This window comes from Nocardia africana NBRC 100379, from assembly GCF_001612635.1.
In the GTDB taxonomy this organism is placed as follows: domain Bacteria; phylum Actinomycetota; class Actinomycetes; order Mycobacteriales; family Mycobacteriaceae; genus Nocardia; species Nocardia africana.
The window spans coordinates 228699-341002 of the sequence record NZ_BDAV01000006.1 but is presented as its reverse complement, the minus strand read 5'-3'; the positions used below and the strand labels follow the sequence as shown (position 1 = coordinate 341002).

At 67.6% G+C, this 112304-nt stretch carries 118 protein-coding genes and 2 tRNA genes (1 of these 120 only partly in view); 71 read left to right on the top strand and 49 right to left on the bottom strand.

Annotated elements, in window-relative coordinates:
- Positions 1-28: 28 nt before the first annotated feature.
- Positions 29-1015, bottom strand: a complete 987-nt coding sequence (locus NA3_RS09725) for an aminoglycoside phosphotransferase family protein (RefSeq protein WP_084491413.1) — start codon at positions 1013-1015, stop codon at positions 29-31.
- A gap of 114 nt (positions 1016-1129) precedes the next feature.
- Between NA3_RS09725 and NA3_RS09720 the strand changes: the two genes are divergently transcribed.
- Positions 1130-1537: a DUF1707 domain-containing protein gene (locus NA3_RS09720; RefSeq protein WP_062963227.1), complete on the top strand. Its 408-nt coding sequence runs from the start codon at positions 1130-1132 to the stop codon at positions 1535-1537.
- A gap of 82 nt (positions 1538-1619) precedes the next feature.
- Here the strand turns inward: NA3_RS09720 and NA3_RS09715 are convergent, their stop codons facing one another.
- Together NA3_RS09715 and NA3_RS09710 are read right to left on the bottom strand one after the other, a co-directional pair.
- Positions 1620-2579 carry an electron transfer flavoprotein subunit alpha/FixB family protein gene (locus NA3_RS09715; protein WP_062963226.1) on the bottom strand — a complete coding sequence of 320 codons (960 nt, stop codon included), beginning with the start codon at positions 2577-2579 and terminating at the stop codon, positions 1620-1622.
- Between the two features lie 41 nt (positions 2580-2620).
- On the bottom strand, positions 2621-3406 hold the full coding sequence (locus tag NA3_RS09710) for an electron transfer flavoprotein subunit beta/FixA family protein (protein ID WP_062963225.1): 786 nt from the start codon (positions 3404-3406) through the stop codon (positions 2621-2623).
- A 210-nt stretch (positions 3407-3616) separates the two neighbouring features.
- On the opposite strand from NA3_RS09710, the gene NA3_RS09705 reads away from it, so the two are divergent.
- The 8 genes from NA3_RS09705 (at position 3617) to NA3_RS09670 (ending at position 11825) form a co-directional block, all read left to right on the top strand.
- Positions 3617-4432 carry a class I SAM-dependent methyltransferase gene (locus NA3_RS09705; protein ID WP_062963224.1) on the top strand — a complete coding sequence of 272 codons (816 nt, stop codon included), beginning with the start codon at positions 3617-3619 and terminating at the stop codon, positions 4430-4432.
- The gene (locus tag NA3_RS09700) at positions 4429-6000 is read left to right on the top strand and encodes a 1,4-alpha-glucan branching protein domain-containing protein (RefSeq protein ID WP_062963223.1); all 1572 of its coding nucleotides are present in this window, start codon (positions 4429-4431) and stop codon (positions 5998-6000) included. Before NA3_RS09705 ends, NA3_RS09700 begins: the two co-directional genes overlap by 4 nt.
- On the top strand, positions 5997-7259 hold the full coding sequence (locus NA3_RS09695; RefSeq protein ID WP_062963222.1) for a glycosyltransferase family 4 protein: 1263 nt from the start codon (positions 5997-5999) through the stop codon (positions 7257-7259). Before NA3_RS09700 ends, NA3_RS09695 begins: the two co-directional genes overlap by 4 nt.
- A gap of 51 nt (positions 7260-7310) precedes the next feature.
- Positions 7311-7952 carry a PadR family transcriptional regulator gene (locus NA3_RS09690; RefSeq protein ID WP_062963221.1) on the top strand — a complete coding sequence of 214 codons (642 nt, stop codon included), beginning with the start codon at positions 7311-7313 and terminating at the stop codon, positions 7950-7952.
- Between the two features lie 46 nt (positions 7953-7998).
- Positions 7999-8988, top strand: coding sequence for an ABC transporter ATP-binding protein (locus NA3_RS09685; protein ID WP_062963220.1), 990 nt, complete (start codon positions 7999-8001; stop codon positions 8986-8988).
- Positions 8985-9746, top strand: coding sequence for an ABC transporter permease (locus NA3_RS09680; protein ID WP_062963219.1), 762 nt, complete (start codon positions 8985-8987; stop codon positions 9744-9746). The genes NA3_RS09685 and NA3_RS09680 overlap by 4 nt, the downstream gene beginning before the upstream one ends.
- A gap of 178 nt (positions 9747-9924) precedes the next feature.
- Positions 9925-10797, top strand: coding sequence for a GNAT family N-acetyltransferase (locus NA3_RS09675; RefSeq protein ID WP_062963573.1), 873 nt, complete (start codon positions 9925-9927; stop codon positions 10795-10797).
- Positions 10794-11825, top strand: a complete 1032-nt coding sequence (locus NA3_RS09670; protein WP_227995331.1) for a lysophospholipid acyltransferase family protein — start codon at positions 10794-10796, stop codon at positions 11823-11825. Before NA3_RS09675 ends, NA3_RS09670 begins: the two co-directional genes overlap by 4 nt.
- 16 nt (positions 11826-11841) lie before the next feature.
- Here the strand turns inward: NA3_RS09670 and NA3_RS09665 are convergent, their stop codons facing one another.
- Positions 11842-12525: a PAS and ANTAR domain-containing protein gene (locus tag NA3_RS09665; protein ID WP_227995330.1), complete on the bottom strand. Its 684-nt coding sequence runs from the start codon at positions 12523-12525 to the stop codon at positions 11842-11844.
- A gap of 727 nt (positions 12526-13252) precedes the next feature.
- Here NA3_RS09665 and NA3_RS09655 point away from each other — a divergent pair.
- From NA3_RS09655 to NA3_RS09645, 3 genes are all read left to right on the top strand, one after another.
- Positions 13253-14467 (top strand): PP2C family protein-serine/threonine phosphatase, encoded by a 1215-nt coding sequence (locus NA3_RS09655; protein WP_062963570.1) that lies wholly within the window; start codon positions 13253-13255, stop codon positions 14465-14467.
- A 74-nt stretch (positions 14468-14541) separates the two neighbouring features.
- A complete protein-coding gene (locus tag NA3_RS09650; protein ID WP_084491472.1) occupies positions 14542-16080 on the top strand; it encodes a sensor histidine kinase in 1539 nt (512 codons plus the stop codon).
- Positions 16077-16523, top strand: coding sequence for a response regulator (locus tag NA3_RS09645; RefSeq protein ID WP_039784285.1), 447 nt, complete (start codon positions 16077-16079; stop codon positions 16521-16523). Before NA3_RS09650 ends, NA3_RS09645 begins: the two co-directional genes overlap by 4 nt.
- A 36-nt stretch (positions 16524-16559) precedes the next feature.
- Here the strand turns inward: NA3_RS09645 and NA3_RS09640 are convergent, their stop codons facing one another.
- The gene (locus NA3_RS09640; protein WP_062963217.1) at positions 16560-16928 is read right to left on the bottom strand and encodes an STAS domain-containing protein; all 369 of its coding nucleotides are present in this window, start codon (positions 16926-16928) and stop codon (positions 16560-16562) included.
- A 233-nt stretch (positions 16929-17161) separates the two neighbouring features.
- On the opposite strand from NA3_RS09640, the gene NA3_RS09630 reads away from it, so the two are divergent.
- The 12 genes from NA3_RS09630 to NA3_RS09575 all read left to right on the top strand — a co-directional run bounded on the left by NA3_RS09630 (position 17162) and on the right by NA3_RS09575 (position 27454).
- The gene (locus NA3_RS09630; RefSeq protein ID WP_063917439.1) at positions 17162-17590 is read left to right on the top strand and encodes an ATP-binding protein; all 429 of its coding nucleotides are present in this window, start codon (positions 17162-17164) and stop codon (positions 17588-17590) included.
- Positions 17580-18377 carry an RNA polymerase sigma factor SigF gene (locus tag NA3_RS09625; protein ID WP_062963568.1) on the top strand — a complete coding sequence of 266 codons (798 nt, stop codon included), beginning with the start codon at positions 17580-17582 and terminating at the stop codon, positions 18375-18377. The genes NA3_RS09630 and NA3_RS09625 overlap by 11 nt, the downstream gene beginning before the upstream one ends.
- 99 nt (positions 18378-18476) lie before the next feature.
- Positions 18477-18974 carry an ATP-binding protein gene (locus NA3_RS09620; RefSeq protein WP_128145134.1) on the top strand — a complete coding sequence of 166 codons (498 nt, stop codon included), beginning with the start codon at positions 18477-18479 and terminating at the stop codon, positions 18972-18974.
- A 140-nt stretch (positions 18975-19114) separates the two neighbouring features.
- Entirely contained in the window at positions 19115-19630 is a 516-nt protein-coding gene (msrA, locus tag NA3_RS09615) for a peptide-methionine (S)-S-oxide reductase MsrA (RefSeq protein ID WP_062963213.1), read from the top strand.
- Positions 19631-19636: 6 nt separating this feature from the next.
- On the top strand, positions 19637-20140 hold the full coding sequence (locus tag NA3_RS09610; RefSeq protein ID WP_063917397.1) for a nitroreductase family deazaflavin-dependent oxidoreductase: 504 nt from the start codon (positions 19637-19639) through the stop codon (positions 20138-20140).
- Between the two features lie 147 nt (positions 20141-20287).
- Positions 20288-21571: a sigma-54-dependent transcriptional regulator family protein gene (locus tag NA3_RS09605; RefSeq protein ID WP_128145135.1), complete on the top strand. Its 1284-nt coding sequence runs from the start codon at positions 20288-20290 to the stop codon at positions 21569-21571.
- Positions 21572-21688: 117 nt separating this feature from the next.
- A complete protein-coding gene (gene adh, locus NA3_RS09600; protein ID WP_062963211.1) occupies positions 21689-23206 on the top strand; it encodes an aldehyde dehydrogenase in 1518 nt (505 codons plus the stop codon).
- Positions 23206-23601: a DUF779 domain-containing protein gene (locus tag NA3_RS09595; RefSeq protein WP_062963210.1), complete on the top strand. Its 396-nt coding sequence runs from the start codon at positions 23206-23208 to the stop codon at positions 23599-23601. Before adh ends, NA3_RS09595 begins: the two co-directional genes overlap by 1 nt.
- A gap of 166 nt (positions 23602-23767) precedes the next feature.
- Positions 23768-24550 (top strand): (Fe-S)-binding protein, encoded by a 783-nt coding sequence (locus NA3_RS09590; RefSeq protein ID WP_062963209.1) that lies wholly within the window; start codon positions 23768-23770, stop codon positions 24548-24550.
- Complete coding sequence (locus tag NA3_RS09585; protein ID WP_062963208.1) at positions 24547-26034, top strand: lactate utilization protein B; 1488 nt, start codon at positions 24547-24549, stop codon at positions 26032-26034. Before NA3_RS09590 ends, NA3_RS09585 begins: the two co-directional genes overlap by 4 nt.
- A complete protein-coding gene (locus NA3_RS09580; RefSeq protein ID WP_062963207.1) occupies positions 26031-26675 on the top strand; it encodes a LutC/YkgG family protein in 645 nt (214 codons plus the stop codon). The genes NA3_RS09585 and NA3_RS09580 overlap by 4 nt, the downstream gene beginning before the upstream one ends.
- 104 nt (positions 26676-26779) lie before the next feature.
- On the top strand, positions 26780-27454 hold the full coding sequence (locus NA3_RS09575; RefSeq protein ID WP_227995328.1) for a nucleoside/nucleotide kinase family protein: 675 nt from the start codon (positions 26780-26782) through the stop codon (positions 27452-27454).
- Positions 27455-27460: 6 nt separating this feature from the next.
- Here NA3_RS09575 and NA3_RS09570 read toward each other — a convergent pair whose 3' ends face one another.
- Positions 27461-28327, bottom strand: a complete 867-nt coding sequence (locus NA3_RS09570; RefSeq protein ID WP_062963565.1) for a PfkB family carbohydrate kinase — start codon at positions 28325-28327, stop codon at positions 27461-27463.
- A gap of 165 nt (positions 28328-28492) precedes the next feature.
- Between NA3_RS09570 and NA3_RS09565 the strand changes: the two genes are divergently transcribed.
- Both NA3_RS09565 and NA3_RS09560 read left to right on the top strand, forming a co-directional pair.
- Positions 28493-28912, top strand: coding sequence for a pyridoxamine 5'-phosphate oxidase family protein (locus tag NA3_RS09565; RefSeq protein ID WP_174561063.1), 420 nt, complete (start codon positions 28493-28495; stop codon positions 28910-28912).
- Positions 28913-29014: 102 nt separating this feature from the next.
- A complete protein-coding gene (locus NA3_RS09560; RefSeq protein ID WP_062963206.1) occupies positions 29015-30055 on the top strand; it encodes an NAD(P)-dependent alcohol dehydrogenase in 1041 nt (346 codons plus the stop codon).
- Between the two features lie 13 nt (positions 30056-30068).
- Here NA3_RS09560 and NA3_RS36795 read toward each other — a convergent pair whose 3' ends face one another.
- From NA3_RS36795 to NA3_RS09540, 4 genes are all read right to left on the bottom strand, one after another.
- Positions 30069-31064: a transglycosylase SLT domain-containing protein gene (locus NA3_RS36795; RefSeq protein ID WP_062963205.1), complete on the bottom strand. Its 996-nt coding sequence runs from the start codon at positions 31062-31064 to the stop codon at positions 30069-30071.
- 182 nt (positions 31065-31246) lie between these two features.
- Positions 31247-32245 (bottom strand): DUF4189 domain-containing protein, encoded by a 999-nt coding sequence (locus NA3_RS09550; RefSeq protein WP_062963204.1) that lies wholly within the window; start codon positions 32243-32245, stop codon positions 31247-31249.
- 152 nt (positions 32246-32397) lie between these two features.
- Complete coding sequence (locus NA3_RS09545) at positions 32398-33147, bottom strand: SDR family oxidoreductase (RefSeq protein ID WP_062963203.1); 750 nt, start codon at positions 33145-33147, stop codon at positions 32398-32400.
- Positions 33148-33193: 46 nt separating this feature from the next.
- Entirely contained in the window at positions 33194-34666 is a 1473-nt protein-coding gene (locus tag NA3_RS09540) for an aldehyde dehydrogenase (protein ID WP_062963202.1), read from the bottom strand.
- A 112-nt stretch (positions 34667-34778) separates the two neighbouring features.
- Here NA3_RS09540 and NA3_RS09535 point away from each other — a divergent pair, with 112 nt between their 5' ends.
- From NA3_RS09535 to NA3_RS09510, 6 genes are all read left to right on the top strand, one after another.
- Positions 34779-35657 (top strand): SDR family NAD(P)-dependent oxidoreductase, encoded by an 879-nt coding sequence (locus tag NA3_RS09535; RefSeq protein ID WP_062963201.1) that lies wholly within the window; start codon positions 34779-34781, stop codon positions 35655-35657.
- Positions 35658-35835: 178 nt separating this feature from the next.
- Positions 35836-37041, top strand: a complete 1206-nt coding sequence (locus tag NA3_RS09530) for a cytochrome P450 (RefSeq protein WP_062963563.1) — start codon at positions 35836-35838, stop codon at positions 37039-37041.
- Position 37042: 1 nt separating this feature from the next.
- Entirely contained in the window at positions 37043-37846 is an 804-nt protein-coding gene (locus NA3_RS09525; protein ID WP_062963200.1) for an SDR family oxidoreductase, read from the top strand.
- Positions 37846-38043: a ferredoxin gene (locus NA3_RS09520; RefSeq protein ID WP_062963199.1), complete on the top strand. Its 198-nt coding sequence runs from the start codon at positions 37846-37848 to the stop codon at positions 38041-38043. The genes NA3_RS09525 and NA3_RS09520 overlap by 1 nt, the downstream gene beginning before the upstream one ends.
- Positions 38043-39128 (top strand): NAD(P)H-dependent amine dehydrogenase family protein, encoded by a 1086-nt coding sequence (locus tag NA3_RS09515; RefSeq protein WP_062963198.1) that lies wholly within the window; start codon positions 38043-38045, stop codon positions 39126-39128. The genes NA3_RS09520 and NA3_RS09515 overlap by 1 nt, the downstream gene beginning before the upstream one ends.
- 280 nt (positions 39129-39408) lie before the next feature.
- The gene (locus NA3_RS09510; protein ID WP_062963197.1) at positions 39409-40635 is read left to right on the top strand and encodes a cytochrome P450; all 1227 of its coding nucleotides are present in this window, start codon (positions 39409-39411) and stop codon (positions 40633-40635) included.
- Positions 40636-40643: 8 nt separating this feature from the next.
- Here the strand turns inward: NA3_RS09510 and NA3_RS09505 are convergent, their stop codons facing one another.
- Positions 40644-41240, bottom strand: coding sequence for a TetR/AcrR family transcriptional regulator (locus tag NA3_RS09505; protein ID WP_062963196.1), 597 nt, complete (start codon positions 41238-41240; stop codon positions 40644-40646).
- A gap of 129 nt (positions 41241-41369) precedes the next feature.
- Here NA3_RS09505 and NA3_RS09500 point away from each other — a divergent pair, with 129 nt between their 5' ends.
- Complete coding sequence (locus NA3_RS09500; RefSeq protein WP_062963195.1) at positions 41370-42245, top strand: NmrA/HSCARG family protein; 876 nt, start codon at positions 41370-41372, stop codon at positions 42243-42245.
- A gap of 128 nt (positions 42246-42373) precedes the next feature.
- Here the strand turns inward: NA3_RS09500 and ppnP are convergent, their stop codons facing one another.
- Complete coding sequence (gene ppnP, locus NA3_RS09495) at positions 42374-42685, bottom strand: pyrimidine/purine nucleoside phosphorylase (RefSeq protein ID WP_062963194.1); 312 nt, start codon at positions 42683-42685, stop codon at positions 42374-42376.
- Between the two features lie 559 nt (positions 42686-43244).
- On the opposite strand from ppnP, the gene NA3_RS09490 reads away from it, so the two are divergent.
- The gene (locus NA3_RS09490; protein WP_084491410.1) at positions 43245-44024 is read left to right on the top strand and encodes a glycoside hydrolase family 19 protein; all 780 of its coding nucleotides are present in this window, start codon (positions 43245-43247) and stop codon (positions 44022-44024) included.
- Between the two features lie 23 nt (positions 44025-44047).
- Here the strand turns inward: NA3_RS09490 and NA3_RS09485 are convergent, their stop codons facing one another.
- From NA3_RS09485 to NA3_RS37615, 5 genes are all read right to left on the bottom strand, one after another.
- On the bottom strand, positions 44048-44668 hold the full coding sequence (locus tag NA3_RS09485; RefSeq protein ID WP_227995327.1) for an MBL fold metallo-hydrolase: 621 nt from the start codon (positions 44666-44668) through the stop codon (positions 44048-44050).
- Positions 44665-45747 (bottom strand): S-(hydroxymethyl)mycothiol dehydrogenase, encoded by a 1083-nt coding sequence (locus NA3_RS09480; RefSeq protein ID WP_040717875.1) that lies wholly within the window; start codon positions 45745-45747, stop codon positions 44665-44667. The genes NA3_RS09485 and NA3_RS09480 overlap by 4 nt, the downstream gene beginning before the upstream one ends.
- Positions 45748-45948: 201 nt before the next feature.
- Positions 45949-46233 (bottom strand): hypothetical protein, encoded by a 285-nt coding sequence (locus NA3_RS09475; protein WP_062963191.1) that lies wholly within the window; start codon positions 46231-46233, stop codon positions 45949-45951.
- The gene (locus tag NA3_RS09470; protein WP_062963190.1) at positions 46214-46393 is read right to left on the bottom strand and encodes a hypothetical protein; all 180 of its coding nucleotides are present in this window, start codon (positions 46391-46393) and stop codon (positions 46214-46216) included. The genes NA3_RS09475 and NA3_RS09470 overlap by 20 nt, the downstream gene beginning before the upstream one ends.
- Before the next feature lie 5 nt (positions 46394-46398).
- Positions 46399-46566, bottom strand: coding sequence for a hypothetical protein (locus NA3_RS37615; RefSeq protein WP_167331926.1), 168 nt, complete (start codon positions 46564-46566; stop codon positions 46399-46401).
- 195 nt (positions 46567-46761) lie between these two features.
- Here NA3_RS37615 and NA3_RS09465 point away from each other — a divergent pair, with 195 nt between their 5' ends.
- The gene (locus NA3_RS09465; protein ID WP_063917395.1) at positions 46762-47640 is read left to right on the top strand and encodes a helix-turn-helix domain-containing protein; all 879 of its coding nucleotides are present in this window, start codon (positions 46762-46764) and stop codon (positions 47638-47640) included.
- Positions 47637-47840 carry a DUF397 domain-containing protein gene (locus tag NA3_RS09460; protein WP_062963188.1) on the top strand — a complete coding sequence of 68 codons (204 nt, stop codon included), beginning with the start codon at positions 47637-47639 and terminating at the stop codon, positions 47838-47840. The genes NA3_RS09465 and NA3_RS09460 overlap by 4 nt, the downstream gene beginning before the upstream one ends.
- A 256-nt stretch (positions 47841-48096) precedes the next feature.
- Here the strand turns inward: NA3_RS09460 and NA3_RS09455 are convergent, their stop codons facing one another.
- From NA3_RS09455 to NA3_RS09445, 3 genes are all read right to left on the bottom strand, one after another.
- Positions 48097-49293, bottom strand: coding sequence for an alpha/beta fold hydrolase (locus tag NA3_RS09455; protein WP_062963187.1), 1197 nt, complete (start codon positions 49291-49293; stop codon positions 48097-48099).
- Between the two features lie 227 nt (positions 49294-49520).
- Positions 49521-50456: a universal stress protein gene (locus tag NA3_RS09450; protein WP_062963186.1), complete on the bottom strand. Its 936-nt coding sequence runs from the start codon at positions 50454-50456 to the stop codon at positions 49521-49523.
- A 30-nt stretch (positions 50457-50486) separates the two neighbouring features.
- Positions 50487-51305, bottom strand: coding sequence for an HPF/RaiA family ribosome-associated protein (locus NA3_RS09445; protein ID WP_084491409.1), 819 nt, complete (start codon positions 51303-51305; stop codon positions 50487-50489).
- Positions 51306-51577: 272 nt separating this feature from the next.
- Between NA3_RS09445 and car the strand changes: the two genes are divergently transcribed.
- On the top strand, positions 51578-55054 hold the full coding sequence (car, locus tag NA3_RS09440) for a carboxylic acid reductase (protein WP_062963185.1): 3477 nt from the start codon (positions 51578-51580) through the stop codon (positions 55052-55054).
- 133 nt (positions 55055-55187) lie between these two features.
- Entirely contained in the window at positions 55188-55382 is a 195-nt protein-coding gene (locus NA3_RS09435) for a hypothetical protein (RefSeq protein WP_062963184.1), read from the top strand.
- A gap of 139 nt (positions 55383-55521) precedes the next feature.
- Here the strand turns inward: NA3_RS09435 and NA3_RS09430 are convergent, their stop codons facing one another.
- Positions 55522-56274, bottom strand: a complete 753-nt coding sequence (locus tag NA3_RS09430; RefSeq protein WP_227995326.1) for an SDR family oxidoreductase — start codon at positions 56272-56274, stop codon at positions 55522-55524.
- A gap of 50 nt (positions 56275-56324) precedes the next feature.
- On the opposite strand from NA3_RS09430, the gene NA3_RS09425 reads away from it, so the two are divergent.
- The 5 genes from NA3_RS09425 to NA3_RS09405 all read left to right on the top strand — a co-directional run bounded on the left by NA3_RS09425 (position 56325) and on the right by NA3_RS09405 (position 61234).
- Positions 56325-56642: a winged helix-turn-helix transcriptional regulator gene (locus tag NA3_RS09425; protein ID WP_063917393.1), complete on the top strand. Its 318-nt coding sequence runs from the start codon at positions 56325-56327 to the stop codon at positions 56640-56642.
- Between the two features lie 200 nt (positions 56643-56842).
- On the top strand, positions 56843-57304 hold the full coding sequence (locus tag NA3_RS09420) for a hypothetical protein (RefSeq protein WP_062963182.1): 462 nt from the start codon (positions 56843-56845) through the stop codon (positions 57302-57304).
- Between the two features lie 127 nt (positions 57305-57431).
- Positions 57432-58334, top strand: coding sequence for a metal-dependent hydrolase (locus NA3_RS09415; RefSeq protein ID WP_062963181.1), 903 nt, complete (start codon positions 57432-57434; stop codon positions 58332-58334).
- Entirely contained in the window at positions 58331-59440 is a 1110-nt protein-coding gene (locus NA3_RS09410; RefSeq protein WP_062963180.1) for a PDR/VanB family oxidoreductase, read from the top strand. Before NA3_RS09415 ends, NA3_RS09410 begins: the two co-directional genes overlap by 4 nt.
- Before the next feature lie 30 nt (positions 59441-59470).
- The gene (locus NA3_RS09405) at positions 59471-61234 is read left to right on the top strand and encodes an SDR family oxidoreductase (protein ID WP_372464239.1); all 1764 of its coding nucleotides are present in this window, start codon (positions 59471-59473) and stop codon (positions 61232-61234) included.
- 276 nt (positions 61235-61510) lie between these two features.
- Here the strand turns inward: NA3_RS09405 and NA3_RS09400 are convergent, their stop codons facing one another.
- The 6 genes from NA3_RS09400 to NA3_RS09375 all read right to left on the bottom strand — a co-directional run bounded on the left by NA3_RS09400 (position 61511) and on the right by NA3_RS09375 (position 67472).
- Positions 61511-62419, bottom strand: a complete 909-nt coding sequence (locus NA3_RS09400) for a slipin family protein (RefSeq protein WP_062963178.1) — start codon at positions 62417-62419, stop codon at positions 61511-61513.
- Positions 62420-62941: 522 nt separating this feature from the next.
- Positions 62942-63460 (bottom strand): UCP032817 domain-containing protein, encoded by a 519-nt coding sequence (locus tag NA3_RS09395; protein WP_084491468.1) that lies wholly within the window; start codon positions 63458-63460, stop codon positions 62942-62944.
- 64 nt (positions 63461-63524) lie between these two features.
- Positions 63525-64544 (bottom strand): TerC family protein, encoded by a 1020-nt coding sequence (locus NA3_RS09390; protein ID WP_062963177.1) that lies wholly within the window; start codon positions 64542-64544, stop codon positions 63525-63527.
- A gap of 199 nt (positions 64545-64743) precedes the next feature.
- The gene (locus tag NA3_RS09385; protein ID WP_062963176.1) at positions 64744-65175 is read right to left on the bottom strand and encodes a nitroreductase family deazaflavin-dependent oxidoreductase; all 432 of its coding nucleotides are present in this window, start codon (positions 65173-65175) and stop codon (positions 64744-64746) included.
- Positions 65176-65294: 119 nt separating this feature from the next.
- The gene (locus NA3_RS09380) at positions 65295-66380 is read right to left on the bottom strand and encodes an NAD(P)H-dependent amine dehydrogenase family protein (RefSeq protein ID WP_062963175.1); all 1086 of its coding nucleotides are present in this window, start codon (positions 66378-66380) and stop codon (positions 65295-65297) included.
- Positions 66381-66419: 39 nt separating this feature from the next.
- On the bottom strand, positions 66420-67472 hold the full coding sequence (locus tag NA3_RS09375; protein WP_062963174.1) for a Rieske 2Fe-2S domain-containing protein: 1053 nt from the start codon (positions 67470-67472) through the stop codon (positions 66420-66422).
- A gap of 153 nt (positions 67473-67625) precedes the next feature.
- Here NA3_RS09375 and NA3_RS09370 point away from each other — a divergent pair, with 153 nt between their 5' ends.
- Both NA3_RS09370 and NA3_RS09365 read left to right on the top strand, forming a co-directional pair.
- Positions 67626-68243: a TetR/AcrR family transcriptional regulator gene (locus NA3_RS09370; protein ID WP_062963173.1), complete on the top strand. Its 618-nt coding sequence runs from the start codon at positions 67626-67628 to the stop codon at positions 68241-68243.
- Between the two features lie 209 nt (positions 68244-68452).
- Positions 68453-69256, top strand: a complete 804-nt coding sequence (locus NA3_RS09365; RefSeq protein ID WP_062963172.1) for an LLM class flavin-dependent oxidoreductase — start codon at positions 68453-68455, stop codon at positions 69254-69256.
- Between the two features lie 111 nt (positions 69257-69367).
- Here NA3_RS09365 and NA3_RS09360 read toward each other — a convergent pair whose 3' ends face one another.
- Positions 69368-69859 (bottom strand): hypothetical protein, encoded by a 492-nt coding sequence (locus NA3_RS09360; RefSeq protein ID WP_062963559.1) that lies wholly within the window; start codon positions 69857-69859, stop codon positions 69368-69370.
- Between the two features lie 359 nt (positions 69860-70218).
- A tRNA-Ile gene (locus tag NA3_RS09355) sits at positions 70219-70292 on the bottom strand.
- 217 nt (positions 70293-70509) lie between these two features.
- On the opposite strand from NA3_RS09355, the gene NA3_RS09350 reads away from it, so the two are divergent.
- The 4 genes from NA3_RS09350 to NA3_RS09335 all read left to right on the top strand — a co-directional run bounded on the left by NA3_RS09350 (position 70510) and on the right by NA3_RS09335 (position 73012).
- Complete coding sequence (locus NA3_RS09350; protein WP_062963171.1) at positions 70510-70962, top strand: hypothetical protein; 453 nt, start codon at positions 70510-70512, stop codon at positions 70960-70962.
- A 187-nt stretch (positions 70963-71149) separates the two neighbouring features.
- Positions 71150-72385, top strand: coding sequence for an inorganic phosphate transporter (locus NA3_RS09345; protein ID WP_062963558.1), 1236 nt, complete (start codon positions 71150-71152; stop codon positions 72383-72385).
- A gap of 5 nt (positions 72386-72390) precedes the next feature.
- Positions 72391-72690, top strand: coding sequence for a hypothetical protein (locus tag NA3_RS09340; RefSeq protein WP_062963170.1), 300 nt, complete (start codon positions 72391-72393; stop codon positions 72688-72690).
- A 10-nt stretch (positions 72691-72700) separates the two neighbouring features.
- Positions 72701-73012 carry a DUF3349 domain-containing protein gene (locus NA3_RS09335; RefSeq protein WP_063917391.1) on the top strand — a complete coding sequence of 104 codons (312 nt, stop codon included), beginning with the start codon at positions 72701-72703 and terminating at the stop codon, positions 73010-73012.
- A 55-nt stretch (positions 73013-73067) separates the two neighbouring features.
- On the opposite strand, the gene NA3_RS09330 is transcribed toward NA3_RS09335, so the two are convergent.
- The 3 genes from NA3_RS09330 to NA3_RS09320 form a co-directional block, all read right to left on the bottom strand.
- Positions 73068-74009 carry a hypothetical protein gene (locus tag NA3_RS09330; protein ID WP_062963169.1) on the bottom strand — a complete coding sequence of 314 codons (942 nt, stop codon included), beginning with the start codon at positions 74007-74009 and terminating at the stop codon, positions 73068-73070.
- 149 nt (positions 74010-74158) lie between these two features.
- Positions 74159-75814 carry a steroid-24-oyl-CoA synthetase gene (casG, locus tag NA3_RS09325; protein WP_062963168.1) on the bottom strand — a complete coding sequence of 552 codons (1656 nt, stop codon included), beginning with the start codon at positions 75812-75814 and terminating at the stop codon, positions 74159-74161.
- Positions 75815-75911: 97 nt separating this feature from the next.
- Positions 75912-76781, bottom strand: coding sequence for an IclR family transcriptional regulator (locus tag NA3_RS09320; protein ID WP_084491407.1), 870 nt, complete (start codon positions 76779-76781; stop codon positions 75912-75914).
- A gap of 204 nt (positions 76782-76985) precedes the next feature.
- On the opposite strand from NA3_RS09320, the gene NA3_RS09315 reads away from it, so the two are divergent.
- The 6 genes from NA3_RS09315 (at position 76986) to NA3_RS09295 (ending at position 79792) form a co-directional block, all read left to right on the top strand.
- Positions 76986-77729, top strand: a complete 744-nt coding sequence (locus tag NA3_RS09315) for an SDR family NAD(P)-dependent oxidoreductase (protein WP_062963166.1) — start codon at positions 76986-76988, stop codon at positions 77727-77729.
- A gap of 49 nt (positions 77730-77778) precedes the next feature.
- Positions 77779-77940, top strand: coding sequence for a hypothetical protein (locus NA3_RS37610; RefSeq protein WP_167354974.1), 162 nt, complete (start codon positions 77779-77781; stop codon positions 77938-77940).
- A gap of 80 nt (positions 77941-78020) precedes the next feature.
- Positions 78021-78188: a ribbon-helix-helix domain-containing protein gene (locus tag NA3_RS09310; protein WP_062963165.1), complete on the top strand. Its 168-nt coding sequence runs from the start codon at positions 78021-78023 to the stop codon at positions 78186-78188.
- A gap of 1 nt (position 78189) precedes the next feature.
- A complete protein-coding gene (locus NA3_RS09305; protein ID WP_062963164.1) occupies positions 78190-78531 on the top strand; it encodes a VOC family protein in 342 nt (113 codons plus the stop codon).
- Positions 78528-79400: a class I SAM-dependent methyltransferase gene (locus NA3_RS09300; protein ID WP_062963163.1), complete on the top strand. Its 873-nt coding sequence runs from the start codon at positions 78528-78530 to the stop codon at positions 79398-79400. Before NA3_RS09305 ends, NA3_RS09300 begins: the two co-directional genes overlap by 4 nt.
- Before the next feature lie 20 nt (positions 79401-79420).
- Positions 79421-79792 (top strand): ACT domain-containing protein, encoded by a 372-nt coding sequence (locus NA3_RS09295; RefSeq protein ID WP_062963162.1) that lies wholly within the window; start codon positions 79421-79423, stop codon positions 79790-79792.
- Positions 79793-79799: 7 nt separating this feature from the next.
- On the opposite strand, the gene NA3_RS09290 is transcribed toward NA3_RS09295, so the two are convergent.
- The gene (locus NA3_RS09290; protein ID WP_063917389.1) at positions 79800-81437 is read right to left on the bottom strand and encodes an HNH endonuclease; all 1638 of its coding nucleotides are present in this window, start codon (positions 81435-81437) and stop codon (positions 79800-79802) included.
- Positions 81438-81526: 89 nt separating this feature from the next.
- On the opposite strand from NA3_RS09290, the gene NA3_RS09285 reads away from it, so the two are divergent.
- A complete protein-coding gene (locus tag NA3_RS09285) occupies positions 81527-82000 on the top strand; it encodes a hypothetical protein (protein WP_062963555.1) in 474 nt (157 codons plus the stop codon).
- Here NA3_RS09285 and pabB read toward each other — a convergent pair.
- Positions 81980-84235 (bottom strand): aminodeoxychorismate synthase component I, encoded by a 2256-nt coding sequence (pabB, locus tag NA3_RS09280; protein ID WP_128145138.1) that lies wholly within the window; start codon positions 84233-84235, stop codon positions 81980-81982. The genes NA3_RS09285 and pabB overlap by 21 nt on opposite strands.
- A gap of 77 nt (positions 84236-84312) precedes the next feature.
- On the opposite strand from pabB, the gene NA3_RS09275 reads away from it, so the two are divergent.
- Positions 84313-85377: a phosphotransferase family protein gene (locus tag NA3_RS09275; protein WP_084491406.1), complete on the top strand. Its 1065-nt coding sequence runs from the start codon at positions 84313-84315 to the stop codon at positions 85375-85377.
- 317 nt (positions 85378-85694) lie between these two features.
- On the opposite strand, the gene NA3_RS09270 is transcribed toward NA3_RS09275, so the two are convergent.
- On the bottom strand, positions 85695-86885 hold the full coding sequence (locus NA3_RS09270; RefSeq protein ID WP_062963161.1) for a serine hydrolase domain-containing protein: 1191 nt from the start codon (positions 86883-86885) through the stop codon (positions 85695-85697).
- Between the two features lie 65 nt (positions 86886-86950).
- Positions 86951-87724, bottom strand: coding sequence for an alpha/beta fold hydrolase (locus tag NA3_RS09265; RefSeq protein ID WP_062963160.1), 774 nt, complete (start codon positions 87722-87724; stop codon positions 86951-86953).
- Positions 87725-87778: 54 nt separating this feature from the next.
- Here NA3_RS09265 and NA3_RS09260 point away from each other — a divergent pair, with 54 nt between their 5' ends.
- The 3 genes from NA3_RS09260 to NA3_RS09250 all read left to right on the top strand — a co-directional run bounded on the left by NA3_RS09260 (position 87779) and on the right by NA3_RS09250 (position 89659).
- Entirely contained in the window at positions 87779-88150 is a 372-nt protein-coding gene (locus tag NA3_RS09260; protein ID WP_062963159.1) for a MerR family transcriptional regulator, read from the top strand.
- Between the two features lie 51 nt (positions 88151-88201).
- Positions 88202-89035 (top strand): serine hydrolase domain-containing protein, encoded by an 834-nt coding sequence (locus tag NA3_RS09255; RefSeq protein WP_062963158.1) that lies wholly within the window; start codon positions 88202-88204, stop codon positions 89033-89035.
- Between the two features lie 96 nt (positions 89036-89131).
- Complete coding sequence (locus NA3_RS09250; RefSeq protein WP_062963552.1) at positions 89132-89659, top strand: DUF3145 domain-containing protein; 528 nt, start codon at positions 89132-89134, stop codon at positions 89657-89659.
- Positions 89660-89737: 78 nt separating this feature from the next.
- Here NA3_RS09250 and NA3_RS09245 read toward each other — a convergent pair whose 3' ends face one another.
- The 6 genes from NA3_RS09245 to aceE all read right to left on the bottom strand — a co-directional run bounded on the left by NA3_RS09245 (position 89738) and on the right by aceE (position 98399).
- Entirely contained in the window at positions 89738-91183 is a 1446-nt protein-coding gene (locus NA3_RS09245) for an acyl-CoA carboxylase subunit beta (protein ID WP_036499812.1), read from the bottom strand.
- A gap of 150 nt (positions 91184-91333) precedes the next feature.
- Entirely contained in the window at positions 91334-92584 is a 1251-nt protein-coding gene (locus NA3_RS09240; RefSeq protein WP_062963157.1) for a KasA/KasB family beta-ketoacyl-ACP synthase, read from the bottom strand.
- Between the two features lie 10 nt (positions 92585-92594).
- Positions 92595-92894 carry a meromycolate extension acyl carrier protein AcpM gene (gene acpM, locus NA3_RS09235; protein ID WP_030518485.1) on the bottom strand — a complete coding sequence of 100 codons (300 nt, stop codon included), beginning with the start codon at positions 92892-92894 and terminating at the stop codon, positions 92595-92597.
- 130 nt (positions 92895-93024) lie between these two features.
- Complete coding sequence (locus NA3_RS09230) at positions 93025-93939, bottom strand: ACP S-malonyltransferase (protein WP_062963156.1); 915 nt, start codon at positions 93937-93939, stop codon at positions 93025-93027.
- Between the two features lie 128 nt (positions 93940-94067).
- On the bottom strand, positions 94068-95333 hold the full coding sequence (locus tag NA3_RS09225; RefSeq protein WP_084461048.1) for a PucR family transcriptional regulator: 1266 nt from the start codon (positions 95331-95333) through the stop codon (positions 94068-94070).
- Between the two features lie 141 nt (positions 95334-95474).
- Positions 95475-98399 (bottom strand): pyruvate dehydrogenase (acetyl-transferring), homodimeric type, encoded by a 2925-nt coding sequence (aceE, locus tag NA3_RS09220; protein WP_062963154.1) that lies wholly within the window; start codon positions 98397-98399, stop codon positions 95475-95477.
- A 238-nt stretch (positions 98400-98637) separates the two neighbouring features.
- Here aceE and NA3_RS09215 point away from each other — a divergent pair, with 238 nt between their 5' ends.
- The 7 genes from NA3_RS09215 to NA3_RS39255 all read left to right on the top strand — a co-directional run bounded on the left by NA3_RS09215 (position 98638) and on the right by NA3_RS39255 (position 101669).
- A complete protein-coding gene (locus NA3_RS09215; protein ID WP_062963153.1) occupies positions 98638-99195 on the top strand; it encodes an Rv2240c family protein in 558 nt (185 codons plus the stop codon).
- A gap of 177 nt (positions 99196-99372) precedes the next feature.
- Positions 99373-99795, top strand: coding sequence for a DUF3052 domain-containing protein (locus NA3_RS09210; protein ID WP_030518770.1), 423 nt, complete (start codon positions 99373-99375; stop codon positions 99793-99795).
- A gap of 79 nt (positions 99796-99874) precedes the next feature.
- A complete protein-coding gene (locus NA3_RS09205) occupies positions 99875-100339 on the top strand; it encodes a peroxiredoxin (protein WP_062963152.1) in 465 nt (154 codons plus the stop codon).
- Positions 100340-100413: 74 nt separating this feature from the next.
- A tRNA-Val gene (locus NA3_RS09200) sits at positions 100414-100485 on the top strand.
- Positions 100486-100678: 193 nt separating this feature from the next.
- Positions 100679-100834, top strand: a complete 156-nt coding sequence (locus NA3_RS39570; RefSeq protein ID WP_501193618.1) for a ScoMcrA-related endonuclease — start codon at positions 100679-100681, stop codon at positions 100832-100834.
- A 321-nt stretch (positions 100835-101155) separates the two neighbouring features.
- The gene (locus NA3_RS09195; protein WP_218021796.1) at positions 101156-101377 is read left to right on the top strand and encodes a hypothetical protein; all 222 of its coding nucleotides are present in this window, start codon (positions 101156-101158) and stop codon (positions 101375-101377) included.
- A gap of 10 nt (positions 101378-101387) precedes the next feature.
- Positions 101388-101669, top strand: a complete 282-nt coding sequence (locus tag NA3_RS39255) for an HNH endonuclease (protein WP_084491405.1) — start codon at positions 101388-101390, stop codon at positions 101667-101669.
- Positions 101670-101810: 141 nt separating this feature from the next.
- Here the strand turns inward: NA3_RS39255 and NA3_RS36785 are convergent, their stop codons facing one another.
- Both NA3_RS36785 and NA3_RS35865 read right to left on the bottom strand, forming a co-directional pair.
- Positions 101811-102665, bottom strand: coding sequence for a hypothetical protein (locus tag NA3_RS36785; RefSeq protein WP_128145139.1), 855 nt, complete (start codon positions 102663-102665; stop codon positions 101811-101813).
- Positions 102662-104035: an AAA family ATPase gene (locus tag NA3_RS35865; RefSeq protein WP_084491404.1), complete on the bottom strand. Its 1374-nt coding sequence runs from the start codon at positions 104033-104035 to the stop codon at positions 102662-102664. The genes NA3_RS36785 and NA3_RS35865 overlap by 4 nt, the downstream gene beginning before the upstream one ends.
- Positions 104036-105028: 993 nt before the next feature.
- Here NA3_RS35865 and NA3_RS09190 point away from each other — a divergent pair.
- The gene (locus NA3_RS09190) at positions 105029-105619 is read left to right on the top strand and encodes a TetR/AcrR family transcriptional regulator (RefSeq protein ID WP_218021795.1); all 591 of its coding nucleotides are present in this window, start codon (positions 105029-105031) and stop codon (positions 105617-105619) included.
- A 15-nt stretch (positions 105620-105634) separates the two neighbouring features.
- Here NA3_RS09190 and NA3_RS09185 read toward each other — a convergent pair whose 3' ends face one another.
- Positions 105635-106477, bottom strand: a complete 843-nt coding sequence (locus NA3_RS09185; RefSeq protein WP_062963150.1) for an enoyl-CoA hydratase/isomerase family protein — start codon at positions 106475-106477, stop codon at positions 105635-105637.
- Between the two features lie 75 nt (positions 106478-106552).
- Here NA3_RS09185 and NA3_RS09180 point away from each other — a divergent pair, with 75 nt between their 5' ends.
- From NA3_RS09180 to NA3_RS39250, 3 genes are all read left to right on the top strand, one after another.
- A complete protein-coding gene (locus NA3_RS09180; RefSeq protein WP_218021794.1) occupies positions 106553-107422 on the top strand; it encodes a helix-turn-helix transcriptional regulator in 870 nt (289 codons plus the stop codon).
- Positions 107423-107542: 120 nt separating this feature from the next.
- The gene (locus tag NA3_RS09175; protein WP_128145142.1) at positions 107543-108475 is read left to right on the top strand and encodes an SMP-30/gluconolactonase/LRE family protein; all 933 of its coding nucleotides are present in this window, start codon (positions 107543-107545) and stop codon (positions 108473-108475) included.
- A 183-nt stretch (positions 108476-108658) separates the two neighbouring features.
- Positions 108659-109114 carry a Zn-ribbon domain-containing OB-fold protein gene (locus NA3_RS39250; protein WP_084491403.1) on the top strand — a complete coding sequence of 152 codons (456 nt, stop codon included), beginning with the start codon at positions 108659-108661 and terminating at the stop codon, positions 109112-109114.
- Positions 109115-109214: 100 nt separating this feature from the next.
- On the opposite strand, the gene NA3_RS09165 is transcribed toward NA3_RS39250, so the two are convergent.
- The 4 genes from NA3_RS09165 to NA3_RS09150 all read right to left on the bottom strand — a co-directional run.
- Positions 109215-109973, bottom strand: coding sequence for a glucose 1-dehydrogenase (locus NA3_RS09165; RefSeq protein ID WP_062963147.1), 759 nt, complete (start codon positions 109971-109973; stop codon positions 109215-109217).
- Positions 109974-110041: 68 nt separating this feature from the next.
- The gene (locus NA3_RS09160) at positions 110042-110878 is read right to left on the bottom strand and encodes a helix-turn-helix transcriptional regulator (protein ID WP_062963146.1); all 837 of its coding nucleotides are present in this window, start codon (positions 110876-110878) and stop codon (positions 110042-110044) included.
- Positions 110879-110917: 39 nt separating this feature from the next.
- The gene (locus tag NA3_RS09155; RefSeq protein ID WP_062963145.1) at positions 110918-111412 is read right to left on the bottom strand and encodes a PaaI family thioesterase; all 495 of its coding nucleotides are present in this window, start codon (positions 111410-111412) and stop codon (positions 110918-110920) included.
- A gap of 162 nt (positions 111413-111574) precedes the next feature.
- Positions 111575-112304, bottom strand: the 3' portion of a protein-coding gene (locus NA3_RS09150) for a dihydrolipoamide acetyltransferase family protein (protein ID WP_174561062.1). Its footprint extends 536 nt past the window's final position; the window shows 730 of its 1266 coding nt (coding positions 537-1266); its start codon lies beyond the right edge, outside the window; its stop codon occupies positions 111575-111577.

Sequence of the window (112304 nt, the reverse complement as noted above, 5' to 3'; positions counted from 1 at the left end):
TTTCGCAATCGTCCTGTTTCGGTGAGGCTCAACTCACCTCGAAAGATGGTGCAATTCCGCTCAGGGCGGTGGCGACGGCGAGGTGTAACCGCAGGTCGCGGGGCACGTGATCGTCGACGGCCCAGGATATTTCCTCCATCGCCCGCAGAAACGCCCAGTGGCATGCGCGGCCGGGGTCGACGCCGGTGGCGGCGGCCGTCGCGGTGACCATTCGTCGCGCGTGCTCGGCCGTCGGCAAGCGCTGAATCCGAATCATGATCAGGAAACCGATATCGAATGCGGCCTCGCCGAGATACGGCTTCGGGTCGATCAGCAGCCACGGCTCCCGTTCGGCGGCAACGATATTGCCCAGGTGGGTATCGCGATTGACGACGACCGGCGGTTCCCGCGGTGTGGTCAGCGCGGCGCATCGAGCCACCGCGGCGTCCACCAGGGTGGACGGAACGGCGTGGACCAGTTCGGGTTTCGGCTGCCCGAAGCGGACCGACCAGTCGGCGAGGACGGCGGAAACGGTGGGAATGGGGGGATATCCGTCCGGCAGCGCGACGGGCGGGCGGCGCAGACGCCGGTACAACCGGCAGGCCACCTCGACCTTGTCCGCATGTTCCGGCAGACCTTCCAGGCTCGGGAATCCGGGCTGTGCCAGCAGTGGCGTACCCGGCCGCGCCCACTCGAGCAGCAGGGCGCCGCTGCCGGGGTCGTAGTCGTGGAGGCGGACCGCTCCGTCGCCGCCGTAGCAGTAGAGCCCGGCCGCCTCGCCCACGTTCTCCTCGTCGACGATCGGGATCTTCAGCACCGCCACCGAACCGTCGGCGCGGCGGACGGGAGCGGCGTAGGAATGGGTGCCACCGGCGAAGGCGGCACCGAGCGGAGTCAGCTGCCACTGCGCGCACAGTGCCTCGACGCGCCCGGGAAGTTCGGTGAGCCAGGTCCGTCCGCGCGCGCCGAAGACGGTACTCACGGTCTCGACCACCTCGGGTGGGAGTGCGATCGGCGGTCCGGTCGGAGTCGGCACGGCCTCAGCCTGGCCGAGGGCGGCGGGGCAGCGCAAGCGGATTATCGCCTGTCCCTGGGCATTCCGGGCGATGTTCCCCGACGCGTGGCGATGGTCGGCCTCTAGGCTTGGGCCGTGGGAAACGAGCACGTGCGGGCCTCGGACGCGGACCGGGAGAAGATCGTCGAGCGGTTGCGCACGGCGATGAACGAGGGCCGATTGAATCTCGCCGAATTCGACGACCGGGTCCAGCAGGTCTACACCGCGCGTACCTACGGGGAGTTGTCGCCGATCCTGTCGGATCTGCCGGCGGTGCGGGACCAGCCGGGTGCCGCCCGGGCCGGGCGGGTGCCGCCGTGGGTGCTGATCATGTGGACGCCGTGGGTCTTCGTCAACATCCTGTGCGTCGTGATCTGGCTGGCCACCGGCGCCGGATACTTCTGGCCGTTCTGGGTGGAGGTGCCGTGGGGGCTGGCGCTGTGCATTCCGACCGTCATCGGCATCACCGTCGCAAGGAACCAGGCGCAGCGGCCGCCGGAGTGAACCCGCGCGAACGCAGACGGCTCGCCGAACCGATACCGCGAGGTACCGATTCGGCGAGCCGTACTCCCTGCAGGGGTCTCGATCAGCCCTTGTGGGCCTTGACCGCCTCGGTCAGCTGCGGCGCGACGTTGAACAGGTCGCCCACGATGCCGTAGTCGCTGATCTCGAAGATCGGCGCCTCTTCGTCCTTGTTGACGGCGACGATGGTCTTCGAGGTCTGCATGCCGGCGCGGTGCTGGATCGCGCCCGAAATGCCCAGGGCCACATACAGCTGCGGCGACACGGTCTTACCGGTCTGGCCGACCTGGAACTGGCCCGGGTAGTAGCCCGAGTCGACGGCGGCACGCGAGGCGCCGACGGCGGCACCCAGCGCGTCGGCCAGCGGCTCGACGACCTTGTGGAAGTTGTCCTCGCTGCCGACGCCGCGGCCACCGGAGACCACGATGGTGGCCTCGGTGAGTTCCGGACGGTCGCCGCCGACGACGGGCTCGCGGGAGGTCACCTTGGTGACGCCCTCTTCCTGAGCCGGAACCTCGACGGTCACCTTCTCGCCGGCGCCGGCCTGCGGAGCCGCCTCGATCGCGCCCGGGCGCACCGAGATCACCGGCACGTCGCCGGTGGCCTTGGCGTCCACGGTGAACGCGCCACCGAAGATGGAGTGGACGGCGGTGCCGTCGGACTTGACGTCGATGACGTCGACCAGCAGGCCGGAGCCGATGCGGGCGGCCAGGCGACCCGACACCTCCTTGCCCTCGGCGGACGCGGCGACCAGCACGGCGGCCGGCGACGCCGACTCGACCAGACCGGCGAGCACGTCGACCTTCGGGGTGACCAGGAAGCCCTCGACGTCGTCGGACTCGGCGACGTAGATCTTCTCGGCGCCGGCCGCGGTCAGCGCGTCGGCCAGCTTGTCGGCGGTGCCGGGGGCGCCCAGCACGACCGCGGCCGGGGTGCCCAGCGTGCGGGCGGCGGTGAGGAGTTCGGTGGTGACCTTCTTGGGGGCACCTTCGGCGTGCTCGACGAGCACGAGTACTTCTGCCATGTTGCTTCTCCTGAAGTCTGTGGTGATTGCGCTCGGTGGGCTCAGATGATCTTCTGACCGACGAGGTACTGCGCGACCTGGTTGCCGCCCTCACCCTCGTCGACGACCTTCTCGCCCGCGGTGCGCGGCGGCTTCGGGGTGACACCGGTGACTGCGGTGCCCGCGTTGCCCACGCCGACGGTCGACGGGTCGATGCCCAGGTCGGCCAGGGTGAACGTCTGCACTTCCTTCTTCTTCGCGGCCATGATGCCCTTGAAGGAGGGGAAGCGGGGCTCGTTGATCTTCTCGGTGACCGAGACGATGGCGGGCAGGTTCGCCTCGAGCTTGAACACGCCCTCGTCGGTCTCGCGCTCGCCGGAGATCTTGTCGCCGTCGACGGTCAGCTTGCGCAGGTGGGTGAGCTGCGGGATGCCCAGGTACTCGGCGATGATGGCCGGCACGGCGCCGGCGCGGCCGTCGGTGGCCTCGTTACCGGCGATGACGAGCTCGATGCCTTCGATCTGGCCCAGCGCACCGGCGAGCACCCACGCGGTCTGCACGGCGTCGGAGCCGTGGATGGCGTCGTCCTTGACGTGGATGGCCTTGTCGGCACCCATGGACAGCGCCTTGCGGATGGCCTCGGTGGCGCGCTCGGGGCCCATGGCGAGAACGGTGACCTCGCCGCCCTGGGCTTCCTTGATCAGCAGAGCCTCTTCGACGGCACGCTCGTTGATCTCGTCCAGGATCGCGTCGGCGGCCTCCCGGTCGAGGGTGTAGTCACCATCGCTGAGCTTGCGCTCGGACCAGGTGTCGGGAACCTGCTTGATCAGTACGACGATGTTCGGCATTGGTCTTCGTCGACCTCCTGTTCTGGTGGCACGTGAGGTGGGGTCGCACGATCGGGTGGCCGTACGTCCACGTGAAAAGCTCCGTCACATCTAAAGCTCCGTCCGGGAGATTACCCTACATTAAGTTACTCACGGGTAACTTAGGGTGTGATGTTCTCCATGGTCGGTCCGGGCGGCGGTGTGATACAGGCAACCGCTAACGTCGATCCAATGAGTGAGGCTGTCGTCTCCCCGGTGAGCGGGGAGTCTGCCGGGGTGGAGTCGCTGCCACTGACCGGCGAACGGACCGTGCCGGGTATCGCGGAGGAGAACTACTGGTTCCGCCGACACGAGATCGTCTACGCGCGCCTGCTCGAACGATGCGGTGGGGCAACGGTTCTGGAGGCGGGCTCCGGCGAGGGCTACGGCGCGAACATGATCGCCGACGTCGCCACCCGGGTGATCGGGCTGGACTACGACACCAGCGCGGTCGAACATGTGCGCGCGGCCTACCCCCGGGTCGAGATGATCCAGGGCAATCTCGCCGACCTGCCGCTCGAGGACGCCTCGGTCGACGTGGTGGTGAATTTCCAGGTCATCGAACATCTGTGGGATCAGGGCCGATTTCTGCGCGAATGCCTGCGGGTGCTGCGTCCCGGCGGGCAGCTGCTGATCAGCACGCCCAACCGGATCACCTTCTCGCCCGGTCGCGATACGCCGTTGAACCCCTTCCACACTCGCGAGCTGAATGCCGCCGAACTTGCGGAACTGCTGGAGCGAGCCGGATTCCGTGTCGACATGATGGCCGGGGTCCATCACGGCCCGGCGCTCGTCGCTCTCGACGAACAGTGGGGCGGCTCGTTCATCGACGCGCAGATCGAGCGGGCGCTGGCCGGTGAACCCTGGCCCGCCGAACTGACCGCGGCGGTGGCCGGTGTGCGCACCGACGATTTCGAACTGCGCCCGGCCCTCGGTTCGGCCGTGCCGGCGTGGGATCCGGATATCGACGCCAGCCTCGATCTGGTCGCCATCGCGGTGAAGCCGTGAGCGATTCGCGAGCGGTGCCGGGCCGGTTCAGCCTGGTCCTGCATTCTCATCTGCCCTGGCTCGTGCATCACGGCCGCTGGCCGGTGGGTGAGGAGTGGCTGTATCAATCGTGGGCGGCGTCCTATCTGCCGGTGGCCCGGGTGCTGAGAACCCTTGCCGCAGAAGGTCGTTCGCATCTGCTCAGCTTCGGCATCACGCCGGTGCTGGCCGCCCAGCTCGACGACCCGCACGCGCTGGCGGCCATGCATCACTGGCTGGGGAACTGGCAGATGCGTGCCGACGAGGCGTCGATGGCCGGCAAGCGCGAGCTGGGTGGCTACGAACACGCGCTGGCCGCCGAGGCTCTCGCCGATTTCGAGCAGCGGTGGCGGCACGGCGGTTCGCCGGTGTGGCGGGAGCTGATCGACGCCGAGGCGATCGAACTGCTGGGCGGTCCGCTGGCGCATCCGTTCCAGCCGCTGCTCGATTCACGCCTGCGCGACTTCCAGTTGCGCGAAGGTCTGGCCGATGCGCGGCATCGCTGGGGGCACACCCCGGCGGGGATCTGGGCGCCGGAATGTGGCTTCACTCCGGGGATGGAACAGGGCTATGCCGCGGCGGGTGTGACGCATTTCATGGTGGATGGTCCGGCGCTACGTGGCGACACCACCCTCGGCCGGCCCGTCTGGGACAGCGATGTCGTCGCGTTCGGGCGAGATCTGCAGGTCAGCTACCGGGTGTGGTCGCCGAAATCCGGATATCCGGGCCAGGCCCACTACCGCGATTTCCACCACTACGACCACGAGACCGGTCTCAAGCCGGCCCGTGTCACCGGTAAACAGGTCGCCGGTCCGGACAAGGCGCCCTATGATCCCGCGGCCGCCGCGGCGGCGATCGAACGCGATGTCGCCGATTTCGTGGCGACCGTGCGCGAACGGCTGATCACCGAATTTGAGCGCATCGGCCGGCCCGCGCTGGTGGTGGCGGCCTTCGACACCGAACTGTTCGGCCACTGGTGGCACGAGGGGCCGCAGTGGCTGGAACAGGTGTTGCGCGCGCTGCCCGAGGCCGGGGTCACCGTCGGCACCCTGGCCGATGCCCGGGCGGACGGCTTCGTCGGCGAACCCGTCGAGCTGGCCGATTCCTCGTGGGGGTCGGGTAAGGACTGGCGGGTGTGGGCCGGTGATCAGGTCCGCGACCTGGTCGAGCTCAACGCCGAGATCGTGCGTGCGGCCCTGGACACCCTGGACAAGATGGCCGCGCAGTCCGACGGCCTGCGCGACCCAGTCGCCGATCAGCTGCTGCGCGAGGCGATTCTGGCCGTCTCCAGTGACTGGGCGTTCATGGTCAGCAAGGATTCCGCGGCCGGCTACGCCCGCGACCGCGCGCATCAGCACGCGCATGCCGTCCGCGAGATCGCCGCGGCCGTCACCGCGGGCCAACTCGCCAAAGCACGGCAGTTGGCGGCAGGATGGTACGCGGCCGACGGATTCTTCCCCGCTCTCGACGCGCGCCGACTCGACGCACGAGGTACGGACATCCCCGCAGTCGGTCACCGCTCGGCGGGAGCAACAGAAGGACCGGCATGAAGATCTTGATGGTGTCGTGGGAGTACCCACCGGTAGTTGTCGGTGGGCTCGGCCGGCACGTCCATCATCTGGCCGTCGAACTGGCCGCCGCCGGCCACGAGGTCGTGGTGCTGGCCCGCCGGCCGATGGGTACCGACGCCACGACGCACCCCACCCACACCTTCATCGAGGATCGGGTGCTGGTGGTCGCGGTCGCCGAGGATCCGCCCGCCTTCGACTTCGGCGAGGACATGCTCGCCTGGACCCTGGCCATGGGGCATGCGATGGTCCGCGCCGGTATCGCGTTGAGCAAACCGGGTATCGCCGAGGGCTGGGCGCCCGATGTGGTGCACGCTCACGACTGGCTGGTCGCGCATTCGGCGATCGCCCTGGCCGAGTACTACGACGTGCCGCTGGTCTCGACCATCCACGCCACCGAGGCGGGCCGGCACAGCGGTTGGGTCTCGGGCCGGGTCAACAAGCAGGTTCATTCGGTGGAGTGGTGGCTGGCCCGCGAATCCGATGCCCTCATCACCTGTTCGACCTCGATGCAGGACGAGGTGGAAAAGCTCTACGGCCCCGAGCTGGTGCCGGTGACGGTGATCCGCAACGGAATCGACGTGGGGGCGTGGGCATTTCGCGACCGGGCGCCGCGTTCGGGTCCGCCACGACTGCTGTACGTGGGCCGGCTCGAATACGAGAAGGGCGTCCAGGATGCCATCGCCGCACTGCCGCGGATCCGGCGCGCGCACCCCGGCGCCACCCTGACCATCGCGGGGGTGGGCACCCAGTTCGAATGGCTGCGCGAGCGTGCGCGGGTCCATCGGGTGGCCCGCGCGGTGAATTTCGCCGGCCGCCTGGACCACGCCGAACTGCTGGGCTGGCTGCACGGCGCCGACGCGATCGTGCTGCCCAGCCGCTACGAGCCGTTCGGCATCGTCGCCCTCGAGGCCGCGGCCGCCGGAACGCCGCTGGTGACCTCCACCGCCGGCGGGCTCGGTGAACTGGTGATCGACGGCGTCACCGGAGCCTCGTTCGAACCGGCGGATGTGACCGGACTGGTCGAGGCGGTGACGGCCGTCCTCGACGATCCGATCGCGGCGCAACAGCGCGCCTACGCGGCTCACGCTCGGCTGACCGCCGATTTCGCCTGGGATGTGGTGGCGGCGGAGACGATTCAGGTCTATCAGGCCGCCAAGCGTCGGGTCCGCAATCCGCTGGGCCGCCCGGTCATCACCGAACGCCCACTGCCGGAACGGGATCCGAACAACCCGCTGTGATCGGCCGGGTCGCGGCGGTGGCAGCCGGGCGGCGGGGGCAGAATTTTCGGTATGGCTGTTCCGACGACTCGACTGCTGGTGCTGGCCCTGGTGCGGCTGCTGCAACCGGTGCACGGTTACGACGTGCGGCGTGAGCTGCTGTCCTGGCATGCCGACGACTGGGCCAACGTCAAACCCGGCTCGGTCTACGGTGCGCTGAACACCCTGCAGCGCGACGGGCTCATCGCCGTCGAGGGCGTGGGCCAGGACGGCGCGCGACCGGAACGGACCTCGTATCGGCTGACGTCCGAGGGGGAGAAGGTGCTCGCCGACCTGATCCGGGAGGGTTTGTGGTCGGCCGAGCAGCCGAAACATCCGTATCACGCGGCGGTGGCGCTGTTCCCGTTCGCGCCCCGCGGCGATGTGATCGCGGCGCTGCGCAGCCGCATCCTGAAGTTCGAGGCCGATCTGGCCTACTACGAGCGGGAGGAGCAGCGGATCTTGTCCGGCAGCGGCGATCCGACCGAAACCGAGCCGCACAACGTGGCCGACGCGATGGCGCTGGCCGCCGCCCACACCCGCGCCGACCTGGAGTGGTCGCGAAAAACCTTGCGGCGCATCGAGAACGGCGAGCTGGATGTCTGGCCCTCGACACCGGACGCCCTCTTCGAGCGTCCCCGGGAGCAGGCCGGAGCGGCAGATAATCAAGACTGAATAGTAAAGCTTGACTATTTGAGCCGTCGTTCCTACCGTGAGCGGTATGGAAACGACGGCTACCGTTCGTGACCGCACCCGCACCTCGGCGATCCGAGTACGGGGGCTGGCACGGACGTTCACGACGAAAACGGGACCGGTGCAGGCCGTGAACGGCTTGGACTTCGAGGTCCGCGAGGGCGAGATCGTGGGACTGCTGGGTCCCAACGGCGCGGGTAAGACGACCACCTTGCGGATGATCGCGACGCTGCTCGCCCCGACGGCGGGACGGGCGCAGATCGCCGGCGCCGATCTACGCGAGGCCCCGCGCGAGGTCCGCGCCCGCATCGGCTACGTCGCCCAGGGCGGCATGACCACCGACGACGAATTGGTGATCGACCAATTGGTCCTGCAGGCAAGGCTTTTCGGCCTGAGCAAGGCCGAGGCGACGGCGAGTGCCGAGCACCTGCTGCGGACGCTGGACCTGGACGGGCTCGGCCGTCGGCGCTGCCGCGAACTGTCCGGCGGGCAGCGCCGCCGCGTCGATATCGCCCTCGGCCTGGTGCATCGTCCGCGACTGGTCTACCTGGACGAGCCGACCACCGGACTGGACCCGCAGAGCCGCGCGAACCTCTGGGACCACGTGCGGCGGTTGCGCTCCGAGGGCACGACGATCGTGCTCACCACGCACTACCTGGAGGAAGCCGACGTGCTGTGCGACCGGATCCTGGTCATGGATCACGGCGGCATCGTCGCCTCCGGCACACCGGACGAGCTGAAACAGCGGATATCCGGCGATGTGATCAGCCTCGACATCGCCGACGCGCAGGCCGATCGCGCGATCGAGATCGCCGACACGGTGCTGGAGTTGCGCTCGAAACTGCGCGCCGGCGGGCTGGTTCATCTGACCGTGGCGCGCGGCGATGCCGCCGTGGTGCCGCTGCTGCGCGCACTGGACGAGCACGGCATCGTGCCCGGTGCGCTGACCGTGAAACGGCCGAGCCTCGACGACGTGTTCCTCACCGTCACCGGGCGTTCGCTGCGGGAGGGAAGATGAGTTTTCTGCGGGAGACCGGGTTGGTGTTCTGGTCGCAACTGCGCACTCAGCTGCGCAATCCGGTGTGGGTGATCATCGGACTGAGTCAGCCCGTGCTGTATCTGGTGTTGTTCGGCCCGCTGGTGAAGGCGATCGCCCCCGCCCTGGGCGCCGGCACCGATCCCTGGAAGGTGCTCACGCCCGCACTGGTGATCCAGGTCGGACTGTTCGGTTCCATGTTCGCGGGATTCGCGATGGTGCAGGAACTGCGGGCCGGCGTGATCGAACGCCAGCGCGTCACCCCGGCCCACCGCGGCGCACTGCTGGTCGGCCGGGTGCTCAAGGACATGGTCGTGCTGATCGTGCAGGCGCTGGTCCTGGTCGCGGTCGCGATGGCGGCGTTCTCGTTGCGCCCCAGCGCTTTCGGCTTGATCGCCTCGGTGCTGCTGATTTCGGTGATGGCGGCCGGGCTGGCCTCGGGGTCCTATGCTCTGGCGCTGTGGGCGCGTTCGGAGGACACCCTGGCGTCGGTGCTCAACAGCGTCTCGGTACCGCTGATGCTGCTGTCGGGCATCCTGCTGCCGATGAGCCTGGCGCCGCACTGGCTGCGGATCATCGCCGACATCAATCCGTTCCAGCACACGGTCGAGGCGGCGCGGGCGCTGTTCCGCGGTGATTTCGCGGTCCCCGAGGTCTACCTGGGCACCGGCCTGACGGTGGCGGTGGCCGTCCTGCTGATGGTGGTGGGCGCTCGCAGCTTCGCCCGCGAGAACGCCTGACCGCCGCTCGCTACCGCCGCGTCGCCGCGTCCGACGTGGCGGTTTCGGGCGGGTGGGCCAACTCGGGGGAACGACGCGATGAACGTTCGGTGTGACAGGGATCTCGTTCACCGGACTGGCATTCGCTCGACACTCGAACGTCGCCGCCTCGCCGAATCGGCCTGGCTTCATCGACACCATGACGCCATCGTCCGTGCTGAACCCGACCCGCACGACCGGCCCAGGGGTGGCGGCGCCACAGTACTCCCTGGTTGTGTCCTCCGATCTCGACCATCGCCGGGCCGCGCAGCGGCTGCGCTACCGGGTGTTCGCCGGCGAACCCGGATTCGACATTCCCTTCAGCGCCGAGGGCTTGGACGCCGACCGGTTCGACGAGCACTGCGATCATCTGCTGGTCCGCGACGAGGCGTCCGGCGACTTCGTCGGCTGCTACCGGATGCTGCCGCCGGACAAGGTGCGCGCGGCCGGCGGGTACTACACGGCCACCGAATTCGATCTGAGCGCCATGGATCCCGAAGGGCGCCGGATCGTCGAAATGGGCCGCGCCTGTGTGGTTCCGGACCATCGCAACGGCTCGGTGCTGACGCTGATGTGGGCCGGGATCCTGCACTACATCCAGCTCACCGGCTACGACTGGGTGATGGGGTGCGTCTCGGTGCCGATGCGCGACACCCCCGCCGATCCGCCCGGCGCGAACGTGGCCGCGGTCCGGGATCTGTTGCTGAGCAAGCACGCCGGTGATCCGGCCCGCCGGGTTCGCCCGTACCGGCCGGTCGTGGTCGACGGCCGCGGCCTCGACGAACTGGCCGCCCCGGCCCGGCCGAAACTGCCCCCGCTGCTGCGCGGTTACCTGCGCCTGGGCGCCGAGATCTGCGGTGAACCGGCCCACGACCCGGATTTCGGTGTCGCGGATTTCGTCGCGCTTCTCGGCCTGGAAACCATCAACACCCGCTACCTGGAACGCCTGCAGAGCGCTGCGGGAGCCATGGACGCCCGCGCATCGGACGCCGATGCCGCGCGGGCCCGCGATACGGGCGGAGGAGCACGATGACCGAGACAACCGATTTACGAAGCGGCGCAGACACTTTCGAACCGGCCAGGGCCGAGGCCGTCGGTGCGGCGGCGGAAACGCCGTTCGATCCTCTGCCCGTGGCGGAACCGCCGGCGGTCCACGCGTGGATGCCCGCGAGTCCGTGCGGCGCCGGCTGTGTGGCCGTGCCCGATACCGCGGGCGCGGTGCGGAGTGTGGCGCGGATCGCGGGTGTGGTGGGGTTGCTGGTGGCGTTTCCGGTGGTCAACGTGGTGACGCCGCCCGCCCGGCGGACGGGCTTGCATCGCCGGTACGCACGGGCCGTCCTGCGCTGCTGCGGAATCGCTTTGCGAGTCGTGGACGAGCGCGGTGCGGTCGGCGAGGGTGTGGCCGGCGAGGGTGCGGTGCGCGGCGGTGGCGCTTCGGGTGATTCCGGGCGTGGTCTGCTGGTGGTGGCCGGGCACGTCGGATGGGCCGATGTGCTGGCGTTGGCGGCGGTCTCACCGATGGGCTTCGTCGCCCGCGGCGATCTGGTGTCGTGGCCGGTGCTGGGGCAGCTGGCCCGGCTCATGCGAGTGATCTCGATCGATCGGGAGCGGTTGCGGCAGTTGCCCGAGGTGATCGCGGCGATGTCGGCGCGGCTGGCGGCGGGGGAGCGGGTCGGCATGTTCCCCGAGGGCACCACTTGGTGTGGCCGGGCCCACGGGCGGATGCGGCCCGCGTTGTTCCAGGCCGCGGTCGACACCGCCACGCCGGTACAGCCGATCCGGCTGCGCTATCTGAACCGCGACGGCGAGACGTCGACGGTCCCCGGCTTCGTCGGCGTGGACACCTTCGTCGACTCGGCCCGCCGCGTCCTGCGCGCCAAGGGCGTCGTCGCCGAACTCGTCCTGCTGCCGATCGAGGAACCGGGCAGCGACCGCCACGATCTGGCCGAACGCTGTGATCGCGCCATCCGCGGCCGCACCGAGGTGCGCATCGACGCGCACGCCACGGCCGTCGGCACCGGGCCGACCCGCGAGATCGTCGTCGCCGAAGCGGCCTCCTGACCGCATCGGCCGGCGCTCAGTCGTGCGTGATCAGGCGGTGGGCGGTCAGGACGATATGGTCGACACGACTGCGCAGGGCGGTGTTCTCCCCGTTCAGGCGGCGGAACTCGCGCATGAACTGCGCGGCCAGATCCCGCAGCTTGGTGTTCGTTTCCTGGGAACGCCAGCTGAGCACCCGGAACGCCTGTTCGGGACTGATGCCGTAGGCCAGCGTCAGCGCCCCCTTGGCCTGTTCGATCACCGCGCGGGATTCGATCACCTCGGGCAGCACTTCCGACAGCGCGTCGTTGCGTTCGTCGGCGATCGTCTCGGTGAGATCGACGAAGTATCCGCTGGCCCCGACCACCGTGCCGTCGTCGTCGGTGAGCTGTTCGCCGACGACGATGATCTCGTGGGTGTCACCGTCGGCGTCGACGATGCGGTGCTGACCGCAGATCGGCTCGCCGGTCTTCACCGACACCGCGATGCTGGCCGCCAGCTCCTCCCGGTCGTCGGGGTGCTTGTGCGACATGAGCAGTTCGGTGGTGGGTTCGGTATCGGCGCTGGGATATCCGTACATCTGCGCGGCCTCGTCCGACCATTCCCAGCGCTGATCGGCGAACCAGAATCGGAACCAGCCGACGCGATCGCATGGCTGGGTGCCGAGCACGCTCGTCAGTGGATCGAGCGGCGCGATGCGTGGCGACTGTTCCGTACTCACCTTCACAGTATCCGCTGTGTCGTGGTCGGTCGTTACACCAGGTCGGACGGGATGTGACGTGCCCCGCGCCCGTTATCTGTTTGGTATGAGGGTTCCGGGGCATCTTTGTCTCGGTACGCAGGACATCCAACTCGAGAGGACCGGGACAGTCGTGATTGCGTTGCTCATGGTGATCGGCTCGATATCACTGATCGTCATCGCGGTGCATGCGGCGGTGGTCGCGGTGTGGACGGCGAAATTGCGCCTTCGGCGCACCTCAGACGCCGTCCGCGCGGGGGCGCCTCTCGTAGCGAAAAGCGTTGTGCGCCAGCCTCTCGTCCGGTCTCGGGCGGGTGCCGACGCGACGTCCTGACGGTGGCCTGTCCCATGGTGCGCGCAGCGAATTCGGTCGCGGTCCGATAGGATCGGCACGCCTCACGGTCGAAAAACGGGCCGCTGAGCAAGTCGGCGTGCGCTCGGGCCGCCACTTCGTTGATCGGAGGCAGCATTGTCGAAGCGTGCCGTCCCAGGCACGGTTGCTGTTCCCTCGTCGCGGTCCGATGCAGCCGGTGCGCTGCGGGCCGACCAGGTGCGAATTCGTCGCATCGATGACACGACCCCGCGGGCTCGCCCGGCCGCGGTGACGGAACAGACCCCGCGGTTTCGCGATGTATCCAGCCGTTCCGCGGGCCACTCGTCCGAGGGGCCGAATTCCGCATCCGTTCGAGACGACGGACGCGGCTCCACCGTGCGCCCGCCCCTCGACGGCGTCACGCCGCTGGGCACCTCCTCCCCGCTCGGGCAGACGATCCTGCTGGTCGAGGACGACCCCGGTGATGCCCTGCTGGTCGAGGAACTCGTCGCCGACGGCGCGCCAGGCGTGCGCCTGGAACATGTGCGCTCGCTCGCCGAAGCGGGTGCGTGGCTGGCCGCGGGCCTGCCCGACTGTGTGCTGCTCGATCTGAACCTGCCCGATTCCCACGGCTTGGACGCGCTCGCGCAGTTGCGGGAATACACCGATCAGGTCGCGGTCGTGGTGATGACCGGCCTGGACGAGGAACAGACCGGCCTGGCCGCGATGGCGGCCGGTGCGCAGGACTATCTCGTCAAGGGCCGGGTCGAGCCGGAGTGGTTCGGCCGGGCCGTGCGGTATGCGATCCAGCGCAAGCAGGCCGAGCGCACCACCGCGGCCCTGCGCGCGAGCACCATGCGCGCCCAGGAGAACGCCCGCCTGGAACGCGGGCTGCTCCCCAAACCACTGCTGCGCGGTGCCCCGATCGTCGATGTGGTCTCCCGGTATCGTCCCGGACGGGCGCATTCGCTGCTCGGCGGCGATTTCTACGACGTCGTCCAGGAGGCCGACGGCACGGTGCACGCGCTGATCGGCGATGTGGCCGGCCACGGCCCGGACGAGGCCGCGATCGGTGTGGGTCTGCGATTGGCTTGGCGCACATTGGTATTCAGCGGCATCACCGGGCCCCGTCAGCTGCAGCTGCTGGAGGAGGTGCTGGTCGCCGAACGCACCGGCCCGCAGACCTTCGCCACCCTCACCACGCTGTACGCCCCGCCGGGTCGCGGCGCCGTCGAGGTGATCCGGGCCGGTCACCCCGGCATGCTCGTGCATTCGCCGACCGGCACCGAATGGCTGGAAGTGCCCGGCGGACCGGCCCTGGGCTTCATACCGGGCCACGCGGACTGGCCGGTCACCGAGGTCACCGTGCCCGCCGGCACCGGGCTGGTGCTGTTCACCGACGGCCTGTTCGAGGTGCGCACCGGCACGGGTGACTGGCTCGGTGAGGACGGCCTGCTGGCGATGGCGAAGGGCGTGTCGGCCGACCAGCCCGCCCGGTATCTCGACGAGTTGCTGGGCCAGGTCGAATCCGCGGCCGCCCCCGCCGGCGGACTCGACGACGATCTGGCGATCGTCTATCTGCGCTGGCACGGAGGTGAGCGGGTCCGGTGAACGACGTCCGACACCGCGAAGGCATCGTCGGCCGGCTCACCGCACAGACGTGGTTTCAGCTGGTCCTCGCCCTGATGCTCGTGGTGGTGATCGCCGGTGCGATCGCCGCCGCGCAAGTGATCTCCCATACCGACGCCATCGAAGACCGGCTGCTCGATCGCGCCCAGCCGGCCGCGACCGAGGCCTATCGGCTGCAGGCCGCCCTGGTCAACCAGGAAACCGGCCTGCGCGGCTACGCGATCTCGGCCGATGAGCAGTTCATGCAGCCCTACAACCAGGGTCTCGCCGACGAGGCCGCCTCCGCGCGCCGCCTGCGTGAGCTGGCCGCCGGCCGCACCGCGCTGCTCGACGATCTCGACGCCGTCGAGGCCGCCGCCCAGCACTGGCGTTCCGAATACGTCCAGCCGATGATCGGGTCGGCGGGCAAGGTATCGCCGGCCGAATCCACCGCACTGGTCACGCGCGGCAAGGCCCTGTTCGACGAGCTGCGCCAGAAGTTCGCCGCGCAGAACGCGGACTCGGCGGCCGCGATCGCCCAGGACCGCCGCGACCTCGACCACGCGCGCACCGTGCGCGACAGTGTATTGGTGGCGGTGGTCGTCCTCGTCCTGCTCACCGGTCTGGCACTGACCGTGCTGGTCCGGCGGATGATCGCGCGTCCGCTCGACGATCTCACCGAGGCGTCGCGGCGGGTGTCGGCCGGCGAATTCGATCATCACATCGAGGCGCACGGGCCGGCCGACCTGGCCACGGTCGCCGAGGCGGTCGAGGAGATGCGCATGCGCATCGTCTCCGAACTGGGGTCCTCGCGGGCGCAGGAGGTGCTGCTCGCCCGGCAGGCCGACGATCTGGATCGCCAGACCGTGCAGCTGCGCCGCTCGAATGCCGAACTGGAGCAGTTCGCCTACGTCGCCTCCCACGACCTGCAGGAGCCGCTGCGCAAGGTCGCCGCGTTCTGTCAGCTGCTGGAGAAGCGTTACGGCGATCAGCTCGACGAGCGGGCCAAACAGTACATCGACTACGCCGTCGACGGCGCCAAGCGGATGCAGCGGCTGATCAACGATCTGCTGACCTTCTCGCGCGTGGGCCGGGTGATCGAGGGCAACGAGATCGTCGCCCTGGACGCGACGCTGAATTCGGCGCTGGACAATCTGTCCGGCGCGATCGAGGATTCCGGCGCGGTGATCGAGCGGCCGGAGCAGTTGCCCGACGTCGCCGGCCAGCCGACGCTGCTGACGATGTTGTGGCAGAACCTCATCGGCAACGCCGTGAAATTCCACACCCCCGGTACCGCGCCGGTGGTGCGCATCGAATGCGAGCCCGGCGATCACCTGGACGAATGGCAATTCTCGGTGTCCGACAACGGAATCGGCATCCCGCCCGAATTCGCCGACAAGGTCTTCGTGATCTTCCAGCGCCTGCACAACCGGGAGGACTACAGCGGCACCGGCATCGGCCTGGCGCTGTGCAAGAAGATCGTCGAGTACCACGGCGGAAATCTGTGGATCGACACCGAGTACACCGGCGGCGCCCGGTTCCGTTTCACCCTGGCGACCCAGGCCGCCGCCATGCCCGCATCGATCGAACCCGTAGCCGAAGGAGCCGACGCATGACCGTACCGGTGAGCCAGCCCATCGACATCCTGCTCGTCGAGGACGACCCCGGCGACGAGCTGATGACCCGGGAGGCGTTCGAGGACAACAAGATCGGCAATACGCTGCACGTCGCCCGCGACGGTCAGGAAGCGCTCGACTTCCTCTACCGGCAGGGGGAATTCGCGCAGGCGCCGCGGCCCGATCTGATTCTGCTCGATCTGAACCTGCCGAAATACGACGGCCGCCAAGTTCTGGAAAAGATCAAATCCGATCCGGATCTCAGCCATATTCCGGTGGTGGTACTCACCACCTCGGCAGCCGAAGAGGACATTCTGCGCAGTTATCGGCTGCACGCGAACGCCTATGTGACCAAACCGGTCGACCTGGATCAATTCATCGCCGCGATCAAGCACATCGACGAATTCTTCGTTCAGGTCGTCCGGTTGCCACGACAGCGATGAACCCGGCGACGAGGAACGCGCCGGGCGGGCGCCGGATCAGGCCGAGGTGGTCTGCTCCGGCGCGGCCAGCGCGTCCGCGACGGTCGGGAACAGGCGCAGCAACGCGTCCAGCGCGGTCACCTCGATCGGGCGACGCACCGCCGGCGACGCGACCACCCGCAGGCCTCCCGTCGCGGTGGACTGGGAGGTCGCCAGCAGCACGCTCAGCCCCGCCGACCCGAGGAAACCGACCTCGGTCATATCCAGGACCACGGCGGTGGGCTCGGCCTGCAGCGCCCGGTCCAGGGCCGATTGCAGCTCCGGCGCGGAATTCATGTCCACCTCACCGGCCACGGTCACGACCACGGCCGAACCTTCCGTGCGCTGCTCGGTGCGCAGCAGCGGTGAGACCCGCTCGCCGCTCATCGGGCCGACCCCAGCGCGAGGCGATTCGTACCGCATTTCGCCACTTCGATACCTCCGGCGTATTCCGATCTGCGCCGCGGTCCGCGGCGTGGCGACGATTCGCCGCTGACCAACATACCCGTTTCGGCGCGATACGAACCGGGGCCGTCACCGCGATCGGAGGGCGTCCGGCGGGCGCTCGCGTACGCTGTGAAATCGTTTCGCGGCACGAAATTTGGGAGCAACGAATGGGCATGGTCGAGAAAGTGTCCCCGGACGCGGGGACCACTGCGGTCGGATTCCAGGTACCGGCCGATGCGGCGCAATTGATGATGGTCCGGGCGCTGACCGAAACCATCGCTCTGGTCGCCGATTTCGGTATCGACGAGGCCACCGATATCCGTCTCGCCGTCGACGAGGTGGTCAGCGCGCTGATCGTCGACGCGGCCGCCGGATCGGTGATCGATTGCACATTCACCGCGAGCGATACCACGATGGACGTGCGCGTCGCCGCCGTCACCACGACCGCGGGCGGCCCGGACACCGCCGGTTTCGGCTGGCACATCGTCTCGACCCTCACCCAGTGGGTGAAGACCGAGAGTTCGGACTACGACGCAGCCGTGGGCGGGCACCCGACCGTCGTCGAATTCCGCTGGGCACGTGGCGGAACAGATGTCGACTGAGAACGGAACCGGCACCGCGCGCCACCCCGACGGCTACGACGACGTCGCACCGCTGTTCGTCGAGCTCGCCGCCCTGTCCGAGGACGATCCGGAGCGCGAGCGGCTGCGCGAACGGATCATCAACCGCTGCCTGCCGCTGGCCGAGCACATCGCGCGCAAGTTCAGCGGGCGCGGGGAGAACTTCGAGGATCTGCTGCAGATCGCCCGGGTCGGCCTGGTCGCGGCGGTCGACCGGTTCGATCCCACACAGGGGTCGCCGTTCCTCGCCTTCGCGGTGCCGACGGTGATGGGCGAGGTGCGCCGCCACTTCCGCGATCACACCTGGGCGCTGCGCGTGCCCCGGCGGATCAAGGAGATCCAGACCGCGCTGGGACCGACCGTGGAGACACTGTCGCAACGGCTGGGCCGGATGCCGCGGGCGCGCGAGATCGCCGAGGAGATGGACGCCGATCTGGGCGAGGTGACGCAGGCGCTGATCGCCCGCAACGCCTACCAGACCCAGTCGCTGGACACGCCGACCTCGGAGGACGACAGCCGCTCGGGGAGTGCGATCCTCGACACGCTGGGTGACGTGGATCCGACCTTCGGCGCGATCGACGACACTCTGACCGTGAAGCCGCTCATCGACGCCCTGCCCGAGAAGGAGCGGTACGTGCTGACCATGCGATTCTTCGGCGGGATGACGCAGGAGCAGATCGCGCGGGAACTCGGCTGTTCCCAGATGCAGGTGTCGCGGATCCTCACCAGGACGCTCAAGCAGTTGCGCGAGAAGGCGCTGCGCGACTGAAGTAGGACAACGGCGCCGCATGGCGTACGGGAAAGCGGGTATCGCGGATGCCGAGGAGATCATCGAGTGGAGATCATCGGTTGCGATCGGAATGAGGACATGAGCGGATTTCCAGATCCTCCGGGCGACCCCGCCCCAGGGCCCGCGATACGCGAGCCGCACCCGCTACGGGTGGCACCCTTCGAGGCGAACTTCCCGTCGCAGGCCGACCGGATCGCCGAGGTGCGCCACGATCTGCGGGCCTGGCTCGAACGCGGGGGAATCGGCTCGGAGCAGATCTACGACTTACTGCTGGCGGTGGACGAGGCGTGCACGAACGCCGTGGAGCACGGCTACCGCAACGGCACCGGCATGGTCGGGCTGCGTGCCGAGATCAGTGGCCCGGACCTGTATCTGACCATCGTCGACCACGGCAGCTGGGAACCCCGCCCGGAGGTGCCGGATCCGGTGCGCGGGCGGGGATTGTCGATCATGCGCGCCCTGGTGCGCGACGTCGAGATCACCACCGGCGCCGACGGCACCCGCGTCGCGATGCACGCCGAAATCGCTTCGGCCCCAACGGCTTCGGAGTCGGCCGCGGGGCACGACCGGGGGTAGGCCGTTAATCCGCCGGGAGAGCGGGTATGCGGAAGAAGGAAGATGGGCGCGATGCGCGCCGCGGCGGGATTTTTCGGGCCCGCACCGAGGTTGTACCGGTGCGAGACTTGGGGGCGGGGACCCGATCCGAAGGAGGAAGCGTGACCGACACGCGCAAGGCGATTCTGGCAGGCGGATGCTTCTGGGGCGTGCAGGAGTTGATCCGCAAGCAGCCGGGTGTGGTTTCCACGCGCGTCGGATACACCGGCGGGCGCAACGATCACCCCACCTACCGCAACCATCCGGGGCACGCCGAGGCCGTGGAGATCGAGTACGACCCCGCGCGCACCGATTACCGGGCGCTGCTCGAGTTCTTCTTCCAGATCCACGATCCGTCGACGAAGGACCGTCAGGGCAACGACATCGGCAGCAGCTATCGATCGGCGATCTTCTATCTCGACGACGAGCAGAAGGCGATCGCGCTCGACACCATCGCCGACGTGGACGCGTCCGGTCTGTGGCCGGGCAAGGTGGTCACCGAGGTGACCCCGGCGTCCGATTTCTGGGAGGCCGAACCCGAGCACCAGGACTACCTGCAGCGCTATCCCGAGGGCTACACCTGCCACTTCCCCCGGCCGGGCTGGAAGCTGCCCAAGCGCGCCGCGACCTCGCAGTAGGCCGTCATGCCGGATCGCACCCGTCGCTCACGTCTCGGTAATCCGCTGTCCGCTCTCGGTCGGGCGATCGCGCGCATCCCCTGGGTGATGCGCACCGGCCCGGTCGTCGTCGTGCTGGAACGCATCATCCGGCGGCTCACCGGCGGCCGGCACGGCGTGCTCGATCTGGCGGGTCTGCCGTCGATGGAACTCACGGTGCGCGGACGTAAATCCGGGTTGCCGCGGACGGTGTCGCTGCTCTACGTACCGGACGGGCCAGAACGGTATCTGCTGGTCGGCTCCAACTGGGGGCGGCCGGAGCATCCGTCCTGGTCGGCGAATCTCGCCGCGGCGTCCGATGCCGAAATCCACAGTGGCGGTGAGCGGATCAAGGTGCGCGTCCGGCAACTGAGCGGCACCCAACGGGAGGAGGCATGGGCCCGCGCGGTGGCCTATTGGCCCGGATACACCATGGAACAGCGTCTGGCGGGCGAGCGCCGGTTCCGGCTGTTCGAACTGACGCCCATCTGAGCCGGGTTCGATCGGCCGCACCGGCCGGTTTCGCCCCCGCGACGAGCCGGCCTGCTGGACAATGGGGCCGAGCCGACGATGTGCGGCCCGGCCCCAGGCGCCGCCGGAACGCACGGTGCGGACCGAGCGGCGACGGGTGAGATGCGGATGCGATCAGGACACGACAGTGCTCTGCTGCGGCGACGCGCGGCACTGGAACGGCAGTGGGCCCGCTGGGTTCCGAGCCCGCGCGATCTTCCGGCGGTGCGTTCGCTCGAATCCGGTCCCACCGCGTCCGATGCCGCGGATGCCGATGTCCCCGAGGGCGATACGGCGCAGCCCCGGGCCGACGTGGCGCAGTCCTGGGTGCGGTCGCGAGCGTTCGTCGATCCGGCGACCGACTGCGCGCCCGCGGTGGCCGGCGACGTCGCGTCGACGTGGGCCGATTCGCCGCTGCGCGGCCCCATCGCCGAACTCTCCGATCAGCTGCACAGCATCACCCACGACGCCGGCTTCGTCGCCGCCGTCACCGACGAGGCGGGGACCATTCTCTGGTCCGACGGCGGCCAGGTGATGCGACGCCGCGCCGAGCGGGTCGGCTTCGCGCCCGGCGGTCGCTGGGACGAGAACCACATGGGCACCAACGCGCTGTCGCTGGCGTTGCACACCGGCCGCCCGAGCAGCGTGTTCTCCGCCGAACATCTGGTCGCCGCATTGCACGGCTGGGTCTGCTATTGCGCGCCGATCCGGTCCGCCGACGGCCACCAGCTCGGTGTGCTGGATCTGTCCACCACGTGGGATCGCTCGCATCCGCTGGCCATGTCCACGGTGCTGTCGCTCACCGCGGCGGTGGAGGCGAAACTGCAAGGCGGCGTGGGGAATACGGCCTCCGGTGTGCGACTGGAATGTCTCGGTGGCGCCGCGCTGACCCGGGGCGGGCGGCCGCTGCGACTGCGCCGCCGGTTGCTCGAGATCCTCACCCTGCTCGCCCTCGAACCCGACGGCTACACACCGGAGCGGTTACAGCTGGCGGTCTACGGCGACCGGCCCACCGGTTCCAGCACGCTCAAGGCCGATGTCTCGCATCTGCGCCGCGCCACCGGCGGCGATATCAGCAATCGGGTCTATCGGCTGACCACACCGGTGTCCTGCGATGCGACCGAGATGCTCGCCGCCCTGGCCGCCGGTGACACCGCCACCGCCGTGCGGCTGTATCGCGGCCCGCTGCTGCCGGGCTCGCAGACACCCGGCGTCGTCGAATGGCGCGAATATCTCGAGGTCGGCATCCGCACCGCGGTGCTGTCGGCCGGCGAGGCCGAATACGCGCTGGACTACGGCGCCAAAGCCCCCGGTGACATCGAGGTCCACGAACACGCGCTGCGGCTGCTGCCCGCTCGCGACGCGCGCCGCGCGGTGGCCGCCGCGCGCTTGCACAGCGCCCTGCGAAGCTGATCGCGACGCGCCCCGCCGCATTCAACCTTGTGCCAACCCTCGCGGCCCATAGTGGTCTGCATCACGACGTCCCCTGTCGTGATGCGACCCTTCGTGACTCATCGAGGAGCACCCGTCATGATCTACGCCAAGCCCGGCGCCGAAGGCAGCATCGTCTCCTACGCCGACCGCTACGACAACTTCATCGGTGGCGAATGGACGGCACCGGTCGAGGGCAGATACTTCGAGAATCCGTCGCCGGTCGACGGGGAAACCTTCTGTGAGGTGGCGCGGTCCTCGGCCGCGGATGTGGAGTTGGCGTTGGATGCCGCGCACGGCGCCGCCGATGCGTGGGGTGCGACCTCGGCCGCGGAGCGCGCCAACATCCTGAACAAGATCGCCGACCGGATCGAGGCCAACCTCGACCAGCTCGCCGTCGCCGAAACCTGGGACAACGGCAAACCGGTCCGTGAAACCCTGGCCGCGGACCTGCCCTTGGCCGTCGATCACTTCCGCTACTTCGCCGGCGCCATCCGCGCCCAGGAAGGCGGCGTCAGCGAGATCGACGCCGACACCATCGCCTACCACTTCCACGAACCACTCGGCGTGGTCGGCCAGATCATCCCGTGGAACTTCCCGATCCTGATGGCGACCTGGAAACTGGCCCCGGCCCTGGCCGCCGGAAACGCGGTGGTACTCAAACCCGCCGAGCAGACCCCGGCCTCGATCATGAAGGTCGTCGAGCTGATCGCCGATCTGCTGCCGCCGGGAGTTCTCAACGTGGTCAACGGTTTCGGTGTCGAAACCGGCAAACCGCTCGCGTCGAGCCCGCGCGTGGCCAAGGTCGCCTTCACCGGTGAGACGACCACCGGCCGGCTGATCATGCAGTACGCCAGCGAGAACATCATCCCCGTCACCCTGGAACTGGGCGGCAAGAGCCCCAACATCTTCCTGCCCGATGTGATGGCCGCCGACGACGCGTTCCTGGACAAGGCGGTCGAGGGCTTCGTGATGTTCGCCCTCAACCAGGGCGAGGTGTGCACCTGCCCCTCGCGCGCGTTGATCCACTCCTCGATCTACGACGAGTTCATGGCGCGCTGCCTGGAGCGGACCAAGGCCATCGTCAGCGGCAACCCGCTCGACAGCGACACCATGATCGGCGCCCAGGCCAGCAACGACCAGTACGAAAAAATCCTGTCCTACATCGACATCGGCCGCAAGGAAGGCGCCGAGGTCCTCACCGGCGGCAGCCAGCGCAAGGTCGACGGCCTGCCCGGCGGCTTCTACGTCGAGCCCACCATCTTGAAGGGCACCAACGACATGCGGGTGTTCCAGGAAGAGATCTTCGGCCCCGTCGTCGCGGTGACCACCTTCGACACCACCGAGGAAGCGCTCGCCCTCGCCAACGACACCCTCTACGGCCTCGGCGCCGGCGTGTGGAGCCGCGACGGCAACACCGCCTACCGCCTCGGCCGCGGCATCAAGGCCGGCCGGGTATGGACCAACTGCTACCACGCCTACCCCGCGCATGCGGCCTTCGGCGGCTACAAGAAATCCGGCATCGGCCGCGAGAACCACCGCATGATGCTCGACCACTACCAGCAGACCAAGAACCTGCTGGTGAGCTACTCACCGAACAAACTCGGCTTCTTCTGATGGGTACCCGCGTCGACCTGACCGAGGCCGCGGAGTCGTTGCTGGACAACCTGATTCGACAGCACGGCCCGGTCATGTTCCATCAGTCGGGTGGCTGTTGCGACGGCAGCGCACCGATGTGTTTCCCGCGCGGGGAATTCCGCGTGGGCGGTTCGGATGTGCTGCTCGGCCGGGTCGGCGCCGATACCCCGTTCTGGATGAGCGCCGATCAATACGAGTACTGGAAGCACACCTATCTCACCGTCGACGTCGTTCCCGGGCGGGGGAGCGGGTTCTCGCTCGAAGCCCCCGAGGGGGTGCGGTTCCTGCTCCGGTCCCGCCTGCTCACCGATGACGAAGTGGCCGAACTCGATTCCGAGCCGCCGCCGCTCACCGGGGCGGATGCGATGAGTTGAGGCGATGCCGCCGGCGAGGCGGATCCGCGGGTGCACACGCACCCGCAGATCCGTCTCGCACCGCTGCGTGCGGCGTATTCTGGCCGGGATCGTCCGCCAGTATCCGTATCGAGGTGCCGCTCCAGAACAGTGCCCGGCCCGCGGCATCGGTGACGAGAGGGGCCGCATGTCGGCGCGTACGGCATTGTTCATCACCTGCGTCAACGACGTCATGTATCCGGGGACCGGCCGGGCGGCGGTGGCCTTGCTGCGCCGGCTCGGCGTCGAGGTCGAATTCCCCATGGCCCAGAGTTGTTGCGGCCAGATGCATGCCAATACCGGTTATCGGGCCGATACCGCGAAGATGGCCCGGCATTTCGTCTCGGTGTTCGGTGACTACGACCGGATCGTCGTCCCGTCCGCCTCGTGTGGTGCGGCGCCGGGCGAGTTCTACCGGGCGGTGGCCGAGCAGGTCGGTGACGCCGCGCTGGCCCGCGATGCCGAGGCGCTGGTACCCAGAATCCGGGAGCTGACCGAATTCCTCACCGACGACCTGGGTGTCGTCGATGTGGGCGCCTATTTCCCGCATCGGGTGACCTACCATCCGACCTGTCATTCGCTGCGGGTGCAGCGCATCGGTGACCGGCCGTACCGGTTGTTGCGGGCGGTGGCCGGATTGGAGCTGGTCGAATTGCCCGCGGCCGACGAATGCTGTGGATTCGGTGGCACGTTCTCGGTGAAGAATGCCGCCGCCTCCGGCGCGATGAACGCCGACAAGGCCGCACACGTGCGCGAGACGGGCGCGAGCGTGGTGACGGCCGTGGACAATTCGTGCCTGATGAATATCGGCGGGCGTCTGGCCGCCGACGCGACCGCGGTGCGCGATCTGCACCTGGTGGAAATCCTGGCGCGCACGAGGGCCGACGGGCCGATGCCCGGGCTGCCGGTGGCCGCGGAAGCCCGCTCGTGAGTAAGAGTTTCGTGGGCTGGCCCCCGTTCCCGCAGGCCGCGCGGGCCGCGACCGCCGATGGACAGCTGCGTGCCACTGTGCACCGTGCCACCCACACCATCCGCGCCAAGCGCGACGCCCTGGTGGCCGAACGTCCGGACTGGGAGGAACTGCGCACCGCGGCCGCCGCGGTCAAGGACGATGTGCTGCGCCGTCTCGACACCTATCTGGAGCGATTGGCCGATGCGGTGGAAGGTGCCGGGGGAGTGGTGCATTGGGCAACCGACGCCGCCGAGGCCAACGCGATCGTCACCGAATTGGTCCGGGCCACCGGGGAAACCGAGATCGTCAAGGCCAAATCCATGCTGTCGGAGGAGATCGGCCTGGACGAGGCGCTCGCCGCTGCCGGAATCGACACTCGCGAAACCGATCTCGCCGAGATCATCCTGCAGCTGGGTGACGATCTGCCCTCCCATATCGTGGTGCCGTCGCTGCATCTGGACCGCAGCCGGATTCGCGACATCTTCCGCCGCGAGATGGGCAAGCACGGCCGTCCCGCGCCGGATGATCTGACCGACGATCCGCAAGCGCTCGCCGACGCGTCGCGGCTGCATCTGCGGGAGAAGTTCCTGCGCGCGAAGGTCGGCATCACCGGCGCGAATTTCCTTGTCGCCGAGAGCGGAACGGTGGTGATGGTGGAGTCGGAGGGCAACGGGCGGATGTGCCTGACCCTGCCCGAGACGCTCATCACGGTGGCCGGAATCGAGAAGGTGATTCCGAGCTGGCGCGACCTGGAGATCTATCTGGAGTTGCTGGCCCGCAGCGCGACCGGGGAGCGGATGTCGCCGTATGTGTCGACCTGGACCGGTGTCACCGCACAGGACGGACCCTCGGCCTTCCACCTGGTCCTGGTGGACAACGGGCGTACCCGCGTCCTGCGCGACGAGCTCGGGCGGGAAGCGTTGCGCTGCATCCGCTGTGGCGCCTGCATGAATATCTGCCCGGTCTACGAGCGCACCGGGGGACAGGCCTACGGTTCGGTGTATGCGGGGCCGATCGGCGCCATCCTCACCCCGTTGCTGAAAGGTGCCGACGATCCGCAGACCGCCTCGCTGCCGTACGCCTCGGCGCTCTGCGGGGCCTGCGACGACGTCTGTCCGGTGCGCATCGATATCACCGGGAATCTGCTGGCCCTGCGTCACCAGGTGGCCGAGGGCGAAGCTGCGGTGAAACATCGAGTCGAGCGGGTGGCGTTCGGCGCGATGGCGGGATTCATGAGCCATCCGGCGCTGTGGGGCGCGGCCGTGCGTTCGGCGGCGCGCATCGGCGTCGCGGTCCCGAAGCGGCATCTGCCCGGTCCGCTCGGCGGATGGACCGACAGCCGGCGGGTACCCGACATCCCTGCCGAATCTTTTCGCCGCTGGTGGGCGCGCACCGACGGCGGCCGCCACGACGACGGACTTCCGCCGCACGGCACCGTGAACGAGGACGGGGCCCGGTCGTGAATGCGCGCGAGACGATCCTGCGGCGCGTCCGCGAGGCCATCGGCGAACCGGGGGAGCCGGTCACCGTGCCGCGCGGCTATCTGCGGACGGCGCCGGACGTCGACCCCGACGATCGCGCCGCGATCCTGGAGCTGTTCGAACAGCGACTGGAACGCTATGGCGCACAGGTGCTTCGGACCACTCCGGCAGGCGTCGCGACGGTCGTGGACCGGGAACTGCGGCACGCGGCGGCGCGTGTGGTGCTGACGCCACCCGGACTGCCGGACATCTGGACGTCCCTGTGGGCGGACCGCTCGGAGCACCGCCTGGTGACCGACGATCCGCCTTTGACGACGCTCGAGCTGGACGAGGTCGACGCGGTCGTGACCACCTGCGCCGCGGCGATCGCGCAATCGGGCACGATCATCCTCGACGGCGACGCCGGTCAGGGCCGCCGCGCGCCCACCCTCGTCCCCGACCGTCATGTGTGCGTGGTCCATGCCGAGCAGGTGAAATCCGCACTGCCGGAGGTTGTTCCGCGACTCGACCCGCGCCGGCCGACGACCTGGATCAGCGGTCCGTCGGCCACCGTGGATATCGAGATGACCCGCGTGCAGGGCGTGCACGGGCCCAGGCGGTTGATCGTGATCCTGGTCGAGTGAGAGCCCGGAACTGCGAGAGAGTGCGGGACGCTTGCGCCGGCCGGGATGCCCCTGGTGCTCGTCGGCTGGGACCGGAGATCGACCGCGCGGCGAAGGAGGTGCCCGTGACGGACGGGGTGATGGGCCCGCGTGAGCTGGCGGCGCGGATCGTGCGGGCGGCGGAGGACGCGGGCGACCACCGGTACCTGGTCGGGGTCGCCGGACCGCCGGGAGCCGGAAAGTCCACGCTGGCACGGGGTTTGGCGGAGGCGGTGCGGAAGTCGGGAGTGCCCGCCGAGGTGGCGGGGATGGACGGATTTCATCTGAGCTCGGCGGTGCTGCGGGACTCCGGCGCGCTCGGCCGCAAAGGACAGCCCGATACCTTCGATGTGGCGTCGTTCGTCGCGCGGCTTCGGCGGTTGCGCGACAGTGCGATCGGCGTGCCGGTGCCGTGGCCGGTCTACGATCGAGCCCGCCACGATCCGGTTCCGGATGCGGTGACCTTCGCCGGCGAGCGGGTCGCGATCGTGGAAGGGAACTACCTTCTGCTGGATCGGCCGGGATGGCGGGAGGTGCGCGGGTGTCTCGACGAGGTCTGGTACCTCGATGCCGAGGAAACGGTCATCGAACAGCGCCTGCTGCGCCGGCATCTGCGCGGCGGTAAATCGCCGGATCGAGCGCAGGCCATGGTCGCCGGCAGCGACCTGCCGAATGCCCGTCTCATCGCACGGACCGCGGACCGGGCCGATCTCGTGCTGCGCGCGGTCCCCGGGGGCTACCGTATCCACCCACGTCGGTGAGTCTGCTCATTCGGCCGGTTCGCCGAGCCGGTCTCTCCATGCGCGAGTGCCGAAGGAGCGGCACGAGAGCGTGGCGACCGCGGCGGCGCGGGTGAGCGCGTCGGTGAAGTCGTGGCCGCGTGCGTGGTACGCGCAGAACGCGCCGTGCAGGATGTCCCCGGCGCCGAGCGTATCCGCGCCGTCGACGTCACCCACCGCGATCTCGCCCCGAATACCGTTGGCGGAATAGCGGATCGGTTGCTGCCCGCGAGTGACGGCGACCGCGTGGACCCCGATCCGGTGCAGGTGGTCGAAGACGTCCTCGGCGTCCGGCGGCGCGAACGCGGCCGAGCAGATCGCGATGTCGATCAGCGGCAGCAACTGCGCATGGTCCGGCTTCCAGCGGCCCCCGTCGAGCACCACCGGAATTCCCGCGTCGCGCGCCACCCGGGCGATACCGAGGGCAAGTTCGATGTGATGCCCGTCGACGAGCACCACCGGCGCCTCCCGGACGAGCTCGGCGAATTCGTGGTCGAACGGCGCCTCGATCCCCGAACCGTCCAGCGAGACGATGGTTCTCGTCCCGGCACCGGCCGCGACCACGATGGACGAGATCGGCGGCGGTTCGGTGCGCCGCGGCGTGGTGTCGACGAGTTCGACGCCGTGGGTCCGCAGATCGTCGCGGATCAGCGCGGTGAGCGGATGCCGGCCGACGGCGGTGAGCAGCCGGGCGCCGCCGGTCAGGATCGCGCAGGCCACCGCGGCGTTGGCGGCCGGCCCACCGGCGCCCAGAAATTGGTCGCGCGCACGGGTTTTGGTGTCCTCGGCGGGATAGGCGTCGACGGCGTAGGCCAGGTCCACGGTGGTGAGACCGACGAACAGTGGGACGCTCATCTCATCCTTTCCGCGCCGATCCGGCAGGATCCGCGCCGGGTCCACATCGCGGTGCGTCTGCGAGACGAGACGGCATGATTGTCTCACGAGTGATCTTGCACGGAATAGGACCCGCGTCGCCGCAGGTTGTCGCGAACGCAAGGCCCGACTCGCGAAAGGACCATCATGCCGACCATGACTCGTACCGAACGTGAGCAGTTCCTGGCCGAATTGCACGTGGGGGTGATCGCTGTCGAACGGCCCGATCGAGCGCCCCTGGCGGTGCCGATCTGGTACGGGTACGAGCCCGGCGGGGAGGTGGTGGTGTGGACCGACGCCGGGACGGTGAAGGAGAAACTCATCCGGGCGGCCGGGCGGTTCTCGATCACCGCGCAGGTGGAACAGCCGCCGTACCGGTATGTCACCGCGGAGGGCTCGGTCACCTCGATCGACGCGGCGTCTCCCGAGGTCGCCCGCGCGATCGCGGTGCGCTATCTGGGGCCCGAGGAGGGCGCCGCGTTCGCCGAGCAGAACCTCGGCTCGGATTCGGTGGCGATCCGGATGCGCCCCGAACGGTGGCTCAGCACCGACTACTCCAAGGAGTAGCGCGCCGGACGCCGAGCGCAGCGCGTAACGCACTAGCCTGTGAGTTGCCGGACCGGTGTGATCGTTCGCGACCCCAGCTGCTCGACCGAGAGGAAAAGCGCTATGAAGGCTCTGCAGTACGTCACCGTCGGTGCCGAACCGGAAGTTCGCGAGATTCCCACTCCCGAGCCGGGGCCGGGGGAGGTGCTGCTGAAGGTCACCGCGGCCGGGGTCTGTCATTCCGACGATTTCGTGATGTCGCTGCCCGCGGAAGCCTTCACCTACCCGCTGCCGCTGACACTCGGACACGAGGGCGCCGGGACGGTCGCCGCGTTGGGCGACGGTGTGCGCGGGCTGGATCTCGGCACCAGCGTGGTGGTGTACGGACCGTGGGGCTGCGGCACCTGCTGGTTCTGCGCGCAGGGTCTGGAGAACTACTGTTCCCGCGCGGCCGAGCTGGGCATCTACCCGCCCGGTCTCGGAGCGCCGGGAGCCATCGCCGAATACTTGATCGTCGATTCGCCCCGCCACCTCGTTCCGATCGGCGATCTGGATCCGGTCGCGACCGTGCCGCTCACCGACGCCGGTCTCACCCCCTATCACGCGATCAAACGGTCGCTGTCGAAGTTGCGTCCCGGCTCCTGGGCCGTCGTCATCGGCAGCGGCGGGCTGGGCCATGTGGCGATCCAGTTGCTGCGCCACCTGTCCCCGGCGCGCGTCGTCGCACTGGACGTCAGCGACGACAAGCTCGACTTCGCGAAATCGGTCGGCGCCCACGAGGCGGTGTTGTCGAATGCCCAGGCCGCCGACAACGTCCGCAAGATCACCGGTGCGGGCGGGGCGAGCCTGGTGCTCGACTTCGTCGGATATCAGCCGACCATCGATATCGCGATGGCTGTCGCCGGTGTGGATTCCGATGTGACCGTCGTTGGTATCGGCGACGGAAAGTCCGCGGCGCGAATAGGTTTCGGCGTCAGCCCGTACGAGGCGACGGCCACCGCACCGTATTGGGGCGCGCGCAGCGAACTGATCGAACTGATCGACCTCGCGCACGAGGGTGTCCTCGATATCGCCGTCGAACGATTCACACTCGACGACGCGCCCGAGGCGTATCGCCGGCTCGCGGCGGGCACCCTGCGCGGCCGCGCCGTCATCGTGCCGTGAGCTTCCGGCTCCGCTAGTAGCCCTTCGCGGGACGACGGGCGTCGGCCTGTTGCACGTTCGTCGTCAGATTCGAACCGTCCCGCGAGACGTGATAGCGGTCCATCACGTAGTTCATGCTCGCCGCGATATTCGCCTCGGGATCGGTGATGTCGGAGGATGTTCCGGCGACGTGATACGCCTCGAAGGTGCTGGGGATGGTCTGGGTGAGGCCCTGTGACGGGTGACCGGCGGCGGCGTTGGAGTCCTCGGTGTTGATGGAGCCGGTGTTGCCACTCGACTCCCGTTTGATGAGCGTCAGATAACCCTCGGTCCACCGCGCCCTGGCGGCGGGATCGGTGATGCCGAGGCGGTCGAGCGCCTTTCCGATGTAGTACTCGAGTTCCTGATCACTGAGGTGACGGTTGGGTCCGCCGCCGGTCGAGCTCACCGGCTGGGTGTATTGGCGGTCGTAGCTGCCGCTGCTGTTCGGCGGCACATAGGTACTGGGCACGGGTCCGTAATCCCCGCCGCCGCTACTTTGCGGCTGGGTGGGAATCCGCGTGGAGTTCGCATCGTGGAGCTTGTGCGCCTCGGAAACGACGAGGTCGGCGTTTTCCACCGCCTTGTCGATCTTGTCGATCACGGACAACTGCAGAGCCACACTGGGGTGTGGGGCGACACTGCCGAGAATCCCCTTGATATCGGTTTCGAGTTGTTTGACCGCGGCCCGGGTCTCGTTGGCGATGCCGGCCGAATTCTCGGCGATATCGGACATCATGGTGTCCAGCGAGTTCCACTCCTCGTTGTACTTCCGAATCTTCTTCTGCCGGTCCTCGTAGTCCGAGACCATGGCGCCGGTGATCGTCTCCGTCGGCTTGTCGGTCGCGGCGAGACTCGCCATCACGACCTTCTTGGCATTGCCGTCGCCGAGGCCGTTCAGCAGCGCCTCCAGCACCTTCTCGAGGCGGCTGACGGCCGCGTTCACCAGCGGTGCGTCGGTCACCCGGGGCAAACTCACCGACTCGGTCATGACCCACCTTCCGCCACCGCCTGGCCCGGCACCGCGTCGCCGCCGGCTTCGCGCAGCGCCCCGGCGACAGGCGCTCGCCGGAAGCATAGGTTCGTGACCGAGCTCTCCTATTCCCGTCGCTGGGAGTGCGCCGGGCTATCGGCGCGGGTGCGGGCGCAGCCGCGCAGACGACGATGGTGCTGTCACTCCGTCGCGCATTTGGACCATCTGTTGAACGGTCCCGATACCCCGTAGTTGTTCTGTGCGCTGCTGATGGCCTTGGATTCGGCCTCTTCCGCGGTGGTGCCCCAGGTGGAGGCCCAGCCGTTGTTCTGGCCGACGACCACCGCCACACAGGCGTTGCGCGCCCACGCCGCCGGCTGGGCGCAACCGGGGCAACGGGTTTGGACCTGGTTGGTGGCGTCGTCGGAGCTGATCGTGCTGCGCGCCCAGGTCACCTTGCCGGTGTCGACGTCGTAGCCCGCGGCGATCCAGACGTCGGCCGGTGTCGGCGGCGGTGGGGGAGCGTAGCGGGTGGTGTCGCGGGTGGTGGGTGCGGTGGAGGTCGAATACGTCGGCGAGGGGCGGGTGGTCGTCGACTGCTGGGCGGCCACGTCGGTATCGCTGTTCTTGTTGTGGTTGTGCACCACGATCACCGCGACGACCGCGCCCAGCACGAGGACGGCCGCGACCACCGCCGCGACGATCGCCAGCACCTTGCCGCCGCCCGAATTGGACTGCGGCGCACCGGGATACGGGTAGGGCGGCTGCGCGCCGTACTGCGGGTCGGGGTACGGCTGCGCATACGGTTGCGCGCCCGGATATCCGCCTTCGGGGTAGCCGCCCGGCGGATATGCCTGCCCGTACATCGGGGGCTGATTCGGGTCGCCCGGATACGGCACCCCGGCGGGATATCCCTGTCCCGCATGCACGGTGGGATCGTCGGAACCGGGCGGGCCCGGTTGCCCGCCGGGATAGGCCTGGGTCGGGGGCGCCTGCTGCCCGGGGTAGGCCTGCGTCGGCGGGGCGGGCTGTCCCGGATAGGCCTGCGTGGGCGGAGCCGGCTGCTGTGGGGTGGCCTCCCCGGGCTGGGCGCCGGGATCCGGCACGCCACCGGGATAGGCCCGGGTCGGCGGCGCCGGGGGCGGGCCCGGCTCGCCGGACGGCTGTTGCGGGGAACCCGAGCGATCGTCGCTGACCATCGCCTACCGCGCCCGGCTCGTCGAAATGCGCTGTGTCGTGGTCGGTGTCGACATCGACCGTGCCCCCGTCCGTGCTGTGAATCGTATCGGCGAGCCACTGTAGCGCATACCTATGACGTCGATATTGCCCGAAATGACATTCTGCCGGGCTGCTACCGGATGATCTGCCCGCCGTCCACGTTGAGGATGTGCCCGGTGACCCACGCCGCGTCGTCGGACAGCAGATACAGGCAGGCGCCCACCAGATCCTGTGGGGTGCCGATTCGCTTGAGCGGCAGGCGATTCACCATATCCTTCACGATCGAGCCCGGGGTGACGGTCTGCGTCGCCTCGGTGTCGATCGGTCCCGGCGCGATGGCGTTGATCCGGATGTTCGATCCGCCGAGTTCGACCGCCAGCTGCTGGGTGAGGCTGTTGACCCCGGCCTTGGCGAGGCCGTAGAAGTTCGAATACACCCATGCGGCGGTGGAGGACTGGTTCACGATGGACCCGCCGCCGCCCTTCGACATGTGCGGCCACACCGCGCGGGTCATGTTCAGCGCGCCGTCGAGATTCACGCTCATGAACTTCTTGTAGTAGTCCCACGGCACCGTGAGTAGCAGGTCCAGCTTCATCCCGCCGTAGATGGCGGCGTTGTTGACCAGATGGTTGATCGCGCCGAACTCGTTCTGCGTGTAGTCGGCCAGGGTGGTGACCGATTCCGGATCGGAGACGTCGACGGGATGGAAGACCGCGGTGCCGCCGCCGCTGACGATCTCCTCGGCGACCTGCTTTCCCTTGTCCGCGTTGAGATCCGCGACTACGACGGTGGCGCCCTCGCCGGCCAGTGCCTTCGCGTATTCGGCGCCGATGCCCTGCGCCGCGCCGGTGACGATCGCGACGCGATCGGTGAAACGAGCCATGAGTTGTCTTCTCCTGTCGGTAATTCGCGACGAGGTCGCGTGCTGTCTATTTCTGCGCGGTGGCGATCAGCTTGGTTTCGAGGTACTCCTCGAATCCGGCCACACCGAGTTCGCGGCCGATGCCGGACTGCTTGTAGCCGCCGAACGGGGCGTCGGCGCTGTACCAGATGCCGCCGTTGACACCCAAGGTTCCGGTCCGGACGCCGGCGACCACGTGGTCGATTCGCGCCTGGTCGGTGCCCCACACCTCGCCCGAGAGCCCGTACGGCGATTCGTTGGCCAGCCGGATGGCGTCGTCGTCGCCGTCGTGCGGGATCACCACGAGCACCGGGCCGAAGATCTCCTCCTGGGCCACGGTCGAGGTGTTGGACACCCCGCTGATCAGGGTGGGTTCGATGAAGTACCCGCGCTCGCGATCGGGACGGCCGCCACCGGTGACGATGGTGCCGCCCTCGGCGCGTGCGATATCGATGTAGCGCTGCACGCGGTCACGCTGCCGTGCCGAGATGACCGGCCCGCAGACGGTACCCGGCTCGTTCGGATCACCCGGGACGATGCCGCCCATCGACTTGGCCGCCGCGGCGACCGCCGTCTCGTAGTGCTCGCGCGGGACCAGCAGGCGCGTGGTGAGCGCGCAGCCCTGGCCGGCGTGGACGCAGACGGTGAAGCCCGCGTAGCTCGCCGCGGCGGCCACATCGGTGTCGTCCAGGACGATGAAGGCCGACTTGCCGCCGAGTTCGAGGAAGACCTTCTTGAGGCTCTGCGCCGCCCCGGCCATGATGGTCCGGCCCGTCTGCGTCGATCCGGTGAACGAGATCATGTCCACCCGGGGATCGGTGACCAACTGGGCGCCCAGCTGGTGGTCGTCGGAGGTGACGATATTGATCACGCCGGCCGGGATGTCGGTCTGTTCGGCGATCACCGTGCCGACCAGTGCGGCGACCCACGGGGTGTCGGGAGCCGGTTTGAGCACCACGGTGCACCCGGCCGCCAGCGCCGGCCCGATTTTGGCGAAGTTGATCTGATGCGGGAAATTCCACGGCGTGATCGCGCCGACCACGCCGATCGCCTCCCGGCGCAGCGTGCGCGCCGTCGGGATTCCCATCGGCTTCGCGACGCCGAGATCGCTGACCCACTCGTAACTTTCGGCCAGATCGGCGAAGTAGCCGAGGTCGCCGATCGGGCCCTCCAGTTGGGGGCCGCTGGTCAGCATGCGCGGGGCACCCACCTCGGCGATGGTGATCTCGCGCAGTTCCTCGATGTTGTCGCGCAGCGCGTCGCGCAGTTGCCGCAGGCAGCGCGCGCGGAACGCGTGATCGCGTGACCACTCGGTGTTGTCGAACGCCGCGCGGGCGGCGGCGATGGCCGCGTCCATATCGGCGGCGTCGGCATTGGCGGCCTGGCCGAGAACTTCCTCGGTCGCCGGATCGACCGTCGCGAACACCCCCGCGCCGCCGGCGACCAGTTTGCCGTCGATCAGAAGCCGGGATCCCTCGCCAGGGGGGAGCAGTTTCGTCATTCGCCTCTCCGATAGGGCTGTCTGGACACCTGTACGGAATATAGTTTGGACGGAGCTGTGAATACAAGAACGTGTTGCAGAGTGATCGAATCGTGAGAGGCGGGTGCCGGCGATGACCGGAGAGGCGGCGGTGGCCGGTAAGGCGGCGATCGTGGTGGGCGGCGGCAACGGTATCGGCCGGGCCGTCGCCGTCGAACTGGCGCGACAGGGCGCGGGCGTGGTGGTCAATTCCCGGAGTGGGGCGGCGGTGGACGCGGTGGTGGACGAGATTCGCGCGGCGGGCGGTCGCGCCGTCGGGGTCGCGGGCTCGGCCGCGGACGAAGCGATCGCGGACGCACTGGTGGGCGGGTGCGTCGAAAGTTTCGGCGCCGTCGATGTTCTCGTCAACTGTGCCGGGATCGCCGAACCCGCGCACTCCTCGATCCTCGACATCTCCACGGTGGACTGGCGAGCCCAGCTGGACTCCCACCTGACCACGGTGTTCAACACCTGCCGCGCGGTGGCGCCACTGATGGTGGCCCGCGGCGCCGGATCGATCGTCAACACCGGCTCGTTCGCCTACCTCGGCGACTACGGGGGCACCGGCTATCCGGCCGGAAAAGGCGCGGTCGCGAGCCTGACGCTGGCCATGGCCGCGGAACTGAAAGAGCACGGAATCCGGGTGAACGCGATCTGTCCCGGGGCCAGGACGCGCTTGTCCACCGGCCCGGAATACGAGGCGAAGATCGCCGAGTTGCGCGAGCGCGGCCTGCTCGACGAGTTCACCGCACAGTCGTCACTGGACGCCCCGCCGCCGGATTACGCCGCCGCGCTGTATGTCTATCTCGCCTCCGACCTCGCTACCGCGACGGGCCAGATCTTCGTTGCCGCAGGCGGTTTCGTCGGTCGCTTCGCGCGGCCGAAACTCGAGTCGATCGGCTATCGCGACCATGTCGATACTCCGCCGTGGTCGGTGGCCGAGTTGCGGCCTCTCCTCGGCGACGGGGCGTGAGGGGAATGGCGGCGCCGGCCTGTCCGGTCACCGTGGGTACCAGTGCGGAAGCCGCTCGCCCATTGTCCGGATTCCGGTCCGGTGGTAGCGTCCAGACACATGTCCAGTCCTGTGTCTCGGTTGGCGGTGTGCGGATGAGGCTCGATGTGAACGCGTTATATTTCGAGAGGTGGGTGTGATGACTGTGGCATCTGCGCAACCGGTCGTATTCGATCCCTACGACTACCAGTTCCACGAGGATCCGTATCCGGTCTATCGGCGGCTGCGCACGGAGGCGCCGCTGTATTACAACCCGGACCTGGACTTCTGGGCGCTGTCGCGCCACGCCGACGTGACCGCCGCATTCCGCGACGCCGCCCGTCTGTCCAGCGCCAACGGCGTCTCGCTGGATCCGGCCGCGTGGGGCCCGCACGCGCACAAGACCATGTCGTTCCTCGCCATGGACGATCCGCGCCACCTGCGCATGCGCCAGCTGGTCAACAAGGGCTTCACTCCGCGCCGGATCGCCGGCATGGGTGAGCGGATCCGGGAACTGACGCTGCAACACCTCGAGCCGGCGCTCGAGCGCGGCAGCTTCGACTGGATCGAGGATTTCGCGGGCAAACTGCCCATGGACGTCATCTCCGACATGATGGGCGTGCCCGAACCCGATCGCGCCGAGATCCGGCGGATGGCCGACCTGGTGGTGCATCGCGAGGAGGGCGTGCTCGACGTGCCGGAGGCGGCCATCGAGGCCTCGCTGAATCTGGTCGTCTACTACTCCGACATGGTCGCCCAGCGCCGCCGCAGCCGCACCGAGGACCTGACCTCGGCACTGCTCGACGCGGAGATCGACGGTGACAAACTCACCGACGACGAGATCATCGGTTTCATGTTCCTCATGGTCGTGGCCGGAAACGAGACCACCACCAAACTGCTCGGCAACGCGCTGTACTGGGCCGGCCGCAATCCCGAACAGTTCGCCAAGGTCGTCGCCGACGGCGACCTGGTGCCGGATTGGGTCGAGGAGACGCTGCGCTACGACAATTCGAGCCAGATGGTGGCCCGCTCCTCGGTCGTCGACGTGCCGTTCGAACACGGGGTGATTCCCGCCGGTTCGAAGGTGGTGCTGCTCATCGGTTCCGCCAATCGCGACGACGCGGTCTTCACCGACGGAGATCGCTACGACATCGAACGCACCGACAAGAGCGCGCTGGCCAGCTTCGGTGGCGGCGTGCACTTCTGCCTGGGCGCGCATCTGGCCCGGTTGGAAACCGTGGTGGCGTTGCGCGAGTTCGCCTCCCGCGTCCGGGAGTACTCGGTCGACGAGTCCGCCATGGAGCGGGTGCATTCGACCAACGTCCGGGGGTTCGCGAAACTCCCTGTCACCGTGGAGGTTTCGTAATATGCCGCGTTTCGATCCGCATCCGGATGTGCGACCGGTTCTGATCGCGGGGGCGTCGTCGGGAATCGGCGCCGCGACCGCGATCATGCTGGCCGAGGCCGGATTCCCGGTGGCGCTCGGAGCGCGCCGGGTGGAAACGTGCCGTGAACTGGCCGACAAGATCACCGCCAACGGCGGCACGGCCTTCGCGGGCTCGCTCGATGTCACCGACGACGCGTCGGTCGACGCCTTCGTCACCGCCGCCGAGGAGGCGCTCGGGCCGATCGAGGTCGCGGTATCCGGCGCCGGGGACATCGAATTCGGCCTGGCCTACGAGATGGACCCGCAGACCTTCCTGAAACAGGTCGACGTTCATCTGGTGGGTGCGCAGCGGCTGGCCCACCGCATCCTGCCCGGCATGATCTCCCGGCGCCGCGGCGATTTCGTCTTCATCGGCTCCGACTGCGCCGACCAGGTCCGCCCACGCAACGGCGCATACAACGCCGCCAAGACCGGACTCGAGGCGATGGCGCGGCAGCTGCGGATGGAGTTGGAGGGCACCGGTGTTCGCGCCTCGATCGTGCGGCCGGGCGCGACCCAGACCGGAATGGGGATGAACGCCGCGCCCGAACAGGTCGGCCCGCTGCTCGACGACTGGGTGAAATGGGGCTTCGCCCGCCACCCCTTCTTCCTGCGCGCCTCCGATCTCGCCGCCGCGATCGCGGCGGTGGTCACCACACCGCGCGGTGCGCATCTGGTGCTGGTCGAGGTGCAACCGGAAGCCCCGCTGCGCGAACCGAATTCACCGGAGCAGGAGCAGAGCTGATGCGTATCGAGGTGGATCTGGACCTGTGTCAGGGCCACGCGATGTGCCAGGCCGAGGCGCCGGACTACTTCGACGTGCCCAAACACGGCAAGGTCGAAATCCAGCGCCCGGAGGTGGACGAGGCCGATCGCGCCGACGTCGAGAACGCGGTGCGGTACTGCCCGACCCAGGCACTGTCGATCGTGCGGGATCAGTAGTGGGCGCGATCAGGGTGATCCAGTGGGCGACCGGCGGCGTCGGGCGCGCGGCGATCGAGGGGATCCTCGATCATCCGGAACTCGAACTCGCGGGCGCATGGGTGCACAGCCCCGACAAGGACGGCGTCGACCTCGGCACCCTCGTGGGGCGCGACCCGATCGGCGTCACGGCCACCACCGATGCCGAGGCGCTGCTGGCCCTCGGGGCCGACTGTGTCGTCTACAGCCCGGTCTTCGCCGACACCTCGGTGCTGCGGGCGATCCTGCGTTCGGGCAAGAACGTCGTGACCCCGCTGGGCTGGTTCTACCCCCGGCAGCGCGACCGCGAGAAGTTCGACGCGGTCTGCGCCGAGGGTGGAGTCACGTTGCACGGCACCGGAATTCACCCCGGCGGTCTCACCGAACGGTTGCCGCTGGTGGTCTCGGCGTTGTCGGGTTCGGTGACCGGCGTCCGCGCCGAGGAATTCTCCGATATCCGCACCTACGGCGCCCCGGATGTGGTGCGGCACTGGATGATGTTCGGCGCCGATCCGGAAAAGGCCGCGGAAAGCACCGTCGCGGCGATGCTGGCCGGCGGCTACAGCCAGTCGGTGTGGATGCTCGCCGACGAACTGGGCTTCGATCTGGATCCCGATATCCGCACCACCCACGACATCGCGGTCGCCACCGCGCCGATCGACTCACCGATCGGCGTCATCGAGCCGGGACAGGTTGCGGCTCAGCGCTTCCGATGGGAGGGCACGGTCGACGGCGAACCGGTGGTCACGGCGGCGGTCAACTGGTTCATGGGTGAGCGGAATTTCGACCCGGCGTGGAGTTTCGGGCCGAACGGGCAGCGATTCGAGGTCGAGGTGCGCGGCGACCCCGGCTGTGTGCTGACCCTGTCCGGGCTGCACGCCCACGATCCGGACGAGGGCGCCCGGCGCAATCCCTCGATCGTCGCCACGGCGCGCAACTGTGTGAACGCCATCCCATATGTCGTCGCGGCCGAACCGGGCGTGCGGACCTATCTCGATCTGCCGCTGCCGGCCGGGCGGGCCGCGCCGAATCTGCATCGGAGCCGGAGAACCGAGGTGAGCGGATGAACGAACGCCGCCGTTGAATTTCCGGATGCCCCTCGGATTTTCGGCGACCGAACAGGCCGAAACAGACGAATAACATCGGCGATACGCGTCCGGACGAGCGGAAAATCCCGTCGATCGGGCTGTATTCCGCATGCCCGAAATAGTTTTGTCATAACTTGTGTTTTTCCGGAATGCGCGAGGCCGCAGCTCTTTCCCGTTGCATTGCAACGTGTTCTAATCAAGGGAGAACACGTTTCTGAACTATCCATGATTCGCAGTGCAGCGGACACGAGGAGGAACTGTGGCTGCTCCGTCGATACCGGCCGGATTCGATTTCACCGACCCGGGACTGTGGGCCGAGAGAAGTCCGGTCTCCGAATTCGCGGAATTGCGGCGCACCGCGCCGGTCTGGTGGAACGCCCAGAACGAGGAGCAGGCCTACCCCTTCGAGGACGGCGGCTACTGGGTGGTGAGCCGCCATGAGGACATCAAGGAGATCTCCCGCCGCTCGGACGTCTTCTCCTCGGAGAAGAAGGGCTCCATCATCCGGTTGCCCGGATTCGCCACCCCCGAGCAGTTGTCGGCGACCAGTGCGCTGCTGGTGAACATGGATCCGCCCAAGCACACCAAGATCCGCCGCATCGTCTCGAAGGGTTTCACCCCGCGTGCGGTGGAGAGCCTGCGTGCCGCGCTGGCCGAGCGGGCCGAGCGAATCGTGCGCGCCGCCAAGGAATCCGGCGGCGGCGATTTCGTCGAACAGGTCGCGTGTGAATTGCCGCTGCAGGCCATCGCCGAACTACTGGGTGTCCCGCAGGACGACCGTCACAAACTGTTCGACTGGTCGAATCAGATGCTCAATTACGACGATCCCGAGTACGGCGATTCCGCGGTCGCCTCGGCCGAAATTCTGGGCTACGCGTGGAATATGGCCGAGGCGCGCCGGACGGAACCGGCGGGCGATATCGTCAGCCAACTGGTCAGCGCCGATATCGACGGCGAGGCATTGGGGTCGGACGAATTCGGATTCTTCGTCATTCTGCTCGCGGTCGCCGGCAACGAGACCACCCGTAATGCGATCACGCACGGGATGAAGGCTTTCGTCGATCATCCGGACCAGTGGGAGCTGTACCGGCAGCAGCGCCCCCGCACCGCAGTCGATGAAATCGTGCGCTGGGCCACGCCGGTCACCGCGTTCCAGCGCACCGCGACCGAGGACGTGGAATTGGGCGGGCAGCTGATCAAGGCCGGTGAGCGGGTCGGATTGTTCTACAGTTCGGCCAATTTCGACGAGGACGCCTTCGACAACCCCTTCGATTTCGACGTGCTGCGCGACCCCAACCCGCATCTGGCCTTCGGCGGCACCGGCGCCCACTTCTGCGTCGGCGCCAACCTCGCCCGCCTGGAAATCGACCTGATGTTCAACGCCATCGCCGATGTCATGCCCGGCCTGCACCAGATCTCCGACCCGCAGCGCCTGCGCTCGGGATGGATCAACGGCATCAAGCACTGGCAGGTCGAATACTCCTAGACCAGCCTTCACGCCGGTGTTCGGTGGGTTGGCCCACGAAGACCGTCGAGCACGACGGCGATCAGAGGGTTCGGTGCGTCGCGCGCCCGGGCGCGGCGTTCGACCGTCGCCGCGCCGATGACCAGGTCGAGCACGTCGGCGACATCGATATCGGGTCGCACGGCCCCTGCCGCTTTCGCCCGGGAGAGCAGAGTGTCGAACGATCGGATGAAATCGTGCCGGAGCCGGTCGGGGATCGCGACGGCCGTGTCGCCGTCGTCCAGAGCTTCGCACAGGGCCTGATTGAGAGCGACCTCGCCGACGAGGTGGGTGAAGTAGTCGAAGAACGCGTCCTCCGGCGCGGAGTCGGCGCCCGCGAGCCCGCGTGCTCGCTCGGTGAACTGCTCCACCCGACCGACGACCACCGCCTCGAAGAGGGCGGCACGGGTGGGGAAATGCCGGTACACGGTGCCGACACCGACACCCGCTCGGCGCGCGATCTCGTCGAAGGATGCCGCCGAGCCGTCCACCGAGAGCATCTCCCGAGCCACGGCCAGTACCTGGTCCCGGTTGCGGCGCGCGTCCGCCCGCAGTGGCTTGGCACCCTGCCCCGCGTCGTTACCCATCGCTCGATCGTAGCGGCCGCCATTGTGAAACGGAGACAGCTCTCCGTATAGTGATGAAAGCGGAGAGAGGTCTCCGTTTACTGCGGCGTGGTGGCGCGGTAGATCCGACGATCCGCCTACGGAGGGCACATGGACCAGGTTGTTTTCGTCATCGGCGCGACCGGCCAGCAAGGCGGGGCGGTCGCCGACCGGCTGCTCGCCGACGGCTGGCGGGTGCGGGTGTTGACTCGCCGCCCGGACAGCGACAGGGCGCGGAGCCTTGCGCAGGCGGGCGCGCAGGTGATCGCGGGCTCGCTGGAAGACCTCGCGACGATCGACCGCTGCGTCGACGGCGCCTACGGCGTGTACAGCGTGCATCCCGGGCCGCTGGCACCGGAACAGGACGAGGTGAAGGCCGGCAAGGCCGTCGCCGACGCGGCGGTGAAATACGGTGTGGCGCATCTGGTGTACAGCTCGGGCCTCGGCGCCGACCGAGGCGGCCAGCCGGCCAAATGGGAAATCGAGCGGTACATCGCCGCGTCGGGTCTCTCGGCGACGGTGCTGCGTCCGAGTTCCTTCATGGAGAACCTGATCACGCAGTCCGACACGGTCGGGATCCGCGACGGCGCGCTCCGCACCGCCGCCGCTGCCCACGTGCGTCAGCAATTCATCGCGCTCGACGATATCGGCGCGTTCGCCGCACTCGCGCTGCGGAATCCGGACGACTATCGCGGCCGGACGCTGGAACTCGTCGGCGACGTGCTGACGCCGCCCGAGGTCGCCGCGCAGGTCAGCGCGGCCGTCGGGCGCACCGTCCCCTACATCCAGCGTCCGATCGAGGAACTGCGCCGCGTCAACGAACGCTTCGCTCGCGGCTACGAGCTGCTCAACAGCGGTGACGGCAGCATCCCCGACGTCGACGTCGAGGAGCTGCGTGCCCTGCACCCGGGATTGACGACCTTCCGGGGCTGGCTCGAGGCGAAAGGAGCGAAGCTGATCCGCTCGGTGCTCGACACCCGGGCGTGATCATCGCCGGGTGGCGCCCGTCGCGCAGCTCGATGCCGCGAGGGCCGCACGATCGCTCGTGCGGCCCTCGGGTCGTTTCATCGGTTCGCCCGGCCCAACCGGCATCCGGGCCAGGTCCGACCTGCGGTTCAGCCGTAGTGGCACACGTAGTGCAGCGTCTGTACAACCTCGATGTCGAACGAGCTGTCGCCGGGCACGGAGAACGATTCGCCGCCGCGGTAGGTCGTCGGCTCGGTCTCGCCGGGCAGCGTCACGGCGCACTCGCCCTCCACGAGCTCCATGATCTCCGGGGCGCCGGTGCTGAAGGTCAAGGTCGCGGGCTGGATCACGCCGACCGACTTCTTGGTGCCGTCGGGCAGCGTGAGGCTGTAGCTCACGCATGTGCCGTCGAAGTACACATTGGCCTTGGTGGCCACGCTGACGTTCTCGAACTGCGACATGGTCTCTTTCCCGGAGATGAGGTGGAGAAGTCAGCCTACTGTCGCCACCTCCGCGCTCTGTGCGGGAGGCTCGGGACGCGGGTCCCGTGATCTGAGCGTGATCCGGCATACAGAAACCATAACTGTGTCCCAACACACAGTTTAGCGAGGATCGCCCGGTCGTACGTGGGAAATTACGTGGTCGGACACCCTTGATCGAATGTATGTTCGTTGCACCCATGATGCGCGAGCGTTATCGTCTTGAGATATAACCGGCTCGCCCGAGTCGGTTATGTAATGCGAATCGCGCATTCGTGTCTCCCAACTGAAACCCTCCTCATACTCGGCCACGCCGCCGGAGTGAAACTCCGCCGGCGGACCGAAAGCGGCAGGACGTACGCCTGACATATGTCGAGGCGCGGCACATCGCGGCGCCTGCGGTAGTTCGGCCGTTCCAGATCAAGTCATCCCCACAGCACCTCGTGCAGAGGCGAGTTCGTCGCGATCCCGTCTGGTCGCGCGCTGCCCGCCGCATGCCCGAGCCCGGCCGAACGGTCAAGAACAAGGAATCACACATCACATGTCTTCGAAACCCGCGCGCCGCACGTCGGTGACATCACTCGTTCGTACCGCCGGTGCCGTGGCAGCGGCCGCCGCCGCGGTCGCTGCCATCACCACCGCCGCCGGCGTCAGCGAGTCGGCCAAACCGGACGCGGTCGCGCTGCACGCGTTGTCGACCCCCGTTGTCCCGGCGAGCCCGGCCGGCGCAGCTCCCGCGCCCGCGCCGGCGCCCCAGCCCGCTGCCGCTCCGGCGCCCCAGCCCGTTGCCGCACCGGCGGTGTTGCCCGGCGCCGATCAAGCGCATGTCAGCGCCTGGCTGCCGCAGATCAACAATGCGATGGCGGCGGCGGGTATCGACGACACACCGCAGCGTGCTGCCGCTTTCCTCGCGCAGATCGGTCAGGAAACGGACGGTTTCGCCACCTTGACCGAATACAGCGACGGCAGCGCCTACGACGGGCGAGCGGATCTCGGCAACACCGAGCCCGGTGACGGACCCAGATACAAGGGGCGCGGTGCCCTCCAGCTCACCGGCCGGCACAATTACGAACTCGCGAGCCAGGCGCTGGGCGTCGACTTCGTCAACCACCCGGAGCTGGTCGCCGATCCGCAGTACGCGTTCGCCACGGCCGCGTGGTACTGGACCACCCACAACCTCAACGCCGTGGCGGACAACGCCCACCCCCAGAACCCGGCGAGCATCGACCCGGTGTCGCAGATCATCAACGGTGGTTCGAACGGCAGAGACGTCCGTCGCGATCACTTCATCCAGGTCTGCCAGGTGCTGAGGTGCCCGTAGGCCCCCAGGTGGCGCCTTCACCGTCAGTGCCCGCGTTTGATCCACTCCGGTAGGTGGGGCGCCTCGGCGCCGATGGTGGTGGAGTCGCCGTGCCCGGTCAGGACGGTGGTGTCCGCGGGTAGATGCAGCAGGCGGGTGCGGATGGATTCGATGATCGTCGGGAAGCTCGAGAACGAGCGGCCGGTGGCGCCGGGACCGCCCTGGAACAGGGTGTCGCCGGTGAAGACGGTCTTCTCCGAGGCCAGGTACAGGCTCACCGCGCCGGGGGAGTGGCCCGGTGTGTGCAGGACCTCGATCTCGCTGTCCGCCACAGGAATTCGCTCCCGATCGTGCAGCGGCTCGTAGCGGGTGTCGGGGTAGAGCGCACTCCACAGCACCTCGTCGGCCGGATGCAGCCGGATCGGGGCCTGCAGCGCCGCGGCCAGTTCGGTGGCCACGTTGATGTGGTCGTTGTGGGCGTGGGTGCAGAGGATCGCGCGCACCGTGCGATCGCCGACGGCCGCGATGATCGGCTCGGCCTGATGGGCGGCGTCGATGACGACGGCCTCGCGGTCGTCGCCGACGACCCAGACGTTGTTGTCGACATCCCAACTGCCGCCGTCCAATTCGAACTTTCCGGAGGTGACGACGCGGTCGATCTTCACAGCGTCACCACCGATCGCAGCACATCGCCGTGGTGCATGGTGGTGAAGGCCTGCTCGACCTGGTCGAGGGCCACGCGTTCGCTGACGAAGCGTTCCAGCGGCAACCGTCCCTGGCGGTAGAGGTCGAGCAGCATCGGGAAGTCGCGTTCCGGCAGGCAGTCGCCGTACCAGGAGGATTTCAGCGAGCCGCCGTGCGAGAAGAAGTCGATGAGCGGCATCTCCAGTGTCATATCCGGCGTCGGCACGCCGACCAGCACCACCGTGCCGGCCAGATCGCGCGCGTAGAAGGCCTGCTTCCAGGTTTCCGGCCGCCCGACCGCGTCGATCACCACGTCGGCGCCGAAACCACCGGTCAATTCCTGCACCCGCTCGACCACGTCGTCACCGGCTTCGAGGGTGTGGGTGGCGCCGAGTTCCTTGGCCCACTCCAGTTTTCGCGGATCGCGGTCGATCGCGATGATGGTGGTGGCGCCCGCCAGCCGGGCCCCCGCGATCGCCGCGTCACCGACGCCGCCGCAGCCGATGACCGCGACCGAATCGCCGTAGCTCACGCCGCCGGTGTTGATCGCCGCGCCCAATCCGGCCATCACACCGCAGCCGAGTAGCCCGGCCACGGCGGGATCGGTCTCCGGGTCGATCACGGTGCACTGTCCCTCGTGGACCAGGGTCTTGTCGGCGAAGGCGCCGATGCCCAGGGCCGGGGTCAGCTCGGTGCCGTCGGCCAGCGTCATGGGCTTGCTCGCGTTGTGGGTGTCGAAGCAGTACCAGGGCTTGCCGCGTTTGCAGGCGCGGCACTGGCCGCACACCGCGCGCCAGTTCAGTACCACGTGATCGCCGGGCTGGACGTGGGTGACGGCATCGCCGACGGTTTCCACCACGCCGGCCGCCTCGTGGCCGAGCAGGAAGGGGAATTCGTCGTTGATGCCGCCCTCGCGGTAGGTCAGATCGGTATGGCACACCCCGCAGGCCCGCACCCGCACCACCACGTCGTGCGGACCCGGATCGGGGATGACGATATCGACGATCTCGACCGGGGCGCCCACACTGCGGGCGATGACGCCGCGAACCTTCTGGGACATGGAATCTCCTTTACGCGTCGAGGGTGCCGGTTCACCTTACGGGTCAGTGTATGCCCGCAACCATCGACTCGGACAGGTGTCCAGACGATAGTTCGGTTTCCGTTGTCGTGACCCTCGTGTGCTGGTGGAAACCATTTTCATCACCACTGCCGGGCGGAGTTATCGGCGCGCTGCCCGGGCCTGCGGCGGGGCGCCCGACGGTCAGGAGGCGAACCGGCGACGGAACTCCTCGCTCACCGCGCACCACAGTGCGTGGTAGTGCGGAAGAAGGGAATGTGCTTGCGCCAAACTCGGTGTGTCGATGAAGACCACGCCGTGGCACGAGTACCGGGTCACCCGGAAATTCACGAAAGATTCGGTATTGATGGCCTTTTCGCGATCGGTGAGATGAGTGATCTCGACCCGCTCGCGGCCGGCGACCCGCCACCACGCCGACGACGGCCCGACTGCCGTCCGGAAGTGGCCGCTATTCGCGGTATCGGTCACGGTATTTCGCCTCTCCGGAGCGGTTTTCGCGCGCGATGCGGTCGATGATCGCGCGCACGGAATCGCGCGATTCGGACTTGGAGATCTGCTCGGGCCAGAACACCGCGAGCAGAATGACGGCAAGCGGAATACTGATCAGCAGAACGAATTCCCAGAACATCGGCCTCACTCCCGTCCCGAGTCCGGCACCAGGTGTTTCGCCTCGATGAGCCGCTGCTTCGCCTGCTGTTTCACCGGGCACACGCACAAAGCGCAGTCGATGTGCAATTGCATGATGATATGCGCGTAGGAGACGGTCATGATCGGCATTCGATCGTGGTTGAGCAGTCCCATGGTGGATACTTCCCCTGCGATGTGAAAGTGGTTGTCGGCGTTGAGGTTGCATCGACTCGGCCGCGAGTTGTAGTCGAATGGTGGGGATTTCGGATATCCGTTGCCGTACCGATTGTTTGAACTCGTCTACCAGCAACCTGTCCAGTGGGGACCTGTCCAGAAAACCGGGACACAATCGATAGGGGAGCTAACAACATGGGGTCAGGGAGCACACTCGCGCAACGAGCATTGGGGCGCGAACTGCGGCGGCTGCGAAACAACAAGGGAATGGGCCAATCCCAGGCCGCGCGCATCGCGGAAACGTCGCATCAGACCATCGGCCGCATCGAGGAAGGCCAGACGACGAGAATCACGAGCCTCCAGGTGAACGCACTGTGCGACAGCTACGGGGCGAGCGATGAGGAGCGGCGGATCTGCCTGGATCTGGTGAAGGAGATACGCGCGTCGCGGGAGGGGAAGGTGACGGCCAGCTGGTGGAGGGCGTATGCGGACGCGCAGGACAGCGGGTTCAACCACTACTTGGCGTTGGAAGATGCTGCAAGCAGTCTGACGGTCTGGAAAACGACCATCGTGCCCGGACTCCTGCAAACGCCTGCGTACCGCCGGGCAATGGGATGGGCAGAACGACCGGACATGTCCAGTGATCAGTTGGAGCGACGAATCGAATGGCAGACGCGCCGCCAAGCGCGGTTGAATGATCCCAATCTTCAGTTGACGGCACTGCTTTACGAGGCCGTGCTGCTCGAGCAGGTCGGTGGCTCGGCGGTATACGCGGAGCAATTGGAGCAGCTGGCGTTGCTGTCCGAGCTGCCGAACGTGTGCATACGGGTAGTCCCGTTCGGCGCGTCCAGCCACCTCGGCGCGTACGTCGGTTCGTTCATGCTGTTGGAATTCCCGGACCTGCTTTCGGGGCTTCCGCAACCGCCGATCATCTACGTCGAGGGATGGGCAGGGGATCTTTACCTGGAACGTGAGGCTGAGCTGCGGAAATATTCGCGAGCCCTCCGCGAGATAGCTCGTGTAGCGTTGACTGAAGGTGAATCGTTAGCACTGATCAAGGAGCGCATGCAGTGAGCAACGACCTGTCCGGGGCGAAGTGGTTCAAGTCAAGCCGCTCGGGGGCGAGCAAGGAGTGCGTCGAGGTGGCGTTTCTCAATGACGGTGTTGGCGTTCGTGATTCGAAGAACCCCACCGGCCCGGCTCTGATCTTCACCTCTGCTGAATGGACCGCCTTCACAACCAGCGTCCAGCGCGGCCGGTTCGATCGGGCATAGTCGCATCCGCTGACTACGGTCCGAGAACCCCTGAAGTCCTTATCTCCCTTGGGCTTCGGGGGTTCTCGCATATCCGTTCGCTTGGAGTGAGGGCGCACCGGGCGGGTGACGTTCGATTGGGGCCCGGACGGTGATCTGTCTGAATTTTTCGTGCAAACCCTGCCCGCACTGACGGATACCCGCACATTTTCCCGAGGTTTGCACGGAAGTTCAGCCCTCCTCTGACACAACGCAATTCGCGCCGTGCCCCGAGTTCTCAGCGGAGATGCCGGTCGGCGAGAGCCAGAGCGGCGGCATCGGGAACGTATGCCGCACACGCGGTGATGAGAGCCCGGATCCCGTCAACGGTTTCGGTGGTTACCGCGGCATGGCGCACCACGTCGAGTTCGTTGGCGATGGTGAGGAGTGCGAAGTCCGCGAGATCGGTGCCGTCCACGGCGACCACCTCGCCGGTGAAGCGGTCGGTGATCGGAAGCGGGGTGGCGCCGAGGTGGGGATAGGTTTCGGCTCGGTCGCACGCGCCGTAGCGGTAGACCAGAGCTTCCGCGTCGTGACCGATGGCCGCGCGCAGGCGTGCTCGCCGGTCGGGTGGCAGCAGCGAGTGTGGGAAGCCGTCCGTGCCGTAGGTGGCGTGGGTGAGCGCGGCCAGCCGAACCCGGTTACTTCCGCCGAGGTCCGCGACCAGCTGCCGCACTCGCTCGAGATGATCGAGGAGATCCCCACCGGGATGCTCCACCCGGGCCGCGCCGAGTTCGCGCAGCAGCGCCCGCGCCGGCCACGGTGTGGTGAGATCCGCGATCGTGCGCGCCAACGCCTCCGGCTGATCGCGGGCGACCAGATGCCCGGCGCCCGGAATTCGGGTCACCGTGGCGTGCGGAGCCAGCTGGAGCAACCCGTCCGTCTCGACGTCGGTGAGCGATGAGGCCCGCCCGGCACGGATCAGAAGGATGGGGATATCCAGTTGCGCGGTGATCTGGCGCAACCGCGGGACGTGGGCCAAGACATCATCGATGAAGTCCGGGTAGACATTCGACAGGCCACCGGCGGCGAGAAAGCGCCGCACCCGGCCCGCATCGAGATTGGGCACCACATCCACCAGAACCAGCCCCGTGACCTTCGCCCGGATGCGCGGATCACCCAGCGCCGCAACGGCGGCGAGCCCACCCAGGGACGCGCCGACGAGCACGCATCCGGGTTCCGCATCGACGATCGCGGCGATATCGCCGCCGCACTCGACCAGCCTCCTGAGTGCCCCACCGCTGTCGCCGTGGCCGCGCTGATCGAAAGCGACACACCGCAATCCGTCCTCGACAAGCCGCTCCACGACGGGAGCCCACACCTGCCGCCGCTCACCCCCGGCATGCAGCAAGACAACCGTCGGCCCCTCGCCGGCCTCCTCCCCGTACAGGTCCACGTCCGGACGGGCGATATGCCGCGCTCGCACCACATCCATGGTCAACCCCCGTGCGATAGTCGGGCCGTTCACGATGGTGCCACGCCGTGATCCCCGCCGACCCCGCGTCCGGCTGAACTCTTCGTGCAGACCTCGCCGACGATGACGGAATTCGCCACATCGCGCCGAGGTTTGCACGATCGGAATGTTCGAGCGGAGCCGGGCTGACCAATTTCGGCAGACGAATCACCTGCCGGGGCCCTCGTCGTCGCGGTACGAGCCGGCACTCATGCGGTGCCTTCCGCCCCGGCGGTGACCTGTGCGGTGACCGCCGCGTCGGCCTCACCACCCCGGACGACGATCGTCGGGCACTGCGCGAGATGCAGCAGCGCGGTACTGGTCGAACCCAGGACCGACCCGGCGAATCCGCCGCGCCCGTGGCTGCCGACCACCAGCAGTTGCGCGTCCTCGCAGTGGGCCAGTAGGGCCCGAACAGGACTGTCGCACATCACGACTCGCTCGACCGATACCTCCGGGAACCGTTCCCCCCAGCCGGCCAGTCTCTCGGCCAGCACAACCCGCTCGGTCTCGCGAATCGCCTCCCAGCCGACCACGGGCAGGTCGTAACCGCTCCGATCGCTCCAGGCGTGGACAGCGACCAACCCGGCCCCGCGCCGGGACGCCTCGGCGAAGGCGAGCTCGACGGCCGGGACACTGTTCGCGGTGCCGTCCACTCCGACCACGACCGGTTTCCGCGCCCATCCGGCATCGGCGGCCGGATCGCCGTGCACGACCGCGACCGGGCAGTGCGCGTGCCGGCTGAGCGCGGTGCTGACCGAGCCGAGCACCATCCGCCCGATCGCCCCGCGACCGTGGCTGCCGACCACCACCATCCGCGCCCGCGTCGATTGCTCGAGCAGGGTGGGGAGGATCATGTCGAAACTCAGTTCGGTGCTGATCGCCAGCGTCGCATCGGGTGTGGCATGGCGCGCCACCGCCGCCGCTTCGGCCAGGACCCGTTCCCCGTCCGCGCGCAGCCACTGCTGTTCCGCGGCGGCCAGCACCGCGGTCAGGCCCGGATTCGGCGCTACGCCGTAGGACGTGACGATGTGCAGCGCACAGTGTTGCAACGCGGCCTCGACGGCGGCCCACACCACGGCTTGCAACGCGATCTCCGAGCCGTCGGCGCCGACCACGATCGCCGGTGTATCCGGTCCGGTCATAGGTGTCTCCTCTTCCCGTGTGCGCCGGGTCTATTCGGTGCGGTCTGCGGCGTCGGACGGTGTGATCAGGCCGTAGTGCCCGTCGTAGCGGTGATAGAGCACGCAGCCGCGGTCGAGGTCCCGGTCCCGGAAGAAGACGAACGGCCATCCGGTCAGTTCCAGTCGGGTGATCGCCTCGGGCACGTCCAGTCTCGGCGCCTGCCGGCTGCTGACGGACAATGCCGGTAAACCGCGCGTCACCGCATCGGGGCGCGGATCCACCTGCGCCAGACGGTATCCCGCGGCACCGTCGCGATACAGGACGCTGTCGACATGGCTGCCGTATTCGGTGAACAGCTGGAACTCGTAGTCCATGAGCTCCATATCGAAGGCCGCCTCGTCGACGGTCTCGTTCGCCAGCGCATACGACTTGTGCCGTATGACTCGACGCTCCTCGGCCGGACGCGGGTGGTACGGCAACCGATTTCTCGGAGCAGCGCCGTGCCGCCACTCGTGGACCGCTCCGGCTCCCCGTCCCCCTCGCACGGCTTCCCAGTGCCGCGACATGCGGGAAAGGCGCGATTCGAGCCGAGCCCGGAGCAGGTCCACCGCTTCGCGGGTGCTCGCCCCGGTGACCTGTACCCGCACCGGGCGACCGGCGAGATTCACATTGGCCTGGGCGACAACGGATCCGCCGAGGGCGGGGTCACCGTGACCGGCGAGCCGCACTCGCGCGAAAAGGACGGGTTCCGGCGCGTAGCTCAGCGCACGCCCGATCTTCTCCCGCGCGTATTCCGCTCCCGCGTCCGACACATAGCGGCCGGCGGAGACCTGGAGGATCGGTTCCGCCGGCGAAACGGTGTTCTGCATGAGGAGGACAGTCGCATCCGCGCGGGCCGGTGCGAGAGAGCACAAAGTCACCGCACCGCGGCCGTTCGGCCGCTCCTCAGCGGCCGAACAGGCGCCGAATCCGCAGTGGTTCCGTGCGGCAGGAACACCGTTGCGCAGCCGGGGCGGACCGCATTCTTGCCGCAAACGCTTGACGAGCGGGTAGTTAGCGGAGCTAAGTTAACCGTGATGCGCGCTACAGTGGCGCGTGGGCGACGACTTGTCCGCCGGTTGACGACCAGGGAGACCTACCCATGCCCGATGACGTGCAGAAGGCCGAGCGTAAACGGCGCCTCGCGGCGGCGATGGCCGACGACGAGGTGCGCGCCGCCTGGCCGGATGCGGACGTCACCGCCGCACTCGCGCGTCCCGGACTGCGGCCGGCCGAACTGATCGACACGGTCATGACCGCGTACGCCGACCGTCCGGCCGTCGGGCAGCGCGCCGGTGAGATCGTCGTCGACGCCTCGGGGCGCCGGGTGCGGCGGCTGCTGCCGCGCTTCGAGACGCTGACCTATCGGCAGCTGTGGTCGCGCGCCGGCGCGCTGGCGAGTGCCTGGCAGGGTGCGGGGGTGCGGGCCGGGGATTTCGTGTGCACGGTCGGATTCGTCAGCACCGACTACCTCACCGTCGATCTCGCGGGTGTGCGGCTCCGCACCGTGGCGGTGCCGCTGCAGGCCACTGCCGCTGTCGCGCAATGGAATTCGATCATCGCGGAGACCGAGGCGCGGGTGCTGGCCTGCAGCGCCGAACTGCTCGGCGCCGCGGTCGAGGCCGCGCTGGCGAGTGTGACGATCGGGCACCTGGTCGTCTTCGACAGCGCCGGCGACGATGACGAACGCGCGGCGGTCGCGGCGGCGCGCACCCGGGTGGCCGAATCCGGTCGCGAGATCGCGATCGAATCGCTGCACGACCTCGTCGAGCGTGGTTTCGCACTACCGGCCGTGCCGCTGGCGAGCGCGCCCGGCGACGACCCGTTGTCGCTGCTCATCTACACCTCCGGCAGCACCGGAACGCCCAAGGGCGCCATGTACACCGACCGCTTGGCCGCCGCCATGTGGTTGTACACCGGCAAGACGCCGGTACCCGCGATCACCCTCAACTATCTTCCGCTCAGTCATGTGGCCGGCCGTCTGCAACTGGGCGGCACGCTCGCCCGCGGCGGCACCGCCTACTTCACCGCGCGCAGCGATATGTCGACGCTGTTCGAGGATCTGGAGCTGATCCGTCCCACCGAACTGGTCTTCGTGCCGCGCGTCTGCGAGATGCTGCTGCAACACCATCAGGGCGAGGTCGAGGCCCGGGTCGCGGCCGGCGGCGAGCGCGGCGTCGTCGAGGACGAGGTGAAAACCGAACTGCGCGAACGACTTCTGGGTGGCCGCTTCCTCGCCGCGATGTGTGCCAGTGCGCCGCTGGCGCCGGAGATGCGCGCCTTCATGGAATCCGTGCTGGGCATCGGCCTGCACGACGGATACGGCTCCACCGAGGCCGGCGGCAGCATCATCATCGACAACAAGATCCGGCGCCCACCGGTGCTGGACTACAAGCTCGCCGACGTGCCCGAACTCGGCTACTTCGGCACCGACCGGCCCCATCCGCGCGGTGAACTGCTGCTCAAGACCACCACCATGTTCCCGGGGTACTTCAAACGCCCCGAGATCACCGCGGAGATGTTCGACGAGGACGGCTTCTACCGCACCGGCGACGTGGTCGCCGAACTCGGCCCCGACCACCTGGTCTACGTCGATCGCCGCAACAATGTGCTCAAGCTGTCGCAGGGCGAGTTCGTCACCGTGGCGAAGCTGGAATCGGTGTTCTCCACCAGCGCGCTGATCCGTCAGATCTTCGTCTACGGCAGCAGCGAACGCGCCTATCTGCTCGCGGTGATCGTGCCCACCGACGAGGCGCTGGCGCTCCCGGATCCCCGTGCGGCACTGGCCGAATCGCTGCAGGAACTGGCGAAGGAGGCCGGGCTCGACAGTTACGAGATCCCGCGCGACTTCCTGCTCGAGACCGAGCCGTTCACCCACGACAACGGTCTGCTGTCGGGAATCGGAAAGTTGTTGCGGCCCAAGCTGAAGCAGCGCTACGGCGAGCGCCTGGAGCGGCTCTACGCCGAACTGTCGCGGGAACAGGCCGACGAACTGGCCGCACTGCGCCACGGTGCGGCGGATCGTCCCGTGCTGGAGACGGTGGGCCGGGCCGCGAGGGCCCTGCTGGGCTGCGCGAGTACCGACGTCCGGCCCGAGGCGCACTTCACCGACCTCGGTGGTGATTCGCTGTCGGCGCTGTCGCTGTCGAATCTGCTGACCGAACTGTTCGGCGTGGAGGTGCCGGTGGGTACCATCGTCCATCCGGCGAATACGTTGCGGCGCTTGGCCGAATACATCGGCACCGAACGGAACGAGGGCGGACGCCGCCCCACGCTGACCAGCGTGCACGGGCACGGCACGCGCGTGCGCGCCGCGGATCTGACCCTCGACGCGTTCATCGACCACGAAACCCTCACTGCCGCAAAGTCTCTGCCGTCCGTGTCGACCCCGCCGCGCACGGTGCTGCTGACCGGCGCCAACGGCTACCTCGGCCGGTTTCTGTGCCTGGAATGGCTGCACCGGCTCGACGCCCGCGACGGCAGGCTGATCTGTGTGATCCGCGGCCGTGACGCCGACGCCGCGCGGGCCCGCCTGGACGAGGCGTTCGACAGCGGGGATCCGGCTCTGCTGCAACGATATCGGGAGCTCGCCGAACGGCGGCTGACCGTCCTGCCGGGCGATATCGCCGAACCGAATTTCGGACTGGACGAGGACCGGTGGCGCGAACTCACCCACACCGTCGACCTCGTGGTGCACCCGGCGGCGCTGGTCAATCACGTGCTGCCCTACGACCAGCTGTTCGGGCCCAACGTGGTCGGCACGGCCGAGGTCGTCAGGTTCGCGATCACCGCGCGCCGCAAACCGGTGACCTATCTGTCCACCGTCGCGGTGGCCTCCCAGGTCGGCCACTTCACCGAGAACGGCGATATTCGCGAGATCAGCCCCGAGCGGGTCATCGACGGCGGCTACGCCAACGGGTACGGCAACAGCAAATGGGCCGGTGAGGTGTTGCTGCGCGAGGCGCACGACCTGTGCGGGCTGCCGGTCGCGGTCTTCCGGTCGGACATGATCCTCGCGCACAGCGAATTCGCCGGGCAGTTCAATCTGCCCGACATGTTCACGCGATTGCTGCTCAGCGTGCTCGCCACCGGTCTCGCGCCGGAATCGTTCTACCGCCCTCCCGCCGACGGGGGTCGCGCCCGTGGTCACTACGACGGACTGCCCGCGGATTTCACCGCCGCCTCGATCACCGCGCTCGGTCCCGGCGCCGACAGCGGATTCGAGACCTTCGATGTGCTCAACCCGCACGACGACGGCATCGGCCTGGACACCTTCGTCGACTGGCTCGTCGCCGACGGTCACCGCATCACTCGCATCGCCGACTACGCCGACTGGCTGGCGCGTTTCGAGACCGCACTGCGTGCCCTGCCCGAGCGGCAGCGGCGGCATTCGGTCCTGCCGCTGCTGCACGCCTTCCGGCGCCCGGCCCCGGCCATCGCGGGATCGGCGCTGCCGGCCGAGCGGTTCCGGGCCGCGGTGCGCGCGGCGGGGACCGGTCCCGACGGCGACATACCGCATCTGAGCCGGGCATTGATCGGCAAATACGTCCGGGATCTGACCGCTGCGGGTCTGCTGTGAAGATTGCCGAAACCGGACACAGCCGGGGTCTGCCGGGCGTACCGTTTTGCCCCACAGCGTTGGTCGGCGAAGGCGCCGAGGGTGATCGCGTCGCCCCGAGCGCTCGCCGAGTGTGACAAGGAGGTCGATTCCGGTGCACCGACTCGAGAAGTCCGCTCTGTGGCGCTGTGTGCTGGACGGATTGTCCGCGCTGGGTGCGGGATTCGGCGCGATGGTTCCGGTCTATCCGAACGAATGCCACGTGGACGACTGCCGCGACGCCGAAGCGGCCGAGGCCGAATGGGATTGGTCGATCCCGTACCAGTGGTTCGACCACGCCCACGGGTGATCGTGCCCGCCTAGGCCGATCGTGGCCGGACTGTCGGCGCGCCGCCGCCGCCGGACGGCTCGGCCGTCCACGAACGGTCGCTTCGCAGCGAGGGGTCGGAGCGTGGCCGTGGTGGTTTCGCCGACTCCGCATCCGACGATCAGGTAGCCGGATCGGCCGCGGTGACCAGGTAGTCGGCCCCGCCGACGTAGACGGTGTGGCCGGGTGCGGTGTCGGTGGTGGTGGCATCGGCGATCGCGGTCGCGAACTCGTCGATCGTCGGTAGCGCGCCGTGCTCGGTCCGCGCCGCCACCGCGTCCGGATCGCGGCGTTCGAGCAGGCGCACGATGATGGTGCCCTCGATCATGTCGCCCGATACGACCGTGAAACCGATACCGCGCGAGTCGAATTCGCCGATTATGGCGCGCAGCGCGTCCTCACCCGCCCGCTTGCTCCGCGCGATGGGCTCGTAATCCGGCGGGGTGGGTTTGCGGCCGTGGAAGTGCGCCTGGTGGCTGGTGACGAACACGATGCGTGATCCCGGGGCCAGCAGCGGCAGGGCCAGGCGGACCAACCGCACCTGGGCGTCACGGTTGATCGTCATGGCGTAATCGGGCGCCGCGCCGTGTTCGAGCCCGCCGGAGGCGTTGAGGATCAGCACGTCCAGGCGCCCGAACCGGGTGCGGAGCTCCTCGATCATGGCCGCGGCCGCCTCGGGATCGGACAGGTCGGCGCCCACCGGGGTCGCCGATCCGCCCTCGGCGGCGATCGCATCGGCGAGATCGCTTGCCCGCCTGTGCTTCTCGCGATAGTTCAGGACGACGTGATCCTCGCGCCCCGCGAGAATCCGGGCGGTCTGCGCCCCGATGCCGCGCGAGGCGCCGGTGATCAACACGATGCGTGGTGAATCCACATGCACTCCCACTCGTTGCTTCTATTTCAGAATCACTATGGTGGTTCGAAATGAGAAGTGCAAGAGAGCGCGAGAGCGGCCCGCGCGCGGCGATGGAACTGCTGGGGCAGCGCTGGATGCTGCGCATCGTCCGGGAGTTGACGCCGGGACCGCTCGGTTTCCTCGAGCTGCGCCGGCGCATGGGCAACTGCTCCTCGAGCATGCTCTCGGTGCGGCTGCAGACCCTGCAAGGCGCCGGTGTGATCGTCAAACGCGCCGACAAGGCCTACGAATTGTCCACGGCCGGATGCGAACTCGTGCGGGCGCTGGAACCGCTGTGGGCGTGGGCGGCGGACTACCTCGATCCGGACGTGACCGTGGGCGAGTAGCCGGCCCTGTGGATTCGACCCGGGGGTCGGGGTCCGGCATCGGTAAGGGATCGCCCGGCGGAACCGTGGCCGTGTGGCGAGGGCTGTGGATTGCGCGTGTGCGCCGGTGCTGTGAGCGTCCGTCCGCCGAATCGATCCACTAGGTTTGGGAGACACGCCCACGGGCGGCGGGTGGAGTTCGACGAGATCTGGGGACTGACATGAACGGTGACACGATTCGGCGCGGTAGCCGCCCGCTGTTCGGCGCGGCCGCGGCCGCGGCCCTGCTGATAATGACCGGCTGTGGTTCGTCCGACTCCGGGAACGCCCGCCCGGCCGACTCGGTCGCGCCGAAGGCGACCACCACCAGCACGGTCCCGGAAGTTATCGACTGTTCCTTCAGTAAGCCGGCGGTCCGGCCGGAGAACATGATCCTTGCCTGCGCCGATCTGGGCGCCCGGGTGGAACAGATCGTGTGGCAGAGCTGGGGGCCGGATCAGGCGCAGGGCGACGGAGTCGAGCGGGAGAACACCTGCGATCCCAACTGCGCCGCCGGCAAGTACGTCACCAAAAAAGTGCATCTGACCCTGAGCGACGTCGCGCGGCCGGGCAATGTCTTCACCAAGGTGACCACCGTGGATGCCGACGGCCACACCTACACCTGGCCGAGGACCCCGCGCTGATCCGCTCCGGCGGCCATCATTATGTGGTACTCAGGGTGTCGCTTACCGTCCGATAATTGCTACGCTGCTGTAGCAACGGTGCCGGTGCGGCCGGAACCGATGGCCGAGATGACGACCAGGAGTACCGATGAAGTTACTTCCCATGCGCAACCGTGGCGTGGGCGATCCCGGTGAGGTGGCGCTGCACGCGCGCAACGTGCAGTTCGACTGGCGGGCCACCCCGCTGCACTGGCTGGCCGCCGAACCCATCGCTTCGCATGTGTTCAACTCGCTCAACCTGCTGCTGCCCGAGGGCGAGCGGATGTTCATCCAGACCTTCTCCGAGGCGCTGCCGCTGATCAAGGACGAGAAGCTGCGCGAGCAGGTCATCGGCTTCATGGGGCAGGAGGCCATGCACGCCGAAACCCACAACGATTCGCTGCAGCAGGTCTTCCGCGCCCACGGCGTCGACGTCGACAGCTACGCGCGCCAGATGGAATACATCTTCCGCAAGGCGCTGGGCCCGCGCGACGGGCAGACGCCGCGCGAGGAGTTCCAGACCCTCGTCGAACGGCTGGGGTTCATCGCCACCCTCGAGCATTTCTTCGCCTTCCTCGGCGACTGGATCATCAACGCCGATCTGGAGCGGTTCGACGCCGCGCCCAACATGCTCGACCTGTACCGGTGGCACGGCGCCGAAGAGGTCGAACACCGCTTCGTCGCGCACGATGTCGCCGCATATTTCGAGGTCGGCTATGTGCGCCGCTGCGCGCTGATGGCGATCACCTTCCCGATCTTCGTGGCACTGCTGCTGCGCGGCACGAAGTACCTGGTGCACCAGGACGCCGAGCTGCCGAATATGGGGTATCCGCGCATCGTGGGCAAGGCGCTCGGTGCGATGTGGCGGGGTGCGCTACCCGGAATTCCCTCGCTGCTGTGGTCGGCGCTGTCGGTGGCCAAACCCGGATACACCCCGGCCTCGGTCGGATCGACCGCGCAGGCCGTCGCGTATCTGGCGAAATCGCCTGCGGCACAGGCACTCGCGTCGTGACGACCCGCAGGCCCGTACCCACCGAACTCCCGCGCGACCTCTACGGCCGGCGCGGTTCGGACCGGCCGATCCGCATCATCGGCGCGGTCGCCGAGGCGCGGATGCGATGGGCGTCGCTGATCCACCGGCGTCCGGTGACCGGCGCGGTCGACAGCGGCCGGCTGCGCGTGCGGGTGGTCGAGCGGCGGATCGAGGCCCACGACGCCGATGTGGTGAGCCTGGTGTTGCGAGCCGTCGACGGCAGCGCGTTGCCCACCTGGCGACCGGGCGCCCATCTGGACCTGGAACTGCCGTCGGGCCGGTTGCGGCAGTATTCGCTGTGCGGTGATCCCGCCGATCGGTACCACTACCGCGTCGCGGTGCGCCGGATACCGGGCGGGCTCGGTGGTTCGGTCGAGGTGCACGACGAACTCGGCCTCGGCGCCGAACTCACGATCCGCGGGCCCCGCAACGCCTTCCCGTTCGTCCTGCCCGGCCACGGATCCTCCGCTGCCCGTGTGCATTTCGTCGCGGGCGGCATCGGGATCACACCGATCCTGCCGATGGTGCGGATGGCACACCGGCTGGGCGTGGACTGGACCATGGTCTACACCGGCCGCAGCCGCGACACCATCCCGTTCCTCGCCGAGATCGAATCCTTCGGCAGCCGGGTGACGGTGCGCACCGACGACGAGGGAGGTGTGCCGACGGCGGCGGATCTGCTGCGCGGCGTCGGCGTCGACACCTCGGTCTACTGCTGCGGACCGGTCCCGATGACCTCGGCTATCGCCGCGGCGGTGCGCGACATGCCCGGTGTGGAACTGTATTCCGAGCGATTCTCCGCCGCACCGGTGGTCGACGGAAAGCCGTTCCGCGTCGAACTCGCCCGCACCGGCGAGGTGCTCGACATTCCCGCCGACCGCTCGGTGCTCGACGAAGTGCTGCGCGTGCGGCCCGATATCGCCTACTCCTGCCGGCAGGGTTTCTGCCGCACCTGCAAGGTCCGGGTGCTCGACGGACAGCCCGACCACCGCGACACCGTCCTCACCCCCGGCGAGCGCGCCGAAGGGGAACTGCTCATCTGCGTATCACGCTGCGCCGGTGAACGTTTGGTGCTCGACCTCTGACATCCACTCGCCCTCTCCGAGGAGATTCTCGTGACCGACACCGCCCCCGTTCCGGACTCCGAACACTTCGTCCGCAACGGTGAATTCGATATCGCCGTCTACGAATACGGCGATCCCGCCGCGCCGACCATGCTGCTCGTCCACGGCTGGCCCGACGACCATCACCTGTGGGATCGCGTGATTCCCAAGCTGTCCGGGCGTTTTCACGTCGTCGCCTACGACACCCGCGGTCACGGCCGCTCCACCCGCACCGATCGCACCGAGGACTACGGCCTGGACCGCTTCGCCTCCGACTTCTACGCGGTGGCCGACGCGGTGAGCCCGGACCGGCCGGTGCACGTGCTCGCCCACGACTGGGGTTCGGTGCAGGTGTGGGAGGCGGTGTGCGAGCCGCAGGCCGCCACCCGGGTGGCCTCGTTCACCTCGGTCTCCGGCCCGAACCTCGACCACCTGGCGAAGTGGACCCGCGATCGGATGGGCCGCGGCGCGGTGTGGGGACCGGCCACGCAATTGCTCTCCTCGGCCTACACCTTCCTGTTCATGACCCCCGGTCTCAACAAGGCGGTGATGCGGCCGCTGTCGTCGGAGAAGGTGTGGAAGCGGTTCATCGGCCTGATGAACGAAACCTCCCCGGAGAACGTGAAACTCGGCCCGGCGTTCCGGCAGGACTTCTTCGACGGGATGCGGATCTACCGCGCCAACATCCTGCCGCGCATGCTCGGCCCGCGCGAGCGGCACACCGACGTTCCGGTGCAACTGATCATCGCGCGCCGCGATATCGCGGTGCGTCCGGCCGGCTACGACGACACACCGAAGTGGACCGATCGGCTGTTCCGGCGCGAGATCGCGGGCGGGCATTGGCTGCCGTTCTCCCATCCGGAGTTGCTGGCCACCTCGGCGACCGAACTCGCCACGGCCGTCGACACCGGTGAGTATCCGCGCACACTGCGCCGCGCGGAGGTCGGTGCGCAGGCGGGGCCGTTCACGGATCGGCTGGTCGTGATCACCGGGGGTGGCAGCGGCATCGGCCGCGAAACGGCGCTGGCCTTCGCCCGCCGCGGCGCCGAGGTCGTCCTGTCGGACCTGAACCTGGATGCCGCCAAGGAGACCGTCGAACTGATCACGGCGGCCGGTGGTACCGCCCACGCCTACGCCGTGGACGTCTCCGACGAAGTGGCGATGAGCGAACACGCGAGTGCGGTGATCGCCGCCCACGGCGTGCCCGACATCCTGATCAACAACGCCGGCATCGGCCAGGCCGGAGATTTCTTCGACACCTCCGCCGCCGAATTCGACCGGGTGCTGCGGGTGAATCTCGGCGGTGTGATCAACGGCTGCCGCGCCTTCGGCGCCACCATGGCCGAGCGGGGACTCGGCGGACATATCGTCAACCTGTCCAGTATGGCCGCCTACAGTCCGCAGCAGGGTTTCAGCGCCTACTCGACCAGCAAGTCCGCGGTCTTCATGTTCTCCGACTGCCTGCGCGCCGAACTGGCCGGCAAGGGTATCGAGGTGCACACCATCTGCCCCGGCATCGTGCACACGAATATCGTTGCGACAACGACGTTCTCGGGCCTGTCCGACGATGCCGAGGCCGCGAAACAGGCCCGCTACGACGCGCTGTACCGCAAGCGCGGCTACGGCCCGGAGAAGGTCGCCGACCGCATCGTGCGCGCGGTCGAACGCCACCGCGACATCGTCCCCGTCACCCCGGAAGCCCACCTGCAGTACCACTTCAGCCGACTGGCCCCGGCCGTGCACCGCTTCGTCGCGGCACGGGTGAAGCTGACGTAGGGGGCGTTCCGCGCGAACGGCGCCCGCCGCCGAGACCCATCCGGCGCACCCGGCGAGCGTCCGTCCGGGCGTGTGAATGCCTGGGCGGCAACGTGCCGAGCATCGGGCCAGGGTGCGCGCCGACGAGTTCACCCGGGTCGACGCAATCGAGCGGCGTGTCACCGCCCTCTACACCACACGGCCGATCAGCTCGGTAGCGAGAAGGCGCCGGTCCGGCTGGCCGGCTCGAACCCGCGCGAACCCGTCACATGCCGCGGCCGAGGGAGACTGCGGCATTCACTCCGGATGGGCCGGGTGCTGCTGCGGTGTGCGTTCCGCCTGCGTCCAGGGCGGTTGGACACGTAGTGGTCTCGGGTCCGGGGTTGAATCGGCGGTGTTCTCGGTCTCGGTGGACGTGTCGGCCGGCGGCGCGCTCGCTTCCGTGGGGGTCGAGCGTTCCAGGAAACGCAGCAACTCCACCGGGAACGGGAGCACCAGCGTCGAATTCTTCTCTGCCGCAACCTCGACCACGGTTTGGAGCAGTCGCAGTTGCAATGCGGCCGGGGCGGTCGCCATGCGTTCGGCGGCGTCGGTCAGCTTGCGCGAAGCCTGCAGCTCGCCCTCGGCGGTGATGACGCGGGCCCGGCGTTCGCGCTCGGCCTCCGCCTGCCGTGACATCGACCGTTTCAGCGACTCCGGCAGCGCCACATCCTTGATCTCCACCCGGTCGATGTGGACGCCCCAGGCGAGGGCCGGGCTGTCGATCATCAACTCCAGGCCCTTGTTCAACTGTTCGCGGTTGGACAGCAGATCGTCGAGTTCGCTCTTGCCGATGATCGAGCGCAGCGAGGTCTGCGCCACCTGTTCGACGGCGAACAGATAGTCCTGAACCTCGACCACCGCCTGCGTCGGGTCGATCACCCGGAAGTACACCACCGCGTCGACTCGCACGGTCACGTTGTCACGGGTGATGCCCTCCTGGCCCGGCACCGGCATCGTGACGACCTGCATCGGCACCTTGCGCATCTTGTCGACGAACGGAATGAGCACCCGCAACCCCGGTTTACGCACCGCCCGCACCCGCCCGAACCGGAACACCAGCCCGCGCTCGTACTGCTGCACCACCCGCAACCCGGTCCCGAACGCGACCCCGACACACACCGCCCCCGCCCCCACGATGAATGCGGCAAACGTCGCAACGTCCATAGCGTCACCACCATGTGAAACGCCCGGCACGCCCGCGACCGGGCTCCTGCCATCGATCATGGCACCGTTGCGCCGAGCGGGCTATCACGCTTTCGGGCGGGCACAACCGGCCGGATCGCTCGCACCCGGGTCTGCGCAACCGGCTCATCGGGCGAAGGGCGAGTCGTGCGGTTACCGTCCGCTCATGCACTTCGTCGTCATCGCCGCCATGGTCGGCACACTCGTCTGGATCTCGGTGGCGGCCATCCGCCGCACAGTATCGCCGTCGACGCGCCGTCGGCGATGGCAGGCCGGCGATGCGGGTGGCGGGGGCCGCAGATTCGGCGGAAGTGATTGTGGCGGAGGGGGTTGCAGTACGGACAGTTGTAGTGGGGGTAATGGTTGCGCCGGGGGCAGTAGTTGCTCGGGAGGCAGTAGTTGCGGCGGGGGAAGTAGTTGCGGTGGGGGCAGTAGTTGTGGTGGCGGAAGTAGTTGCGGTGGGGGGAGTAGCTGTGGCGGTGGCAGTAGCAGCTAGGCGAGCGGTCAGATCGGGGCCCGCGCTCGGGGTGAGCCCCCGGTGATCTCACCCAGGGCGGTTTCCACCTCGGCGACCCGCTCCGGCGGCACTCCCCACGGATTCTCCACGCCCACAACGGCATCCAGATCCCACAGCACACACTTCTCGCCCGGGTCGGCGACGATGGACCAGGCGACGACGGTGCGTCCGAGTTGAGTTGCCATCGGCACACCGCTGCCGCCGCCGTAGCCGTCTCCCTCGGGGAAATGGTGCAGGAACCGGCCGTACGCGGCATCGCAGAAGTCCCGATATCGCTTGGTGCACAGGATCAAACCGTGCCATGCCTCGTCCACGGCATGGGACGGCATGCCGATCACCTGGTCGTCGGCCATCGCCGCACCGCAGCACCGCAGCCATTGCCGCAGACCGGTTTCCACCACGTCTCGCGGCTGCCAGGGGCACGTCTTGAAGACGGCCTCCGGCAATCGCAGCGCGTCGACGGCGCGCCGGGTGCGGGCCGGATCGATACGCCGGAAACGGGACAGCACCGGCCCACGGTACGGCGGAATTCCGGTGTGGGACAACTCCGGTGGCCGCCGGTTGTGCTTGCTATCGAGCGGGAGCGTCGACGGTGGCGGAGTCGCCGTCCTTCTCGCCCCGCGTAGCCATCAGGCTGGTCACGGTCACCGCACCGAGCACCACCACGATCACCAGCAGGGAGGCGGCGGTGGGGATCTCCGGTAGCCAGTCCCAGTAACCGTGGGCCCAGTGCAGCACCAGTTTGACGCCGATGAAGCCGAGGATCACGGCCAGGCCGTAGGCGAGGTGCACCAGGCGGGCCAGGACCGCCTGCAGGACGAAGTAGAGGGCGCGCAGGCCCAGCAGGGCGAAGGCGTTGGTGGCGAACACCAGGTACGGGTCGCCGGTGACGCCGTAGACCGCGGGCACCGAGTCGATCGCGAACACCAGGTCGGTGGCCATGACGGCGGTGACCACCAGCGCGAGCGGGGTCAGGGCGCGGCGGCCGGCCTCCCGGACGGCCATCTTCGTGCCGCGGTAGTCGTCGGTGACGGGCATCAGTCTGCGCATCAGGCGCACCGACCGCATCCGGGAGATATCGACGTCCTGTTCGTGCCCGGTGACCGCGTCGCGGATCAGCTTGAGGGCGGTGAGCAGCAGAATCACGCCGAACAGCAGGAACGCCCAGTCCAGCGAGGCGAGCGCGGCCGCACCGACGGCGATGAAGATTCCGCGCAGCACCAGTGCGCCCACGATGCCGAACAGCAGCACCCGTTGCGCCAGGACCGCCGGGACCGCGAAGGCCGCCAGTAGCAGCATGAACACGAACAGGTTGTCCACCGACAGCGACTTCTCCAGCAGATAACCGGTGATGAACTCGGTGGCCGGCCTCGACCCGAATCCGGCCCACAGAATGCCGAAGAACGCGACCGGCAGCGCGAGGTAGAACACGGTCCAGCCGACCGCCTCCCGCATCGACACCTCGTGCGGTGTGCGGGTGACGACGAAGTCCAGCGCGAGCAACACCAGCACACCGGCGATGGTGGCGGCCCACAGCCAGGGGGTGCCGATCGTGTGCAGCTGCGCGGCTGCGAGAACGGACGAATGCACAGGTCTCCTCGGGTATGCGAAAGCACCCGAGGTCTCCTTCACCCGATATCCGGGTGGCCATCCGGGGATCCCGACGGCGGAATCCGTACTGACCGGTGTGGCGCTTGGGAAGTACTCCCCTCGGAGGCGAGGATAGCGAAACCTTTGCCCGAAAACCAAGCGATCCGGACGAATGTGACCGGTCCGACCGCCGCCCGCGTCACGTCCGAGGGCTGAGCACCACGACCGATATGGGCCGATCGGTCATCTTCTGGTACTGCGTGTACCGGCCCTTGTTGACCTTGTCGACCAGCGTCCACCGCCGCGCGTACTCGCTGTCGTCCGGATACGTCGGCCGCGCGGTCACCGGAATCCGCCGATGCCCGACCTGGATCTCACATTCGGGCGCCGCCTTCACATTCGCAAGCCACCCCGGCGGCCGAGGCGACCCGCCGTTGGACGCCGTCACCAGATAGTCGTCACCGTCTCGCGCATAGGTCAGCGCACTGGTCCGCGGCTGCCCCGTCTTGCGTCCCACCGTCCGCAACAGCAGGGTGGGATTTCCGAACAGCAGCCGGTGGCCCACGTACCCGTCCGACTTCTCGTAGAGCCACTGATGAGCCCGCAACGCGGTGGAAAACAGATCAGCCATCCCACACCTCCGATCAGGCAACCCTTTGCCCAACCCTAACCGGCGCGGAGCGCGAAAGCCCGCAACAAGATTCAGCCGCACCCCGTGCATGAGCGATCCGGGATGCGGCTGTCGACCGCTCAGATCTTGAAGCGTCCCGCGAAGCTGCGCAGCGGCAGGTCGGCGCTGGTGATGATGCCGGGCCGCGCGGCCACGACGGATCGGATGGCGTTCAGAGCCGGCATGCCGGTGACGGTCATGCCGATCGAGGCGAAGTTCTCCGGCTTCGACAGGTCGAAACCCTTGCGCGGGAAGATCATGTGCTTGCTGTAGATGTTGGGGTCGCCGGTCACCTGAGTGATGTAGCAGCCCTTGATTTCCCACGACGGGTCGGTGTGCGGCGTCATCTGCCATTCGAGATGGGTCTCCACGCGGGCGACGCCGTCGACCATGCCCTGATACTTGATGTAGTTGGCGCCGAGCGAGCCCTTCGGCATGAAGTACCAGCCGAGGTCGACGTCCTTGGTGCAGGCGCCGAGTTCGTAACTGAACGTCACTTCGTCGAGTTCCAGACCGAAGGCGTCGGCCATCAGGTAGACCGAATCGGCGAACACCGCGGTGTACTGGTAGAGCGAGTCCGGGATCGTGGGGTCGTCGATCGGGCGGCCGTAACCCACCGCCTTCCAGGTGTCGACGGAATGGTGGCAGGAGACGTCGACCGATTCGGTGACGGTGATGTTCTCGATGTCGGCGACGTCGGCGGTGTGCACGATGCCCAGGATCTGGCACAGGCCCGGGTTCATGCCGGTGCCGTAGAAGGTGGCGTTTCCGCGCTCGCAGGCGGCCTGGATCACCTCGCTGACCTTGCGGCCCGAGGGATGGGCATGGTTGGTGTCGCGGTGGAAACCGGTGATCCAATCCGCGGTGGTGACCACGTTGATGCCCGCTTCGAGGACCTTCTCGTAGAGGTCTTCGTCGGGGAAGACGCCGTGGAAGGTGAGTACGTCGGGTCGCGCGGCGATGATCTCCTCGACGGTGCCGGTCGCGGTGACTCCGATGGGGTCGAGGCCGACGATCTCACCGGCGTCGCGGCCGATCTTCTCGGGTGTGTAGCAGTGGAGTCCGACGAGTTCGAGATCCGGATGGTTCCGGATCCGCCCGATCATCTCGGTGCCGAGATTGCCGGTGGCGACCTGGAATACCCGGATCTTGTCGGAGGTGCTCATAGCGTGCCTTTCGTGTGTTGGCTGCCGGGGTGACGGTGCTCAGGCGGTCGCGTCGGCCGCGGGAAGTACTGCGCCGCTGTGGGGCCGGTGTGGGTCGGTGCCCGCGGGGCCGCCGTCGGGATAGAACTGCTGCGCCCACTGGCGTAGCGCGGTGAATCCCTGAAATTCCTTGCGGCTCAACGCAGGCGGATCGGAGTAGCGTTGGTGCGCCCAGATCTCGATGTCGGCCTCGAACTGTTCGATGACGAAATCGGCCATCGTCTTGCCGTATCGGCTGATCTCGGGTCTGTCGTCGCCCGGCTTGCGGCCGATCCATACGGTGAACCGGACGTCGGAGGTGTATTCGTCCACCGGGGTCACCGCGGGCATGGTCCGGTTGTCGACCATGCCCCAGCTCTTGGTGATGGAACAACCCAGGCCGGCGTTGATCGACTCCACGCCGCTGTCGACGTCCGATTCGCTGACGCCCTCGTCGAAGGCGATGGTGAAGTCCACGTAGGACACCGGGCCGGAGAAGTCGTGGCGGGTGAACTCCGGCACGAACGGCGTCTTGTGCACGACCTTGAAATGCGCGAAGTCGACGCCGTTCTCCATGATGTACTGTGGATGCAGTTCCAGTCCGGACCGGAACAGCGTGGCCGCCGGCACCGGCGGATAGTAGTCGGCGGCGGTCTTGTCGTCGCCGAACGCCTCGAATATGTCCGGCACCTCGAAATACGGTGCGCGACCGTCGATGTCGTACCAGATCCACACGGCCTCGTTGCGTTCGACGACCGGGTAGCTGCGGATGCGGCGGCCCTTGTTGGGATGTGACTCGTAGGGGATGCAGACGTTGCGCCCCTGTCGATTCCATTCCCACCCGTGGAACGGGCACACCAGGTTCTCGCCGTCGACGCGCCCGCCGTAGCCCAGATGCGCACCGAGATGTTCGCAATACGCGTCGAACACCGCCAGCTGCCCCGATGCGGAGCGCCACGCGACCATCTCGCGGCCGAAGTACTTCATCTTGTGGACGGCGCCGATGGGAATCTCGGTGCACCACGCGACCTGGAACCAGCCCGTCGGCTCCATCGACAAGGGTGGTTTTGCCATCTCGATCCTCCACGTTCGGCGAGGGCTGTACGTCGCGGCGCAGATTCCTGAACCCGCGACCGGCGACACAAGCGTAGAACCCTCTATGAAAGAAAACAAGAGGGTTCGTTGAAACTGGATGTCGCGAGTTCAGAGGCGGTATTATCGACCGTCGTGACGGATGTAGAGGTGACCGGGCGGCGGGCGAACAAGCGTGGTATCCAGTCGCGTGAGGCCATGCTCGAAGCCGCGATCACCTCGCTGGCCACCGGCGACCCCGCGGCCGTATCCGGCAACCGGATCGCCCGCGATATCGGCGCGACCTGGGGAGTCGTGAAATATCAGTTCGGAGATATCGACGGACTGTGGGCGGCGGTGCTCCGCTACACCGCCGACAAGCGCGGCGACCTGCCCGCCGGCATCGCCACGGAAGGAACCCTGTCCGAACGGGTGGCCGCCCTGATCAACACGATGGCGATCGGCTTGCGCCGCCCCGAATCCCTCGCCATCGAGACGTTGCGCGCCGCCCTGCCCCGCGACCACGCCGAACTCGAACGCGACTACCCGCTGACCGCCGCCGAACTCGCCTCGTGGAAACCCAACTGGGACAAGGCATGTGAACGAGCCTTCGCCGACCTGGGCGTCGACCCGGTGAAGATTCGCCGCGTCGCCGCCCTCATCCCCGCCGCCATGCGCGGCATCACCTCCGAACGCACCCTCGGCACCTACGGCAACCTCGACGACGCCATCCAGGGACTCATCGACGGAATGGTCGCGTACCTGGAAAAATGAGCCTTTCGGCGGCGACTTCGATCGGATGGTCTGCGATACCGCCATCCGTCACGCCGACCGCCGGACCACCACACAGCTGCTCCCTGGGGGGGCCACTGACTCGGGCGCCTGCGGCCCCGGCTGCTCGGGCAGTCTTCGATCGCACCGATGAATTTCGGGTGGGCCCGGCGTCGATCTCTGTGGACGCACCGACCGACAGGAGTCCAGTCATGACGCGACCGTTTCGATTCGGGGTTGTCGCCCCGCTCATGACCGACGTGCCGACGTGGCGCGATCGCGTGCGGCGCATCGCCGATAGCGGATACTCCACGTTGCTGGTGGCCGACTTCCCGCTCACGCAACCGGCGCCCGGTCCCATGCTGGCCACCGCCGCGGCCCTGACCGACCTGCGTGTGGGTACCTGGGTCTATGCCTCCCCGCTGCGCCCACCCTGGCAGACGGCGTGGGAAGCGCACTCGCTGTCGCTGCTGACCGAGGGGCGGTTCGAGATGGGCATCGGTACCGGCAGGCCGGGAATCGAGGACGAGCTGCGCGACAAAGGACTGCCCGTCCTGCCGCCGAGCGGGCGGCTGGCCGAGGTGCGCAAGACGGTGGAGGCGCTGCGGGATCTCGACGGTCCCGACCTGCACACGCCAGTGGCGATGGCCGTCCTCGGCCCGAAAGCCCGAGCGCTGGCGGCCGAGATCGCGGACATAGTCACCTTCGCGCTGGGGGACCAGTCCCGCAGTGAGGTCGAACGGCTCGCCCGCGACTTCCGCGCCACCGGGGACCAGGAGCTCGCCCTCGCCGTGCCGGTCGTCGGCGACACCGTCGCCCGGCATATGGCGCCCCCGGACACCGATCCGGCCGCCCTGCGTGCGGTGGACGCACTGGCGATGCTTCCGGACGACCCTGCAGCAGCCGTCGAGGAAATCCAGCGGCGTCGCGAGGAGCTCGGCTTCTCCTACTTCATCGTCGGCGCCGACGTCGCCGAGCGGCTGGCTCCGGTCGTCGCCGAACTCGCGGGGCGATAGGGCGCGCCGCCGGTCTTGCCGGAATGCGGTGCCCTGCTGAAAAGGCCGGGGGGACAGTTGAAATGACGTGTCGGTCTTGCGATGCCCGTGGACTTCTCGCCGGAGATGACGTCAGGAATGCAAGTCGTGCGGCCCTTCGGCCGGGTTGGTCGTCGGTCCGCCCGCATTGCGCGCTTCGACGGCATGGATGGTCTTGACGAGCTCTTTGTCCAAGACGCGTTTGCCGACCGTGCCGATCACCGCCCCGAGTAGATGTCCCGTGAAGTTCTTGCCTTCGCGTACCACGACGGCATCGACTTCGGTGGTCCCGTCGGTCTTCGGTGTGAGCGTGTAGGTATGGCCGGATGCGCCGCCCCACAGGTTGGAGTCGGTGGTCCTCATGACCACGTGGTGCGGGTCGGACCAGTCGTAGCTCAGACGCTCCCAGATGCGGTGCGAGCCCTCGGTGACGTCCGCGTGGGTGGCGTCGCGGGCATGGACGTGGAGGTATTCGTCGGTGCTGTTGCCGAACAGCGTCGACCGGCCGGGGCCGAAGTCGGTGAGGGCGGCGACGAACTGCTCCGGTGTCGACGTGGTGGTGTGCGTGAGGTGGATGGTGGACATCGTGTGCTCCTGAAACGAGTAGTCGACGTGGTGAAACGACAGCGGCAGGCAGCTTCCTACCTGCTCGGCGACCATGTCGTACCGGAGGTGGGCGGACCGCAGCGGCACCGGCGGGCGGCGGTGATATCGGTGCAGGACCGGAACGCGGCGCTGTCGGGCTCGCCGCGGGCAGTGGTGCCCATGACTGCTCCTCGGATCGCATCGCTGTCGAAACCAGCCTTGCACCCCGGCCCTGCCGCCGCACCCGAAACGGATGCCCCGATTCACCGTGGTGACCGTCTTTCCGAGGCTGAACAGGCGCGGTAGCGGATACAGCCGGCTGAACCGTTCAGTGTTACCGCTGGTGAGAAAGGCATGAGTGGGGCGGGTGGGGCTCGAACCCACGACCAGCGGATTATGAGTCCGCGGCTCTAACCGACTGAGCTACCGCCCCTCGCCGCGCTGCACGCGCGTGGGGGATGCTACCGGGTCGGGGGTGCAACGGCCTAGTTGGGCTCGGGCGGGCGGCTTCTCGCGGTGAAAGGGAATGGGGCAAAGGTAGTTTCGCCCTCCGCGTCAGTAGCCGGGCATGAGGGCTACCCGCCCATGACGTAGCACATCTGTCACTCCACCGCCACAGTCCGATAGCGAACGGGCTGCAGTATCGGCTGATGACAGCCATCTACGCGAGCGAGCAGGTAACCGAACAGCCCACTCCGTGCATTGCGCCCGCGCAGTCGCGATATCGGGAGATATTCGGGGATACCTGGTACGAGGAACGGATCGGGGCGCTGGTCGTGCGGTCGGGGCGCCTGTGTGCGGTGATGACACCGGCCGCGCTGGGCACATCGGTGCTGGACAAGCTCGGCGTGCTGCAGGTGCCGGTGATGGCGGTCGGGGTGGGGAATCGATGCGTGTGGTCGTTTCTCACCGAGAATCCCAGCTGTGGTGAGGGAGCGGGGTGGTGGTCTCTGGACCTGTTCCGCTGCTTCGTCACCCAGACCCGGCCCGGCGCATTGATCGCCCTTCCGACACCGGGCAATCCGCGCCGCACGTGGGTGCGCGAACCGCAGGACACGGTGCCGGATCTTCGCCTGGTCGCGGAGACGATCATCGCCGCTTAGTGGGGCAATCGGTACCTCGCGGGCGGCCGTGGTGCGGCGGCACCCCATCGCATGTGGCACGCAGACGATTCCATTGAGAACTTTCGATGAATCTCTGCCCGACATCGATGAAACGCCCTGGTAAGCGCTGTTTTCGACACGGACCGGGGGATTGTGGGCGCCGCCCGCACACCGCACCATCACGAGGGTGAACAGCGAACTGATCATCCTGCTGCTGGTGATCGTCACGGCGCTCGCCTTCGACTTCACCAACGGTTTTCACGACACGGGGAATGCGATGGCCACGTCCATCGCGACGGGTGCCCTCAAACCCACGACCGCGGTGACTGTTTCGGCGCTGCTGAATCTGGTCGGCGCGTTCCTGTCGGTGGAGGTCGCGTTGACGGTCACCAACGCGGTGGTCAAGATCCAGAACAAGGACGGTACGCCGAAGGCCGAGTTCACCGCGGACCATGGGCGGGCATTGCTGATCATCGTGATGGCCGGTCTGATCGGCGGCATCATCTGGAATCTGCTGACCTGGCTGCTGGGCCTGCCGAGCTCGAGTTCGCACGCGCTGTTCGGCGGATTGATCGGCGCCGCAATCGCTTCCGGCGCGGGTGTGGTGTGGATCGGGCACGGCAAGATCGACGGCGTGGTGGGCAAGGTGATCATGCCCGCGCTGTTCTCGCCCGTGATCGCGGGCATCGTGGCCGCGGTCGCCACCTTCCTCATCTTCAGGATCGTGATGGGTATCGGCGAACGGTTCACCGAGGCCGGTTTCCGGTGGGGGCAGATCGGCACCGCCTCACTTGTCTCGCTCGCGCACGGGACCAACGACGCGCAGAAGACGATGGGCGTGATCACCCTGGCGCTGATCGGCTACAGCGCCTCGGACCCGCATTCGACCGGCCCGTTCGCCTGGCACGAAACCGACAATGTGCCGCTGTGGGTGAAGTTCGCGTGTGCCGCCGCCATCGCGCTGGGCACCTATATCGGCGGCTGGCGGATCATCCGCACGCTCGGCAAGGGCCTTGTCGAAATCAGCTCGCCGCAGGGTATGGCGGCCGAAGCATCCTCGGCGACAATCATTCTCGCCTCCAGCCACCTCGGCTTCGCGCTCTCGACCACCCATGTCGCCACCGGCTCGATCCTCGGTTCCGGCGTCGGTAAGCCCGGCGCGCGGGTGCGCTGGAACATCGCGCTGCGCATGGTCGCGGCATGGGTCATCACCCTGCCGGCCGCCGCGGTGGTGGGCGCGGTGATGTGGGTGATCGCGGCGAAGATTCCCACCCTGCTCGGCCCGCTGATCGCCTTCGCGATCCTGTGCGCGCTCTCGGCGTACATGTACCGGCGCGCCCAGCTGCAGAAGATCGACCACACCAACGTCAACGCCGAATGGGACGAGCCGGTCGCTCCCGCGGACACGATCGCGAAGGTCTGAGAAGCATGGAAACGCTCGAGCTCGTTCTCGAATCGGTCTGGAAGATCCTGCTCGTCGGCATCGTGCTGGGTGCCGGTCTGCCCGCGCTGTTCGCCGTCGGCGTGCGCGGCCTGGCGGCGGCAAACGGACACGAGTCGGCCGACGGGACCGCCCACCGGCCCAATCCGTTCGGCGCCGCGGTGGCCGTGGTGGTCTTCGCCGTCGTGGTCGCCGCGATCGCGGTCGGTATCACGATCATCGTCGCGTCGGGTTTCGGCAAGGCGGTCAGCTTCGAGCACATCTATCCGACCCTGGTCGAGAAGTAGGAGTACACAGGTGAATTCGAGATCCAACGACGAGGGCCTGCTCGCGCAGATCCTCGGTTGGCTGCGCGCGGGCTACCCGGACGGCGTCCCGCCGAAGGACTACTTCCCGCTGCTCGCACTGCTGAAGAAGCAGCTGAACCAGGACGAACTCGACCGCATTCTCGGCCTGCTGCTGGCCGGCCGTCCCGATGTCGTCGATCGCGAGCAGGTGGAGGCGGCGATCGTGGAGGTCACCCGCTGCGAACCGAGCGAAGACGATCTGCGCCAGGTCGCGGCGAAGCTGGCAGCCGGTGGCTGGCCGCTCACCGGATTCCACGACTGAAGGGCGGACCGATCCGCTGATCGTCGGCCGCGCCCGCGACGTGGGCGGTTCCGGGTTACGGCGTGCGGTCCAGGACGAGATCCGACAGCCGCACCGCGTACATCGAAACCAGTACGGCCTCTTCGTGTCCCGGCACCCCGGGCTGCACGTACGCGCGCACGGTTTCGGTTTCGCGCACCAGATCCAGCAGTGCGGCCCGCAGCAGCTCGGGGCGCGGGGAGGTGGTCAGCGTGTGGAAGCTGTAGCGCCAGCGGTAGTCGTCGATCAAGCGGTGCAGTCGCTCGGCCTCGACCACATGGTGGTACCGCACACCTTGTGAATGGGAGTCCATGGCGATCAGCAGCTGCTCGACTTCGGCCAGCCGCTCCTCGGTGCCGACCGGTGGCGCGCTGTAGGCGATCTCGCCCGAATCGCGTACGGCGTGCGCGCAGGCCTGGGGCAGATTCCACGGCAAGGACAGCTGCGCCTGCGAGCCGTACTCCGGCCCCGGCCAATGCGGGCCCGGACCGGTGTCGACACCGAACAGCACCGCGTAGGGATAGCCCGCGCGGTGCAGCGTCTCGTTGTCCTGCCACGCCGGTCGCTGCGCCGCGTGATCGAGCATGCGCCGGCGCAACCGGACCATCGTGCGCAGCGCCCGGTAGCGATCGGGCCGGGCCCAGCCGAAACCGTTGCGGATCACCTCGCGGCGCACCGTCGCGTTCAGCCGATCCCAGCCCGGACCGTCGGTGCAGGCGGCGATGCGCACGGAGTAGCCGTTGCCGAACAGGTGGCGCAACAGCTGCCGCTCCTCGGCGGCCACCGGTTCGGGCGGGCCGGGCAGCAGGACCGCTCGCAACGAATCCGCCCCCTCGAATCCCTCGCTACCGATATGCACATCGACATGTCCACGGATCGCGAGTGCCGCCAGCTGGGCCGCGACAATGCGGCCGTAGCGGGCGGCACCCTGTTCGTGCATCGTCGGCGCGAGCAGCATCCCGGCCTGCAGCACCGTCATTCGGGCCGATAATCGTTCGAACGCCGCCGTCATCTGGTCGGGATCCGGAGGCATGCGCACCACTCACTCTGTGACACAGGGCAATCAGGTCCGCATCAGTGTAGAGCCCGGCGTGGCTTACATTCGGCAATATCGGGAGCGATCCCCTGTCAGACCGTTATCCCGGCCCGGATCAGCTTGCCGGTGATGTTGCGCGGCAACGGCTCCGAGGTGATCCGCCACCGTTCGGGCACCTTGAAATACGCCAACCTCTCGCGGGCGAATTCGCGCAGCTCCGCCTCCGATGCGGTGGAGCCCTGGGCGAGGACGACGACGGCGGCCACCTGCTGCCCGAGATCAGGGTGCGGTTCGCCGACGACGGCACATTCCACGACGTCGGGGTGTTCGTCGAGGCACTGCTCGATCTCGACCGGATAGATGTTCTCGCCGCCGCGCAGGATCAGATCCGATCTGCGGCCGGTCAGACGCAGGCGGCCCTGTTCGACCACGCCGAAATCGCCGGTGCGCAACCAGCGTTCGGCATCGATCGCCGCCGCGGTGGCCTCGGGATTGCGCCAATAGCCCAGCATGACGAACGGGCTGCGGACGTAGACCTCGCCTTCGACGCCCTCGGGCACGGGGGTTCCGTCGGGATCGCGGATCTCGAGGGCCACGCTGATGATGGGCCGGCCCAGGGTGCCGGGGGATTCGGCGAGGTCGGCGGGGGTGGCGACGGCGACTGCGGTACTGCACTCGGTGAGGCCGTAACTGTCCACCAAGGCGTCGGCTGCGAACGGAACCTCTTCGCGCAGACGCTGTTTGAACGCCGGTGACGACGGCGCCGACGCGAGGGCGAACGCGGTGAGCGAGGAGGTGTCGTAGCGTCCGATATCGCCGTGTTCGAGCAGCCGGGAGGCCATGGTGGGCACCGCACCCCAGTTGGTCACCCGTTCCTTCTCGATCAGGCGCAGAATCCGGTCGGCGTCGAAACCACCCTGCGGCATGATCACCGCACTGCCGGTCGCCAGCCGCGGCACCACCAGATTGTGCAGGCTGGCGATGTGGAACAGGGGAGAGGTCAGCAGGCAGCGCAGGTCCAGCGGCGCACCGGGTTCCAGCGTCTTTCCGGTGAAGGCGGCGGCGAGGGCGTCGGTGTATTCGAAGTAGCCGGTGACGGCCAGCAGATTGCGCTGGGAATGCAAGGCCGCCTTGGGTTTTCCGCTGGTGCCGCTGGTGAACAGAATGACGGCGGGATCGTCCTCCGCCACGTCGGGGACCGCGGGTTCGGCGCCGGCATGGGCGGCGATCAGCCGCGGCAGATCCTCGTCCATCGTCACCACCGCGGCGGAGGTCTCGATCTCGGCGAGTAGTTTCGCCCGCTTCGCGTCCACGACCACCACGGCCGGCTCGGTCAGTGCCAGTCCGTACTCGATCTCGCGTGGCACCCACCACCCGTTGAGCCCGACCGCGATCGCGCCGAGGCTCTGTGTCGCCCAGAAGGTGATCACCCATTCGACGGTGTTCGCGGCGAGGATCGCGACCCGATCGCCGCGCCCCACCCCGAACTCCTCGCGCAGCGCGGCAGCCAGAGCCGCTGCGGCAGCGGCATGTTCGCGATAGCTCAGCCGCCGGTCCTCGGTGACGAGGTAGTCCCGGTCACCGAAGGCGACCGATGCGGCGAGCAGTTCGGCGACCGCGCGGCGGCGGTGCCGCAGCACCGGCATGCGAGCGCCGAGAACCTCCTCCTCGACGAGCTCGAACCGGCCGCCCGGACCGGTCAGCTCGCGCATGACGGCGGCGATATCGGGCATGGGCGTGGTGGTCATGGGCGGTCCTTCTGTGTGCGGCATCACAACCACCGCACTGTGTCACGCACGCCCGCGGCATATGCCGGCGTTTCCGCTCAGCGAGACTCCGGGACGGTTACGCGCGACCCGGCGACGAGGCGAGCGGGCGCCCGCTCGGCCGGACCGCCTGACCGCGCCGGGCGGCCGGAACCTGACGTCGCCCGCGGGACTCGGCGGACAGCGCGCGTGCGGTGCGCGCGGCCGCCTCCGCGACCAGCGGGGCGAGTCGCTCCATGGTGGCGAAGTTGGTTTCGCCGCACAGGCAGATCGCGGCCAGGGGTCCCTGCGGACCCCGGATCGCGGCGGCCACACTCGGAAGTACGCGGCCCACCATCGCATTGGCGTATTCGCCGCGGTCGAACGACAGTCCGCGATTGCGGCGGATCCGGTTCAATTCGCGATGCAGGCTCGGCACATCCCACCCCCGGCCCTGAACCGGATTCGACAACTGTTTGCCGAGCAGCGCCTCCACCTCCTCCGGCGGCAACCAGGCCAGCATGGCGCGGCCGCCGGTGGTGAGGTGGGCGAAACTGCGGCGTCCCACATGCGATTCCAGCGTGCGCGCGAACGGGCCGCCGAGTTTGTCCAGGAACACCTCGTCGGCGCCCTCCAGAGCCGCCAGGTGCACCACGAGTCCGGTCCGCAGCTGCAGTTCGTGCAGGTGCTCGGCGGCCGCCTCGCGGATCTCGCCGTGCCGGCCGTCGTATCCGCCGAGCCCCAGGGACCGGCGGCCCAGGCAGTAGCCCGAGGGGGTGTGCTCGAGCCAGTGCAGTTTCACCAGCTGGTCGAGGATGCGATGCGCGGTGGAGCGCGGGAGTCCGCTGTGCGTGCAGATCTCCACGAGGCTCAGCCGCGTCGACCGGTGTTCGAACATGTCGAGAATGAGCGTCATCCGCTCCACCATCGACGGCGGCAGGGGGCGGGGTGCCGATGTGGCCAGTGGCATCGATGCCTCCGATCGTGAGTCACTTCCATCCTGCCCGTCGAATCTGGGCGAGAAGCGGAATTGAAGCCCGAGTGTAGTGACGGCAGACACACCGCGCGAATCGCGGACCGCCCCGTTCGTCCGATATCCCGCTGACCGGAACGCCGCCCGAACCGGCCCGGCGGACCTGCAAGCGTGGGGTCTTTCGGAGTGAGAGGAGCGGGCGTGCGGCTCGAAGGAAAGGTTGCGGTCGTCACGGGCGGTGCGGGCGGCATCGGCCGGGGGATCGTGCGCGCCTTCGCCAAGGAAGGCGCCGAGATCCTGTTCGTCGACATCAACGACCAGGCCGGACGCGAGCTGGAACGGGAGCTGGCCGGCGCCGCGGCGTATCTGCACGCCGACATCACGCGCGAAGACAGTGCCGAGCTGATCGTCACCGCGGCGGTCGAGCGGTTCGGCTCGGTGCACGTCCTGGTCGACAATGCCCACGTCTCGAAGCAGGCGCCGCTGCTCGACACCACGCAGGAGATGTTCGACCTGTCCTTCGGCACCGGCTTCTACCCGACCTTCCGATTGATGCGCGCCTGCTATCCGCATCTGAAGCGCAACCGCGGCTCGGTGATCAACTTCGCCTCCGGCGCGGGGCTCGAGGGACAGGTCCGGCAGGGCTCGTATGCGGCGGCGAAGGAGGCGATCCGGGCGATCAGCCGGGTCGCCGCCAACGAATGGGCCGCCGACGACATCAATGTCAACGTCATCTCGCCGCTGGCGCTGACCGAGGGCGTCGCGGCCTATATCGAGGCCAACCCGGGCGTCGAGGAGGCCTTGCTCGCGCGCACCCCGCTGCACCGCTTCGGCGATCCGGAAACCGATATCGGCAGGGTCGCGGTGTTCCTGGCCAGCGCGGATGCGAAATACATGACCGGTCAGACCCTCATGGTCGACGGCGGCTCGATCAAACTCCGCTGAGGCCGTTTCCGTCCCCGCGCGCGGCCGCAGTGGCGGCTATCGTGGGGTTATGGGCGTGTTCGGCGAGATGTTTCCCGGCAAGAAGCTGACCGACGAGAGCGGCGGTGACAGCGACGGGCAGCAGCATCGGCCGCGGCTGGATCTCGACTTGGACGCGGGGGTGATCCGGCTGTCGGGGACGGCGCGGCCGGATGAGGAGTCGTCCGAGTAGCCGGTTCGGAAGATCGCTTCGTGAAATGTGCGGGCCGGTAGATCTAGCAATCTAGATTGCTAGCATGTTAGTGTGCTCTCGTGGGTGCCGAGGAAGTCAAGCAGTTCAACGTGTATCTCCCGGTCGAGCTGATCAAGCAGGTCAAATACCGGGCGGTCGAATCGGAGATGTCGCTGTCGGCGCTGGTGGCCGAGGCGCTGCGGGCGTATCTCGGCGCCGAACCGTCGACGCGTGAGAAGGAGAAGTGAGATGGCCACCAGAGGTGTCGAAGCGATTTTCCTGGAGACCCACAACTGGGGGAAATCGGCGAAGTTCTTCCAGCAGTTGGGTTTCGAACTGGAATTCGCCACCGACCACAATTCCGGACAGCTCCGCAACGGGGACGGCCCGTACCTGTTCATCGCCGAGGTGCCGGCGGATCGTGAACCGGGAATGCAGGTCGTGCTGAAAGTGGAAGCGGAGCAGGACTTTCCGGCGCCGGTCGAGGTGGTCTCGCCGTTCGCCGACACCCATTACGGAACCCGCGAGATGACCGTGCGTGATCCGGACGGGCGGGTGTGGACGCTGCAGGCTCCCGGTGGTGACCGATGAGCGACACCCGGACCGGTGCGGTGCCCGAGCAGACCGCCGTACCCGATCACACCGCGGTGCGGGTTGCGCTGTGGCGCGCGCTGCACGTCCAGCTCGACCCGCCGCCGCATGTGCTCGACGACGAGGTCGGCCTGCGTCTGGCCGATCCACCGGAGGGCTGGCGCGAGCGCGGCGATATGCATCCCGTGGGAACCAGCCGCTTCCGGGCAAGCATCGTGGCGCGCTCGCGATTCGTGGAGGATCTGCTCGCCGAACAGGCGGGGCGGGTCGACCAGTATGTGTTGCTGGGCGCCGGACTGGAGACGTTCGCCCAGCGCACGCCCGAGATCGCCGCTCGCTTCCGGATATTCGAGGTCGATCAGCCGCAGACGCAGGCGTGGAAGCGGCAGCGTCTGATCGAGACCGGATACGGCCTGCCGGAGTGGTTGCGTTCGGTTCCGGTCGATTTCGAGAAGGATTCGTGGTGGGAGCGGCTGAGCGCGGCCGGCTTCGATCCGTCGCGGCCCGCGATCGTCGCCTCGCTGGGAGTGAGCCTGTATCTCACCGACGAGGCCAACCGCGAAACGCTGTCGCTGCTGGCGCGCTCGGCGCCCGGTTCCACGGTCGTCATGTCCTTCATGCCGCCACTGGAACTGCTCGACGAACAGGACCGAACGAGCCGGGAGTTCGCCGAAGCCGGCGCGGCCGCCTCCGGCACGCCGTTCCTCAGCTTCTACGCGCCGGAGCAGATCGTCGCCATGGCCCGGGAGGCCGGTTTCGCGCAGGCGCACCACGTATCGGCGGCCGAGCTCAACGCCCGGTACTTCGCCGGGCGGCCGGACGGGCTGCGCACCTCCAACGGCGAGGAGTTGCTGGTGGCGACGACCTGAGCTCCGCCTACGATGAGCCGATGGCGAAATCCCAGCGCTTGCACATCGTGCCGTCTCGATTCAGCGTCGACCACATCCCGGGCGCGACCTTTCCGGAGGACGACGAATGGGTGGCGCTGGTGCGGGCGCCGGAGGGGCTGACCGTGGTGCGCGAGGCCCCGCCGTGGGAGCGGGAGACCTGCTGGCTCGGCCTGTACGCCGCCACACCGCGCGAGCTGGACACCTCCGGTGCGCTGACCGCGATCCTGGCGCCCCTGGCACAGCAGGGGATTCCGGTCTTCGTCGCCTCGACCTTCCATGCCGATCTGGTGCTGGTGCCCGAATCGCGCAGCGCCGCCGCCACCGACGCGCTGACCGACGCCGGATTCGAGATCGCCGGGGCCGCGGGCTGACGACGGCTCAGATGTGGTCGCCCTTGTCGCGGTTGCAGCCGCGGCACAGGATCTGCAGATTCGCCGCACTGGTCGCGCCGCCGCGGCTGAGCGGGATGATGTGGTCGAATTCGAGATAGTGGGTGGCGCCGCATTCCACGCACCGGCCGCCGTCGCGATGCCACACCTCGGCCTTGATATCGGGTGCGATGGACCGGCTGTCTCGTCTGCCCGGCGCGACCGTGAGCCGCTTCGCCACCCGCAGTGCGCCTTCCACGATGGCGGCCACCAATTCCGGTTCGCCGACGTCGAATTCGGCCCCGCCGCGTGCCGAGGTCGCCGCCACCGTCACGCTCGTCTCGGTGGTCGATACCGAAACCGCTCGGGCCCAGGGGATTTCGATGCCCGCGTCGGGGCCGATGAAGCGCAGCTTCCGGTTCGAGCAGATCAACCGTCCCGGTGAGGCCTGCGCGCCCCGGCCCGACCGGCGGATGCGGGTGGCGGCGGTGTCGAGGTGGACACGTTCCTGCGGATCCAGATGCAGATCGGGCACCGCGATCACCGGGAGTTCGCCCGCGCGCAGCCGGGACAGGATGCGCAGCCGGCGCAGGCTGCGGCGCAACTCGTCCACGGCCGCGTCGCGCACCCCGAGGGCGGCGACCGTCGCGTCGAATCGTTCCAGCTCGGCGCCGTCGATCGTGCCGTCGGCCAGCGCGAAGGCCGCCATGCGCTCGAGATGGGCGAGGGCGGGCCCGCGCAGGGCCGCGCGGGCGGTGCCGGGGTCGATGCGCTGATGGCGGATCCGCGTCCACACCTCGTCCCAGTCGGGACCGCTGGGTCCGGTGGTGGTCAGGACGCGCAGCGCTCGGATGCGCCACTCGGACAGGTAGTCCTCGATCTCCGCCGCACACGCGCGGCAGGGCGCGGCGCCGAGCAGTCGCCAGGCCCGCCGCCGCCCACAGCGGGGGCAGCCGCGCGGATCGGCGGGCGGGCGGGCCACGGTCTGTTCGGTCCATCGGGAGCCGTCCCACCAGCGCAGTGACGCCGCGTCCGCCGGGTCGGGATGCCAGTCGGGGCGTTCGTCCGGCGGCGCAGGCATCGGTGCGGCGAATCTGGTGCGGTGCAACGATATTCGCTGCGAGCGGTGCGGCGCCGAATCCGCGACGGGTGCGCCGAACGTCGTGAACAACTCCGCCGCGTCGGCGTGTTGCGTCCCGCCGCGCACGAACCACCACCGGTCCTCGGCCCGGCGGAACTCTCCGAACACCGCGGCCCGGGTACCCGGTTCCGCGGTGACGTCGGCGCGCGCCACCAGGCCCTCGGCATCCTCGACCGAGACCGCGAGGCCGGGCAGCGCGGCCAGCGGCTCGTCGGGACCGGACCCGGTGATCAGGATGCGGGTGATGTCGGCCTCCGTGCGGGGGAGCGAGACCGACAGCCGCGCGGTGCCCGGCTGCGGATCCTGATCGACGGTCACCGCCTGGGAGGGGTGGCGCGGCGCGTTGAAATACACCACGTCGCGGGCGGAGCGGACCCGTCCGCCGGCGGTCAGCAGGACCGCGTGCGCATCCAGCAACGCGGTCGAACGCCACGAAACCAGTACCGACAGAAGCGAAGTCGGTACCGGCGTGGCGTCGCCGTCGACGGTGGTGCGCATGGTTGTCATCGCCACGAACTATGCCAGGCCGCGCCGACACGAATCGCGCGGTCGGCGCGGAGCTTTTCGTCACTGTCCGGGTGCGGCACAGTGGAACCATGACGAACCCGAAGGGTGACTCCGGGCGAAAGCCCAGCGGCGCGCGGGTGCCGGGTGCGACGGAAATCCTCGCCGCCGCCCAGGCCGCCGCGCAGGCCGCGCAGACTGCCGCGGGCCAGGCCATCGATGCCGCGCAGGTCACCGCCGGTACCGCCTTCGGCACCGCGGTGCGGCTCCCGCCCGCGTCGGTGCAGCTGGCCGCGCAACTTCCGGATCTGATCGAGAATCTGGCGATCGCCATCGACCGGCTCAATTCCACCATCGACCGGCTCGACCGGACTCTGGCGCTGGCCGATCCGGCCTTCGCGGCCTACGACCGGCTGCTGCCGCGGCTCGAGGCCGTGATCGCGCTGGGCGAGGACGTGTTCAGCCGGCTGGCGAAACTGCCGGGCATCTCGATGCTGGGCCGCCTCACCGGCCGCGAGGCGGAGCCACCGCAACCGGAGCCGAAGTCACGTCGACGCCGGAAATAGACCCGCCCTGCCCGCGGCTCGTGGCAGGTCCGCCGTGGCGATCACCGCACGGGCCGCGGCCGCGGCCTTGAGCACCATCTCGTGGAATTCCGCGTCGGCATCGGAGTCCAGCACCACCGCCCCGCCCGCGCCGACGCGCCAGCCGCGCTCGTCGCGCACCGCGGTGCGGATGACGATATTGAGATCCGCCGTTCCGCCCAGACCCAGAAATCCGATCGTGCCCGAGTAGATGCCGCGCGCCTCGGTCTCCAGCCCGTCGATGATCTCCATGGTCCGCAACTTGGGGGCCCCGGTCATCGAGCCGCCCGGGAAGCATGCGCGCAGGCAATCGAGCACGTCCACCTCGGGGCGCAGCCGGCCGCGCACGGTACTCACCAGCTGATGCATGGTGGTGTAGGTCTCGGCGACCATCAGCTCGGGGACGTGCACGCTGCCCAGCTCGCACACCCGGCCCAGATCGTTGCGCAGCAGATCGACGATCATCAGATTCTCCGCGCGCGTCTTGGGGTCCAATTCCAATGCGCGGCAGAGGTTTTCATCCGCTTCGGGAGTCGCGCCGCGCGGGGCGGTGCCCTTGATCGGCTTGGTCTCCACCGTGCGGGTGCGGTCGATCTTCAGAAAGCGCTCCGGTGAGGAACAGGCGATATGGAGCTCGCCGAATCTCAGGTACGCCGCGTACGGGGCGGGATTGCTGCGCCGCAGAATCCGGTAGACATCGAGGCCCGGCGCATCGGAATCGAGGGTGGCGCTGTCGGTGAGGTTCACCTCGTAGGTCTCCCCGGCGCGCAGTTCGGCATCGATCGCCGCGATATCGGCCAGATAGCGGTCCCGGCCGCGGCTCAGCCGCGAGACGACGGCCTCCTCGTCGGCGGGCAGCGTGAGCGGTTCCGGATGCCGCCGATCCGGCAGTGTCGCGACGATCGCGCGCGTAGCGGCCAGCCAGCGGTCGTTCTCGCCGGCCGAATCCGCGTCGGTGACAGCGATCAGATGGGTGCGGCCCGCGACGTGATCGACCACGATCAGCCGATCGGCGAACAGCCACTGCGCGTCCGGATAGGGCGATCGGTGCCCGGCCCGCGCACCGCAGTCGGCCTTCATCTCGTAGCCCAGATAGCCGACGTAGCCGCCCACGAAATCGAAAGGCACATCGGGGAATCGGATGCTCAGGTCGCTCAGCCGCGCCGACAGATAGTCGAGCACCGGCCGCGGGTCGGTGCGGGTCCCGGCTCGATTCTCGATCACACATCCCGCGCCGACCCGATATCGGACCACCTCGGCCAGCGGCCCGGACGCATCACCGGCGAAACTGAACCGATCCAGGCCCGGCTCCACGTGCGCACTGTCGAGCCAGAACACCGTCGGCGAGTCCGGATACACCCGCAGCACAACGGATTCCGTGTCCACGGCGCGGTCGATCACCTCGTGCGCAACGGTGAGGGACCGAATGGCGGAACGTCCGGCTGCGGCCTTCCCCGCACGCCCGCCCGCACCGGAATCCGGTTCGGCTGCAGCAGGCGACGATGTCGTCGCGGGGACTCGAGTTCGCGGTTCCGATGATCGCCGCACCCCCTCCCGGCGCCCCCACCACTCGCGCGTCAGCCGCGCGAAATTCCTCAGCAGTGCCGCGCCGAATTCGCTCGACACCGATTCCGGATGGAACTGCACACCCCACTGCGGGCGGTGGCGGTGGCGAACGCCCATCACCACCCCGTCGGGCGCGGTCGCGGTGATCGCCAGCGCGTCCGGCAGCGGCTGGGCGGCGCACAGCGAGTGGTAGCGCACGGCGAGGAAGTCGGCGGGAACGCCGGCGAACAGGTCACGACCGTCGTGGCTGATGCGGTCCGGATAGCCGTGCCGGGGTGCGGGCGCCGGGATCACCCGCCCACCGGCCGCCAGCACGATGCCCTGGTGGCCGAGGCAGACGCCCAGCAGCGGAAGCTCCGCCCGCTCGATCAGCGCCTGTGAGATCCCGAAATCCCGTGGTACATCGGGGCGTCCGGGTCCGGGGGAGACGACGATGTTGTCGAACCGGCCGAGGTCCAGTTCGGCCAGGGTGTCGACCTCGTCGTTGCGCAGCACGGTCGGTTCGACCCCGTTCACCGTGCCGATCAACTGGAAGAGGTTGTAGGTGAACGAGTCGTGGTTGTCGACCAGCAGGGTGCGCACGGGGGTCCGGGCGCGGACCCCGTGGTCGAGAGTGGTCTCGCTGGAATGCCGAGACCAGGACGTGCTCATGTGCATCACCGTATCGGGCATCTCGGACCGCGCAGTGAGGGCATATGCCTTCAGTTGGCCGATCGCGGTGGTGCACAATGTGGGGCATGTCTGTGGTGCAACCGGCCGAGGTCGAGCGCGAGGTCGTCGATTTCGCGGCTGTCGGCGAGTGGATGGATGAGCAGGGCCTGCCCGGCGGCGACTTCGAGGATGTGGCCTCGCTCGGCGGCGGCACCCAGAACATCATGCTGCGATTCCGCCGGGGCGGTCGCGATTTCGTGCTGCGCCGCGGGCCGAAACATCTGCGTCCCAAGAGCAACGACGTGATCCGCCGCGAATCCCGCCTGCTCGGGGCGCTGGCGGGCACGGGCGTGCGCGCCCCGCGAGTGATCGCCGCGGGCGCCGACGAATCGGTGATCGGCGCGGTGTTCTACCTGATGGAGCCGATCACCGGCTTCAACCCGCAGAACGAGCTGCCCGCCCTGCACGCCGGCGATCCCGAGGTGCGGCGGCAGATGGGACTGTCGGCGGTCGAGGCCATCGCCCGGCTCGGTTCCCTCGACTACGAGGCCCTCGGGCTGTCCGATTACGGCAAGCCGGACGGTTTCCTGGAACGTCAGGTGCCGCGCTGGCTCGGCGAACTCGAGTCCTACAGCAGCAACGACGGCTACCCCGGCCCGCAGATCCCGGGCGTGGACCGGATCGGGGACTGGCTCGACCGCAACCGCCCGGCGCAGTGGCGGCCGGGCATCCTGCACGGCGACTGCCACCTCGCCAACATGATGTTCTCCTACGACGGCCCCGAGGTCGCCGCCATGGTCGACTGGGAGATGTCCACGATCGGTGATCCGCTGCTGGATCTCGGCTGGCAGATCGCCACCCGGCCCGAGCCCGGAACCACGGGCGCCGCCCTGGTCGGCAAGCTCGGCGCCGCGGGCGGCCTGCCCACCGCCGAGGAGATGATCGCCCACTACGCGAAGTTCTCCGACCGCGACCTCGGCCACGCCACCTGGTACACGGTGCTGGCCTGCTTCAAACTCGGCATCGTTCTCGAGGGCACGCACGCGCGCGCCTTCGCCGGCAAGGCGCCCAAGCAGACCGGCGATTTCCTGCACGCCATCACCCTGGAACTGTTCGAGAAGGCCAACCGGCTCTGCGAATGAGCCGGAGGGCGCGGGATGAGCGGACGAGGCCCGGAGGCGGCAGCTTGCGTCGCCACGTAGGGCTTCCGCTCATCCCCCTTGATCACGGCGTCAGCCGGCGTCGAGCAGGTCGGCGACGATGGCGAGGTCCTTGTCGCCGCGGCCGGACAGGCACAGCAGAATCAACGCGTCCTCGGCGATCCCGCGCTTTCTTCAAGCCGTCCGGCTCGGACAGCGTGTGCGATCCGCTCGCACACGCGGTCACCTGCCGGCAACGAGTGAGTTGACAGCACGGAAGAGGTCATCGTCAGTGGTGGTAAGCCGGTGCGGTGGCGTGATCAGCCGCAGCGGAGTAGCGCCTCCCGCACGGCACGGGCGCGCACATCGTCGAGGACGGCGGTGCCGAGGCGGTTCATCACATAACCGAAACCCAAACCGGTTGCGGGATCGGCGAATCCGAACGAGCCCCCGTAACCGGTGGTGCCGTAGGCGCGCTTGTCACTGCCGAAACGGAAGCTGCCACAGGATTTGCGGAAGCCCAGGTGGTAGCGGCTGCGAGTGAGCAGCACCAGATCGTCGGCGGGCACGTCGTCGACGGTGTCGGCGGTGGCCAGCCGGTCCAGAATGCCCGGTGCGATGGGCAATTCGCCGGTGCGTCCCGCCGCCGCGCCGTAGACCCGCGCCAACGAACGTGCCGTGCCCACCCCGCCCGCGGCCGGGCTCTCGACACCCAGGAATTCGCGGCGGGTGGCACGTTCGGGTGCGCCGGTGCGGGGGCTGCTCAAGGCGCGATAGGTCAGTCCGCGCCGCAGGAACATCTGAATCGCGATGCGCAGCGGCACGTCTCGCTCGTATCGCAGCACGTCCAGACCGGAGGTGGTCGAGAGCGTGGCGACGCGATCGAGGGATTGCTCCTCCGGCAGGCCGATGAAGAAGTCCAGCTCGAGCGGGCCGGCGAAATCCTCGGCGAAGATGCGGCCCAGGGTGCGGTGCCGCGGATCGACGCGGCGCAGCAGTTCGCCCTGATACAGCCCGGCGGTGATCGGGTGGTAGCCCTGCCGGGTGCCCGGACTCCACAGAGGTTTCTGGTCGGCCAGGATCTCCGCGAGTCGATCCTGGTCGGCCATATCCGACAGCCGCACCACCCGGTCCAGCACCGGCAGCCCGGCGCGGTGGTCGAGCAGTTGCCGCACGGTGATCGATCCCTTACCGTGCGCGGCGAATTCCGGCCAGTACTGCGCGACCGGGGCCTGGTAGTCGAGGACTCCGCGCGAGACGGCACTCGCCACGGCGAATGCCGTCATCCCCTTCGTCGAGGAGAACACCGGAACCATGGTGTCGCGCTCCCACGGCAGCTGTCTGCGCCGATCGCGGAACCCCGCCCACAGATCCACCACCGGCCGGTCCCCGTCGTAGACGGCCACGGCCGCCCCGATCTCGCCGAACCGGGCGAAGTTGCGCCGAAACGCGTCCGCGACCGGCTCGAAACCGGTCGCCACCTCACCGTGTATCTCAGCAACCTCGCCCATAGTGCAACCGATGGTAACGGTCACCGCGGCGGAGTCGTACGGTGTCCACACGGATCGGAAACCGATCAGGCGGCGTGGGTCCGGGAGCTGTCGGCGAAGTAGTCGAGGACGGCGCGATGCCATGCCTCCGGCGCCTCGTGCATCAGCACGTGTCCGGCCGCCACCTCGACGTATTCGGCGCCCGGAATCGCCGCCGCGAGCTCGCGCGAATTGTCGGGATCGACCAGCAGATCCGCGGTGGCGGCGATGACCCGCGTCGGCACCGCGACCCGGGGCAGGTCGGCGCGGGTGTCCACCCGGGCGACCAGATCCGCCTGCGCCGCCGCCCCGCCCGGAACGTGGGCCGCGATCCGGGCCAGATACTGCGAATACACCTCGTCCGGCAGGGAATTGGTGAAGGCGGCGCTGTATCCGGACAACAGCACCACCCGCGCGAACGCGTCGTGGTCGCGTGCGGCGAGCGCGCCGCGCCACAGATCCAGCACCAGCCGGGCCCGATGGTCGGCCCGGGCCAGTCCGGCCGCGAGTACCAGGCCGGTGACCCGATCGGGATGCCGCACGGCGGCGCGTACCGCCACCGCTGTGCCCAGCGAGAAGCCGATGATCGGGAATCGCTCGGCGCCCGCCGATACGGCCTCCTCGACCAGTGCGTCGGCCAGGCCGTCGAGGGTCAGTACGGTGTCGTCGGCCGGATAGTCGGAACCGATCACGGTGTGCCGCTCGGCGAGCAACGGGATCAGGGAGCCGAAATTGGCCTCGATGCCGCCGCCCGCGCCGTGCGCCAGAACGACCGCGGGACCACTACCGGCAACCGATGTGGACAGTGAAATGTTCGTCATGGCGGCGACGTTAGGGCTTGACATGAGTGTGAAGGTCAAGCCCGGGAGGGCGCGGTGCTGATCGGCGAACTGGCGAACACCACCGGCGTCAGCGCCCGCCTGCTGCGCTACTACGAGGAACAGGGGCTGCTGAGCGCCCACCGCGACGGCAACGGTTACCGCGTCTACGCCGACGACGCACCGCAGCGGGTGCACCGCATTCGCGAGTTGCTCGCCGCCGGCCTGCCGACCAGTGCCATCCGCGAGCTGCTGCCGTGTGCGACGGACACGGGTTTACAGCACTGCGATCACACCCGAAAGATCGTGCGCGAGGGCCTGTCTCACCTCGACGCGCGGATCGCCGAGCTGACCCGGCGCCGCACGCTGCTCGCTCGTCAGGACGAGCAACTGGTGGCCGCGCCCTATCGCAGCGACGGCCCGGCGTAGCCGCCCTCCCCCCGGCCGGTGGGGCCGGAGCCTTCTCGTAGGCTCGATGCCGTGCGAGCACTGGAACAGATTCGCGACTGGCCCGTCCGGCATGCGGCCGCGGGTGTCGTCGACGCACACGGCGTGGCCGGCACCGAGGGAGACCTCGATCGGGTGTTCGCCCTCGCGTCCGTGACCAAACCCCTTGCCGCCTATGCGGTTCTGGTGGCGGTCGAAGAAGGCGCGATCGAACTGGACCAGCCCGCGGGCCCGCCCGGCTCGACCGTGCGGCACCTGCTGGCGCATACGGCCGGACTGGCCTTCGACACCACGGTGATCATGGCCGAGCCCGGGCAGCGGCGCATCTATTCCAGCGCCGGATTCGAGGTGCTCGCCGAGTTCCTCACGCGCGAGACCGGAATCGAATTTCCGGAATATCTGCGCCAGGCGGTATTCGAGCCACTCGGAATGAAATCCTCGGTGCTGGCCGGATCCGCCGGGCACGCCGGACGATCCACGGTGAACGATCTCCTGCGTTTCGCCGGAGAATTGCTGAACCCGATCTTGATATCCGGTGACATGCTCGCCGAGGCGACCTCCGTGCAATTTCCGGGCGTCGGCGGAGTCCTTCCCGGATACGGATCGCAGCGCCCCAATGATTGGGGTCTGGGATTCGAGATCCGCGACCACAAGACTCCGCATTGGACGGGGGGAGCCAACTCGCCGCGAACCTACGGGCATTTCGGGCAGTCCGGCACCTTCCTGTGGGTGGATCCGGAGATCGGGGTGGCGTGTGTGGCATTGAGCGACGAGAATTTCGGCGATTGGGCCCGAGCGGTGTGGCCGACGCTCAGCGACGCGGTCATCGCCGATATCCAGCAGATTCGCGACACGGCCGAAAAGTAACAGCCGTAACATCGGGCACTCCAGTAAACTCGGGCAACGCCTGGGCTCGACGGGATGTTGGGGAAGACGTCCGACGTCGAGGCTGGAGGTGTACAGGTGCGCGCATCTGATCAGTTCGCGGATGTGACGTGTGGTGTGGTGTACATCCACGCGTCACCGGCCGCGCTGTGCCCGCACATCGAATGGACCCTTTCCTCCACTCTGAAATCACCTGCGTCACTGCGCTGGACCGCCCAGCCGGCCGCCGCGGGACAACTGCGCGCAACCACCGACTGGGTGGGCCCGGTCGGTACCGCGGGGCGAATTGCCCAGGCGTTGCGAGATTGGCCGGTGCTGCGCTTCGAGGTCACCGAGGATCCCTCCGAAGGGGTCGACGGTGAACGCTACAGTTTCGTGCCCGGCCTCGGATTGTGGACCGGCGCGATGAGCGCCAACGGCGACGTCATGGTCGGCGAGATGCGGTTGCGGGAAATCGTGCGCTCCGCCCGGGCCCGCGGCCGCCACGGCGATATCTCCGCCGACATCGATCGCGCCCTGGGCACCGCCTGGGACGACGAACTCGAACCCTTCCGCACCGGCGGCGAGGGCGCCGAGGTCACCTGGCTCCGCCGCGACGTCGGCTGACTCTCGCGTCGGCCTGGAGAAACACAACGGGTGGTCTCCGAAGCGGAGACCACCCGTAATGCGTTGGCGCCGAAGGCTTTACAGCGGGATGTTCTTGTTGTGGCTGGCTTTGGCCGGGGCGGAGGCCAGCGCGGCGGCAATGGTGGACCGGGTCTTGGCGGGGTCGATGACCTCGTCCACGACGCCGATGGACAGGGCCCGCCCGACACCGCCGGCGATGGTCTCGTGCTCGGCGGTGAGGCGCTCGATCAGAGCCTCACGCTCCTCCTCGGGCGCCTTGGCGATCGCCTTCTTGTGCAGGATGCCGACAGCGGCCTTGGCGCCCATCACGGCGACCTCGGACTCCGGCCAGGCGTACACGGCGGTGGCGCCCAGCGAGCGGGCGTTCATCGCGATGTAGGCGCCGCCGTAGATCTTCCGGGTCACCAGCGTGACGCGCGGGACGCGGGCCTCGGCGAAGGCGTGCAGCAGCTTCGCGCCGCGGCGCACCACGCCCTCCCACTCCATGCCGACACCGGGCAGGTAGCCGGGCACGTCGGTGATCACGACCAGCGGAATGCCGAAGGAGTTGCACAGGCGCACGAAACGCGCTGCCTTCTCGGCGGATTCGCTGGTGAGGCAGCCGCCCATGCGCAGCGGATTGTTGGCGAGCACGCCGACCGTGCGACCACCGAGGCGGCCCAGGCCGGTGACGATGCTGCGGGCGTAACCGCCCTGCAGCTCCTCGAAGGAGGATTCGTCGTTGCCGTCCGGCGAGGGGATCTTGTCGAGCAACTCGCGCACGACCGGCTTGACGTCGTAGGCGCGCTTGGCCGACTCCGGCAGCATCGCCTTGAGGTCCACATCGCCGTGGGCGGCGGCGGACAGGTCGAATTCGCCCTGCTCGGCGAACATCGAGACCAGGCGGCGGCCGCGGTGCATCGCGTCGTTCTCGTCGTCGGCGACGATGTGGCACACCCCGGACTTCTTGCCGTGGGTCTCGGGACCACCGAGGGTGGCCATGTCGACGTTCTCGCCGGTGACCGACTTGACGACATCCGGGCCCGTGACGAAGACGCGGCCCTCGGGGGCCATGATCACCACGTCGGTCAGGGCGGGGCCGTACGCGGCGCCGCCGGCGGCGAAGCCGACCACGATCGAGATCTGGGGGACCAGGCCCGAGGCGCGCACCATGGCCTCGAAGACGGTGCCCACCGCGTGCAGTGCCTCGACACCCTCGGCCAGGCGCGCACCGCCCGAATGCCAGATGCCGACGACGGGGATCCGGGAATCGATGGCGGTGTCGATCGCGTCCACGATGTGCTTGCACCCGTCGACACCCATGGCGCCGCCCATCACGGTGGCGTCGGAGCAGTACGCGACGGTGCGCACGCCGTCGACCTCGCCGATGGCGGCCAGCACGCCGGACTTGTCGCGCGGGTGGAGCGGAAGAACGGTGCCGGGATCGAAGAAGCGCTGCAACCGACCCAGCGGATCACGGGGATCGGTCGTGGCATCCGCCTGCGCGGGGGCCATGATGGTCATCGCGGTCTCTCCTCGAGGGAAATGTGGAGTCGCTGACGCGGCTGCGAAGATGAAAATCCCGGTGGGGCTTTTCGACGAGGGGATCTGCCTTGGCCGAAAAGCCCCACCGGGTTCGCTGAAGTTGTCGACAGACGTTGTCGACGAGTCGGATCAGTACCGTCCGAAGGCGAGCGCCACGTTGTGGCCGCCGAAACCGAACGAGTTGTTGATCGCGTACTCGATGTCCTGGCGACGGGCCTCACCGTGCACGACATCCAGGTCGATCTCCGGGTCCTGGTTCTCCAGGTTCAGCGTGGGCGGAACGATGCCGTCGCGAATGCTGAGCACTGTGAGCACCGACTCGAGGGCGCCCACAGCGCCGATCGAGTGGCCCAGGGCGGACTTGGGCGCGTAGACCGAGGCGTGCTTGCCGACGGCCTTGTGGATCGCGTTCGCTTCCGCGGTGTCCCCGATCGGGGTGGCGGTCGCGTGCGCGTTGATGTGTGTGATGTCGGACTTCGACAGTCCGGCGGTCTGCATGGCGCGCTCCATGGCGCGCGCCGCACCGGCACCCGTGGGATCCGGGGCGACCAGGTGGAAGCCGTCGGAGGTGATGCCGGCACCGAGCAGGCGAGCGTGGATGGTGGCCCCGCGCGCCTTGGCGTGCTCTTCGGTCTCGACGACCATCAGTGCACCGGCCTCGCCGAAGACGAAGCCGTCACGATCCTTGTCGAACGGCCGCGACGCGCCCTTGGGGTCGTCGTTGCGGGTGCTCATCGCGCGCATCATGGAGAACGCGGCGATCGGCACGTCGGAGATGTAGCCCTCGACACCGCCGGTGACGACCATGTCGGCGTCGCCCATGACGATCATCCGCCACGCGTTGGCGATGCCCTCGGATCCCGACGAACATGCCGAGACCGGGGTGACCACTCCCGCCTTGGCCCCCAGTTCGAGGCCCACGACAGCGGACGGCCCGTTCGGCATGACCATCTGAACGGCCAGCGGCGAGATCTTGCGGTAGCCGCCGTTCTTCAGCTTGTCCACCGAGTCGATGAGCGCGTCGCCGCCGCCGAGACCGGTGCCGATCGACACGGCCAGGCGCTCGGGGTCGACCTCGGGGCTGCCGGCGTTCTTCCACACCTCGCGCCCCAGCACCATCGCCAGCCGCTCGACATAGGCCATGCGGCGGATCTCGACTCGGCTGAGCAGGGTGTCGGGCGAAACCTTCAGGTGGCCGCCGATGCGAACCGGGAGGTCGTATTCCTCGATGAAGGAATCCTCGAGAACGTCGATGCCGCTCTCGCCGTTGAGGAGTCCCTTCCACGTCGCATCGACGTCACCCGCGATCGACGTGGTCGCCGCCAGGCTGGTGACGACGACGTTCGGGAAGTTCCCGTTCAAAGTGGAAGGAGTGGTCACGGTGTCGGCCTTACTGGGCGTCGAACTTGGCCTTGAGCTCGGCGGCCGCGTCGGAGTTCTCGGCCTCGAGCTTCTGGATGTAGGAGACGGCGTCACCCACGGTCTTGAGGCTGGCGAGATCCTCGTCGGGGATCTTCACGCCGTACTTGTCCTCGGTCTGCACGGCGATCTCGACCATCGACAGCGAGTCGATGTCCAGGTCATCGACGAAAGACTTCTCGATCGTCACCTCGGAGGGCTCGATGCCGGTCACCTCTTCGATGATCTTGCCGAGCTCTTCGACGATCTGTTCCTGGGTCAGAGCGGCCACTTGGTGGCTCCCTTCTTGTTCTTTCGTTGGTCCGACGTGAATCGGAGGTCCGATTATTTCTTCGGTACGAGGTGGACGAATGTTTCGTCCTGCTCGCTCACGGTCGCGTCACTGCGAGCCGCGAGGAAAGCTAGCCGGTTGCCGAGAGCTCGACAAACGCGGGGATGTTCTCGGGGGTCTTCAGCGCCAGATTCGGGGTGCCCTTGAGCTCCCGCTTGGCGATGCCGACCAGGGTTCCGGCCGGCGGCAACTCGGCCACCGCGGAAACCCCTGCCGCGCGAACGGTTTCGGTGCACAGATCCCACCGGACGGGCCGGGTCACCTGTGCGGCCAGCTTCTCGATGGCGTCGGAGCCCGAGTCGACCGGCTTGCCGTCGTAGTTCGACAGCAGAGTACGGGTCGGCTCACCGGGGACCATCTGGGAGATGGCCGCGGCCACGGCGTCCTGGGCGGGTGCCATGAACGCGGTGTGGAAGGCCCCGGCGACGGGCAGCGCGCGAATCCGCGCCTTTTCCGGCGGGTTCGCGGCCAGTTCCGCCAGCGCATCCAGCCGGCCTGCCGCCACGATCTGACCGACCGCGTTGCGGTTGGCCGGGACCAGGTCGAGTTCGGCGAGCCGGTCGAGCACGGCGGCTTCGTCGCCACCGAGCACGGCGGACATGCCGGTCGGAACCAGCGCACACGCCTTGGCCATCTCCGCACCGCGAATCGCGGCCAGTTTCACCGCGTCATCGGGGGAGACGACGCCGGCGACGGCTGCGGCGGCGAGCTCGCCGACCGAATGTCCGGCGACGATCGTATCCGCCGGAACCGCTTCGTGCGGAATCTCGGCGAAAGCCAGCAGCGCGGCGGCGACGACCAGCGGCTGGGTCACCGCGGTATCGGTGATCTCCTCCGCGGTGGCTGTGGTGCCGAGGCGGAGCAGATCCAGGCCGGAGGCCTTGGACCACAGTTCGAGGCGGTCACGCGCGCCGGGAAGATCGAGCCATGGCGCGAGCATGCCGGGTGTCTGAGAGCCCTGTCCAGGGGCGAACAACGCGATCACGCCTCTAACAAAACACCGTGAGGGGGGCCCGTGGAGATGTCGGCGCCGATGATGTTTGAGCGACGCTTTTGTGTGGACCCCACAAAACGGCACGTGGGTCGCGGCGATCGACAGCGCCCCGATGTCCGTTACAGGCGATCTTCGTAGAAAGTTGCCTGCGAGTCTTCTGGGGCAGGTGTTGACGATTCGTTACGGGTTCGTGTCAAACGACCCACCGTTGCCGCGATTCGGAGCACGTAGGCGTCACGAGGATTCATGGGATCCCGGCCCGTGACCTCGGCGATGCGCTTGAGTCGATAACGGACCGTATTTGGATGAACGAACAGCTGCCGGGCACATGTCTCGACCGCTCCACCGCAATCGAGATAGGCGTCGAGGGTGTCCGACAAGGCCGACCCGGCGGCGGCCAACGGTAGCACAAGATACTCGTTGAGAGCGTCGACCGCAGCCCGATCGCCGAGCAGGGCTCGCTCGGGCAGAAGTTCGGAGGCGTGCACCGGTCGCGGCGCCGCCCGCCAGCCCACCACGGCCTCCATTCCGGCCATCGCCTCCACCGCGCTGACGTGCGCCGCGGACAGCGTGCGCATGGTCGGCCCGATCACCACCGGACCGTCGGAAAACGCTTCGGCGAGTAGATCCATCAGGAACGGCGAGGGATAGCCGGTATCGCCGAGATTGCCGCTGACCACCATCACCAGCCGCGAACCCTGCACCACCGCCAGTGCCGCGCGGCCGTGCCGGGCGGCGATGACGTGCACCGAACTCACCACGGCCACTTGGTCTTTCGGCGGCGTGCCGACCAGCACCGTCGCGGCGGCGGTGGCATCCCAGTTCAATGTGGCCGCGCGCGAGAGCATTTCGGCGCCGGTGTCACCGCGCACCACGGCGTCGACCACCAGCGCCTCGAGGCGGGTGTCCCAGGCGCCGCGTGATTCGGCCGCGGAGGCGTAGACCGACGCCGCGGCGAAACCGAGCTCGCGGCCGTAGCGCAGCACGGCCTCGGTGAGCGCCACCAGCTGGCGGTCGTTGCGGGCCAGCGCCGGCAGCCACTGTTCGAAGAACTCCATCGCGACCCGGACCATGTCGACGGTCTGCCGCAATGTCAGCCGGCGGGCGAGGTCCTGCGGGATCACCTGGAACGCGTCGAGACTGAAGCGGATATCGCTTTCCGGATCCTGCAACCACTCCAGGAAGTTGACCACTGCGGTCTGCACCAGCATCTGCACACCCGCGCGCTGGGCGGCATCCAGATCGCCGAAGAACGGTAGCCGGTCCTCCATCGAGGCGATCGCCTCGGTGGACAGCCGCCCGGAGAACTGCTTCACCCGTTTCAGCAGGGTGTCCGGCAGCGGATCGCGGGTTTGCCGATTGGGGGAGAGCGCCCCGGTCGGCAGATAGACCTCGTGCTCGGACGACCCCTCGGAAACCCGGCGAGGCCGCGGCGGTTTACGTTCCACTGTTCAATATTCCGTCATCGCGCTGGTCGGTTCCGCAACCCCCCGGTAGGGGCGCGATTCGCGCCCCTACCGGAACGGTCACGCGAGCTGTTCTTCGCTGCTCATCGATTTCGGTGCGGCGTCGACATCGTCGATGCGGTAGCGGGCCGCGGCCTGCGCGACCACCGCCGGATCGATACCGCCGGTGCGTCCCAGGGCCTCCAGCGCCGCCAGGGCGATGGATTCGGCGTCGACGTTGAACACCCGCCGCGCCGCCTGCCGGGTGTCGGAGAACCCGAATCCGTCGGTACCCAGCGTGGTGTAGTCACCGGGGACCCACTTGCGGATCTGGTCCGGCACCGCGCGCATCCAGTCCGAGGCCGCCACGAACGGCCCCTGCGCCCGCGACAGCACCCGCGTCACGTACGGCGCCTCGGTTTCGGCGTCCGGATGCCGCAGCGTGTGGATCTCCTTGGCCAGCGCCTCCCGGCGCAGCTCGCTCCACGAGGTCACCGACCACACGTCCGCCTGCACACCCCAGTCCTCGGCCAGCAGCTCCTGTGCGCGCAGGCCGTCGGGCACCGTCACGCCGGCGACCAGAATCTGGGCGCGCACATCGCCCTCACCGCCTCGGCGGTACAGGTAGATGCCCTTCAGCAGGCCCTCGACGTCGAGGTCGTCCGGCTCGGCCGGCTGCTGATACGGCTCGTTGTACAGGGTGATGTAGTAGAAGACGTTCTCGCCGCCGAAGACGTCGTCCTTCATCACCGGATGGGTTCCGGGCACCTCCGAGGCCAGCGTTCCGCCCGGTCCGAGCTGCGGCCGCCCGCCCCCGTACATCCGGCGCAGGCCGTCGCGCACGATGTGGGCGATCTCGAAGGCGAACGCCGGATCGTAGGAGACCACCGCGGGATTGGTCGAGGCCAGCAACAGCGAATGGCCGTCGTTGTGCTGCAATCCCTCACCGGTCAGCGTGGTGCGCCCGGCGGTCGCGCCGAGCACGAATCCGCGGGCCAGCTGGTCGGCGGCCGCCCACAGTCCGTCGCCGGTGCGCTGGAACCCGAACATCGAATAGAAGATGTAGAGCGGGATCATCGGCTCGCCGTGGGTGGCGTACGACGTGCCGGCCGCGGTGAACGATGCGGTCGATCCGGCCTCGTTGATGCCCTCGTGCAGAATCTGGCCCACTTGGCTCTCTTTGTAGGCCAGCATCAGTTCCGCGTCGACGGAGGTGTACAACTGCCCGTTGCGGTTGTAGATCTTCAACGACGGGAACCACGAGTCCATACCGAAGGTGCGGGCCTCGTCCGGGATGATCGGCACGATGCGCTTGCCGATCTCCTTGTCGCGCAACAGTTCCTTCATCAGCCGAACGAACGCCATGGTGGTCGCCACGTTCTGCTTGCCCGAACCCTTGCGCACCGAGGCGTAGGGCGCGTCACCGGGAAGCTGCAAAGGCTTTGCCGCCGAACGCCGTTCGGGCAGGAAGCCACCCAGGGCGCGGCGCCGGTCCAGCATGTAGCCGATCTCGTGCGAATCCATGCCCGGGTGGTAGTACGGGGGCAGATACGGATCGGCCTCGAGCTGGGCGTCGGTGATCGGAATGCGCTGCACGTCGCGGAACGCCTTCAGATCGTCGAGCGTCATCTTCTTCATCTGATGCGTCGCGTTGCGCGCCTCGAAGTGCTTGCCCAGGCCGTAACCCTTGATGGTCTTGGCCAGGATCACCGTCGGCTTGCCCTGATGCGCCAGCGCCGCGGCGTAGGCCGCGTAGATCTTGCGGTAGTCGTGTCCACCGCGCTTGAGGTTCCAGATCTGCTGATCGGTCAGGCCCTTCACCAGTTCCTTGGTGCGCGGATCCCGGCCGAAGAAGTGCTCGCGGACGTAGGCGCCGTCGTTGGCCTTGTAGGTCTGGTAGTCGCCGTCGGGCGTCGAATTCATCAGGTTGACCAGTGCGCCGTCGCGGTCGGCGCCCAGCAGCGCGTCCCACTCGCGGCCCCAGATCACCTTGATGACATTCCACCCCGCGCCGCGGAAGAACGATTCCAGTTCCTGGATGATCTTGCCGTTACCGCGGACCGGGCCGTCGAGTCGCTGCAGGTTGCAGTTGATGACGAAGGTCAGGTTGTCCAGCCCCTCCAACGCCGCGACCTGCAGCAGACCGCGCGATTCGGGTTCGTCCATCTCGCCGTCGCCGAGGAAGGCCCACACGTGCTGATCGGAGGTGTCCTTGATCCCGCGATCGTGCAGGTAGTGGTTGAAGCGCGCCTGGTAGATGGCGTTCATCGGGCCCAACCCCATGGAGACCGTGGGGAATTCCCAGAAGTCGGGCATCAGCCGCGGGTGCGGATACGACGACAGGCCGTGGCCCGGACCGCCGTGGCTGTATTCCTGGCGGAAGCCGTCGAGCTGATCCTCGGTCAGGCGGCCCTCGAGGAAGGCGCGGGCGTAGACGCCGGGGGAGGCGTGGCCCTGGATGAAGATCTGGTCGCCGCCGCCGGGATGATTCTTACCGCGGAAGAAGTGGTTGAAGCCGACCTCGTACAGCGCCGCGGACGACGCGTAGGTCGAAATGTGGCCGCCCACACCGATTCCCGGCCGCTGCGCGCGGTGCACCATGACCGCGGCGTTCCAGCGGATCCAGGCGCGGTAGCGGCGCTCGACCTCCTCGTCGCCGGGGAACCAGGGCTCGTTCTCGGTGGGGATGGTGTTGACGTAATCGGTGGAGGTCAACGACGGAATGGTGACGTGACGTTCACCGGCGCGCTCCAGCAGGCGCAGCATCAGATAGCGTGCGCGGCCGGGGCCCTCGCGCTCGAGCATCTCGTCGAAGGAGTCGAGCCACTCGCTCGTCTCCTCCGGGTCGATGTCCGGTAGGTATGACGCCACCCCCTCGCGGATCACACGCACACGCGCACCGGCCGGGCGGGCGGGCGCCGACTGGTGGTCGGCGGAACCATCGCTGCTCGTCGGCTCGGGGTCGGATGCAGAACTTGACGAAATCGGGTGCATCAGGTCGGTCAAAATCAATGCTCCTCGTACAGGGGGTGGACAAGCTGATGGCTCTAACCCCGGGCAGCACCGCTGGTGTGCGGGCCGTCCGTCGCTCACGGTTTGGGGCGCACCTCACATCCTTGTCGATGATGCGTCCCAGGTCATCATGTCAGCCGTAAATCCAGTACCGTTCGCTAGGCTGTGACGCTCGCTGCAGCGAAGCTCGCCACAGGACACTCTTTCGACTGCTCGAGAAGCGGGGAGGACGATGAAACTGCTGAACCCACGCGGGTTCGGACTGATGTGCGCGACCTTGGCGGTCGGCACCGGACTGGTGGTGGCAGGATGCTCTACCGCTGTCCACGGTACCGCGACGGTGAACCAGGCGGACGCGGCCGCGTTCCGGAGCGAGATGGCGTCGTCCTCGGCCGCGGCCACCTCGTCGAAAAAGGCTGCCGCACAGTCGAAAGCCGTCGCCGACAACTGCACGCCGTTCCGTGAGACCACCGGCGCCGCGGTGACGAAGTACAACGACTTCGTCGACGCGCACGACGCGAACGCTCCCGACCAGGACGCCAAGCGCGATGCCGCCGCCCAGACCCTCGAGGACGCCGCGCGGACCGTGGAGGGGCGGGTCACCGTGACCGGCGACGCGCTACCCCCGGATCTGGCGCAGAAGCTCACCGAATATGTCAACGCCGCCCGCGGCCTGGCCGGCGAATCCCGCAAGATGACCTATACCGCACCGGTCGGCATGCTCAACGACGCCAGTAAGCGAGTCAACGACGCGCTGAACGCGGTGCGTACCGCATGCCCGGCGCGATAACCGGGAAACGGATGTCCCGGGGCCGCTCAGGGCGTTGCGAACCGCCTCTGCACGCTTCGCCCCGGGGCATGGGTCCGCGACATTTCGGAGGTTATTTGGGCGGATCGGCTTGCGTTGCGGCCGATAACCATGTTCGCTTGCAACTATCTGTTGTCGGGAGTTGAGGAGGACACCACCGTGGTCGCCGCGGCGGACGCGCAGAACTACGCTCAGAAGCTTGGCATTGCCCACGGCATGGCGGTTCAGGAGTTGGGCTGGGACGAGGACACCGCAGACGAGTTGAGGGCGTCTGTCGAGGACGCGATCGGCTCCGAGCTACTCGACGAGGACACCGACGAGGTGATCGACGTCGTACTGCTGTGGTGGCGCGACGGAGACGGGGACCTGGTCGACGAACTGATGGATGCCATCGGTCCGCTCGCCGAGGACGGTGTCGTGTGGGTGCTCACCCCCAAGACCGGCCAGCCCGGGCATGTCGATCCCAGCGAGATCGCCGAATCCGCCCCCACTGCGGGGTTGACGTCGACCACACCGGTCAGCCTCGGCACCTGGACCGGCACCAAGCTGATGCAGCCCAAGACGCCCTCGAAGCAGCGCTGATCCACCGCGTGACTATTGTTTCGCACGGGCGGCCGCCGAGTACCGGAACAGCCCGCCGTCGAAGACAGGAGGACTGCGCATGCCGCTCGAAGTAGGTACGGCCGCACCGGAATTCACGCTGAAGGATCAGAACAACCAGGATGTGAGCCTCGCCGATTATCGGGGCCACAAGAATGTCCTGATCGTCTTCTACCCGCTGGCGTTTACCGGCATCTGCCAGGGTGAGCTGTGCAAGGTGCGCGACGAACTGCCGAAGTTCCAGAACGACAACGCCGAGATCCTCGCCATCTCCGTCGGACCCCCGCCCACCCACAAGATCTGGGCGGCCGAGCAGGGCTACACGTTCCCGCTGCTGTCGGATTTCTGGCCGCACGGCGCCGTCACTCAGGCCTACGGTGTCTTCAACGACAAAACCGGCTTCCCCAACCGCGGCACCTTCGTCGTGGACAAGGACGGAATAATCCGTTTCGCCGAAATGAACGGCCCCGGCGAGCCCCGTGACCAGGCGGCTTGGGAGAAAGCGCTCACTGCACTAGATTCATGAACCGCCGCGCACGGTCCCGGAATCCCGGCCCCGCGCAGCACACCATCTTCACCGCCGCCCGGCCGGTGAAGTCCGGGCGTATAGCTCAGTGGTAGAGCACTGGTTTTACACACCAGCGGTCGGGGGTTCGAACCCCTCTGCGCCCACTTCGTTTGTGCAGGTCGGAAGGCTTGCAATGTGCCCCACGGCGAAAGCGTGGGGCATTCGTGGAGCGCCCGGTTCAACCGAGGATGTTCCGGACGTTCTCCCATTGGCTGTCAGCGAGGCTCGCGTAGGACACCACCGCCAGCGCAGTGCTCGGTGACCAGATGAACAGCAGAATCGCGGTTACGGCGGGGGTTGCTGCGAACGTATAGCTTTGACTCGGCCCGCGAGTACGTCCTGCTTCACAACAGCCGGGCGTACGACTCAAAAGCGATCGTGGCGTGGCGTACGGGTTCGCGACCGGCGACGAGAAGCGTTTTAAGGACTTCACTGGCGGCGTGGGCGTCATGAGCCGGCTGCAGCAATTCGGGTTCGGGGTCACAGGCAAGATGGACTGGAAGACCGAGGGACAGGTTTTGGCGGGCGATCTTCTCTACCAGAACCGCTGGCGACCGGTATGTGAGTCAGATCCACGTGTGGCTGAGTTATCTCAGCTGGTGCGCTCCCCCAGTGATCTTATGCATCGAGCATCCCCGAGTACCGGAGTAGCAACAGAGTTCATCGCAGGATCGAGGTCTGGGGACGTCGCATCCGGATTATCGCGGGGCAGCCACGCTTGGCGGAAAGCTGTCGGAACGTATCGCTGCTGTGTTTGCCGAGGACCCGGAAAGGATGCATGCGCTCGCTGTCGAGCTCCGCGCAAACGGAGAATTTGGATTGTCGCTGGGGTATGAAATCGGTGACGAGGAGTCGGCGGATATCCCGGATGCTGAGACGATGTTCGCGGGCGAACTCGCTTCCGCAGTCGAGGGCAAGGCTATTCGACGGATGGCAGTTGTATACGACCGCGATCCCCAATTGCGCCGCAGCCAGATTTGCTTAGTCGCGGAGTGAGCGCGGATGTATCAGCTGCGAAGCGTGCGGATTCGACTTTGAATTAGCCTATCCGGGCGTGGGTAACGGCTACATTCACGTGCATCATGCTGTACCGCTGCACACTACCGGCCGGATCGAGACAACGCTGGTCGATCTTGTGCTGTTGTGCGCCAACTGCCGTCAGATGATCCATCGGCTGGCAAGATGGTTGACTTGCCCCTCGGGCATAGGTGCCAGAAGCCTGGACTCGTGCCATCCTGGCACAGGAAGCTTGCCACTCGCTTGGCGGGCGATGCTATCGCTGGCCTGAGTTCGGTTCGTGACCAGTCCGACCCACGGCAGCAAGCTTCCTGCTTGCGTTTGCGACCACGCCCGCGCAACCGGCGCCTGCCCTTCCGGTCAGCTAGACAGCGAGGATTCGCAAGCGCAGGGCACACTAGCGTTTGCGGAACTAATTCAGGCAGGGGCACCTGAAGGCGGTATATCCATAGGTTGAGCACCAGTGTGTGATAGTTTCGTACCACTTAGCGGTCATTATCAATCCGCAATTTAAAGCGGATATGAAACTGCTGCATAGAGTGGTGTCCGAAACTTTAATTTTGTACTGGTCGAGTACGCGCGCAAGGGCGCGGAAAAAGTCATGGTCACCGACGAGGAAATTAATCTCCGCAGACTTGTGAGCTGACTCCTCCTCTATCTCTAACACAAGTTCGTCTACAGATAGTGCGGTATCCGATCTTTCGATGGCGATCCGTGCAATCGCATCGACAGTGGGCTCAAGTGAACGAAATTTGCCGAATGGGAATTCTTTGAGATTCAGCCCTAGACCCTTGCGTTCATTCACTATTCGGAGAGCTGCGAGCCGCGCCGCTAATAGGACGGCCATCTTTCTCAGCTCCGGCGGTTGAGCTGTGTTTCCGTTTCGACGTAGCGCACTCCTGTAGTGTGTTTGTATAACCCAGTCTATGATGTGAGGCTGCGCGAAGATTAAATCCATGAAAAAATCGTGATGGTGGGATAAGACTACATTTTCGGGATGTGCATGTGCCGGATTAACGAATCTATCGAAGTCGGCGTCCGCTAAGAATTTGACCGCAGGTAGCGAGTGACGCTGCGCAAGTGCAGCCGCGGCCAATACCATTGGACGCCCGCCCCCTCCTGTTATTAGATACAAGTCGTCGCTCTTGTGCTTCTCGAGGACGAAATAGTCATCATCGCCCTCAACGACAAGTATTGGCAATCTAATTTCCTGACGAACCATGGCTATCAAATTGAACAGAGTGTTCCCATTTAATGCTTCTTTCACGAAAACGCCGCCTCCGAAGGCCCAAGGCGCACGGCCTGCTCCCACATGTCATTTATGATCTGCGGAGAGTGTGTCGCTACAACGAAACGGAATCCAGCCACCTCTGCGATACGTCGAACGTCCGGAATAAATGCAAGTTGCCAAACGACGTGTAGCGATATTTCTGGTTCGTCGATTAAGACTAGGGCTCCTCGTGGAACATTGAAAAGGAGATCGAACATGAGGATTATCTCGTGTTGCTCGCCGGACGACAATGCGTCCAGATTTATGCGGTCCCCGCTTGTCTCGTGCACGACTTTGAGGCCTTCACTTGCTGTTACTTGAATTCGTTTGTTAAGTAGACGAGAGTTGACTATACTCTCTAATAGCTCGATCTTCTGGAGTAGCGTTTCGAATGGTGCAAGCTTTTTGTCTGTATCAACGAGATAAAGACTAAGGAGTTGCAGTTCCCAGTCCAGCAGCTGTCTATCGGGGAGTGAAAGCGCATCTTCGAGGGATACTGAAGCAACGGGTGCTAAGCGGCTGCGGAAGCTGTTTTGGTCGTTGTATCTGCGGCGCACTTCCGCGTCTTCGACGCGTGAGTTTTCGGAAGCTTCGAGTACGCGGTTCGGAAATGTTCTATCTAGTTGCTGGGTTATCTTTGAATGCTCGGTCTGCGCGTCATTGATAAGGCTGCGCATTTTTTCCGCTTGTTGTGCGATCTTAGATGAAGGCCGCCTTTTTCTGCGCTCCCCTCGGATTAGGTCGAATTCAAAGGCACGCCGCTCTCGATCGGTAGTTAATGACTCTATTCTCAGACGTTGCGTCTCAATCAGGAAGCTCGGGATGGTGGACTTGAACGCCATAATTGCATCCGGAATCTTCGACTGGCGTGGACGATTCTGCCGAAGATCGGGGTAGCGCCTTTCCAAGTCATCTAAAGTCGTTACCTCACCATCTGACTGATCCTCCCAAAAGTTGCGACCAACTGGTCGCCATGTCGTATGCGATGTCAGCCATTCCTCCGATCTGTCTCCCTCGTAGGTATATGTCCCGAGTACCTTCCCGCCGGATTCGAGCCTGAATCTAAGGAGTTGAGGCGACTGCCCTATCTCGCTATATCCTGGATGAAAGTACTCATTTGAGATAGTCATGATCGACCCGTTAGAATATCGGAGCGTTGCTTTTGAAAATGGCAGCATCGCCAAGTCGCGTCCGCTAATCTGAGATGCGGCATGAAGAATTTCCAAGAACTTCGTCTTGCCGACGCCATTCGGGCCATAGATTATGACGAATTCTTTGTCCTTCGGAAAATCTAGATGGTGATCGTATTCGCCAAGCACCCTCTCGACGTGTGCGCTTACGAGTGTCAGCGGCTCTGTGGTTGTCACTCACATATCATGCCAGTAAGGCGCCGATGAAAGCTGCAAGTTGCAGGCATTGATCGTGGGAGGCGCAGTTTCGGGGCGGACGTGGGCCGGTAAGCCTTCTTATCGGATCATACCGGCTGGTAGGTTCGCGATTTGAAAGCGCGCCGTAACGGCCCTTTGAGATTTTTTGGGGGTCGATGTGCGTATGACGCCAGACACGCGCAGAGCAGTTGGGCGATTGCTGGCGGCCTTCCGGATGGCTGCCCCTGCATCACGTATGCGACCACCAGAACGGTTTTCTCGACAGGGGTCGGCGTGGGGCAGCTTGCGCTCGTCGTGGGGCAGGTACGTTGTCTATGTGTGGTTTCGTGTTCCGCTGTGTCCCCTCCTCGGTGCATGAAGCAGGCATGTAGTGCAGGGATTCGTGTTGCGAATCTGCACATGGACGACATGACTTCCGCGGGGAGTGGTTTCTGGTCTTACACACCAGCGGTCGGGGGTTCGAACCGTCTGCGCTCACCTTGTTTATGCAGGTCAGGAGGTTTGCGATTTGTCCCACGTCAAAGTGTGGGGCGCCCGCTTCATCCGAGGATATCCGGGAGGTTCTCCCATTGGCTGAGGAATGGAGGGGTCGGCGTCGGGCAGTTCGTGCCACAGCGACGTGTGTCCAAGGAGGCGGAAGAAGTTGTGGTAGAGCGCGCTGTTGGTGTAGGAGCTGAGCGCGGTGGAGGCGTCGGGGGAGAGGTCGCCGTCGATTCCGTTCCATGTGATGACAGGCCGAGGCTGGGAACGATGAGTTCTTCTGCATCATCCAGGTCATCGCGTAGGCGTCGCCGGGTAGTCCTTCGAGTGCGGGGTTGGGAATGGCGTGGCGGGCGGGGAGCGATCCTCCGGTTTAGGGAGAGCGGCTTCTAGCTTTCCCGTCCCAGATAAGCAACCGGAAGTAACTTATCGGCCGATCGTCGGGTCGGTCGCGCGTGTGCGGCCCGAGCCGGAGTGCTTATGGTGATGGGCGTGAGCAGAGCACCGGAACGCGAGGAGAGCGCACCACGCCGGCGGGCGGACGCGCGGCGAAACCGCGACCGGATTCTCGAGGTCGCCGAGGTGGTGATCGCCGAGGACGGCGCCCAAGCCTCCCTGCGCGATATCGCCCGGCGCGCGGGAGTGGGCCTGGGCACCTTGTATCGGAACTTTCCCACCCGCGATGCCCTGCTGGCAGAGTTGCTGGGCGAGCGTTTCCGTGAGTTGGCCGACCATGCCGCCGAACTGGCCGACGGCAGTGCGCCCGAAGTCGAGGCGTTGCGAGAATGGTTGTGGCAGTTCAGCATCGGTGCCGCCGCCTACCGGGGCCTGCCGGCCGCCCTGCTCGAGACCGTCCACGACCCGCAGTCGCCGCTGTACGGGGAGTGTCGGCGATTGCAGCAGTCGGGGAGTGTGTTGCTCGATCGGGCACAGCGTGCCGGCGCGGTGCGAGCCGATGTCGACAGCGCCGACCTGTTCGCCCTCGCCGCGGCTATCGGATGGATCGCCGACCAATCCGATGTTCTCACCCCGCGCCGTCGGCACCTGTTCGACGTGATGTTCGACGGCCTGCTCGCGCGGTGAGACCGGTGGGGCCGGTCAGTGTGGTTCGGGAAGCGCGGCGATGCCGAACATCTCGTGCGCCAGCCCGAATCCGAGGTCGTCGACCAGCCGGCGCTTCCACGGGCGTTGCGCGATCGCATGGGTGAGCCGGCGGGTGGTGCGCGGTTTGGCGGCGATGAGCTCGGCCAATTCCCATGCCCGCGTGAGGATTCGGTCCGCAGGCAGGACTTCGTTGACCAAGCCCAGTTGTAGCGCGGTGTGCGCGTCGATCGGTTGGCCAGTGTAGAGGTGGTAGGCGGCGCGTTTGGCGCCCAGCAATTCCTGCAGGGTGAGCTGCTGTCCGTCTCCGGGCGGCACGCCGACCGCGAAATGCGGGTCGATGATGGTGGCCGTCTCCGCGGCGAGGGTGATATCGCACAACAGCGCGATCTCGGTATGCGCGGCGCTGGGGCCGTTGATGACCGCGATCGTCGGTATATCGATGGCGAACACCAGGTTTTCCAGCAGCTTCGTGCCGTCGTAGTACACATGCTCGTAGGCGTGATCGTCGGGAAGTTGCGCGCGCACCAGTCGGTCGCTCTGCTCCTGTGCCGTGGCGGCAGCCGTCCGGTACCAGGCGTCGCCGGTACCGGTGAGGATCAGCACCTCGTTGTCGGGATCATTGCCTACCTCCTGCCACAACTGCCCCCACGCGTTGTGGGTCGCGAACCAGCTCTCGTCCGCGGTGACCGGCCCGCCGCGGGTATGCAGAGCGATCTCGATGATCCCGTCCCTGCGCTGCATCTTCGCGTAGTCGGCGTATTTCGCCGCGTAGTCCTCGAATGCGGGGCGCGGCACGAAACCGCCGACCGCGTGCTGCCAATCCTTCAGATCCGGCATGGCCTTCCCTCCTGGAACCAATCGGAGCAGTGCTCCACTAACTATATGGAGCACTGCTCCGTATATCAAGGCGCGATGCCGGCGTCGATCGTGTCGTTTCGGGGGCCGCTTAACCTGGGCGGGGTGACGGACAACCAACTCGGCGAGTTCCTGCGGGCGCGGCGGGCCGGCGTGCGACCTGATCAGATCGGTCTGGTCTCGTACGGTCGTCGCCGGGTCGCCGGGCTGCGACGGGAGGAAGTCGCCGAGGCGGCCGGGATGAGTGCCGACTACTACACCCATCTGGAGCGGGGGCGGGAGCGGCATCCGTCCGCGCAGATGCTCGACGCGCTGAGCCGGACCCTGCTGCTCTCGGACCCGCTGAGGGAGCATCTGTTCCGGTTGGCGGGGGTCCTCCCGCCCGCCCGTGCGGTGGAAACGGTCGACCCGGTGCTGCGGCAGATGCTGGACAACTATTCGGCCGCACCGGCGTTGGTGATGAATTCGGCGATGGACATCCTCGCGGCCAATGCCGTGACCGAGGCGTTCTTCTCGGCCTATCCGCGCATCGACAACATGGCGCGAATGACGTTCCTCGAACCGGTCAGCCGGGACTTCTGCGTCGACTGGACCTGGACGTGCCAGGCGATCGTCGCGGGGTTCCGGCAAGCCTGCGCCCGGTATCCTGACGATTCCCGCCTGCGGTGCGTCATCGACGAACTCCTCACGGCCAGTGGCGAATTCGCTGAGCTGTGGCATTCCTACACGCTGTGTGCCGCGACCACCGATCCGCGCGCGTTCGTCCATCCCGAGGTGGGACCGCTGCGATTGACGTACCGGTCCTTCGACGTGCGCGAGGCCCCGGGGCAGCGGCTGATGCTCTACCAGCCCGAGGCCGGAGCCTCCGTCGACGCGCTGGCCCGGCTGCGCGCCCGGATGGGCGACGGCCGCGAATCCCTGTCCTGACCGCCGAGGCCCCGTGCCTGGGTGTCTCGCACCCAGGCACGGCGGAAACGGCCGTACCTACCATGCATGAGCCCGCTGCGAGCATGCTCGCGGCATCCATCACCTCGTGCAGGAGAACTCGTGCCGAACCCGCGGTCCTCGATCGACCCACGCTCGCGCAACCGCCGTCGGCGGCGCGTATTCGCCTCGTCCTGCGTCGTCGTGGCGCTGACGGCGATCGGTGCCGCGGTACCCGCGACCTCGCATGCCGAACCCGCATCCTGTGCACCCGCGACCGCGACCACCGTCACCACGGCCGCCGTCCCGTACCTGGACTGGGCCGAGAACCTCGCGTTCGACGCACAGGGCGACATGTGGGTCTCGCGGCTCTACCGGAACGAGGTGCAGCGCTACGACACAGCGGGCCGGGTCACCGCCACGGTGGCGGTGACCTCGCCGGGCGCGATCCGGCTCGGCCCCGATCACAAGCTCTATGTCGTCTACGGCGACAATTCGATCAACCTGATCCCCGGCACCCGCGGCAGCGGTGTCGTCCGCTTCGATCCCACCGCCGCCGCGCCCGTTCCCGAGGTGTTCGTCACTGGCCTCGCCATGGCCAACGGCGCCTTCGACGCGGCCGGCAACCTCTACATCGCCGACACCGGGTCGGGCGTGGTTCGCGTCCGCCCCGATGCCGGCATCGACACCGACTGGACCGCGCAGGCCAGGATGTTCGGACTCAATGGACTTGTCGTCCGAGGTGATTCGATCTACACCACCCTCTATCTGAGCGCCCGTGGGCAAGTCCTGCGCATCCCGATCGACGTACCCGCCCGCTCGGCCACGGTCGTGGACCTGAGCATGTCCGACGATCTGGCTGCCGGCCCCGACGGATACCTCTACGTCGCCACCACCGTGGGCAATCTTGTTCGCGTCGACCCCGGCACCCACCGCGTCTGCACAGTGCTGACCGGCAGCCCGCTCGCGGCGGTCGCGGTGCCACCCGACGGGACCCGCGACCTCATGGTCGCCACCGGCAGCGGTGACGTCCTGCGGGTCCACCTGCCCGGCTGATGCCGGTTCGCCCGCGGTCCGCTACCGCGCAGTCCGCTCGGACCGAGTCAGCCGGTGACGTATCGCACGGTATGCCACTCGCTCGAAAAAATAGGTATACGCACGGGTAGTTCTACCGTCGCGGTGGTGCGTGCCGGCGGCGAGGCTGGAGTGCGTTCTATCGGTCACGTTGCGGAGGATTCGATGTCTGCACCCAAGCTTCAGCACAGGTCTCCTGTCGGCACATCGAGCACGGAAGAGATCTTGATGATCCGGCGATGCGCGAAGTGTGACAAATTGTTCGCGCCGCTCACGGTGGGATGTTCCTCGTGTGCGTCGGATTCGCTGGAACGGGTGCCGTCGTCGGGAGTGGGTTCGATCGTATCGTGGCGGGTGGTGGACCGCGCCGGGGCGGATGGTGCGCTGACATCGTCGACGGTGGCGATCGTCGAACTGGACGAGGGTCCGTGGGTCTACACCTCGCTGGAGGGCGAGGTGCCGCTGCTCTCGGATCGGCCGGTGCGGGTGCATTTCCAGCCGCGTCCGCGAGACGACAGATTTCCGGTCTTCGTGGTGTGTGCCGATCGCCGTCACCGGCAGTGCCGCGGTGAATCGGTGGCTTCGGCCGGCTCCGGCGGACGAGACCATGCACCGCGGTGAACCTCGGGTCGCGCGGTGCTACGGCCAGGCATGGGTCCGGACCTCGCTGCGGCAGTGCCGACTCCTCGAGCGAGACGGCTATCTCGATCCGCCCGGGGGATCAGTTCGCCGCGTCCGGAACCAGGCCTACCAGACCTCCGTCGACGAGCAGGTCTTGGCCGGTGATGTAGGACGCCTCGTGCGAGGCGAGGAAGGCCACCGCGGCGGCGACCTCTTCGGCGGAGCCGATCCGGCCGGCGACGATATCGCCGGCCACCGCGGTCTGCACGGCCTCGGGCAGTTCGGCCCGCAGCGCGGGGGTGTCGATATATCCCGGGCTCACCGAGTTGACCCGAATTCCCTTGGCGCCCAACTCCGCAGCGAATGTGCGGGCCAGATTGTGCGCCGCGGCCTTGGTCGCCGAGTACAGCGAGCCGAACGGCATCCCGCGGTGCAGTGCCCACGAGGCGTTGATCACGACCGCCGCGTCGGCCGACAGCAGTGGAATCGCCTTCTGGACGGTGAAGAACACTCCTTTGACGTTGACGCCGACCACCCGGTCGAAATCGGCCTCGGTCACCTCCTCGGTGGGCGGGAAGAATCCGACGCCCGCATTCACGAAGAGCACGTCCAACCGGCCGTAGTTGTCCCGGATGGTGTCGAAGACGGCATCGATGGCGGCGAGATCGGTGGTGTCACCGGCGATCGCGAGCGCCTCCGGCCCGAGTTCGTCCGCGGCCGCGGCCAGCGCGGTCGTGTCGCGGCCGGTGACGATCACCCGCGCGCCCTCGTCGCGCAACCGCCGCGCGGTGGCCAGTCCCATACCGCTCGTCCCGCCGGTGACCAGTGCGATCCTGCCGTCGAACCTGTTGTCTGCCATGGCAACAGCGTGCCGAGGATCGACCTCGGCAACCAGTGCGAGGTCAACGTGGGATAGCTACCACCAGGCTATGCGGATGTGGCGGACCGCTCCGGCGTCAGCAGGCTCAGCCGCTGCTCGGTCTCGGTGCCCGGCCGAGGGTTGTACAGCACCAGGTGCCAATCGGGGTGGTCCGCGACGATCAGCGTGGTCGTGTCGAAGACCAGTTCGCCGGCCTCCGGATGGCGCACCGCATGCACCGCCTGCGTCGCAGCGCCCACCTCGTGGCGCGCCCACAAATCGGCGAATTCGCCACTCGCCGAGGAGAGTTCGGTGATCACCCGGTCGAATTCGGGATCGCCCTGCGCCGCATCCGCACGATAGGCGGCGACGACCGCGGGTGCGGCGGCGGCCCAGTGCAGGTGCATCTCCCGATAGCTCGCATTGGTGAAGAACGACACGAGGCAGTTGTAGTCGTCGCAGTCGTAGCCGAAGGCCATTCGTGCTCCGTCGTTGACGGCCAGAATGTTCCAGTACCGATCACGCAGCACCGCGGGCCGTGGTGACCACACCGTGAGTAGATGCCGCATTTCCGCGGTGACCTGTGCGTCCCGATCCCGTACGGCCCGAGGCGGATTCATCCCCGCCAGTCGATACATGTGGGCCCGCTCCCACTCGGTCAGTCGCAGTGCTCCCGCGATCGCGTCGAGCACTGCGGTCGACACCGTGATATCGCGCCCCTGCTCGAGCCATGTGTACCAGGACACGCCGACCCCGGCGAGCTGCGCGACTTCTTCGCGTCGCAGTCCCGGCGTGCGACGGCGTCCGGTCGGCGCGAGCCCGACCTCGGCGGGGGTGAGCCGTTCGCGGCGACTGCGGAGGAATTCGCGCAGCTGTTCCCGGCGCCGCGCCGTCTCACTGGTCATGAGAAACAGTAACAACGCGCCGGGCGGGGGCGCGGTGGATCAGGCGTCACCCGTACCGTGAGCTGCGGCGGCAACCGCAGGTGGACTTCCCGCGCCGCCCAGGTCGATGTTCCGCATCGTGACCAACGCTGTGGCGCAGAGTGTTTCGGCACCCTGGTCGACACCGTAGACGTCGGCCGCCGCGACGGTGATCGCCTTGCCGGGCTTCACGACCCGCCCGCGGGCCAGCAGATACTCGCCGCGCGCCGGTGCGAGAAGTTTGACGGTGTAGTCGGCCGTCATGTTCACCCAGCCGACCGGAAGCAGCGTCCCCGCCGCGGATCCGCCGGCGAAGTCCGCGAGCGACCCGATCACCCCGCCCTGGAAGTTGCCGTTGTGCTCGGTCAACTCCGTCCGATACGGCTGCACGATCTCCACCTCGCCCCGCTCGACCCGGCGGAACGAGAGCCCCAGATGCCGCGCCGCGGGCATACCGAGGACGACGGCCTCGACGATCTGCGCGAACTCCGGATTCTCCGCCTGCTGCCCGCTCATCACCCGGCTCCTTTCGGGATGCTCCCGGCGCTCCATCGCTGACATCGGGACGTACGCCACAACTGGACTGACTGTCATTCAACCTGAACTTGACGTCAACTTCAAGTACGGCGGAGCGGAAGATGCGGCGTGGATGCGGACGTCACCCACGCCGCACCGGCTTCACATCACGATGCGCAGGGGGTGCTCGATCAGCTCTTTCAGCTGGGCGAGGAATTGGGCGGCGACGGCTCCGTCGATGGCGCGGTGGTCGGCGGACATGGTGACGCGCAGGATCTTTCGGCTCACCACCTCGTCGCCGTCGAGGCGGAGCTCGTCGGTGGCGGCGCCGATGGCGAGGATGGCGGCTTCGGGCGGGTTGATCACGGCGGTGAAGTGTTCGATGCCGTACATGCCGAGATTGGAGATGGTGAAGGTGCCGCCGGTCATTTCCTCGGCGCGGAGTTTGCGCTCGCGCGCGCGTTCGGCCTTGTCGCGGGTTTCGGCGGCGATGGCCGAGACGGTTTTGCGGTCGGCGTCGCGGATGACCGGGACGAGCAGGCCGGCGGGGGTGGCGACGGCGACGCCGAGGTGAACGCCGTGGTGGCGGCGCAGGGTGTCGCCGGCGAAGGAGACGTTGACGGCGGGATTGGCGCGCAGTGCCGTGGCGACGGCCTTGACGAGCAGATCGTTGACGCTGACCTTGCCTGCCCCGGTGTCGGCGAGTGTCTCGTTGATCCGGATACGGAAGGCGAGCAGCTCGGTGACGTCGATGGCGCTGGTCAGGTAGATGTGCGGCGCCTGCTGTTTGCTCTCGGTGAGGCGGGTGGCGGAGACGCGCTGAATGGTGGTCAGTGGGATTTCGTCGTAGTCACCGGCGGCGGGGGCGACGGTGGTGCCCTGCTGTTCCGGT

Bases quoted from the DNA above. Each gene is read 5' to 3' on its own strand.
- NA3_RS09350 (WP_062963171.1), top strand. From the start codon at position 70,510: ATGACAGCCATCTACGCGAGCGAGCAGGTAACCGAACAGCCCACTCCG.
- adh (WP_062963211.1), top strand. From the start codon at position 21,689: ATGATCTACGCCAAGCCCGGCGCCGAAGGCAGCATCGTCTCCTACGCC.
- casG (WP_062963168.1), bottom strand. From the start codon at position 75,814: ATGACCACCACGCCCATGCCCGATATCGCCGCCGTCATGCGCGAGCTG.
- NA3_RS09185 (WP_062963150.1), bottom strand. From the start codon at position 106,477: ATGCCGGATCTGAAGGATTGGCAGCACGCGGTCGGCGGTTTCGTGCCG.
- NA3_RS09650 (WP_084491472.1), top strand. From the start codon at position 14,542: ATGCTCGTGGTGGTGATCGCCGGTGCGATCGCCGCCGCGCAAGTGATC.
- NA3_RS09550 (WP_062963204.1), bottom strand. From the start codon at position 32,245: ATGGTCAGCGACGATCGCTCGGGTTCCCCGCAACAGCCGTCCGGCGAG.
- NA3_RS09425 (WP_063917393.1), top strand. From the start codon at position 56,325: ATGAGAAGTGCAAGAGAGCGCGAGAGCGGCCCGCGCGCGGCGATGGAA.
- NA3_RS09545 (WP_062963203.1), bottom strand. From the start codon at position 33,147: ATGGCTCGTTTCACCGATCGCGTCGCGATCGTCACCGGCGCGGCGCAG.
- NA3_RS09300 (WP_062963163.1), top strand. From the start codon at position 78,528: ATGAGCGACACCCGGACCGGTGCGGTGCCCGAGCAGACCGCCGTACCC.
- NA3_RS09565 (WP_174561063.1), top strand. From the start codon at position 28,493: ATGCCGACCATGACTCGTACCGAACGTGAGCAGTTCCTGGCCGAATTG.
- NA3_RS09605 (WP_128145135.1), top strand. From the start codon at position 20,288: ATGCGATCAGGACACGACAGTGCTCTGCTGCGGCGACGCGCGGCACTG.
- NA3_RS09695 (WP_062963222.1), top strand. From the start codon at position 5,997: ATGAAGATCTTGATGGTGTCGTGGGAGTACCCACCGGTAGTTGTCGGT.
- NA3_RS09690 (WP_062963221.1), top strand. From the start codon at position 7,311: ATGGCTGTTCCGACGACTCGACTGCTGGTGCTGGCCCTGGTGCGGCTG.
- NA3_RS09470 (WP_062963190.1), bottom strand. From the start codon at position 46,393: ATGTTCTGGGAATTCGTTCTGCTGATCAGTATTCCGCTTGCCGTCATT.
- pabB (WP_128145138.1), bottom strand. From the start codon at position 84,235: ATGAGCACGTCCTGGTCTCGGCATTCCAGCGAGACCACTCTCGACCAC.
- NA3_RS09715 (WP_062963226.1), bottom strand. From the start codon at position 2,579: ATGGCAGAAGTACTCGTGCTCGTCGAGCACGCCGAAGGTGCCCCCAAG.
- NA3_RS09505 (WP_062963196.1), bottom strand. From the start codon at position 41,240: ATGGGTAACGACGCGGGGCAGGGTGCCAAGCCACTGCGGGCGGACGCG.
- NA3_RS09500 (WP_062963195.1), top strand. From the start codon at position 41,370: ATGGACCAGGTTGTTTTCGTCATCGGCGCGACCGGCCAGCAAGGCGGG.
- ppnP (WP_062963194.1), bottom strand. From the start codon at position 42,685: ATGTCGCAGTTCGAGAACGTCAGCGTGGCCACCAAGGCCAATGTGTAC.
- NA3_RS09640 (WP_062963217.1), bottom strand. From the start codon at position 16,928: ATGAGCGGCGAGCGGGTCTCACCGCTGCTGCGCACCGAGCAGCGCACG.
- NA3_RS09610 (WP_063917397.1), top strand. From the start codon at position 19,637: ATGCCGGATCGCACCCGTCGCTCACGTCTCGGTAATCCGCTGTCCGCT.
- NA3_RS09590 (WP_062963209.1), top strand. From the start codon at position 23,768: ATGTCGGCGCGTACGGCATTGTTCATCACCTGCGTCAACGACGTCATG.
- NA3_RS09160 (WP_062963146.1), bottom strand. From the start codon at position 110,878: ATGACCAGTGAGACGGCGCGGCGCCGGGAACAGCTGCGCGAATTCCTC.
- NA3_RS09195 (WP_218021796.1), top strand. From the start codon at position 101,156: ATGCATGCGCTCGCTGTCGAGCTCCGCGCAAACGGAGAATTTGGATTG.
- NA3_RS09595 (WP_062963210.1), top strand. From the start codon at position 23,206: ATGGGTACCCGCGTCGACCTGACCGAGGCCGCGGAGTCGTTGCTGGAC.
- NA3_RS09705 (WP_062963224.1), top strand. From the start codon at position 3,617: ATGAGTGAGGCTGTCGTCTCCCCGGTGAGCGGGGAGTCTGCCGGGGTG.
- NA3_RS09275 (WP_084491406.1), top strand. From the start codon at position 84,313: ATGTGGGGCATGTCTGTGGTGCAACCGGCCGAGGTCGAGCGCGAGGTC.
- NA3_RS09205 (WP_062963152.1), top strand. From the start codon at position 99,875: ATGCCGCTCGAAGTAGGTACGGCCGCACCGGAATTCACGCTGAAGGAT.
- NA3_RS09365 (WP_062963172.1), top strand. From the start codon at position 68,453: ATGACGCGACCGTTTCGATTCGGGGTTGTCGCCCCGCTCATGACCGAC.
- NA3_RS37610 (WP_167354974.1), top strand. From the start codon at position 77,779: ATGGGCGTGTTCGGCGAGATGTTTCCCGGCAAGAAGCTGACCGACGAG.
- NA3_RS09685 (WP_062963220.1), top strand. From the start codon at position 7,999: ATGGAAACGACGGCTACCGTTCGTGACCGCACCCGCACCTCGGCGATC.
- NA3_RS09265 (WP_062963160.1), bottom strand. From the start codon at position 87,724: ATGACGAACATTTCACTGTCCACATCGGTTGCCGGTAGTGGTCCCGCG.
- NA3_RS09420 (WP_062963182.1), top strand. From the start codon at position 56,843: ATGAACGGTGACACGATTCGGCGCGGTAGCCGCCCGCTGTTCGGCGCG.
- NA3_RS09620 (WP_128145134.1), top strand. From the start codon at position 18,477: ATGAGCGGATTTCCAGATCCTCCGGGCGACCCCGCCCCAGGGCCCGCG.
- NA3_RS09680 (WP_062963219.1), top strand. From the start codon at position 8,985: ATGAGTTTTCTGCGGGAGACCGGGTTGGTGTTCTGGTCGCAACTGCGC.
- NA3_RS09155 (WP_062963145.1), bottom strand. From the start codon at position 111,412: ATGAGCGGGCAGCAGGCGGAGAATCCGGAGTTCGCGCAGATCGTCGAG.
- car (WP_062963185.1), top strand. From the start codon at position 51,578: ATGCCCGATGACGTGCAGAAGGCCGAGCGTAAACGGCGCCTCGCGGCG.
- NA3_RS09560 (WP_062963206.1), top strand. From the start codon at position 29,015: ATGAAGGCTCTGCAGTACGTCACCGTCGGTGCCGAACCGGAAGTTCGC.
- NA3_RS09480 (WP_040717875.1), bottom strand. From the start codon at position 45,747: ATGTCCCAGAAGGTTCGCGGCGTCATCGCCCGCAGTGTGGGCGCCCCG.
- NA3_RS09330 (WP_062963169.1), bottom strand. From the start codon at position 74,009: ATGACGGTGCTGCAGGCCGGGATGCTGCTCGCGCCGACGATGCACGAA.
- NA3_RS09290 (WP_063917389.1), bottom strand. From the start codon at position 81,437: ATGACAACCATGCGCACCACCGTCGACGGCGACGCCACGCCGGTACCG.
- NA3_RS09245 (WP_036499812.1), bottom strand. From the start codon at position 91,183: ATGACCATCATGGCCCCCGCGCAGGCGGATGCCACGACCGATCCCCGT.
- NA3_RS09415 (WP_062963181.1), top strand. From the start codon at position 57,432: ATGAAGTTACTTCCCATGCGCAACCGTGGCGTGGGCGATCCCGGTGAG.
- NA3_RS09630 (WP_063917439.1), top strand. From the start codon at position 17,162: ATGGTCGAGAAAGTGTCCCCGGACGCGGGGACCACTGCGGTCGGATTC.
- NA3_RS09645 (WP_039784285.1), top strand. From the start codon at position 16,077: ATGACCGTACCGGTGAGCCAGCCCATCGACATCCTGCTCGTCGAGGAC.
- NA3_RS09385 (WP_062963176.1), bottom strand. From the start codon at position 65,175: ATGGCTGATCTGTTTTCCACCGCGTTGCGGGCTCATCAGTGGCTCTAC.
- NA3_RS09180 (WP_218021794.1), top strand. From the start codon at position 106,553: ATGCCGGCGTCGATCGTGTCGTTTCGGGGGCCGCTTAACCTGGGCGGG.
- NA3_RS09625 (WP_062963568.1), top strand. From the start codon at position 17,580: ATGTCGACTGAGAACGGAACCGGCACCGCGCGCCACCCCGACGGCTAC.
- NA3_RS09540 (WP_062963202.1), bottom strand. From the start codon at position 34,666: ATGACGAAACTGCTCCCCCCTGGCGAGGGATCCCGGCTTCTGATCGAC.
- NA3_RS09670 (WP_227995331.1), top strand. From the start codon at position 10,794: ATGACCGAGACAACCGATTTACGAAGCGGCGCAGACACTTTCGAACCG.
- NA3_RS09285 (WP_062963555.1), top strand. From the start codon at position 81,527: ATGACGAACCCGAAGGGTGACTCCGGGCGAAAGCCCAGCGGCGCGCGG.
- NA3_RS09320 (WP_084491407.1), bottom strand. From the start codon at position 76,781: ATGCCACTGGCCACATCGGCACCCCGCCCCCTGCCGCCGTCGATGGTG.
- NA3_RS09165 (WP_062963147.1), bottom strand. From the start codon at position 109,973: ATGGCAGACAACAGGTTCGACGGCAGGATCGCACTGGTCACCGGCGGG.
- NA3_RS09305 (WP_062963164.1), top strand. From the start codon at position 78,190: ATGGCCACCAGAGGTGTCGAAGCGATTTTCCTGGAGACCCACAACTGG.
- NA3_RS09675 (WP_062963573.1), top strand. From the start codon at position 9,925: ATGACGCCATCGTCCGTGCTGAACCCGACCCGCACGACCGGCCCAGGG.
- NA3_RS09360 (WP_062963559.1), bottom strand. From the start codon at position 69,859: ATGTCCACCATCCACCTCACGCACACCACCACGTCGACACCGGAGCAG.
- NA3_RS09380 (WP_062963175.1), bottom strand. From the start codon at position 66,380: ATGAGCACCTCCGACAAGATCCGGGTATTCCAGGTCGCCACCGGCAAT.
- NA3_RS09450 (WP_062963186.1), bottom strand. From the start codon at position 50,456: ATGACCGGACCGGATACACCGGCGATCGTGGTCGGCGCCGACGGCTCG.
- NA3_RS09570 (WP_062963565.1), bottom strand. From the start codon at position 28,327: ATGAGCGTCCCACTGTTCGTCGGTCTCACCACCGTGGACCTGGCCTAC.
- NA3_RS09525 (WP_062963200.1), top strand. From the start codon at position 37,043: ATGCCGCGTTTCGATCCGCATCCGGATGTGCGACCGGTTCTGATCGCG.
- NA3_RS09400 (WP_062963178.1), bottom strand. From the start codon at position 62,419: ATGGACGTTGCGACGTTTGCCGCATTCATCGTGGGGGCGGGGGCGGTG.
- NA3_RS09530 (WP_062963563.1), top strand. From the start codon at position 35,836: ATGACTGTGGCATCTGCGCAACCGGTCGTATTCGATCCCTACGACTAC.
- NA3_RS39250 (WP_084491403.1), top strand. From the start codon at position 108,659: ATGTCTGCACCCAAGCTTCAGCACAGGTCTCCTGTCGGCACATCGAGC.
- NA3_RS09535 (WP_062963201.1), top strand. From the start codon at position 34,779: ATGACCGGAGAGGCGGCGGTGGCCGGTAAGGCGGCGATCGTGGTGGGC.
- NA3_RS36795 (WP_062963205.1), bottom strand. From the start codon at position 31,064: ATGACCGAGTCGGTGAGTTTGCCCCGGGTGACCGACGCACCGCTGGTG.
- NA3_RS09520 (WP_062963199.1), top strand. From the start codon at position 37,846: ATGCGTATCGAGGTGGATCTGGACCTGTGTCAGGGCCACGCGATGTGC.
- NA3_RS09455 (WP_062963187.1), bottom strand. From the start codon at position 49,293: ATGGATGTGGTGCGAGCGCGGCATATCGCCCGTCCGGACGTGGACCTG.
- NA3_RS09270 (WP_062963161.1), bottom strand. From the start codon at position 86,885: ATGGGCGAGGTTGCTGAGATACACGGTGAGGTGGCGACCGGTTTCGAG.
- NA3_RS09340 (WP_062963170.1), top strand. From the start codon at position 72,391: ATGGAAACGCTCGAGCTCGTTCTCGAATCGGTCTGGAAGATCCTGCTC.
- NA3_RS09465 (WP_063917395.1), top strand. From the start codon at position 46,762: ATGGGGTCAGGGAGCACACTCGCGCAACGAGCATTGGGGCGCGAACTG.
- NA3_RS09445 (WP_084491409.1), bottom strand. From the start codon at position 51,305: ATGCAGAACACCGTTTCGCCGGCGGAACCGATCCTCCAGGTCTCCGCC.
- NA3_RS09215 (WP_062963153.1), top strand. From the start codon at position 98,638: ATGAAACTGCTGAACCCACGCGGGTTCGGACTGATGTGCGCGACCTTG.
- NA3_RS09295 (WP_062963162.1), top strand. From the start codon at position 79,421: ATGGCGAAATCCCAGCGCTTGCACATCGTGCCGTCTCGATTCAGCGTC.
- NA3_RS09490 (WP_084491410.1), top strand. From the start codon at position 43,245: ATGTCTTCGAAACCCGCGCGCCGCACGTCGGTGACATCACTCGTTCGT.
- NA3_RS09375 (WP_062963174.1), bottom strand. From the start codon at position 67,472: ATGGCAAAACCACCCTTGTCGATGGAGCCGACGGGCTGGTTCCAGGTC.
- NA3_RS09710 (WP_062963225.1), bottom strand. From the start codon at position 3,406: ATGCCGAACATCGTCGTACTGATCAAGCAGGTTCCCGACACCTGGTCC.
- NA3_RS37615 (WP_167331926.1), bottom strand. From the start codon at position 46,566: ATGGGACTGCTCAACCACGATCGAATGCCGATCATGACCGTCTCCTAC.